Genomic DNA, 111,234 nt, shown 5'->3' with positions numbered 1-111,234 from the left:
TCCCTTCTGTCACAGCCATCAAGGTCTCCAGCGCCGGAAAAACGGCGGCTGGCTAGCATACGACGGCATCAAAAGCGGACATTTCTATGCAGCTAAAAGCGGACATTACCGTGTAGCCACTACATCGCTATTTGTTGATAATTTATCTTATGTCAAATGTCGATTGCGGAAGGCGCGATAGATTTCGCCCTCTCTCCATACGATTGGCCGGCACGCCTGACCTCATTCACGAATGACCTGGATGCGTCCCGCCTTGACTGCGGCTTTCAAAATCGTCCAGTCTGCCTCATTTTGTTCTGCGTAAGCGAGCGCGAATCGCACGATGGCTTCGTCGAATGCATCCGACTTGCCGACATATCCACTGAGCAACGCAGGATCGCTTGCTTTCGCCATCGAATGGGCCAGCGCGTGAGCGCAGGACACCGCGTATTCGCCGAGATCTTCGACGTCGAACGTGGCGAAGTCGAACGCGCCCTTCATGTCGCGCAATTGCCGCACATAGAAGTCATTGCCCGTGTGACGCATCTTCGACCAGCCGAGAAAAATGTCGCTGGCCGACTGCAGCAGACGCTGCCCGTTCACCACACGCTGGCCGTGATTTGGATAGCGGCTCGGCGGCAGGTACCCTTCCAGCACAGAAGGCCGCGCCTCCTTGAGTTGAAGGAACAGTGGGCACTCTCCGTCGGCCATGAAGAGCGCCTCGTAGCAACGCGTTCCCACCGACCCGATGCCCACGACGCGAATGGCGACATCCACCAGTTCATAGCGATCGAACAGTGCGCGCCTGTCATCGGGAAGCGTCAACCGGTAGTCGGCGAAGAAACGCCGTACCAGCGCGTGGTACTTTTTCTGGTCATGCGGACTCTCGAGCGGGATGTGGTACACGAGCGGAGGTACGTCCTTGATGCGAAGCTTGCCGTTGACAAGCTCGGTTGCGTGAGTCATCACGGAGCGCGACGACTGCTGTCTCGCCTTGTCGATGACAGCCAGTTCCTTTCTTCTTTCCTCCGTCGAATCGGCGATCGCCAGCATGTTCGCCGCCCCGAACTGGCAGTACCAGACATCGAGCGTGTCCATGCCGCTGAATTCGGCGATCCGTTGCCGGAAGGTCTGGCATAGCCGGCGCACCACGCCGCGCTGGCCACGTATCGCAAATCCGCGTTCGCGAGCGGCAATCACGAACGATGCAGCAAGCCTGCGCACATCCCAGTCAAAGGGGCCCGGCAGTGTTTCGTCGAAGTCGTTGGGTCCGAAAAGAATGCGCCGTTCCGGACTCGCGAACAGTCCGAAATTGGCCAGATGCGCGTCGCCGCCCAGTTGCACGTTCACGTTGGAATGCGGCAGTTTCGACAGGTCATAGGCCATCAGCGGCGCGGCACCCCGATAGAACGCGAACGGACTCGCGATCATCCGCCCGTAGCGGATGGGTATCAACTCCGTCACCCTGCCCGCGTTGGACGCGTCGAGCAGTTCGATGGGATCGCGATCGTCGATCTTGCAGGCCGCCAGCTCCGCGCGGGGCACCTTTTTGCGCGCCGCCTTGCCCTGCTCGATGCGCGCAGCCAACGAGCCACGCCCCGCAAACAGCGTGGACGGATCTTCTTGTGCCGCCAGTGTCTTCGGATCAGCGCGATCCGTAGCGGCTTGAGTGCGCTTTGCAGCAGTGGAATCGAGCACGTGTCACTCCTTTTCGATTCAAGGTCAAGCGGACTTGCGTCACTTCGCCTTGCTTCATTGCGATTTGGCGTCCGGCACAGATGCAGACGCGGTAGGCGAGAGATCGCCTAGCGCGTCCATCGCTGCATCGACTGTCGCAAAGATCTCGCGATGCGCGCGGATCGCCCGCAGTGCCTTATACCTGTCGAGTTCGTGCCGCACGCCCGTCGGAAGCGCGACCACGGCGATACCCAGGCCGCGCCGGTCAAGCTCCGCACCCAGCTGGATCAACGTCTTGCCCGCCGTGTAGTCGATATTGTTGATCTCGGATGCGTCGATCACGATCCAGCGCAACGGAACGCTTGCCTCGTTGGCCAGTTTCAACACTTCCTCCATGAAGCGCCCTGTGTTCGCATAGAACAGGTCCGCCTCGAACCGGTAGACGACGATGCCGGGTGCGGCGAGCAGATCCGGCTCGACGTGATGTGTGAGCCAGTGGCCGGCGGGGCTACGCGTCAACACGCGCGTGCGCAGGCGGTAGCTATGCCGCGCATGCGCGATCAGCGATAGCACGACGGCAGCAAGGATACCGTGCATCACATCGACGAACACGACCACGCACGCTGCGAGCAACGCAACGACGAATTCGTCCTTCTGCATGCGATAGAGTTCGACCATACCCTGCACGTCGATCAGCTTCACGCCGATCATGAAGACGATGGCCGAGAGCACGGCCGCAGGCATAAGGCTGAGCGGCCTCGTGAGGAATAGCAGCACCAGCAGCACAATCACGGCCGTCGTGAGATGGGCGACCTGGGTGCGGCCACCTGCATCATCGACCATCTCGGTCTTGGTCGGACTGCCGTTCACGACGAAGGTGCCCGTCAACGCCGCCGCTGCGTTCGCTGCCGCGAGCCCGATGATGTCGGCATTGTCGTCGCCCTTCTCGTTGTAGCGGTTGGCGTATGCACGCGCCGTCGCCGCGCTCTGCGCGATGATGACGATGAAGCATGAGGCCGCCGTCGCCAGCACCTGGTTGATCTCGTTCATGTGCAGCGGCGGCACGAACAGCGACGGAAGTCCGCCTGGCACTTCGCCCGTTACCGCGATGCCATGTCCGGCGAAATTGAACACTCCGCTGGCCACGATGGAGCCGATCACGGCGATCAGCGCACCCGGTGCGCGCGGCGCGAGGCGCTTGCACCCGATGATCACGGCGAGGATGGCAATCGAAAGGACCGTGGTCGGATAGTTCGCCTCGGCGACACGTTGGAGCACGGACAGCAGTTGCATGACGGGGCCGTGCCCCTGCTTCGCGAGCCCGATCAGCCCGGCGAGTTCGCCCGCCGCGACCTGCACGCCCACGCCCGTCAGGAAGCCGATCAGTGCGCTGCGGGAAAGAAAGTCGGCCAGAAAACCCAGGCGAAAGATACGCGCAATCACAAGCATCACGGCAACCGTCAGGGCCACCGTACTCGTGAGGCCGACGTATTCCTTGCTGCCCAATGCGGCTACAGTCGTCAGCGTACCAGCGAGGATGGCGGCTGTCGCGGAGTCCGCTGCGACCACCAGCTGACGCGAGGCGCCCAAAATCGCAAACGCCACAAGCGGCAACAGGATCGTATAAAGACCCGTGACGGTGGGCGTGCCGGATATCTTCGTGTATCCCATCACTTCGGGAATGCCGAGGGCCGCCAGTGTGATCCCGGCGATGATGTCGTGCGGCAGTTGAGCGGGATTGACGGGCAAAAGCCCCTGCAGGAAGGGCATGCGATGCGGATGAGACCGTGTAGAAGCCGCTGGTTTCATGTGGCCACCCCCACTTTCCATGTGGCCACCTCCACTCGGGTTGTAAGCTTGCTGACGGGCGCGTTCGCAATGATCTCGTCTGCGATCACTACGTTGGATGCCCCCACGCTCTCGAACAGCATCTTTCTCAAGGAATTTTCGCCGCGCATTGCAATCGCGAGCGACGCATTCACCGTATGTGCCACCAACGCGATCGCCAGATTGTTATTGCCAGGACGAGGCTCATCCACACGGAAGATCAACATGGTTACCTCGGATAATTGGTCTGATCGAGATAACAGCGAACCCAAGGCCAGAGAGATACGGTCCCCCTTTTTGCGCCTGTAGTCAATAGTCAGGAGACGGAAAGGATCGGTGCTTGAACACCAGCTTTTCCTTACATGAAATTCAGATTACCCCTACACGATTCACAGTGTGCGAATACGCACTTCCGGTCGATAACATGAAAGGTTTGATCGCCCTTTCGTTGTCACGACGGCCATGAGGTACTCCGGCTAGCAAACGTTTGCTGATAACAACTGTCATGGGTGCGGTCACCCGTTGCATTTCGAATTAAACCGAACGCAGTTTCATCTCGATCAGGCACAACAAGATCAACAGGAAAGCTATGAACAGCCGCAACGATCCAGGCACAAACCTCTCCCGTCGCACCTTCTTACACAGCCTTGGCGCGCTAGCGCTATCCGCCTGTGGTGGCGGCGAGTCAAGCCCCGCATCGACAGCAGTGAGCCGCGCGAGCGCCCGTGACGCGTCATCCACCATCACCCTCTCCCACGTCGCCAACGGCGCAACGGACATCTCCATCAGCGGCGCCTTCGTCCATCCCGGCCTGCTGCACACGCAAGCCGACTTCGACCGCATGGCACAAAAGGTCGCCGCTCAGGCATCGCCGTGGTACGACGGCTGGCAGGTGCTGATCGCCAACGGCTACACGAACCTGTCGCGCTCGCCGCGACCGCAGGTCGAAGTCGATCGCGGCGGCAGCGGCCCGCAAAACTATCCCTTGCTGTATGCCGACATCGCGGCCGCCTACGGATGCGCACTGCGCTGGAAAATATCGGGCGATACCGTTTATGCCGACAAGGCCGTGCAGATCATGAACGCCTGGTCCTCGACGCTGCAGCGGCTGGGCGGCGATAGCAACGTCGATCTCGCGGCAGGCATCTACGGCTATGAGTTCGCGAACGCAGGCGAGATCATGCGCAGTTATCCGGGCTGGGCAGCCGCGGATTTTGCGGCCTTCCAGTCGATGATGATCAACATCTTCTATCCGATCAACGTCGACTTCCTCAACCGCCACAACAACACGGATATCACCCATTACTGGGCCAACTGGGATCTGTGCAACATGGCATCGATCATGGCCATCGGGGTGCTGTGCGACGATCACAGGCTGTTCGATCAGGCGGCCAACTACTTCATCGACGGCGCGGGTAACGGCGCGATCGCGCAAGCGGTCTATTACCTGCACCCCGGCTATCTCGGCCAATGGCAAGAGACCGGACGCGACCAGGGGCACAACACGCTCGGCATCGCGCTCGGCGGCGCGATCTGCGAGATGGCGTGGAATCAGGGCATCGATCTGTACGGCTACGACAACAATCGCTTTCTCGCGGGCGCCGAGTATGTCGCGAAAGCGAACCTGGTGCAGCCGGACGGCACCTTCCTCACGGTGCCCTATGTCACCTATACGAATGTCGATGTCACACAGCCAGGGTTTTCGACGGCGTCTCAAGGCACGATCCGGCCATGCTGGGCGCTGGTCTACAACCACTATGTGAATCGCAAAGGTCTCGCGGCGCCGTGGTCGACGAAGTTCGCGCAAGCAATCCAGCCCGAAGGCGGCGGCGGCAACTACGGCACGGCGAGCGGCGGGTTCGATCAACTCGGCTACGGCACGTTGACGTGCACGCGCGATGCCGTCACGCCCGCCGCCGCGCCAACCGGCCTGACTGCGTACCCGAGCGCGGGGCAAGTCGTGCTGTCATGGTGGGGCGTCGCAAACAGCACGAGCTACAACGTGAAGCGCGCTGCCGCGTCGGGCGGACCGTACACGACCATCGCGAGCAGCATCACCGATCCGTTGACGTACACCGACAGCCCCTCATCAGGCACCTGGTACTACGTAGTAAGCGCGCAAACGTCGACGGGCGAAACCGCAAACTCGGCAGAAGCCGCCGCGGTAACGGCTGTGCAACTGCATACCTGTCTGACCTTCGATGAAGCGAGCGGCACGAACGCTGCCGATGCAACTGGCAACGCCCATACGGGCACGCTCGTCGGTGGCGCAAGCCGTGTGACGGGCAAAGTGGCCAACGCGGTGTCGCTCGACGGATCGACGGGCTATGTCAGCCTGGCCAACAACATCGTCGCCGATGTATCGGATTTCACGATCGCTGCGTGGGTCAACTGGAGCGGCGGCAACGCGTGGGCCCGGATCTTCGATTTCGGCGCAGGTACGGGACGTTATCTGTTTTTAACGCCGAAAAGCTCAGCGGGCATCATGTGCTTTTCGATCACGACAAACGGCGGCTACGGCTCGCGCAATGTCAATGGCAACACCGCACTGCCGACCGGGCAATGGGCGCATGTTGCCGTCACGCTTTCCGGCACCACGGCCACGTTGTATCTGAACGGCAACGCGATCGGCAGCGCGACCGACGTTATCTTCGCGCCGTGGCGCGTCGGTCCGACTGCGCAGAACTGGATCGGGCGCTCGCAGTATCCTGCCGATCCGTTTTTCAAGGGGGCGATCGACGAGTTCCGTATCTATCGAAACGCGCTGTCGGCAGATCAAATTACCGCGCTTGTTCAAGCTGCGTAGCGGATAAACGCTGACGCCGGGATGGGCTGATCCCCATGATCTATGGCGGATCAGCCCGTGACCAACTGTGAGAAAGTTATTGGCATGATCGGCATGCGGGCTGTCGACACCTTGGCTCGTCGGCCGCACCTGTGTGTCGATGCTCTGGCAATAGATGCAAGCGCGTGAGGGAGCGCCGCCGCGAGCGGACGTCGAGACGGAAAAAATGCAGTCGCGCTCAATGAAGACAAAGCGCGACTTGCACTCATGGCAAGACCGGGAGTGGTCAGATAGGCGAAGCCGGCACAACGGAATTGAGCGGAACGAACGCGCTGCTGCAATCAACAGGCGTCGCATTACCCGGCGAACCCGACACTGTCACATCGGCGCCACTGCAGCTTTTGTCACGCTGCGCGCGGCGCCGTCACCGTGGCCCATCTCTCGACAATCCTGCGATTCGCGAACCGCCACAGCACAAAGCCGTGAAACTCGATCTTCTGTCCGGACGCCGCGTCGGTCGCGCGCCAGGTGTTTCTGACCATCACCTTGTCCCGCTCGGCGAGGATGTCTTCGACGGTGACATGCAGGTCCGGCCATGTTTTATAAAGCCCCGTCATCATCTCAATGGCGGCTTCGGGGCCGACCTGGGGACCTGACGGTTCGTCATGGTCGAGGAAATCGGCGCTCAGGTTCTGCCGCGCAACTTCCGCTTTCTTCCGGTTCACGAAGTTTTCGAAATGCTCGATCACGAATTGCTTCATTTCTTCGAGCGTGAAGCCCGGATCGCCTGCCGGTGGCACGGTAAATGACTGCATGGCTCACCCCTCGTTCGTCAGTAGCTTGAACGCATGCCGCCATTCGTTGCGCAGGAACCCCGGCAGACACCACAGGATGCAGAGCGGTTCGAGCGCGCGTGCCGACACGATGCTGCCACAGTCGTAGGGCTCCCAGCCGAACTCGCGGATGATCGCGGCAACACGTTCCTTCGCCTGTTCGTCGTTGCCGCACAGGAACATGGTCGGCGTGCCTTGCGGGAACTGCGGATCCACCATCAGCGCATTGCCGACGCTGTTGAACGCCTTGACCACGTGCGTACGGGGAATCTGGGCCTGAATCTGCTCGCCCACTGATTCGTTCGCGCCCGTCGTATATCTGAGCACGCCGTTGACCGGGGGCTCATCGGCGAGCGGATTGGTGGCGTCGATCAGGGTCTTGCCGGCGAGATTGTCCACTCCCGCAAGCTCGATCACGTTTTCCGCGATGCGGCCAAGGACCGCCAGCACCACGATGTCGCCGAAGCGGGCGGCCTCGTCGAACGTACCGGTCCTTGCGCCGGCGTGATTGCGCGCCCATTCCTGCACGTCGTTCTTGCCGGGCGTGCGCGTACCCAGCATCGCTTCGTGCCCATGCTTGAGAAACCCTGCCGCCAGTGCCCGCCCGACGTCACCCGAACCCAATACACCCACTTTCATTTCACCCTCTCCTTCGCCGGCGATCGCCAGCATCACCAGCGCGATCAGGAATGCGCGCCACCAGGCACGTTTCCCGCTGTATCGCGCAATAGCGAGAAGCCGATTCTCGCGCCGAACCCGCATGTGTACGCGAGTTGTACGAGCAGCATGGCTGCAGGTTCAGTGTAGCGCGCAAGCGTGAGGGGCCCGGCGTCGATCGGCTCGGCGCCGATGTCGCCGACCAGTTGCGCGACGACCGTCCGTGCGTTTGCGTCGTCGCCGCAGACAAACACAGCTACCCGCTCGCCGCCGACCTTTACTTCCGGCGAATGCAACAACTCCGCGAAAGGCGGGATCGCCTTGACCACCGTTGCCCAAGGGGCCAGCTTCGCGATCTCTTCGGCGCCGGAAGTCGTCGTGCCGACAAGCAGACCGCTCATGTCGGGCTTAAGCGCATTGGTACAGTCCCACAAGACCTTTCGCCCGGGTGGCGTGCCGACCTGCGCGAGCGCGTCGGCCGCGGCGGTCCAGGGCGTCGCCAGCACCACGACATCGGCGAATTGCACCGCGTCGGCGACGCTGCCGACCTGCGCACCCAGCCCCGACGCCGTCGCCCGGAGCTTCTCCATGTCGAGACTGAAACTCAGCATTACTGAATGCCCTTTGCCGACCAAATGCTTTGTGAGGCCGGTTCCGACGTTTCCCGCACCGATGATGCCGATTTTCATGGTCGAGCCTCCTGCAGTATCGTCAGGCCTGCGCAATGTTTGCCCAGATGGACTTGTATTGCGTATAGCTCTCGAGCGCTTCGGCACCCTGCTCGCGTCCGTAGCCGGACATCTTGTAGCCGCCGAAGGGTCCGCCCGGATGGTACTTGTGCCAGGTGTTGATCCAGACCGTGCCGGCGTCGATGCGATCGGCGAGCCGCAACGCGCGGCCCAGATCGCGGGTCTGGATGCCCGAGGCGAGCCCATACGGCGTGTCATTCGCGATGCGCACGGCCTCCTCCTCGCCCTGGAACGCAATGACGGGCAGCACCGGTCCGAAAATCTCCTCGCGGCTGATGACCATATCGCTCGTTGCATCTGCGAACACCGTGGGCTCGATGAACAGTCCCTTGCCGTTGATCCTGCGGGTGCCGCCACCGGCTACGAGGCGGGTCTTCGATGACTTGCCGGCGTCGATGTACCGCTGCACCTTGTCGAATTCCGCCCTCGACGCAATCGGCCCGACCTGCGTGCGCGGATCGAGCGGATCACCCAGCACGGCGGCCTGCGCCATTCGCGCCAGCTTTTCGACGACCTCGTCATAGACCGGCCGCTCCACGAGCAGCCGCGAACCGGCGACGCAGACTTCCCCCTTGTTCCAGAACACACCCCAGAAGGCGGTCTGGACCGCCGCATCCACATCGGCATCCGCAAACACGATGTTCGGCGACTTGCCGCCGAGCTCCATGGTCGTGTGTTTCAGCGTGTCCGCGCCGTTGCGCATGATCGTCTGGCCGACAGCGGTGGAACCGGTAAAGGCGATCTTGTCGACGAGCGGATGCTTCACGAGCGCGTCGCCGAGCGATCCGCCGGGTCCCGTAATCAGGTTGTAGACGCCTTCCGGCACCCCGGCATCGAGCATCACCTGAGCGAGCGCGAGCGCGGTCAGTGGCGTGTCGGACGCCGGCTTGTGCACGACGGTGTTGCCGGCTGCTAGTGCCGGCGCGACTTTCGAGCAGGTGAGCGCGAGCGGAAAATTGAAGGGCGTGATCGCCGCCACCACGCCTAGCGGTTCGCGACGCGTCAGGATACGGATGTGTGGTTCGTATGACGTGCGATAGGCGCCTCCCATCGCGTGCATCGCGATCCCGCCGAAGAAGCGGAAGAGTCCCGCGCAGTGGGGCATGATGACGTCGACGAAATCGCGGTACGGCATGCCCATATCCATCGATTCACGCAACGCGAACTCTTCCACCCGCTCTTCGAGCAGGTCGGCCACGCGAAACAGGATTTTTGCCCGCGCTTCATGATGCATGCGCGGCCAGGCGCCCGTCTCGAATGCCCTGCGTGCGGCTTCGACCGCCGCGTCGGCGTCCGTCACAGTCGCTTTCGCGAACTCCGTGACGGTCTCTTCGGTGGTCGGATCAATACTTGAAAGCATCGATCCGTCGGACGCGTCGCGCCAGTTGCCGTCGATGAGAAGCTGACCGCGCGGCATGCGCTTGCGCTGCGGGAGCGCCGTCGATTGCTGGACCATGATCGACCTCCTGACTGTTGCCCAGTGGAGGCCATTGTCAGCGCCGGTGCGGTGCCCGTCTATGCTATGTAGTGGTGAAACAGTTGTGAGCGGAGGTGCAAGATGAAAGCGGACGCAGCCAGCTCGATCGACCTCTTGAGGGCATTGAAGACGTTTACCGCGACGGTGGATCTGGCGAACTTCTCGGCCGCTGGCCGCCAGCTCGGCGTCACGCCCGGCGCGGTGAGCAAACAGGTCGGCATGCTGGAGGCGCTGGTCGGCTGCCGGCTGTTCCAGCGCAGCACGCGGCAGCTGTCGGTCACCGAGCAAGGGCGGCGGCTCTACGCGCAGATACGGCAGCCTGCACAGCAAATCGAGGACGCGATCGCGACGTTGTCATCCGACGAGACGCAGCCGAGCGGACCCGTGAAAGTGTCGTTGCCGATCGCCTTCAGTCGCGTTGCGCTGCTGCCCGTGCTGGGCCGATTCAGGGAGCGCTTTCCGCAGATCGAACTCGATCTGCGTTTCGAGAATCGCCGCGTGGACCTGATTTCAGAGGGCTATGACTGCGCGATTGGTCAGCTTAAGGATACAAATTCGAGTGTGGTCGCGCGAACGCTCGCGCCGCTGACGTTGATTCTGTGCGCGGCACCGGCATACCTCGAGCGGCATGGGGAGCCCTCGTCCGTCGAAGAGCTGGAGCACCACGAGCTGATTTCATTTCGCTCACCGAATAGCGGACGAATCCAGACGTGGAAGTTTCAGGTGCGCACGAGGGAGATCGTGCTTCAGCCTCGCTCCCGGCTCGTCGTGACGGACACCGAGGCCTTGACCGAACTCGCCGTCGCGGGCTGTGGCATCGCCCTGTTGGGCGCACATCACGCGGCGCCGTTGATCGACGCCGGCAGACTGAAGCAGGTGCTGCCGGGATGCGCCGAGCGGCGCAGCGACATCTGCGTCTACTACCCCGCTCGCAGGCATCTGCCGCCACGCGTCGCGGCATTTGTTGAATTTGTCGTGGCGGAAGTGCGGGAAAGCGAAACGGTGAAACGCGCGATCGCGATCGGACGGCGACGACAGGCCACGCAGGCGCAAACGCAGGCTCCCGGGTAGGCGGCCCGCGACCGACGGACGCGGTCGTTGCCTGACGCAACCTGTCGATGTCTTCGAGGGGAATCCGCAACTTCAATTCCCGTCGCATACTGCCTCCCAGTCGAGCTCCCGACTATCAGGCGACCAAGCGCAAATCCCTGTCTAACGTATGGCACTTGACGCCATACATGGGGTATGGCATGGTACGCCATATGAAAAAGAAAGCGACCTTACTGTTTGAGGACCAGGCGACTTACCCGGACGGCGGGATTCTCGAAATGCGAATCTGGCGGTTGCCGGAGCCGGACGACGAGAGACTCCACGGCCTGAAGTACAGCCTGTTCTATGGTCGGGATGGCGAGCGAATTGTCGGTTACGACAATGAGCGGGGTAAGGGAGACCACCGTCACTATCGGGACCGCGAAGAGCCCTACACCTTCACGACTGTCGAAAAGATGGTGGCTGACTTTACTCGAAAGGAGCGGGAAATGAACAAACTGAATGTGCATGTAGGCACCGTGCGCGATATGGGCGACCGCTTCGTCAACGCCTGGAAACGCGCAGAGGCAGGCGATGAGGTCAAGGAGCGGCACGTCACATTCTTCACGTGGGAAGAACTGACGGCAGCACTCACGCCCAAGCGTTTGGAACTGCTGCGTCATCTGCATCGCGAAGGTGCGGAAAGTATTAACGCTCTCGCCAAGACACTGGACCGTGACTATAAGCGTGTCCACGAAGACGTCACGGCGCTGGAAGCGGCTGGACTGATCGTGCGGGAAGGCAACCGGCTGAGCGCCCCTTGGGATTCGCTGGCGACAGACGTAGCACTTTGACAGGTCGCGCGTCAGCGCACCCTTCCTCGATTCACTGGAACTCGCCAGGGAGAAACTTATTCATCATTGATAGCCTCGTCTTTATCCGCTCCGACGACCTGTCAGATCGAATTCCCGCTAATACATGTCACGCGGCCTGACCTCGCTTTCCCTGGTCCTTTTTCCGTCATAGCGGCTTTGGCCGCAAGCTCCCTTTCAGGTACAACGGATGCGCCGGTTGGCCGGCCCTGGTAAGCGCCAGGCAATGCAGTCCCGGCAGCAGCTCGCGCACAATCCGGTCACGTTCCCGGTGACTACCATCGTTACCCCATGCCGCAACGATCATATCCGCGCCGCCCGCGAGCTTCACCAGATGGCTGTCGTTATCCGGGCCGACAGGGTCGTCAGCATTCAGCATGACCGTCGGATCGGTTGCCCGGAACGCAAAGAGGTTAGTCACGCACAGTGCGTTATAGCCCCATGCCTTCGCATAGCCAATGCAGCGCCGGATGGTCGGGTCATCGTTCGTTTCATCCGCAGTGCTGGGGTTCAGGCCGATGAACATCACATAGCGGCTGTCGTCCAGCAGCCCGCCGAACTCGCGCCAGAGTGCATATCGGTAGGTCCGGCACGGAGAGAAGGTCGTTTCCCGGCGCATCTGTTTTCCTGGTCATGCCCATACCACGCATCGACGAGCAGCCCCACATGAACAGATGCCAGTTCCGCCCTCGCCCGAGATGAAGTTTCTTACGTTGGCGCAGATTGTGGCGTTTGCTTATCGAAGTGTCGTTCCCGTTTTCCGTTATGACTGGTCGTTGTTTTTTGTCGTCCCGGTCAAAGCGCTATTGGCGGGTCGTCAGTCATTGCCGTGTCTCGTCCGCCAGCCATTGCTTTTCCTATCGATCTGCCTTTCCTATGCCAAGATTTCCGAGCATTGGCGTGACTCCAGTACTTCCCAGTACTTCCGGTAAGTGGCCATCCCACTTGGCGACCGCTTGCTGCTGGATGATCTCAGGCGTTATCGTCTGCTGGAGCAGTTTTTGCGCTTCCGCCTGCGCGTGTGCCTCGACTATCCTCTGATCGGCAAGCACCTTGGCTTTCTGCAACTCGTATTGCGCTTGCTGTGCGCGCTGCTGGGCGACCTGCTTTTGCTCGATGGCCTGCGCGAACTGCGTGCTGAAGTGGAAGTCTGTGATGTTCACCGAATCGACGACGAGCCGGTATGGCTTGAGTTCTTCGGTGATTTGCGCCTCGATCTGCGCACGCACCTGATCGCGATGGGTAATCAGATCTTCGGCGTTGTAATGGGCAGTCACCGCTTTCACCGAGTTGCTGATTGCCGGCTTGATGATCTTGGCGACGAGAGCAGATTCGTTTCCGATGTGCTGATAGACCCACTCTGCGTCGGCCGGCAGAATGTGCCAGTTCGTCGCCACGGTGGTCGTCACATCCTGCAGATCAAGACTCGCGGCCGTTTCCGCATCCTGGGAGTTTTGGACCTGCACATCCATTTTCACGACCGACTGGGCAAACGGAATCTTCAAGTGCAAGCCAGGTTCGAGTACCCCGGCCTGAACAGCACCCCATGTCATGAGTACACCACGTTGGCCTGGCCCGACGGTCACGAAGCCGCTGGCAATGAGTGTGAAAGCAAGAAGGATAGTCGCAGCGATGCCGAGCGCAGCGCGAGGCTTTGCGGGCATGGTCGTTTGCATGCTCATTGTTTGTTCTCTCTATTTTTTGAAGTATTGGAAACGGCGTCGCGCCGGCAGGACCGGCTTTCCTGGTCAATTGAGCCACATCGTTCTGTTTTCACGGTCTAAGCTGCGGCTGCCATATAGTACCGGTTCGGCGCCGGAAAAACTCCCGTCTTCACATCGATCAGGAATGGACCGTCGTGTTGCGACGCTTCGCTCAGCACACTCTCCAGATCGTCCAGGCGCTTGACATTGCGCGCCGTCACACCGAGCGAAGATGCAAAAGCCGCCCAGTCATGACGAGGTAGCCTGGTGAACTGTTCCGAAATCGAACCGTTGCCGACCGCGTCGATATGGATTGCACCATGCGCGCTGGCAATGGACGGCAAGGGAAGCCGGCGCGACAACGAGCTGGACCGCCGCTTATCTCAGCGACCGGTCCGATTACTTGCTGCCGCCGCGACAGCTCCTTCACGAACCATCGACGCGAACTGCGGCGCCAACTCAGGCTCGGTCCACCGGAACGGCAACGCCGCCCGACTGCGCCGCACTTCGCTGACATGAAAGCGCACGAGTCGTTGCGCGCCGTCGAATGCCGCGAGTTCAGCGCCGTCCCACACGACTTCCGCCCGCACCGCGAGATACACCAGGTCACCCGTCGCGAAGTCGATGAACAACAAACCGGCACGCGGGTCATGCAGCAGATTGCCGATCGTGTTGAACAAGCGATTGCCGCTATAGTCGGGGGTCGTCAGTGTGTTCACATCATCGACGCGGACGAAGCCCGGCGCACCGCCGCGATGCGAGACGTCAACCCCACGCGCGAGCCCCGCTTCTTCTTCAAGGTTCGCGCTCGCGATAAAGAACGTGTCAGCGCGGGACAATAGCGCTATGTCCTCGTCGCTGAGCTGGGTCGCGATTTCCACTGACGTCGAAGGCAAGCTCGCGCGTTGCGCGACGAAGCTCGGCGTCCGGCTCTGGATGTACTTCGCGCAGTTGCCGAAGCTCTGCGTCACGTCGACCTCCAACGTGTTGCCCTGCACCGACTTCACCACACCGTTGACCCGGTTACGACGCCGGGTCTGCGGTTGCAGACCGAGTCCGCCGATCATCGAACCGGTTTGCCAGCCGCCCGCGAGCGGATCGCCGGGCAGCACACCGCCTTCGATGCGCAGCGTTTGCGCATCGGGCGCCGACACGAAGCCCGGCTTGCTCGCGCGCAGCGATACCCACGGCTGGCCGCTCGCATCGACGCCGCCGAACATCATGAACGGTTGCGCGGCGAAGAACTGCCGATGCTGCTCCGGCATGTAGCGGCGAATCCCGCGACGCCCCACCGACTCCGCCTGGCTGCTCACGCCGGCGCGCTGCTGGGCGGCCTGCTCGCCCGCATGAAACGGTGAAGCCTCGATACCCCAGCCATCCAGTGGAATAAAGGTAGACATGATCAGCTCCAACTCGACGCAAGCCGCTCTTCACGCGGCAACCAGGCCCGCCTTGGTCGCGGGCATCGCGATGAAACGCGGCAACGCCTCGACGCGCCGCAGCCACGCACGAATGTTCGGATACGCTTGCAGCGACACGCCCCCTTCCGGCGCATGGGCGATATACGTATGCGCGGCAATATCGGCGATCGTCACATGATCGCCGGCCGCGAACGGCTTGTGCGCCAGCTCCTGCTCGATCACGTCGAACAGTTTGACGGCGATGTTCTTCGCGCCCTGATGATCCAGCGGCGCGCCGAACACGGTCACAAGCCGCGCCGCGCACGGCCCATAAGCGATCTGACCGGCGGCGAGCGATAGCCACCGCTGCACCGCGGCCGCGCCCTGCGGGTCTTCCGGCAGCCACGATGGGTCGCCGTAACGCCTGGCCAGATAGACGAGAATCGCGTTCGAATCGAACAGCGTCACGTCCCCGTCCTGGATCGTCGGCACCTGGCCGAACGGGTTGAGCGCCAGATAGTCCGGCTTGCGGTTCTCGCCCGCTTTCATGTCCAGCTCTACGACCTCGAACGGCAGGTCGAGCAGCGTCAGAAACAGCTTGACCCGATGCCCGTGCCCGGACAGCAGGGTCGTGAACAGTCGGATGGGCTGGGCAGGTTTGGCAGCAGGCATGTCACGCTCCGGAGTTTGAACAGGCATGCGCTCAGAATAGGCGCCCGCGTGATCGCGCAGAAGCCTGATAATCCGGGAAACACATTCAATCGAAGATGGACAATCGACCATGGCCGACGTACGCGATGTCAACCTGAACCGTCTGGCGATCTTCGTCGCCGTCGTCGATGCGGGCTCGCTGACCGCCGCCGCCGCGCGGCTGGGACTCGCTAAAACCATGGTCAGCACGCACATGCAGCGGCTCGAAGCCGAGGTCGGCGCGAGCCTGCTGGTGCGCACCACGCGGCGGCTCGGTGTCACCGAAGCGGGCCGCGCGTTCTATGACGCGAGCGTGAAGATCCTGCGCGCCACCGAAGACGCGCTGAATGCGCTCAGCGGTGAAACCGCGCCGGTACGCGGCATGTTGCGCGTCAGCTCGCCGATCGATTACGGCGCGCTCGTCGTCGCGCCCGCTCTGGTCGAACTGCGCCGCACGCATCCGCAGCTCGACGTCGAGTTGCTATGCAGCGACCAATACGTGGATCTGATTGCCGAAGGCATCGATGTCGCGATCCGCCTGGGCCGGCTCGCGGATTCCAACTACCGGGCAGTGAAGCTCGGCAGTTTCGTCAAGTGGATCGTTGCGAGTCCGGCGTTCGTCGACACGTGGGGCAAGCCGAGCACGCCGGCTGACTTGCCGGCGCTGCCCTTCTGCGCATTGACGGTATTGCCGCGCCCACTGACGCTCGAGCTGCGCCGCGCCGACGGCGAAACCGCCAGCGTGCGCTGCGAAAACGCGTTGCTGGCGAACACTGCCGACGCCTGCCGCGCCGCGACGCTCGCGGCCGGCGGCTTCGGTCTGTTGACGGACTTTTCGGTTGACGGCGATGTCGCGGCCGGCAGGCTGATCCGCCTGATGCCCGAATGGGCGAGCGCAGCTGCCGGCATTCAGGCCGTGTTTCCGCCCACCAGTCATCCGCCGGCGAAAGTGCGCGCGCTGATCGACACGCTCAGGAAGCGGCTTGCCGCAAGCGACGCGACACGCTGATCAGAACGAATGCCGCATCCCGATGCGCACGTCGGCCTGAGTGGTCGAACTCGACGGCGTGAAGCTGTAGCCGATCACCGCGTTCACGCCATCGGATGCGCGCAGATAGTCGCCGGAGATATACACGTCGGTGCGTTTGGACAGCAGGTAATGCAGTCCGAGCGAGCCCTGGTTCCAATGATTGCCTTCGAAGCGCGTGTGCTGATAGCCGCCATACAGGAATAGCGCAGGTGTGAATGTGTACGACGCCCCGCCTTCATAGACCTGCATGTGCGACGTTTGCCCGAGGCCCTTGATGGTCGTGTAGGTGAAGTTGCCGCTCAGCATCACCTTGTCGATCGTATAGGCCGCGCCGATTCCGAACGCGCCTTGCCGGTCGACCGGGAACGGCGATGAGCTGTACAGACTCGTGATCGCGCCCGTCGCCGGATCGACCGAAACGGTGGGCTGGCCGAGGAACGTATGCACGCCGATCATTGCGAACGGGTCGAACGCATAGATGCCGAACGGATTGTTCAACTGCGTATAGGCCGCGCCCATGTTGAACGCGCCGTGTTCATAGTGCGCGCCCACGCTCCACGCGCTCTTCTCATGAAAATTGCCGGCGGTATTGCCGAATGAATACATGCCGCCGAACGTCACGCCCGAGAAATCGTTCGACAGAAACTTGATCGAATTGGGCAGCCGGTCGCCGTTCATCCGGTCGAAGTCGCCCTGATGGATTGCATAGCCGCTTGCCCATGCGGAGATGTTGTACAGGTAGACGAACTCTTCGGTCATGTCGAGCTGATTGCCGAGCGACAGCGTGCCCCACGCGTTCTTCAGTCCCACATAGGCCTGCCGTCCGAACAGAGCGCCACCGAAACCAAGTTGTCCGTTGCTCAAATGAAAGCCCGATTCGAGCACGAAAACTGCCTGCAGGCCGCCGCCGAGATCTTCGACACCCTTGAAGCCGATCCGGTTGCCGTACGAAATACCGTCGTCGAATTTGACCTGGTGAGAGCCGCCCGCGTTGCTGACGTACGTGATGCCGGCGTCCACGATGCCATACAGCGTAACGCTGCTTTGCGCTTGCGCGGCGGCCGGCGCGAAAACGGCACTGGCTGCTACGGCGAGTCCGGAAAGGCCGACGGCATTGTTCTTCTTCATCTGATTCTCCCCCTGCTCTTGCCTGCGTATTTCGTTAAATAAAGCGCTGCCTGCTGCGCATCGTCGAGAGACGCGCGGCATGGCTCGCATGACGGGCTGTTCGAAACGGCTAAGATGGACTGCAACGAATGAGACTCGCGTCGATGCGCTCTCACCTACAGCGTCCGCATCGACGGGTCAAGAATACGGGTCCACATTTACGACGAATCGAGCAGAAACGACATGAATTTGTCGTACAGCGACCTTGCACGTGCGTCGGCTCGATAGTGAGGAATCCAATTGTTATTTCACGCCAAGCGCGGTTTGCACCGCTAGCAAGCCGTTCGCGCCAGTCGCGGTGTTCACGCCGTCGAGCCACGTCTTCAACAAGTCGGGGTGATGCTTCAAGGCTTCGGTCGCTGCCACATCGACACTGGTCTTCTTGTCCAGCACCTGGGCAATCACGCCGTTTTCCAGATCGACATTGAACGTGAGTTGCCTGAACAGGCGGCCGACGTTCGGACACTGCGCGGCGAAGCCGCTGCGCGCGACGGTGTTGACCGTGGCACCGCCGTAGTTGGGCCCGAAGTATTTGTCGCCGCCGTCGAGATAGGTCAGCTTGAACTTCGTGTTCATCAGATGCGGCTCCCACGCGAGGAACACGATCCACTGCTTGTCGCGCACCGCGCGCTCCACTTGCGTGAGCATGCCGGTCTCGCTCGATTCGACGAGCTTCCAGTTGCCGAGTCCGAATGCCTTGTCGTCGACCATCTTCCGGATGTTCTGGTTGGCGGGTGCGCCCGGCTCGATGCCATAGATCCTGCCGTCGAACCTGTCGGCGTACTTCGCCAGATCCGCGAACGAATGGACGCCGGCGGCCGCCACGTAGTCGGGCACCGCGAGCGTAAACTTCGCATTGCTCAGATTCGGGTGCACGACTTCGATCGACTTCTCGTCCTCGAACGGTTTGACAATTGGCGCCTGAGCCGGCATCCAGTTGCCGAGAAACACGTCGACCTGCCCTTTCTTCATCCCCTGATAGGTGATCGGCACCGACAGATTCGCCACGCGCTGCTGGTAGCCGAGCGCCTTCAACAGCACGCCGGTCATTGCATTGGTGGCGTCGATGTCGGTCCAGCCCGGCCCCGCCATGTTGACTTGCAGGCACGACTGAGGCTCGGCGGGCGCTGCGAAACTCGCCGTCGCGCACAGTATCGCGGCGCCGGATAGCGCCTGTTTGAAGAGCGTGTTCATCGTCATGTCGGCTTCCTGTGGGTGGGTGGAAAGTGGGCGTGAGGGTCGGCATCGGCGTCAACGGGTGACGGCGGGAAAGCGCGCCATCGCTTCGAGCGTGTCGAGGTCGATGTGGTTGCGCATGTAGCGCTGGCTCGCGTCGACGCGCGGTTGCCAGTCCCATGACGCGACCTTGCCTTGGGTGGTCGCGTTGAAATGGAAACGCCGCCGCCGCTGGCTTTGCAGCACCTGATCGTGCAGTGCGGCAAGATTCCAGCGTTGCGCGATCTCGTCGCGCAACGCCGCGACGTCTGATGCGTATTCGCTGCGCGCGGCGAGGTTCTCGCGCTCCAGCGGGTCGGCCTGCACGTCATAGAGCTGATCCGGGTCGGCCGGCGTATGAATGAATTTGAAGCTCCCGCGCCGCAGCATCACGATCGGCGCAATCGCACCTTCCGCGAGGTACTCGCCGAGCGCTTCGTCGTGACCGCCCGGCGTGCCGAGCAGATGCGGCATGAGGCTTCGGCCGTCGGGCGTGTCTGGCCAGACGGACGGCGGTGTGCCGCGCGCCAGTTCGACGAGCGTCGGCAGCAGATCGAGATGCGACACCGACGCCTGCACGCGATGCGCGTCGAACTGCTGCGGCGCATGCACGATCAGCGGGACGCGGCAGCCGCCTTCAAAGAACGTCATCTTGTACCAGAGGCCGCGCTCGCCGAGCATCTCGCCGTGATCGGAGGTGACGACGATCACCGTTTCCTGCGCGAGCCCGGACTGTTCCAGTGCCTCGAGGATCGCGCCGAACTGGTCGTCGACGTAGGCAATCGCGCCGTAGTAAGCACGGCGCGCATTGCGGATCTGCTGGTCGGTGGGCGGCGTGCGGTCGATGTCGCAGACGTGCCGCAAACGTTGCGAGTGCGGGTCGGCGGCGTCGAGCGGATCGCGATACGCAGGCATGTCGATCTCTTCGTCGCTCACCATGTCCCAGTACTTTTGCGAGATCGCATACGGGTCGTGCGGATGCGTCAACGAGGCCACCATGCAGAACGGCCGCACATCTTTGCCCGCATGACGCTCGCGTGCGATGTCGAACAACTTCTGGCGCGTGGTGAAGGTGACTTCGTCGTCGAAGTCGAGCTGGTTGGTTCGCACGCAAGGGCCCGCGTCGATCACCGAACTCATGTTGTGATACCACGTCGGCCGCGCTTTCGCATCGTCCCAGTTGGGCGTCCAGCCGAAATCGGCGGGATAGATGTCGGTCGTGAGCCGCTCTTCGAAACCGTGCAACTGGTCCGCGCCGCAGAAGTGCATCTTGCCAGACAGCACGGTGCGATAGCCCGCGGCGCGCAGATAATGCGCGAAGGTCAGCGTTTGCGACGGAAATTCCGCTGCATTGTCGTACGCGCCGATCGCCGACGGCAGCTTGCCCGACAGCAAGGAAAAGCGCGACGGCGCACACAGCGGACTCGCGCAATACGCCGATTCGAACACCACACCCTGTTTCGCCAGACGATCGAGATGCGGCGTCTTCGTCACGGGATGTCCGTAGGCGGCGAGCGCGAATGGGGTCATCTGGTCGGCCATCAGGATCAGAATATTTTTTCCGGTTTCAAGCATGGAACGCGCCTCGAATAGAATTGCGGGTGTCGGTGCAGGTGTGATGCGGCTGTTGATGCAAGCGCGCAGCCAGGCAGGCGAGCGCGTCATGAGGATGACTATTGCCGTCCAATTTGTCGCTGTGAAGACGGCAAATCGTTATGTGCCAATAAGGGGGGCTTATGTCGAGGCAGGATCGCTTGCCGCCAATGCAGGCGCTGACGATGTTCGAATCCGCGGCGCGCCTCGCCAGCTTCACGGCGGCCGCACGCGAGCTGGGTTCGACACAACCCGCCGTCAGTCAGCGCGTCGTGCAACTCGAAGAAGCGCTCGGCGTACCCCTGTTCGAACGGGGCCATCGCGGCGTCACGCTGACCGAAGACGGCGTGCGTCTCTTCGAAGCGGTGCACAGCGCGCTCGACACGATCCGCGCGGCCACCGCCGAAATCCGTGCGCGCCGCACGCCGCAAACCCTCACGCTGTCGACCGACTTCGGCTTCGCCACCTATTGGCTGATGCCGCGCCTGTCGCAGTTCAAGGCGCTGATGCCCGATGTCGATGTGAAAATCATCACGTCGCAGAACGTGTTCGATCCTTCGCACGATCAGGCGGACGTCGCGATTGCGTTCGGCGATGAGCACGCGGACTGGACCGCACGTGGCGCGCTCAAGCTGTTTGCGGAACGCGTCACGCCAGTCTGCAGTCCGGCCTTTCTCGCGGCGCATCCGGCGTTGCACACGCCGTCCGATCTGCTCAAGCTGCCGCTGCTGCATCTCGAACCGACCCAGCCGGCGCGCTGGCTGTCATGGGCCGACTGGTTCGCCGCGCATGGCGAGCACGCACCGGCCGCGCATCGCGGCATCACGTTCAACAGCTTCGCTCTCATGACTCACGCGGCGATCATCGGCCAGGGCGTGGCGCTCGGCTGGGCTCCGCTCGTCGACGAACTGCTCGCAACCGGCCAACTGGTCGAACTGTTCGAGGACACGCCGGTCGTTACCGCACGCGGCTATCTGCTCGTCACGCAACGTGCGGCGACACCCGCAGTCGCCGCGTTTCGCCGGTGGCTGCTCGGCGAATGCGGGCTCGACGCCGACTGAGCGCCTGACGCTTCCGTTCCAGCGCGACGGCGTTTAGCTTCTATCCGCGTAGCGCGCCGATTTGCTCTACTGCGGCGATGGATGCCGCGCTCCGCGGCGCCGCCCTATCGTCTATCTGGAGAGCGCATGTCCGCCGATTCCCGTCCCGCTCAACTGGTCCTCACCGTCGCGTGTCCGAGCGCGGCCGGCCAGGTCGCCGCCGTCGTCGGCTTTCTCGATCGGCATCATTGCTATATCGACGAACTGACGGTGTTCGACGACGACCTCAGCGAGCGCTTCTTCGTGCGCTGCGTCTTTCACGGCGTCGATCAGCGCGACGCGCTGCACGTCGCCGCGCTCGAGCGCGAATTCGCGCCGATTGCCGAGCGCTTCCAGATGACATGGGCGATGCACGAAGTCGCCAAACGGCCGAAGGTTCTGATCATGGTCTCGAAGCTCGAACACTGTCTTGCGGATCTGCTGTTCCGCTGGCGCATGGGCGAACTGAAGATGGACATCGTCGGGATTGGCTCGAATCATCGCGATCTCGAACCGCTCGCGCAGCAGCACGGCCTGCCCTTCCACTATTTGCCGGTCACGGCCGATACCAAGCCGCAACAGGAAGCGCGTCTGCTCGATCTGTTCGAGACGTCGGGCGCCGAGCTGATGATTCTGGCGCGCTACATGCAGATTCTGTCCGGTGAGACGAGCCGTGCGCTAGTCGGGCGCGCGATCAACATCCATCATTCGTTCCTGCCTGGCTTCAAGGGCGCGAAGCCCTATCACCAGGCGCATGCGCGCGGTGTCAAACTGATTGGCGCAACCGCCCATTTCGTGACCGACGATCTCGACGAAGGTCCGATCATCGAGCAGGCAGTGGAGCGCGTCGATCATTCGTACAGCCCCGAGCGGCTACTCGCCACCGGACGCGACGTCGAATGCATCACGCTCGCGCGGGCGGTCAAGGCATTCGTCGAGCGGCGGGTGTTCATCAATGGGGATCGTACCGTCGTGCTGCAGTGAGCATGCTGCGATGAACGCGCCGCAATAAGCAGGACGCAACAAGCAGAAACCGCATCAAGCAAAAACGCCGCTGAAAAGCGGCGTTTCTGCTTATCGAGTGGCCGCCTCAACAGCGCGGCAATCCGTGCACCCGCGTAATCACTTCACCCAGCTATCCACGCGGTCGCTGTGCGCGCTGATCCACGCATCGGCGGCGGCGGTCGGCTTTTCGCCATTCTGGGTCGCCAGCATCACGCTATCGATCTCGCCCGGCTTCCACTGGAACTTCTTCAGGAACGCGACGACCGGCGGCGCCTTCTTCTCGAGCTCGGGGTTCACGATGCTATCCACATGCTCCGCTTCACCGAACACCTTCTTCGGATCGTCGAGGAACTTGAGCTTGTACTTCGCGAACATCCAGTGCGGCTTCCAGCCGGTCACGATGATCGGCTTGCTCGCCGCTTCCGAGCGCGCCAGCTCCGCGGTCATCGCGCTGCCCGAACTCGGCATCAGCTGATAGTCGAGCCCATATGCCTTGATCGCTTCGCTGGTTTTCTGCATCACGCCCGCGCCGGCATCGATACCGACAATGCGTGCGCCGAACTCCGCCTTCTTCGCCTGCAGATCACCGACGCTCGTCACATCCGCGTTGTCCGGCACGATCAGGCCGATCTTCGCGTCGTTGAAGTTCGGCCCGAGGTCGATGACCTTCTCCTTGAAGTTGTTCCAATACGCACCGTGCGTGACTGGCAGCCACGCGGAAAGCGTCGCGTCGAGGTCGCCGCGCGCCACGCCCTGCCACATTACGCCGGCTGCGACCGGCACCAGTTGCACCTGATAGCCGAGGCGCTTTTCGATCACGCGCGCAGCCACGTTGGAGGTCGCGACGCTATCGTCCCAGCCTTCCACGTAGCCGATCTTGATGGTCGGTTTGGAATCGGCCGCCACCCCTGCGCTGCCAGCCGCCAGTACCGTACACACCGCGCTTGCCACGAATATCTTTCTGATCAATCCCATCGCCGTTCTCCCGTTTGCCGTCAACCAACCCATTGAGTATTTAGAATCGCTAACCAGAATTGCCAGGTAGCGTTGTTTTGCGACATCCAGTTGTCTGCCTGCGACTTTGGTCGCCGCTTTCCACATGGCTTCCCGCATCACTTCATACAGCGCACTTCGTGCTACTTGTCCACCACGAGGTCGCTCAGTGGCTTACTGCAGCACAGCAGCACCATGCCCTGGTCGATCTCGCGCTGACGAATGCCGCCCGCGTGTTTCATCGCGACTTCACCGGATACCAGCTTGACCTTGCAGGTGCCGCACATGCCTTGCGTACACGACGCCGGCAGCCGCACGCCCGCTTTCTTTGCCGCATCGAGCACATGCTGGCCGCTGCCGCATTCGATCTCGCGATTGCTTTTGGTGAAGCTCACCTTGAAACGCGTTTCTATTTCGACTTCCGTCGGTGCGGGTTCGAATCCCGCGGCTTCGGCACGCTCGTCGCCGGAATCGCCGGAATCGCCGGAACCGTTCGCCGTGACAGGCGCGCTCGCATGCTGCGCCGCATCCGCGACGTGCAGCGTGGTCACTGGCGCGGCCACTTCGCTGACCGTCTCGAACGAAAAGCTTTCCTCGTGATAGTGGCGGCGATCGAACCCGCCCTCGGCCAGCAGGTTGCGCACGGCCTGCATATACGGCGCGGGCCCGCAGGTGAAAATCTCGCGCTCCAGAAAATCCGGTGCAATCAGCTTGAGCAGCGGCAAACTCAGAAAGCCGGTCACGCCCGGCCAGTTCGTACGGGCGCCGACGCGCTCGCAAACGAACGCCGCGCGAAAGCGCACCTGATTCGATGCGATCAGATCGAGCTCACGTGCGAAGATGATGTCGTCCGGAGTACGGGCGCTGTGCACGAACACGATGTCGCTGTCTTCACCGAGTTCGTGATGCGCGCGGCTCATCGACATCAGCGGCGTGATGCCCGAGCCCGCCGACAGAAACAGGAACTTGCGCGCCGGATGCCGCGCGCAGGTGAACTCGCCGGACGGTCCCAGCACGCGAACCTGCGAGCCCGCCTGCAGATTGTCGTGCAGCCAGTTCGATACCTTGCCGCCCGGCACGCGCTTCACGGTGATCGAGATCGTATGCGGCCGGGTGGGCGGCGACGAAATCGTATAGCAGCGATTGATCGACTCGCCGTCTATCTCCAGCTCCAGCGTGATGAATTGCCCCGGCTCGAACACGAACGCCCGCTCGGACGGCGCGCGGAAGAAAAAGCTCTTCACGTCGTGCGTTTCCTGACGAATGTGGCAGCACACCAGCGTGTCGTCGGCGTCGCTGTTCCAGCGCGCGGGCAACGCGTCCCAGAAGCGCGGCTGCGTGACACGACTCGCTGTGCGCTGAGGGTCGGGCTCGGTGCTGAGCTGAAACGTCGCCTGATCACGCATCATGGTTTTCTCCGCTCCTCGTTGCGGTTTCGCGCTCAACGCACGAAGGACACGACTTTTTCGCCGTGCGAATCCGGCGCGCAGGCGCCAGCGTCATTGGTGTGAGGTGCATCGCCGCAATCCGCAAGACGGCCGATGTACCACTCGCAGAATTTCTCGACGAGCCCTTCGGTGAATGGCGAATACGGTCCCGGTTCATACGCGCTGCTATTCGCGCCACGCTGCGAGTATTCGACGAGCGTGCGGTCCTGATCGTTGGTCGCGCGCCATACGGCGGTCAGATTGTCGACGTCGTAGTCGATGCCTTCGCGGGCGTCCTTATGCACGAGCCACTTGGTGCGCACCAGCGTCTTGCCCGCCGACAGCGGAATCACCGAGAAGCTGACGATGTGGTCGCTCATGAAGTGATGCCACGAATTCGGCTGGGTCCAGAACGACAGACCGCCGAGATCGGCCTGCTGGAAACCGCCGAGCAGCTTCTTCGAGGCGACCTTCGCGTCGAGCGTCTGCGATTCGCCGTCGCGATCGAGTGGCAGGCGCTGCGTGCGAAAACCGGTGACCAGGTCGGCGAGCCGCTCGATCTCCGCCGATGGAAGCTGCATCGCTTCCCACTGCGCGGCGCGGCGCGCGACGGTCGCTTCGAACGCGGCCATGCCTTCTTCGTTGGCGGGCGAGCGTTGATAGCCGAAGCCGTATTCGTACAGTGAAATCGTCAGCTCGGGATGGTTCGCGACGCAGTGATAGCACTCGCGATTATTCTCCATCGTGAGCTTCCAGTTGCCCTCTTCGACAATGTCGATCGACGCCGCGATCTTGCAGCTGGCCAGATCGTGCGGCAGCAGATACGGCTCCATCGCGGCGCGCATCACGGCGAAATCGGTTGGCGGATGCTCAGCAAGGCAAATGAAGATCAGCCCCGCGAGGTTCTCGACGTGCACGGCCTTCAGGCTATGCTTGCAGCGCTCGAACTGATCGCCCATGTGTTCGGCGAACATCAGCTCGCCGGTCAGGTTGTACGTCCAGCTGTGATACGGGCAGACGATATTGCCGAGCGAGCCTTTGTCGCCATTGCACAGGCGCGCGCCGCGATGGCGGCAGACATTGTGGAACGCCCGCACCTGCATGTCGTCGTCGCGCACGATCAGAATCGAATCGAGGCCGATCTCCACCGTGATGTAGTCGCCCGGCTCCGGCACGTCCGGCTCCACCGCGACCTGAATCCAGTGCTGACGGAAGATGGCGTCCATGTCGAGCGCGAAGATCGCCTCGCTCGTATAGAACGGCGCTTCCAGCGAGTAGTTCTTTTTGCGGCGTTCGATCATCGCCCGAACGTCTGCCGAAATTTTCATTGTGTGCTCCGTTGGATGTCACGTCTGGCGCCGCGCCAGGCCCTCCTGGACGCATGCTGGCCCGAACCGGAATTCAGTAATCCACGAGTTGATGCTCGCGCAAATACGCGAGAATCACTTGTGCTTTTTCGACGGAACTCCCTTCAATTACGACGCTGCCGCCGCGGCTCTCGGTCGTCGTCGCCGACAGCATGCGGGCATGGCCGGAGCGCTTCTCGGCGGCGGCGAGGCGCACCGGCTTCGCGGTCGCGGGGCGGCTGGTCCACGCGAGCTCGTCGGGGTTGAGCGTGCGCGAGCCGGCTCCCGCTGGCGCGGCCGCTACGCGCACCACGTGCACCACGCCTTCGCGCAGTCGTGCATACGCGTAGGTCGGCGCGGCATCGGCGAGCGGATGCACGGCGATCAGCGCCGGCAGCCGGACTTCGACCCGGCGGCGCACGCCCTTCGGCATGAATTGCCGGACTTGCGCGCAAGCATCGCGCAAGCTCAGGTCCACGGCGGCGCCGACGAGCGGCACCTCCAGCGCATGGGCGACGCGATACGGCAGCATGCCGCTGTCGAACGCGCCTTCCGCGCGTGTGCCGGTCAACACGAGGTCGTAGCCTCGCAGACGCGCGGCAAGCAGCGGCGCGGCATCGACCTGCATGTGTGGCTCGGCTGAAATCTCCAGCACTTCGACCGAGCGCGCGCCGAGCGCCAGATACTCTTTCAATGCCGGATTCGACGGATCGCCGGCGTGCAGCACGTCGAGCGTCGCGCCATGCTCTTTGGCGAGCGACAGCGCCATCGTCAACGCGGCCGCATCGTTGCGGCTGTAGCGTGCCGTGCCGCTCACAGGATGGCGGCCTACCGAAACGAGAACAGCGATCTTCATGCGAGCGCTCCATCCGCAACCGCGGTCGAGTTGAGCAATGCAGCACCGGTGCCGCGTGCCGTGCGCGCCGCGGCCGCTGCTTCGTCGAGCGCCGCGATGGTTTCCTGGGCGTCCGCGATCACGGTCAGGTTCGCGCGCTTCGCGATCGGCGCGCTGGCGTCGAGATTTACGGCGATCACGTGCCGGCAATCCTTGATGCCTTGCAAATGCTGGACCGCGCCGGAAATGCCGAACGCGATGTAGACGCTCGCTTCGACGGTCTTGCCGGTCGCGCCGATCTGCTTGTCGCGCGTGAACTTGCCGTCGTCGACGGCGACGCGGCTCGCGCCGATCGCCGCGCCCAACGTGGCCGCGAGCCGCTCGAACGCCGGCACGTCGCTCACACCGTTGCCCGCCGAGACGATGAAGTCGGCCTCTTCGAGCGCCAGTTGCGCCGCGTCGATTTCCTCGATGCCGAGATCGCGGATCACACCTGACGCCCCAGCGGCTACGCCGTCGAAACGCCACTCGACCCGCTCGCCCGCACCGACGAACGGCAACTTCGGATCGACCGCATTCGGCGCGAGCAGCACCACGTGCGGCAGTGCGCGCGACGCCAGCGCCGTATTCGCATGGATATAAGCCGCCACATGCGCCGCATCGATTTCGACCACGTGTGTCGCGACGCTGGCATCGACAGCGGCCGCGTAACGGCGGCCGAGATCGCCGTCGCCGGTGGCGTTGTCGGGCAGGAACACGTGCGCCGGCGCATAGGCCGCCGCGCACGCGGCCAGCGCGTTCAGTTCATCGAGCGGTGCGAACGTGCGGCGCTCGAACATCGGCAACACGATCAGTTTGTCGGCGCCGAGCGCGGCGCAGTCATCGTTGAATTCGCCGAACACGAGCAGCACGACTTCAGTGCTCGCGTCCGCGATCAGCGCGGCGCCGGCCAGGGTCTGACGGGCGTGATCGTCGAGCGCGCCGCGCTCAGCGTGCGCGGCCACCAGCAACGTGCGTTGCGGCGTGGCCGTGGTGCGGCGCGACTTCGGCTGTTCACGATGCGCGGCGCCGGGCACGTTGTAGGTCATCGCACCCGCGGCCGCGGTGACACCGAGTGTGATGCGCTTGAGTCCTTGCGCCGTCAGCGTGAACGGACGACGCGGATCGATTCGTTTGAGCGTGTTCATCGCGTTACTCCAGCGCCGCTGCAACCAGTTCGGCGACGTCCAGCACTTCGGGACGCGGCCCCACTACGCCTTCGAGCATCGCCGTGCAATTCGGGCAACCTACCGCGACGATCTCCGCGCCGGTTGCCCGGGCGTCGTCGATGCGGATGTCGGGAATGCGCCGCTTGCCCGGGATATCGGTCAACGGTGCGCCGCCCCCGCCGCCGCAGCAGCGCCCGCGCATGCCGTTGCGCTCCATCTCGACCACCTTGATGCCGATGCTCTTCAAGAGCCGCCGCGGCGCTTCCGTCTCGCCGTTATAGCGGCCCAGATAGCACGGGTCGTGATAGGTGATCTTGCGCTCCGTGAACGCGGCGACCGCACGTGGCGACAGCTTGCCGCTCGCGACCAGTTGCTCGATCAACGCGGTGTGATGCTGCACTTCGTAAAAGCCGCCCAGCGCGCGATACTCGTTGCGCAGGCTATGCAGCACGTGCGGATCGGCAGTGACGATCTTGCTGAACGAATACCGCGCGAGCGTGCCGATCAACTGGTGCGCGAGCTGCTGGAAGGTCGCTTCGTCGCCGAGACGCCGCGCCGTGTCGCCCGTATCGGTTTCGACACCGCCCAGCACCGCGTAATCGATGCCCGCGCGGTTCAGCACCTTCACCAGCGCGCGCAGCGTACGCTGATAGCGCATGTCGAACGCGCCTTCGCCGGCGATCAGCAGCACGTCGACGTGGCGTCCCGGTTGCGCGACCTGCACCTGCAGATCAACCGCCCAGTCATAGCGCGCGCCGATGTCGTAGCCGTTCGAGCTGCCGGTCTCGCGCAGATTCGCGAGCGTGAGCGGCCCCTTGCCCGGCACGCGGCCTTCGACCAGCGTCTGATTGCGGCGCATGTCAACGATCGCGTCGACATGCTCGATCAGCATCGGGCACTCCTGCACGCAAGCGCGGCAGGTCGTGCAGGACCACAGCGTGTCCGCTTCGATCAGGCTGGAAATCAGCGGCTTGCCGGGCGCACCGGCATGCTTGCCGATCTCGATGCCGGGCGTCGGGCTGCCCGCGTAACCGGCATCGGTGCCGCCCACCATGCCGGTGACCAGATCCTGAATCAGCTTCTTCGGATTGAGCGGCTGACCGGCGGCGAACGCGGGACAGGCCGCTTCGCACTTGCCGCACTGCACGCACGCGTCGAAACTGAGCAACTGGTTCCAGCGGAATTCGACCGGCTTGCCGACGCCGTACTCTTTCGCATCGAGCAGCGGTGCCTTCAAGGCGGTGGGCGGGACCACGTCGGCGTTGTGGTCACTGTCGTGGCCGCTGTCGTGACCGGCGTTGTGCCGTCCGGCAAAGCGCTCCTGCCGCGGATGAAACGCGAGGTGCAGCAGCCCGGCGAGCGCGTGCTTCATCGGACCGCCACGTGCCGCGCCGAACGTCATCGTGAACGCACCCGCGCCGATCAGCAGCGCGACGACGACGGCAAGCGCGCCGGACATCGCTGTGGCGGGCAGCACGACGAACAGCACGAGGCCGAGCGCGAACGATCCGAGCAGCAGCGGCAGATGATCCCACGGGCCACGCGAAAGCCGCGCCGGCACCGCCTTCGCGCCATGCCGACGACGCCAGACGAACACCGCGCCCACCAGCATCACGAGCGCGGCGAGCAGGATCAGCCTGTCGAGCCACGGCGAGTAAATCGCCAGACCGTAGTTGACGAACACCAGCGCCATCGCGAGGATCGCTCCGCCCGCGGTGGCGACGTGGGTTCTCGCGATATACGGGTCGCGCGCCACCACGTGATGCAGGTCGACGAAGTAGCGCTTCGGAATCGACAGCAGATTGGTCCAGCCATACGCGCCTGTCGCGGTGGCGCGCCCTTCGCGCCAGTAGGCGGCGCGTCTGGCGAGCGCGAACACGAGACCGGCGATCGACATCCACAGCAGGACGGTGATGACAAACACGGGGCTCATCGTCAGAAATCCTTGCAAAGACGCAGCGCGTCGTAGATCGCGCCGTGAATGTTGTGCATCGAAATGCAATCGCCGACCCGGAACAGCAGGAAGCGGCCGTTACCGAGTTCTTCGCCAAGCGACGGCTGCGGCTCGGACGCGAACAGCTTGTGCACGTCCACCTGGCCACGGTTGACCGACTCCGGCTTGAGCGTCCAGTAAAGCTGATCGTTCGGGGTACTACCGTTTTCGATCACCACCTGATCGACCGCGCGCTCTTCCTGCTCTTCGGTGTACTCGTTGCGAATCACGGCGATCTTCTTGCCGTCTTCCTCGTAGACCTTGTCGAGCCAGTAGTTTGGCGTGTGGATCACGCCCTGCGCGTACAGACGCCGGTAGAAAATCGGGAACGTGGTGCCGCCGACGTCGTCGGCGACCTTCACGTCGGGCGTCACGATTTCGACGTTCGAGCCGCGGCTCGCCATGAAATCGGCGACCCCGGCGCCGGCGTGCGTGCTGACGCCGTCGTACACGAGCACGTTCTTGCCCGGTTCCACCTTGCCGGACAGCACGTCCCACGCGCTCACCGCGAGACCGTCCGCGACGCCCCACGCGGCGACTTGCGACGTGAACGACGAGCCGCCCGTCGCGAGCACGACGATATCCGGCTTCTCGGCCATGATGGTTTGCCGGTCGGCGGCCACACCCAGACGCCGGTCGACACCGAGGCGCTTGGTCTCCATGTCGAACCAGCGCACGATGCCCGCCATCTGTTCACGCTGCGGCGCTTTCGCGGCGAGCATGATCTGGCCGCCCACGTAGTCGTTCTTCTCGAACAGCACCACGTCGTGACCGCGCGACTTCGCGACGCGGGCAGCCTCGAGTCCGGCCGGACCCGCGCCGACCACGACGACCTTGCGCCTGGGCCCACGCGTCTTCTCAATCACATGCGGCATGGTGGCTTCGCGTGAGGTCGCGGCGTTCTGCACGCATAGCACGTCGAGCCCGTTGTACTGGCGGTCGATGCAATAATTCGCGCCGACGCACTGCTTGATCTCGTCCTCGCGGCCGTCGCGGATCTTGATGACCATATGCGGATCGGCAATCTGGGCGCGCGTCATGCCGACCAGATCGACCATGCCGCTCGCCAGCAGACGTTCGGCCTGGCCCGCGTCGCGAATGCTTTGCGCGTGCATGACCGGCAGCTTCACCACCGACTTGATGCCGGCCGCGAGATGCACGAACGGCTCGGGCGGCAGCGCCATCGGCGGCATGCAGTTGGCGAGCGTGTTGTGCGTATCGGCGCCTGAGCCGATCACGCCGAGGTAATCGATCAGGCCGGTTTCGCTCATCGCCTGGGCGATCTCCTTCAACTGCTCGTGATCGAGCCCGTCTTCATGGAACTCGTCGCCGCACATGCGCAGGCCGATGCAGAAATCCGCGCCGACCGCGGCGCGCACCGCCTGCAATACTTCGGTGCCGAAGCGCAGACGGTTTTCGAGCGAGCCGCCCCATTCGTCGGTGCGGAAGTTGGTGCGCGGACTCCAGAACTGATCGATCAGATGTTGATGCGCAGCCGAAATCTCGATGCCATCCATGCCCGCATCCTTGACCCGCTTCGCGGCGGCCGCGAAGTCGTCGATGATGCGGCGGATCTCTTCGACCTCGATGATCTTCGCGTTGCCGCGATGCACCGGTTCGCGCACGCCCGACGGCGACATCAGATGCGGCCAGTGCTCGCCATGAAACGCCGAGCGGCGTCCCATGTGGGTGGCCTGAATCATGATCTTCGCGCCGTGCCTGTGCATCGCTTCGGCAAGCCGCGCGAGCGGATCGATGATGCGGTCGGTCGACAGGTTGACCGATTTCCACCAGCCTTGCGGGCTGTCGATCGACACCGGGCTCGACCCGCCGCATACGGCAAGCCCGACACCGCCCTTGGCCTTCTCTTCGTAGTAACGGATATAGCGGTCGCCGGGCAGGCCGCCCGGTTCCGCATAGACCTCCGCGTGCGCGGTGCTGACGATGCGGTTGCGCAAGGTCAGCTTGTTCAGCGTGAGAGGTTTGAAAAGGTTCGGGTAACGCATCGCGATCGACCTCGGAATGGATGGGCGGCTTGCGCCCTACCGTGCTTGCCTGGGTGCCTGCTTGTGGGCTTGCTTGCAGGCTTGCCTGTTGGCTTGCGGGTTTGGTTTGCTCGTGTATCTGCTAACGTTTCGTCGCCGCGGCCGTCATGACGCGAGCGGTGACACTTCGAACACGCAGTGCGGGTGGCCTTCGGCCGCGCAGCGCGCTTCTTTCGAATGCGACGGCGGGCCTTTGCGCGCGCCGTCCGGCGCGGTGTCGTTGACCCAGTCCATCGCGCCCGCGAACCAGCCCGCGAACATGTAGCAGAGCTTGCCGACCTTGCCCGGCTGCGCGAGCACGAACGACGAGTGATGCAGTTCGATGCGCGCGTGCGAGCTCGACGGATCGGCTTCGGTAATCGTGAAGATGCCCCAGCCGCGTTGCGACAGACGCTTCAGGTAATGCTCGAACACCGCCATGCCGGCGATGCCGTGCTGTTTGGCTTCCTTGTCGCACCAGAAGTACGCGGACTTGTAGCCGGCCTTGTAGAGAATCTGCGCATACGTATCGAGGCCGAGCGCCTCCTCGACGGCGACGTGGTTGTTCGTGAAGAAGTGGCGCGGCACGTACAGCATCGGCAGCGCGTCGGTGGTCCAGACGCCGGTGTCAGGGTCGACGTCGATAGGCAGTTGGGGTTGCATGTGCAGACTCCGTTGTTGTGAGTGCGATCGGGTGGCGCAAAACTCAGACGTTCCAGACTTCACCGAACACGCGTACCCAGTTCTCGCCCATGATCTTGCGGATGCGCGTCTCGCTCCAGCCGGCGCGCTCCATCGCGGCCGTCAGGTTCGGAAACTCGCCGATCGTGCGGATACCCTCGGGATTGACGACCTTGCCGAAGTTCGTCAGTTGGCGATAGCGGCCCTTGTCGTGCGTGATCCAGTCGAAGAACTCGGTGCTGTAGCCTTGCGTGAAGTCCGTGCCGATCCCTACCTGGTCTTCGCCGATCAGATTCACCACGTAGTCGATCGCTTCGAGATAGTCGTCGACCGTCGCGTCCGGGCCGCGCTTCAGGAACGGCGCGAACATCGTCACGCCGACGAAACCGCCCGCGTCGGCGATCTCCTTGAGTTGCTCGTCGCTCTTGTTGCGTGGATGCTCTTTCAGTCCCGACGGGCAGCAATGCGAGTAGCACACCGGCTTCTTCGATGCCGCGATCGCTTCGGAAGAAGTCTTGCCGCCCACATGCGAGAGATCGACCATGATGCCGACGCGGTTCATCTCCTGTATCACTTCGCGGCCGTAACCCGAGAGACCGCCGTCGCGCTCGTAGCAGCCGGTGCCGACGAGGTTCTGCGTGTTGTAGCAAAGCTGCACCACGTTCACGCCGAGATCCTTGAACGCCTCGATATAGCCGAGGTTGTCTTCAAACGCATGCGCGTTCTGAAAGCCGAAGATGATGCCAGTCTTGTTCTCCTTCTTTGCGCGCAAGATGTCTTCGGTGGTGCGCACGAGCGTGAGGATCTCGCCGTACTCGCGGATCTGCTGCTTCATTTCGGCGATGTTGTCGACGGTCTTCTGGAAGCTCTCCCAGACCGAGACCGTGCAGTTCACCGCGGTCACGCCGCCCTTGCGCATGTCCTCGAACACCGAACGCTCGAACTTCGAAATGTTCAGGCCATCGATGATGATGCTGTTGTCGTGCAGATTGCTCATCGTTCGCTCCAGGCGTTATCAGTAGATGGGGAAGCGCTCGCACAGCGCGAAAATCTCGCGGCGCACGTGTTGTTCGGTGGCGGCATGGCCTTCGGGTTGATCGCGCAGCGCGTCGAGCACCTCGACGATCAGCCGGCCGATCTCGCGGAACTCGTTCACGCCGAAGCCGCGCGTCGTGCCGGCCGGTGTGCCGAGGCGAATGCCGGACGTGATGGTGGGCTTTTCGGTGTCGAACGGAATGCCGTTCTTGTTGCAGGTGATGCCCGCGCGCTCCAGCGCCTGTTCGACCTGATTGCCCTTGAGCCCCTTGGGCCGCAGATCGACCAACAGCAGATGGTTGTCGGTGCCGCCCGTCACCAGATCGAGGCCGCCCGCCTTCAGCACTTCGCCGAGCGCCTGCGCATTCGCGAGCACGCCGTCGATGTAAGTCCGGAAGCCGGGTTGCAGCGCCTCGCCGAACGCGACTGCCTTGCCGGCGATCACATGCATCAACGGGCCGCCCTGCAAGCCGGGAAACACCGCCGAGTTGATCTTCTTGGCGATCTCCTCGTCATTCGTCAGGACAAAGCCGCCGCGCGGACCGCGCAAGGTCTTGTGCGTGGTCGACGTGACCACATGCGCATGCTCGACCGGATTCGCATGGCGCCCGGCCGCAATCACGCCGGCGATATGCGCCATATCGACCATCAGCTTTGCGCCGACGCCGTCGGCGATCGCGCGCAGCCGCGCGAAGTCCAGCGCACGCGGATACGCGGAGAAGCCGGCGATCAGCAACGCGGGTTTGTGCTGCTGCGCGAGTTCTTCGATCTGCTCGTAATCGATCAGCAGGGTGTCGCGGTTCACGCCGTATTGCACCGCGTTGAACCACTTGCCCGACAGCGCCGGCCGCGCGCCGTGGGTCAGGTGGCCGCCCGCGTCGAGCGACATGCCGAGCACCGTGTCGCCCGGCTTGGCCAGCGCGAGCATCACTGCGCCGTTCGCCTGCGCGCCGGAATGCGGCTGCACGTTGGCGAACTTCGCGTTGAACAACTGCTTGATGCGATCGAGCGCCAGCGCCTCGACTACGTCGACGTATTCGCAACCGCCGTAGTAACGCTTGCCCGGATACCCTTCCGCATACTTGTTGGTCAGCACTGAGCCTTGCGCTTCGAGCACCGAGCGCGACACGATGTTTTCCGACGCGATCAGTTCGACTTGCGACTGCTGACGCTCGAGCTCTTTCAAAATGGCGCCGCGCACTGCCGCATCGCGGCTGGCCAGCGAGTCTTCGAAGAAAGGATTCGGATTCGACATGGAAGGTCCGTGGGGTCGTTGACGGAAGGCCGGCAAAGGCGCTTGGACACTGCCTGCACCGGCTTGCATGGGGTCTATTCTTGACGTTCGCCCCGCATGTCGATTTATGAATTCAGACGCGTTCTTTGCCTTTTCCGCCATAACCGTCCTTTTTCGACAAGTCGGCGTAGACCTGCCGTGCGCAACAGTTACATGTCTCCGTTACAACCGGTTCACGATGACCCGTCATGTGTCACGCGCTTACTGCACTGCGCTCGATCGTGGTGCGCTGTTCGGGGGCGTCTGAGCACGTGAGCGGCGCCGTTCTGGTGCCGTTTGTCTGGCGATACCGCAATGCAGTCGCCCCGCAACCGAGGGTTTAGCCTGATGGCATGCTAGTTGCGCTAGTACTCAAAATTGCAGTGTCGCCATTCCCCACGGCGACGCGACGTCACAGATTCGAAGGAATCACTCCTCCCATGTCCACCGATCGCACGGCATCGTTGTCGCACTTCGCATTCATGCCGGTCCCCAACTTCACGATGATCGCGTTCACCAATGCGATCGAAGTGCTGCGCATGGCGAACTATCTGACGGGGCAGCCGCTTTACCGCTGGTCGATCGTGAGTCCCGACGGTGGTCCGGTCGCCGCGAGCAACGGCCTGTCGGTGGACACCGGTCCCGTCGAATGCGTCGGCCAGCCGGACATCGTGTTCGTGGTCGGCGGCATCGACGTGCAGCACGCGACCACCCCTGCCCATCTCTCCGCGTTGCGCCGTTTCGCGCGCATGGGCTGTGTGCTTGGCAGTCTGTGCACGGGCACCTATGCGCTCGCACGCGCGGGCTTGCTGGCCGGTTATGCGTGCGCGATTCACTGGGAGAACATGTCGGCGTTGAAGGAGGAGTTCCCCGACACGCGTTTTCTGAAAGAACTGTTCGTGATCGATCGCGATCGCGTGACCTGCACCGGCGGCGTCGCGCCGCTCGACATGATGCTGAACCTGATCGGGCCGCGCGTCGGCACCGCACGCGTCACGCAGATCGCCGAGCAGTTCATCGTCGAACATGTGCGCGACACCAGCGCGCAACAGAAGATGCCATTGGTCGCGCGGCTCGGTTCGGCCAACAAGTCGCTGTTCGAAGTGATCTCGCTGATGGAGAACAACATCGAAGAGCCGCTGTCACGCGAAGAACTGGCGCGCCTCGCCGGCATGTCGCAACGGCAGCTACAACGCCTGTTCCGCGAGCATCTGGGGATGACGCCGACGCATTACTACCTGACGCTGCGTCTGCGGCGCGCACGCGAACTGCTGCTGCAGACCGACATGTCGATCATGCATATCACGATGGCGTGCGGCTTCCAGTCGGCTTGCCACTTTTCGAAGAGCTATCGCGATGCGTTCGGCACCGCGCCAACGCGTGAGCGGCGCAAGCAGGCGCCATCGCTAGCTGCAGCGCCTGTGCTGGCCGCTTGAGTCGCGGCCTCTCTAGTCCCACTCAATGACTGGCACAATCCGCGCCGCGCGTCCCTGTGCGAAGACCGCGCAAAAAACAACGCGCTGAACGGAGATCCGCTCAGCGCGTATGTCGTGCGCCGCGTAGACAGCGTGGCCCATGCATGAGCCACGCGTCAGTCCACCATCAGGCCGCCTTCAGCAACCCATGCGGGTCGATCACAAATTTCCTTGGCGCGCCGCCATCGAATTGCCGATAACCTTCAGGCGCATCATCGAGCGAGACGACCGTCACGTTGACGATATCCGCAATCGGCAACCGGTCCCACAAGATCGCCTGCATCAGATTGTGGTTGTACTTCATCACCGGCGTCTGCCCGGTATGGAATGAGTGCGACTTGGCCCAGCCGAGTCCGAAGCGGATGCTCAGGCTGCCTTTGCGCGCGGCGGCATCGACCGCGCCTGGGTCGTCGGTGACATAGAGGCCCGGAATGCCGATCGCACCGACCGCACGCGTGATTTCCATCAGCGAGTTGAGGACCGTTGCCGGGGCTTCCTCATGCGAGCCGCTGCTGCCGTGACCATGCGCTTCGAAACCGACGCAGTCCACCGCGCAATCCACTTCGGGCTTGCCGAGAATCTGTTCGATCTGCTCGGCGAGCGACGCGTCCTTCGACAGGTCGACGGTCTCGAAACCCATCTTGCGCGCATGCGCGAGGCGCGCTTCGTTCATGTCGCCGACGATCGTGCAGGCCGCGCCCAGCAAACGCGCCGAAGCGGCCGCAGCCATGCCCACCGGTCCCGCGCCCGCGATATACGCGGTCGCGCCGGGCTTCACGCCTGCCATCACCGCACCGTGATAGCCGGTCGGCAGAATGTCGGACAGACACGTGAGGTCGCGGATCTTCGACATCGCCTGCGCGCGATCGGGGAATTTCAGCAGATTGAAATCCGCGTACGGCACCATCACGTACTCGGCCTGGCCGCCGATCCAGCCGCCCATGTCGACGTAGCCATACGCGCCGCCTGCACGCGACGGGTTCACGTTCAGGCACACGCCAGTATGCTGCGACTTGCAGGTCGGACAGCGCCCGCATGCGACGTTGAACGGCACCGAGACGAGGTCGCCGATCTGTAGCGTCTCGACGTCGCGGCCCACCTCGATCACTTCGCCGGTAATCTCGTGCCCCAGCACGAGGCCGACCTCGGCGGTCGTGCGGCCACGCACCATATGCTGATCGGAGCCGCAAATATTCGTGCTCACCACTTTCAGGATCACGCCGTGACCGATCGACCGGCCACGCGGATCGACCATCTTCGGATAGTCGATCGACTGCACTTCCACCTTGCCCTGCCCCAGATACACGACGCCGCGATTGCTGCTCATTGTCTGTCTCCATGTCTCGTGAGCGGCGTGACCGTCTGTGCGATTCTGCACGGCACGCCGTTCAACGAGCGTAGCGCCCCCTGAAACAAGGACATGTAGCGAACGCGACATGAGTTTGGCTGGAACCGACAGCGCCGTTTTTATTGATTGACCGTTCAATATAAAAAAACTACGATGGTCTCTCGAATTCACCTGTCCACGGCCGCCGTTCACAGCCAACGCCCGCACCATGCCCAAACTCGGAATGCGCGAAATCCGTCGCGCGCAGCTGATCGACGCCACCTTGCTCACCATCGACCAGACCGGCCTCGCCGGCGCGACGCTGGCATCGGTCGCGCAGCGCGCGAGCATTTCCACCGGCATCGTCAGCCACTATTTCGGCGACAAGGATGGCTTGCTCGAAGCCACCATGCGCCACGTGCTGCGCGATCTATGGCAAGCCACGTCGAGCCGGCGCCGCGCGGCCAAGGCGGATCCGCGCTCGAAGCTGCGCGCGGTCGTAGCCGCCAATTTCGACGCCGCGCAGACCAGCGGCCCGGTGATGAAAACGTGGCTCGCGTTCTGGTCCGAGAGCATGCACAAGCCATCGTTGCGGCGGCTGCAATACGTGAACACGCGCCGCCTGAACTCGAACCTGTGCGCGGATTTTTCGAAGGCCCTGCCGCGTGCGGCGGCGCGCCGGGCGGCGAGCGGGCTCGCGGCGCTGATCGACGGCTTGTGGCTGCGCGGCGCGCTCGCGGGCGAACCGTTCGACACCAAGGCCGCGCTGCGCATCGCGAACGACTATATCGATCTGGTGCTGACGGCGCGCAACTAGCCGGGCGGCTTTTTACTGAGGAGCAGGTCATGGCGGTATTCGCAACGCAACGTCCTTACATCGGCGGCGGCTATGTCGACGCGACCGGTGGAGAAAGCTTCGACACCTTCGACCCCGCCACCGGCGAAACGCTCGCGAGCGTTCAGCAGGCCTCGGCGGCCGACATCGAGCGCGCGGTGCAAGCAGCGCAAGCCGGGCAACGCGAGTGGGCCGCGTTGACGGCGATGCAGCGCTCGCGCGTTCTGCGCCGCGCGGTCGAGCTTCTGCGCGAGCGCAACGACGAACTCGCCGCGCTCGAAACGCGCGACACCGGCAAGCCGATTGCGGAAACCCGCGCGGTGGACATCGTCACCGGCGCGGACGTGATCGAGTACTACGCGGGGTTGGCCACCGCGATCGAAGGACAGCAGATTCCGCTGCGGCCGTCGTCGTTCGTGTATACGCGCCGCGAGCCGCTCGGCGTCTGCGCGGGCATCGGCGCATGGAACTACCCGATCCAGATCGCGTGCTGGAAGTCGGCCCCGGCGCTCGCGGCGGGCAACGCGATGATCTTCAAGCCGAGCGAAGTCACGCCGCTGTCGGCGTCGAGGCTGGCCGAGATTTATACGGAGGCCGGCGTGCCGGCGGGCGTCTTCAACGTCGTGCACGGTGATGGCCGGGTCGGCGCGCTGCTCGCCACGCATCCCGACATCGCGAAGATTTCGTTTACGGGCGGTGTCGAGACGGGCAAGAAGGTCATGTCGCTGGCCGGCGCGTCGTCGCTGAAGGAAGTGACGATGGAACTCGGCGGCAAGTCGCCGCTCATCGTATTCGACGACGCCAACCTCGAACGCGCCGCCGACATTGCGATGAGCGCCAACTTCTTCAGCGCGGGCCAGGTCTGCACCAATGGCACGCGGGTTTTCGTGCAGCGCGGCGTACTGGAGCGATTCGAAACGCTGCTGCTTGAGCGGGTCAAACGCATTCGTGTGGGCGCGCCGAGCGATCCCGATACCAACTTCGGCCCGCTCGCAAGCGCCGCTCAATTGCAAAAGGTGCTTGGCTACATCGAAAGCGGCGTGCAGGAAGGCGCGCGGCTGATCGCGGGCGGCCAGCGTCTTACCGAGGGGCATTTCAGCCGCGGCCAATATGTCGAACCGACCGTGTTCAGCGGCTGCGATGACGACATGCGCATCGTGCGTGAAGAAATCTTCGGCCCGGTGATGAGCATCCTCGTATTCGACGACGAAGACGAAGCGATCGCGCGTGCCAACCGCAGCGCTTACGGGCTCGCCGCTGGTGTCGTCACCGAGAATCTGTCTCGCGCGCATCGCGTGATTCATCGTCTGGAAGCCGGCATCTGCTGGATTAATACGTGGGGCGAATCGCCCGCCGAGATGCCGGTGGGCGGCTACAAGCAATCGGGCGTCGGCCGCGAGAATGGCATTACTACGCTCGAACACTACACGCGCATCAAGTCCGTGCAGGTCGAACTCGGCCCGTACCAACCGGTGTTCTAAGTTGCTGGGAGCAACGGCGATGGCCTCGAACGAATACGACTACATCATCGTGGGTGCGGGTTCGGCCGGCAACGTGCTCGCGTCGCGCCTGAGCGAAGACGCGGACGTGACTGTGCTGCTGCTCGAAGCGGGCGGCCCCGACTACCGCTTCGACTTCCGCACGCAGATGCCCGCGGCGCTCGCCTATCCGCTGCAAGGCCGCCGCTACAACTGGGCGTACGAGACGGACCCCGAGCCGCATATGAACCACCGCCGCATGGAATGCGGGCGTGGCAAGGGACTCGGCGGATCGTCGCTGATCAACGGCATGTGCTACATCCGCGGCAATGCGCTCGATTACGACGGCTGGGCCGCGCAGCCAGGGCTGGAAAACTGGACCTATCTGGACTGCCTGCCGTATTTCCGCAAGGCGGAGACGCGCGACATCGGTGCGAACGCGTATCACGGCGGCGACGGTCCCGTGCATGTGACGACGAGCAAGCCCGGCAACAATCCGCTTTTCGCCGCGATGGTCGAGGCCGGCGTGCAGGAAGGCTTTGCGCGCACCGACGATCTGAACGGCTATCAGCAGGAAGGCTTCGGTCCGATGGATCGCACGGTGACGGCCAACGGCCGACGCGCGAGCACGGCACGCGGCTACCTGGATCGCGCGAAGACGCGCCCGAATCTGACGATCGTCACGCATGCGGTGACCGACCGCGTGCTGTTCGCCGGCAAGCGCGCCATTGGCGTCGCGTATCTGCATGACGGTGCGCCGATGAGCGCGCACGCGCGCCGCGAGGTGCTGGTGTGCAGCGGCGCGATCGCGTCGCCGCAATTGCTGCAACGCTCCGGCGTGGGCCGCTCGACGTGGCTGCGCGAACTCGATGTGCCGCTGGTTCACGACCTGCCCGGTGTCGGCGAAAACCTTCAGGACCACCTGGAGATGTACATCCAGTACGAGTGCAAGGAACCAGTCTCGCTCTACCCTGCATTGCAATGGTGGAACCAGCCCGCGATCGGACTCGAATGGATGCTGAACGGCACGGGTATCGGCGCGAGCAACCAGTTCGAAGCGGGCGGCTTCATCCGCACGCGCGACGACGACGCGTGGCCGAATCTCCAGTATCACTTCCTGCCCGTCGCGATCAATTACAACGGCTCGAATGCGATCAGGATGCATGGCTTCCAGGCGCACGTCGGCTCGATGCGTTCGCCGAGCCGCGGCCGCGTGAAGCTCACGTCGCGCGATCCCAATGCGCACCCCAGCATCCTGTTCAACTACATGGCCGATCCGCTCGACTGGCGCGAGTTCCGCGACGGTATCCGCATCACGCGCGAGATCATGCGTCAGCCGGCGCTCGATCGCTATCGCGGCCGCGAGCTGAATCCCGGCGCCGAGCTGACCACCGACGAACAGCTCGACACGTTCGTGCGTGCGCGTGCGGAAACGGCGTTTCATCCGTCGTGCTCGTGCAAGATGGGCTACGACGACATGGCCGTGGTCGACAACGAAGGCCGCGTGCACGGCATCGAAGCGTTGCGCGTGGTCGATGCGTCGATCATGCCGCGCATCACCACCGGCAATCTGAACGCGCCGACCATCATGCTGGCCGAGAAGATCGCGGACCGGATTCGCGGACGTGAAGCGTTGGCGCGGGTTGATACGCCTTACTTTGTCGCGAACGGGGTGGCGTCGAGAAGGCGCGGGACGGTGACGGGTTAGGTTTGCTTGGCGGTCGGCTGCATCGGTACAGCGCATACGGCACCAAGGCTTGACGTCCTCACGGCCTGAGGCGTCGGCAGGCGCGTGAGTGACGTCAGGTCGGAATGCCGCCGGCTGCTACGCGTTGGAGATGTCGTGGCTCACCGAACGGTTGATAGTTCGGAGCGCCTTGGGCTGACGGCGCAGCAGCAGATAGAAGGCGGCCACATGCGTAATCATCAGCACAGGCACGTAGATGATCGGAATCGCGTACGTGGCGCCCAGTTCTCCCGCACGCGCAGGAAGATCGGCCAAGGTAGCGTGGTAGTAGTCGAGGATGAGGTCGATCACGCCCACAAGATTGAAGGCTACGACGAACAACCAGAAGAGCGGGCGCACGCGTGCTGTGAGCAGCGCCAGCATCGCCAGCACTCCTGTTGCGAAGTCGCCGTATGCGGCGAACACGGCGAAGCTGGCAGGCAGCTGGGGACTCACGACGCCCGGCAGGATGAAGACGAGACCGAAGAAACGGAAGCTGTGCAAGGTGGCAATCGCACGTTGCGCTTCGAATGGCTCCATCGACTTGAGCCTGGGCCAGATGTACACGCCGAAGCAAAGCAGCCAGGCGACATAGCCCAGAACAAGATGCAACTGGAAGAGAAGAGTCGGTGACATGTTGCCTCCTGGCAGGTGTTGTCCGGCGTATTGACGATAAGGAAGGAGATCATCCGGCGCGTCGCCGGATCAGCTGACGCAGCGACAGCGCGTGCAGCAGGATCGAGCCTGGCACCACGAAAGCAGGGGTCAGCACATACGGATAAGCGCCGGCATCAATGCTCGGCCCACCCGGAACGATCAACTGGAACCGGCCGGGCGCGGTGATCATCCCCAAGGTAATCGCGACAGCGAAATCGGCGAGGCCGAAGATGTTCCACGCGATCGCCGCCTTTCGACCTTGAGCTGTGCCGCTCGCCACGGCGATTGCCGCCGGCACGGCGAACAGGCCGGTCAGCACATCCCCCATTCCCGCCGGCAAGGAGGACACGGCGGGCACGACCCCATGCAGCCACGCAGCGATAGCCCAGCTGCCGAATACCCGGTAAAACTGAAGCGCGATGAGCCAGCTCGCGGGCATCGCATCGAGCACCTGCCCTACCCGCTTCGAGCGCAGCAACAGCGGCGCGCCGATGATCACCGGCACGAAGATCGCCAACGGCAGCCACGGCGCCGTTGGAGGCGTGCCGCCCAGGCGAAACACGCCGTTGATTGCCGCGCTCCAGACGAGCGCGAACCAAAGCGTGTGCGGGATGATGATCGCAAGCCAGGTCGCGCGGCGTTGGCCCGGCGTCAGGTTTGTGCTTTCGAGGCCGAGCCACAAACCGGCCGCGATAAACGCATGGGCCACCAGCTGGTGTGCCGTGGTTTGAAAGCCGCTCGCCGGGATAATCGGCTGCCAGTAGATCAACCCGATCCACAGGACCGTCAGCGGCGCGATCCAAAGCAGGCTGCGCCCCGCAGAGCGCGGCGGGGCGATGCCAGCGGAAACAGCGGGGGTGTTCATCAGCGGTTCTCCGGTGAATGCGGGACTTCGTGGCCGGTCAGACAGGTCGCGCGTTCGTGTTCGCGCAGGCCATCAAGTAGATCAGTCATAGCAAGGTCCCCCACTCCTGATCTGCAGGTGTTAGGTGTACCATCGTCTCGCGCGAGTGACTATTCACCACAATGTTGACGGGCTATGAAGCAGAACTTCACAGTCAGGCAGGGCGCGCTCGATGGCGTGGAGGCGTTCCTGTGCGTTGCCCGGCATCGCAGTTTTCGCAAGGCAGCCGCGGAACTCGGGGTGACGCCGTCAGCCATCAGTCAGGCGGTGCGTGTACTCGAAACGCGCCTTGGCGCAGCGCTCTTCATACGCACCACGCGTAGTGTCGGCTTGACGGAAGCTGGCGAACGGTTCCTGTCGCGTGCAAAGCCTGCCTTCGAAGAACTTGTTGCCGCCGGCGAGGTTGCGCGCGGACTCGGCCAGCGGCCCGCCGGATTGTTGCGCCTCTCGGTGCCGCGCGCTGTTGTCCCGATCCTGCTGGAACCACTGATCGCATCCTTCTGCCAGGCCTATCCCGAGATCGAAGTGGAGATCGCCACGAGCAAGGAGCTGATCGATATCGGAGCGGAAGGATTCGACGCCGGCATCCGGCTGGGTCAGTTCGTTCCCGCCGACATGGTCGCGGTGCCGTTGACGCCACCGTTTCGGTTCATCGTCGTGGGTAGCCCTGGCTACTTCGCAGAGCGCTGCCGGCCCATGCACACAGACGATCTACGCCAACACGCATGCCTGCGATGGCGGCAATCCAGCGGCGCGCTCGCGCCATGGTCATTCAACGACAACGGTCACGCGATCGAGATCGCCGTATCCGGGCCTCTCATCGCCCATGACTTTCCGACCATGCTTGGCGCGGCGATAGAAGGCGTAGGCCTTGCCCAGCTACCTGAGCCGATGGTCGCTGAAGGGGTGCGTGCGGGAAAACTGGTACACGTGCTGGAGGCATACGCGCCTGTGATACCGGGCGTGTTCCTCTACTTTCCGGGCCATCGGCAGATCATGCCGAAGCTGCGCGCGTTCATCGATCATGTGAAGAGCCGCACGGCAGGCTATGGCAAGGTCCGGGCGCAAGATGACGCGAGACGTGTCGCGGCGCGGAAAAGAGGATGATGGACTGCCGCAGCAAGCCGCGAGTACTTTGACGAGAGACATAGCCCACTCCAGGATGGTCTCTCTTCCGCCGGTTCAAAAGGCCGAACCAGCGCACGGACTGTCACGGCTTTTTCAGAAAACAGGTCGCCGTTGCAGTCGCAAGCAGCTTCCCGTCGGCCGACTTCAGCGTGCCCTCCGATGTGGCGATGTTACGGGAGACGTGGACGGTGCTGCCCTCGGCAACCAGCTCCTGGTCGCGCGGCACGGGCCGGAGCATCTTCACCTGCAGATCGATGGTGCCATAGCCGACGCCAGCCTCCAGCGTCGAATGCACTGCACAGCCCGTCACGGAATCGAGTACCGTAGCCGCGAAGCCGCCATGGACCCCGCCCATCGGATTGAGGTGTCGCTCATCGGCCCGCGCAGTTATCTTCACGCGCCCGAAATCGACGTCCACGAAGGTCATCGGCACGGTCCTCGCCATCGCCGAGGGCGACAACTGCCCCGCCACCACAGCGCGCAGTAACTCCAGTCCGGTCATCTTCTGCAAGTTCATCGGCATTTCCTTTGGTGCTCAAACGAGCAGCGAACTGAACATCACATCGACAAATTCCTTCAGCGGCGCGTCACTCCTGTCGACCCGCATACGCAGAAGCGCGCCTTCCCAGCTGTTGAGAACAAACTGGGCAAGCATCGACGCAGGTAGCCGATTGCCGATGGCTCCCGTTTTCTGCGCCTCGGCGATGCACACTTCGAACAGTCTGCTCCAGGTCCTGAAATGCGTAGCGAGGCTATCGCGGATGGGCACACTGTGATCGGCCACTTCCAGGCTCAGGTTGCCCAACAAGCAGCCGCGCGCATAGCCGGTCGCCTGATAGCCCCGGATTCTCTGGTCGAAATAGGTGCGCAACCGATCGAGCGGCGGCATGTCGTGGTTCTCGAAGAGCGCGCGAAGTTCGACAAGGCCCTGGCCGAAATAGAAGTCGACCACTTCCTTGCCAAAAGCTTCCTTGCTTTCGAAGTGGTTATAAAAGGAGCCCTTGGGAACGTCGGCCGCATCAACGATCTCCTTGATTCCCGTTGCGGCGTAGCCCGCTTCATGAAGCATCCGCAGTCCGGCTTGGATCAGGTTGCCGCGGGTGTGCGGCCTTGGCTTTGGCCCACGTCGAGCCGTTGTGGTTTGCGATTCCATTTTCTGGTGCTCATAAATGTGACCGGTCGTCTTGCATTGTGGTGTTCATGAGGGAGACTGTCAAGGCCGGCCTCCTTGGCCTGGCAAGAACCCGCGCTTCCGTGTTGGCCAACAGGGCCACCCCTCAGGGCTCGTCGAAAAAATTCTCAGCTCGCCCGCTGAGCGGCTCATGACTAGCCAGGGCCATCACTGTCCGTTCCATGCGCGTGCTCGCGAACTAACCTCTTAGCCCGACGAGGTAACCCGGCACGTTCTGCGCGACCGGCAATCACACTTGACTTATTTAAGACGACCGGTCATATTAAAAAAGACGAGGTCGGACTGACCTCGCTGAACGCTGAGCCCCTCGGCCTCACGGCCATGGGTACCTTGTCTGGTTACCAAGGATCTACCGAATGCCGTCACCATCGCTGCTTTCTCCCCTTCAGCTCGGCCGCTACAGGCTGAACCATCGCGTGGTCATGCCGCCCCTGACACGCATGCGCGCCGGCATGGGCAATGTCCCGAACGAACTCGCTCCGGGGTATTACGGCCAACGCGCTACCCGGGGCGGCTTCATCGTCACCGAGGCCACACAGGTCACCCCCTACGGTCAGGGTTATCCATCGACGCCGGGCATCCACTCGGCCGAGCAGATCGAGGGCTGGAAGAAGGTCACCGACGCGATACATGCCAAGGGCGGCGTCGTCTTCCTGCAGTTGTGGCATGTCGGGCGTTCGTCCCATTCGAGTTTCCAGCCGGGCGGTGTGCTGCCGGTCGGCCCATCGGCCATCGCGATCACGACCGAGGTCTCGCTGACGCCGGAATGGAAGCAGGTGCCCTATGAGACGCCGCGCGCTCTGGAGCTCGACGAGATTCCCGGCATCGTCGAGGCATACCGCGAAGGCGCGCGCAAAGCGATGACCGCTGGTTTCGACGGTGTCGAGGTGCACGGCGCCAACGGCTATCTGCTGGAGCAGTTCCTGCACGACCGCTCGAACAAGCGAGCCGACATCTACGGCGGATCGGTGGAGAACCGTGCTCGCCTGCTTCTGGAGGTGGTGGAGGCCGTCATCGGGATCTGGGGACCGGACCGCGTCGGTGTTCGCCTGTCGCCCTTCGCCACCTACAACGATGTCGGCGACTCCGATCCGATCGGTCTTTACGGCTACCTTCTCCCCCGTCTGGACAAGCTCGGGATCGCCTATGTGAGCCTGATCGAGGCGCGTGGTGGCGGCGGAATGCAGATCGGTTCGCCAAGCGCCGTCGATCAGCTGCGTTCCTTTTGGCCCAGAACTCTGATCCTCGCCGGCGGATTCACCCAGGACACCGCCGAGCAAGCGATCCGTTCCGGTCGCGCCGATGCCATCGCATTCGGGCGGCTGTTCATCGCCAATCCCGACCTGCCGGTGCGTCTGAAGCTCGGCGCCCAGTTGAACCCTTACGACCGTTCGACCTTCTATGGCGGCGGTGCGGCCGGATATGTCGATTATCCCGCGCTGGAGAAAGCAGACCTGGCGGAGTAGTCCCGAATTCACCGTAACGTCGGGTGACACAAGAGCCCGGCAATCCAACAGATGTCAATTAAACAGGAGTACCAACTATGAAGATCGTTGTCTTGGCCGCAGCCGGGCAAGCGGGCCGTACCATCCTCAGCGAACTCATCAGCCGCGCACACCAGGTTACGGCAGTGGCTCGCAACCCCGACAAGCTTCCGAAAAGCATCAATTGTGTTCGCGACGACCTTGCCAGCGTCGACCGGATTGCGCAGATCGTCGCCGGCGCGGATGCCGTCGTCAGCGCCTTTGGTCCACCGAAGGATGATCCCCGGTTTTTCTCCGACGTGAACTACACGGATCAGTTGGCGAGCGTTACCGAGCGAGAGATTGCAGCCGTTCGCAAGGCCGGCGTTCCCCGCCTGATCATGGTGGGCGGAGCCGGTTCGCTGTGGTTCTCGCCGGGCGTGAGAGTGCTCGAGTCCGGTCACTGGCCGAAGGAACTGGTTCCGATTGCAACATCGCATACGAAGGCTTTCGCTGCCTTGAGAGCGTCCGACATCAACTGGACGTATTTCAGCCCGCCCATGTTGATCGAGCCCGGCGTTCGCACCGGTAAGTTCCGCCTTGGCGGCGATGACCTCATCGTGGACGAACAGGGCAAGAACTGGGTCTCCTTCGAAGACTACGCCATCGCTCTGGTCGACGAACTCGAGAAGCCGGCGCATGAGCGGGCGCGCTTCACCATCGGCTACTAGAAAATGGCGGCTAGCCTTCCGCGCTTGACTACTCGGTCAGGCAGTGGCGTAGCGACGCGGGGGGCTCGAATTGAAGGGACTGGCAGTGGAGCCGTTTCGCATCAACCATCAACGGCGAAACACGGCCACAAGATTTTCTTTACCCTCGCGCAACTTATCCTCGATTGTCAGCGGTCGACAAAAGCCGGATAGTCCGACCTCGACGAACCCGTCGACCGACATTCAAGGAAACGTTGCCCATGAACTTCCGAGCGATCAGCCCCATCGTGTCCGTGATGTTCGGGTTGTGCGCGAACCCGTCGGTCGGCCATGCCGCCGGCAACGCGCAAGACCGGATCCGGCCCATCGTCGATGCGGCCATCCAACCCATGATGGAGAAATACCACATTGCCGGGATGGCGGTCGGCGTCATTGTCGGCGGCGAGTCCTACGTGTTCGACTATGGCGTGAGCTCGACGGCAACCCGCAAGCCGGTCACGCGTGACACGTTGTTCGAGCTCGGTTCCGTCAGCAAGACCTTTACCGCGACGCTGGCCGCGTATGCACAAGAGAGCGGCGCGCTGTCGTTGCCGGACCGTACGGAGAAGTACCTGCCGGCGCTGCAAGGTCGTCCGTTCGGCAACCTGAGCCTTCTGAATCTCGGCACGCACACACCTGGCGGGCTGCCGTTACAGGTACCCGAGAACATCCACGACAACGACCAGCTGATGCAATATTTCGAGGCGTGGCAGCCCGCCCACACGCCCGGCACCTACCGGACTTATAGCAATCCCGGCATTGGCACGCTCGGCTTGATCACCGCGAAGGCGATGGGCCGGGACTTCACCGCGTTGATGCAGCAGCGCGTGTTTTTCGCGCTCGGCATGACGAGCAGCTACATCGACGTGCCACCCGCGAAAATGCCCGACTATGCGCAAGGCTATACGAAAGACGGCGCGCCGATTCGCATGGCGGCAGGCGTGTTATCGTCCGAGGCATATGGCGTCAAGACCAATGCCGCCGACATGCTCCGCTTCGTCGAAGCGAACATGAACCTGCTGCCACTCGACCAGAAGCTCCAGCGCGCGATCACGGCCACGCACACCGGCTATTTCAAGGCAGGCGCGCTGACCCAGGACCTGATCTGGGAACAATATCCGTATCCGGTCGCGTTGAAGACATTGCAGGTGGGCAACGCGCCCGCGATGGCGCTCGACGCGATGCCTGCCACCGAAATCAAACCACCGCTGCCGCCAGCGCAAGACGTCTGGATCAACAAGACCGGCTCGACCAACGGCTTCAGCGCTTATGTCGCGTTCGTTCCGGCACGGCGCGTCGGGATCGTGATTCTCGGCAACCGGAACTTCCCGATCGAAGCACGGGTGAATGCCGCATATCAGATCCTGACGGCGTTCGCCGGCAGCGGAACCTGATCATGCGCGCTTTGGCGATGAACCACTCACGGCGCCTACGGCCGCAACCGCGCCCGCGCGGCGCTGGCGATGCGCGCGAGCGTCTCCGCACTCAGGCGTGCGGCGATTTTCTCGACGTAGGCGTGATGCCGCGCCTGCAGCGGCGCGCCGAGTTGTTGCGCGAGCAGATAGCGGATCAGCGCGATGCGCCGGTGCCGTAGCACGATGCTCTGATCGAGCAACGCGAGCGCGGCATCGGCGTCGCCCTCGTGGAACGCGCGCTCGGTGAGGCGCGCGGTGGCGAGACGGGTCGACGTCATGGCAGTCAGTGGGGACACGAGTCGGATGAGCGGACCGGATGAGCTGCGCGCGATGCGCGCGCAGCCATCGCTCGCCCGCGCGTTACGACATCAGTGGCTCGGCCGCGTCGAGCATGATCTTGACGAAGTAGTCCGCGAAGCTGCGGCGCACGACAATGTCGAAGCTGTCCGCACCGGTCGCCAGCAAGGTGATCGAGGCCTTGAAATAGTGGCTCTGCGCGCACTGTCCGTCGCCAAATAGTTTGGGGTGCAGATCAAGTGGACAACCACGTGCCAGCACCTCACGCGTGCGCGTGCCGCTGATTTCGAGCACCGTATAGCCGCTGCCGATATCGACCGCCGACGCGAACAGGCCGGTGAACGCCGCGCCGAGCTTCGCCTGCAGCGGCGCGGTGTGTGCGGCGTCGTGCGCGGTGGCCGAGCATACCAGCCACTCGTCCGGACCGAGCCACATCATGTCGTAGCCATTGCCGCGCGCCACCGTGTTCGCCTTCTCCGGCGGCCGGCAGCCGATCACGTCCTGCACCGCCTGCATGAACGCCGCATCGCGCGTATCGCCGCGCACGTTCACGAGTTCCAGAAAGGGGCGCTCGCTCAGCCTGAATGCGCTGGACGTCGTCGCCTGATGCTTCTTCAGCAGCGCGTTGACACCCGCGAGCGGAGATTCCTGCCACACGCCCGTTGATGCACCGGTCTTGCGATCCACGGTCGACACCGTGCCGCCTGTTTCATTCCACATGTTGACGTGCTCCTTCGCTGTCATAGAACACCGAGCTGGTGACTTTGGCTGCAATCTGCTTGCCGCTCGCAAGCGGGATCGTGACCGTCTCGCCCATCTTGTCGAGACCGCCCTTCACCACCGCCATCGCGATCGAGCGTTTCAGGATCGGGCTGTAGTAGCTCGACGTGACGTGGCCGAGCATCGGCGCGGTCTCGCCCTGGAACGGCCCGGCGACGATCTGCGAGCCTTCCGGTATCACGAACGACGGATCGTCCGCCAGCAGCCCGACCAGTTGCTTGCGGCCGGCCTTCGCGGTGTCCGAACGCGTCAGCGAGCGCTTGCCGAGAAAGTCCTTCGACTTCGCGACGAGCCCGCCCATGCCGAGGTCGTATGGCGTCATCGAGCCATCCGTATCCTGGCCGACGATGATGTAGCCCTTTTCCGCGCGCAGTACGTGCATCGTTTCGGTGCCATACGGCGTGATGTCGAATTCCGCGCCCGCGGCCATCAGCGCTTCCCAGACCGCGCGCCCAACGTTGGCCGGCACGTTCACTTCATAAGCGAGTTCGCCGGAGAAGCTGATGCGCATCACGCGTGACGCCGCGCCGGCCACCGTGCCATCGCGATAGCTCATGAACGGGAACGCCGCATTCGCGAAGTCGATGTCGTGACAGACCTTCTGCAGCACCTTGCGGCTGTTCGGGCCGACCACCGCAAACGTGGCCCAGTGATCCGTGACCGACGCGAGCCGCACGCGCATATCCGGCCACTCCGTTTGCAGCCAGCGTTCGAGCCACGTCAGCACGCGCGCCGCGCCGCCGGTGGTGGTCGTCATCATGTAGTGCTGATCGGCGAGCCGCACGGTCACGCCGTCGTCGAAGATCATGCCGTTTTCGTCGAGCATCAGACCATAGCGGCACTTGCCGACTTCCAGCTTGGTCCATGGATTCGTATAGACCCAGTTCAGCAGCTTCGCGGAGTCGGGGCCCTGGATGTCGATCTTGCCGAGCGTCGACGCGTCGAGGATGCCGACGCTCGTGCGCACCGCGAGCGATTCGCGTGCGACCGCCGCATGCATGTCCTCGCCCGCCTTCGGGTAATACCACGGGCGCTTCCAGTTGCCTACGTCCTCGAACGCCGCGCCGTTTTCGACGTGCCATTCGTGCACCGCGGTCTTGCGCACCGGGTCGAGAAACTCGCCCAGCTCGCGGCCGGCGAAGGTGCCGAACGTAACCGGCGTGTAGTTCGGCCGGAAGGTCGTGGTGCCGGTCTCCGGAATCGTCTTGCCGAGCGCCTGCGCGAGAATCGCCATGCCGTTGATGTTGCCGAGCTTGCCCTGATCGGTGCCGAAGCCCATCGCCGTGTAGCGCTTCACGTGCTCGACCGACTCGAAGCCTTCGCGTGCGGCAAGAAAGATATCCGCGGCCGACACATCATTCTGGAAGTCGACGAACTGCTTCGGCCCGCGCGTGGCCAGCTGGCGTCCGCCCACCAGCCACAGCGGCTCGATCTTCGCCTCGGTCAGCTCGGCCACCTGCACCGGATTCGGCCGCGCGACGATATGGCCCGCCGCACGCGCCGCCTCGACGCCGGCATCGACTGCGAAGCGGATGCCCCGGGCGAGCGTGAAGTCGCCCGCGCACGCGCCGACGCTCGTCTCCGCCTGCATCGCCTTGCCCGGCACGAAGCAGGCCTTGTCGTCATGCCAGTGCGCCTTGCCGCCCGATTGCGCGAACAGATGCAGCACCGGGCTCCAGCCACCGGACATCGCGAGCAGATCGCATGGCAGTTCGCCCTGCTGCGCCCCGACCTGTCCGTTCGTATACGACGCCACGTCGACCGCCGCGACGCGCAGCTTGCCGTGCGCCGCCGTGACGACCGCGCCGTTCATCACCTTGACGCCATAGCGTCGGGCGAGCGCGGGCAGCGTGCCCTTCGATTCGCCTGCGCGCGGATCGATCACCGTGACTTGTGCGCCGGCCGCCTTCAGGTCGAGCGCGCATTGATAGCCGTCGTCGTTGTTGGTGAACACCACCGCGTTGCGCCCCGGCAGCACCGCATAGCGATGCAGATAGGTCGACACCGCCGAGGCCAGCATCACACCGGGCAGATCATTGTTGCCGAACACGATCGGCCGTTCATGTGCACCGGTCGCGAGAATCACGCGTTTCGCGCGGATCTTCCACATCAGCTCGCGCGTGCCCTTGCGTTGCGAAACCGGCAGATGCTCGGTGAGCCGCTGCGTGACCGTCACGAGGTTGTGGTCCTGGTAGCCGAACGCGGTGCTGCGGCACAGGATCTTCACGTCGGGCATCTGCCGCAATTCGTCTTCGATCTTCTGCACCCATTGCAGCGCGGGCTTGCCGTCGATCTCCGCACGGCACGACAGCAACGAGCCGCCGAGTTCGGGCTGATCGTCGACCAGCGTCACACGTGCGCCGGAGAGCGCCGCCGCATGCGCGGCCGCGATTCCGGTCGGGCCGCCGCCGACCACCAGCACGTCGCAATGCGCAAAGCACTTGTCGTAGCGGTCCGCGTCGAGCTGCTCCGGCGCCTTGCCGAGACCGGCCGCGTCGCGGATCACTTCCTCGTACTTCGGCCAGAATTTGCGCGGCCACATGAAGGTCTTGTAGTAGAAGCCGGCCGGAATGAAGCGCGCGAACTTCTGGTTGATCGCCATGCGGTCTTTCTCGATGCTGGGCTTCGCGTTCACGCTGGTGGCGACGAGTCCCTGATACAGCTCTACTTCGGTCGCACGCGCGTTCGGCACGGTGTACGCGCCGGTTTCGAGTTGCACGACTGCATTCGGCTCCTCGACGCCCGCCGTCACGATACCGCGCGGCCGGTGGTACTTCCAGCTGCGCGCGACGAAGTGCACGCCATTGGCGAGCAGCGCGGAAGCCAGCGTGTCGCCCTGATAGCCCTGATATTTGACGCCGTTGAACGTGAAACTCAGCGCGATCGCGCGATTGATGCGCCCGCCGTTCGCGAGTCGGTCTTTCTGGCTCATGATGCTTTGCCCTCTTGTGCTTTACCTTGTGCCCCGGCGTCGGTGTTGTCCGTTGAGAGCAGCGGACGCTCGAACGTCTCGTAGCCCTGGATCTCGTAGCTCACCGTGTCGCGCCGCGCCTTGAACCAGCGGCGGCAGCCCTGCGTATGCAGCCACTGCTCGTGGTGCACGCCGCGCGGGTTCTTGCGCATGAACAGGTAGTCGCCCCATTCCTTGTCGGTGAGTTTGTCGCTGTCGAGCGGACGGACAATGTCCGCTTCGCCGCCGCAGGAAAATTCGGTTTCGGCGCGCGGTCCGCACCACGGGCATTCGATCAGCAGCATCTGGTTCTCCCATACAACGTGTTGGTTGGCGCCTGAGCGCCGTGGTCCGGTTCCATGCAATCCATCGCGACGCCCAGCATTAGTGGGCAACCGCGGCGGCGCCGTGCTCGTCGATCAGGTGGCCGGTGTAGAAACGATCCAGCGAGAACGGCGCGTTCAGTGGATGCGGTTCGTCCTTCGCGATGGTGTGCGCGAAGACCCAGCCCGACCCCGGCGTCGCCTTGAAGCCGCCGGTGCCCCAGCCGCAATTGAAGTACAGGCCCTTCACGTCGGTCTTGCTGATGATCGGGCACGCATCCGGCGACACATCCACGATGCCGCCCCACTGGCGGTTCATCCGCACACGCGAGAACACCGGGAACATTTCGACGATCGCCTCGAGCGTGCCTTCGATGATGTGGAAGCTGCCGCGCTGCCCGAACCCCGTGTACTGATCGACGCCCGCGCCGATCACCAGGTCGCCCTTGTCGGACTGGCTGATGTACGCGTGCACCGCATTCGACATCACGACGGTATTGACGACCGGCTTGATCGGCTCGGACACCAACGCCTGCAACGGATGGCTTTCCAGCGGCAGACGCACGCCGGCCATGTCGGCGAGCGTCGAGGTGTTGCCCGCCGTCACCACCGCGACCTTCTTCGCCTTGATGAACCCCTTCGTGGTGTCGACGCCGATCACCTGGCTGCCGTTGCGGCGAATCCCCGTGACCTGGCAGTTCTGCACGATATCGACGCCCGCCTGGTCCGCGCCGCGTGCGAAGCCCCAGGCCACCGCGTCGTGCCGGGCCACGCCGCCGCGCCGCTGGATCGATGCGCCGAGCACCGGATAGCGGCTGTTCAGATTGATAGTGGGTTCGAGCTCCTTGATCTGCGCGGGCGTGAGGAACTCGGCGTCGACGCCGTTCAGGCGGTTCGCATTCACGCGGCGCTCGGTGTCGCGCACGTCCTGCAGCGTGTGCGCGAGGTTCATTACGCCGCGCTGGCTGAACATCACGTTGTAGTTGAGATCCTGCGAGAGCCCTTCCCACAGCTTCATCGCCTTCTCGTAGAGCGCGGCCGATTCGTCCCACAGGTAGTTCGAGCGCACGATGGTCGTATTGCGCGCCGTATTGCCACCGCCGATCCAGCCCTTCTCCAGCACGGCGACATTGCGCACGCCGTGTTCTTTCGCGAGGTAATACGCGGTGGCGAGACCATGCCCGCCGCCGCCGACGATCACGACGTCGTATTCACCCTTGGGCTCGGGGCTCTTCCATTGTCGCTCCCAGTTTTCGTGATACGACATCCCGTTGCGCAACAGGCTGAATATCGAATAGCGGCTCATCGTGGGTCCTCGTTCGTGCTGTCTTTGTGGGTGCTTCGTAGCGGGTTCAACATTCGATGACGTTCACGGCCAGGCCGCCGCGCGACGTCTCCTTGTATTTCGTCTTCATGTCGGCGCCGGTCTCGCGCATCGTCTTGATCACGTTGTCGAGCGACACATAGTGCTGGCCGTCGCCCTTCATCGCCATGCGCGCCGCGTTGATCGCCTTGATCGCGCCCATCGCGTTGCGTTCGATGCAGGGAATCTGCACGAGCCCGCCGACCGGATCGCAGGTCATGCCAAGGTTGTGCTCCATGCCGATTTCAGCGGCGTTCTCGACCTGGGTCGGCGTGCCGCCCATCACAGCGGCGAGTGCTGCGGCAGCCATCGAGCAGGCCACGCCCACCTCGCCCTGGCAGCCGACCTCGGCACCGGAGATCGACGCGGTCTCCTTGTAGATGATGCCGATCGCGGCGGCGGTCAGCATGAAGTCGACGATGCCCGCGTCGCTCGATGCATGCATGAACTTCACGTAGTAATGCAGCACCGCGGGAATCACGCCGGCCGCGCCGTTGGTCGGCGCGGTGACGACCCGTCCGCCGGCCGCGTTTTCCTCGTTGACGGCCATTGCGTACAGGTTGACCCAGTCGAGCATCGACAGCGGATCGCGCAGCGACTCTTCCGAGCGCGCACGCAATTGCGTGTACAGATCGGCGGCTCGGCGCTTCACGTGCATCGGGCCGGGCAACTCGCCGTGCACCTTGCAGCCGCGTTCGACGCAGGCGGCCATCGTGCGCCAGATCGCCAGCAGCCCTTCGCGCACTTCAGATTCGCTGCGCGTCGCGCATTCGTTGCGCAGCGTCAGCTGGGCAATCGACAAGCCGGATTCGCGGCACACGCGCATCAGGTCCTCGCCGGTACGGAACGGGTACGGCACATCGGCGCTCGCGCGCACACCGTTCACGCGATCGCCTTCGCGATTGACCACGAAGCCGCCGCCGATCGAGTAATACTCTTTCTCCACCAGCAGCTGCCCGTTTTCGTCGAATGCCTGAAAACGCATGCCGTTCGGATGCACGATGCCCGAGCCCGGTGCGCCCGGCATCAGCTTGCGGAAGAAACCGAGGTGCTCACGCTCGTCGAAGCCGACTGGATGCTTGCCGAGCAGCGCCAGTTGCTTCGTCTCGCGGATCGCCCGCAAACGCGGCTCGATCAGGTCCGGGTCGATCAGCTCGGGCAGATTGCCTTCGAGCCCGAGCAGCACCGCCTTGTCGGTGCCGTGCCCTTTGCCGGTCGCGCCGAGCGAGCCGAACAGCTCGATCTTCACGCGCCGCACGAAGCCGAGCAGATTGGCGTCTTCGATATGCGACGCGAAGCGGCATGCGGCGATCATCGGGCCGACTGTGTGCGAGCTCGAAGGACCGATACCGATCTTGAAGAGATCGAAGACGCTGACGTTCATGGCTTGCCTTGTGCGTTGCGATGCCGGGTTGAATGTGATGCTATTGCACCGCACGTCGAGCGGGATCGATAGAATAAAAACGGCATGGCAATGGGATAGTGGCGTCAAGCGGCCGGCCGGCAAAGCGCTGCGGCGTATTTGCGATGACTTCCGACGCATTTGCGACAGGCGCCCAGGTTGCGGCTGGCGATGCTGGCATGGGGGCGGTGACGCAGATGAGTGACGCAGATAAGTGACGCAGATGAGTGACGCCTATGAAGTGCCGCCGAAGCGCCCTCGATCCCCGGTGTTATGCTCGATTCCACTCTTTCCCTTGTTGTCCGCCTGCATGAATTCCGCTGAACCGCTTGCCCTTCAATCGATCCACGGCACCTCGAAGCAACGCATCCGCTTCGGCATCATCCTGTTGCCGAACTTCACGCTCACGGCGTTCTCCGGTTTCGTCGATCTGCTGCGCCTGTCCGCCGATGAAGGCGACTTCAGCAAACCGGTGCGCTGCTCGTGGAGCGTCCTGGGGGAAACCCTCGCGCCGGTGCGTGCGAGTTGCGGCATCCAGATCACGCCATGGGAAACCTTCGACACCGCCGAGCCGTTCGACTACGTGGTGGTAGTCGGCGGCCTGCTGCATTCAGGGCCCGCCGCCAGCGATGCGACGCTCGCATTCATCCGCCGCGCCGCCGCCACCGACGCGACGCTGGTCGGCATGTGCACCGGCGTGTTCTCGCTGATGCGCGCAGGCGTGCTCGAAGGTCACCGCATCTGCGTGAGCTGGTTTCACTACTGGGATTTCATCGAGCGCTTTCCGTCGGTCAACGAACAAGCGCTGGTCGCCGACCGGCTGTTCGTGATCGACCGGCGGCGCATCACCTGTTCCGGTGGCCGCGCGTCGATCGACGTGGCCGCGGCGATCTTGCTGCGTCACTTCGAAACCGCCACCGTGCAGAAGGCGCTGCGCATTCTGCTGGTCGACGACATGCAGAAAGGCAACGCGCCACAGCCGCATCCGCCGGGGCTCGCGCCCGCCGCGCATCCGAAGGTCAAGCGCGCGATCCTGCTGATGGAGCAACACGTGGGGCGGTCGTTGTCGCTCGACGAACTGGCGGGCAAGCTCGACCTCTCGCCGCGTCAGCTCGAACGGCTCTTCAAGGCGCAAACCGGCAAGGCGCCGCAGGCCTACGCGAAGCAGGTGCGTTTGCGCACCGCCGCGTGGCTGCTGACGAGTTCGGACAAGACTGTCGCGGACATTGCGTCGAGTTGTGGTTTTTCCGACGCGTCGCATCTGGGCCGCGAATTCCGCAAGCAGTTTGGCCTGCCGCCAATGATGTATCGCGAACAGCGCGGCACCGCGGCAGAAGTGGAAGACGCCTGTGGCTACGACGAGACGTTTCCAGGGCGGGCGCAGGCGATCTGATCCGGCGGGTATGGAGGCGCGTGGGTGGTCTTCGCTAGACAGGTTTCGCCAAGGCGCTCTCCCCAGGGCGGCTGTCTAACCCGCCCTCGCCCTGCCCCGCTCGCGCCGCCGAAGCGGCACCGAACCGAAACGAACCGAAGCGCTGCCTGTCACTGCCCCGCGACGTAGGCCTTCACCGCCGGCAAGCCATCCTTGCCGTCGAACGTCTTCACTCCAGCCAGCCACTTGTCGAGCACGGCGGGATTTTGCTTCAGCCACTCGCGCGCAGCCTTGTTCGGATCGCTCTTGTTCATGATCGGCAGCATCACATGGTTCTCGATGTCGGTCGTGAACTGCAGGTTCGACACCAGCTTCGCGACGTTCGGACAGCGCGTCGAGTAATCGTTCGGCGTGACCGTCAGCACTTTCGCTTCGCCGTAGTTCGGGCCGAATACCGCATCGCCGCCCGCCAGATAGTCGATCTTCATCTGCACGTTCATCGGATGCGGCTCCCAGCCGAGAAACACGATCGGCTTCTTCTCGCGGATCGCGCGGTTCACCTCGACCAGCATGCCCGCCTCGCTCGACTCCACCAGCCTGAACTTGCCGAGCCCGAACTGATTGCTGTCGATCATCTTCTTGATCAGCGCATTGCCGTCGTTGCCCGGCTCGATCCCGTAGATCTTGCCGTCGAGCTTGTCGTAATTCTTCGCGATATCGGTGAAGGTTTTGATCCCCGCCTGATACGCGTAGTCGGGCACCGCCAGCGTGTATTTCGCGCCGGTCAGGTTGGGCGTGGGCAGCACGCTCAGCTGGCCGCCCTTGCGGAACGGATCGATCATCGGGTCCATGGTCGGCGACCAGTAGCCGAGGAACACGTCGATCTGCTTGCTCTTCACGCCGGCGAACGTGATCGGCACTGATGCGATCGTTTTGCTCGGCTTGTAGCCGAGTCCTTCGAGCACCGTCGATGCAAGACCGGTGGTCGCCGCGATATCGGTCCAGCCGACATCGGCGAAACGCACGTTCCGGCACGCGGCCGGTTCCGCGGCAAAGGCGGACGACACAGACAGCGCGCACAGCGACGCAGCCCACAAACGTTTCATGGCGTTTCCTCGGGGTGATGAGTCAGTTAATAGCCGCGTCACGCGGACAAAGGCGCTTTACGCGGACAAGCGCCGCTCGACACTCGGCGCATGGCCGAACTGCGCGCGATAAGCCTTGCTGAAATGGCACGGCGAATGAAATCCGCACACGGTCGTCACCCGCGCGATCGATGCATCCGTATTGCGCAACAGCTCACGTGCGCGCCGCAATCGCAGTGTCAGGTAGTAGTGCGTCGGCGATACGCTCAGGAACATCTTGAACATGCGCTGCAAATGACGTTGCGACAGATTCACGAGCCGCGCGAGTTCGTCGAGCGATAAGGGCTCCTCTATATTCGCCTCCATGAGCCGCACCACTTCGATCAGTTCGGCGCGCGAGAAGCCGACCCGCGCGTCGACCGGAATGTGCTGATAGTCGGTCGAGCCGCGAATCCGCTCGACGACGAACTGCTCGGACACCTGCGCCGCCACCGCCTGGCCCAGCCGCATGCCGACCAGGTTCAGCATCAGATCGAGCGGCGCGGTGCCGCCGGTGCAGGTCATCCGGTCGCGGTCGATCACGAATAGCTCGTCGGCGAAACGCACATGCGGATAGCTCTTGTGCAGCGGCGACATGTCTTCCCAATGCACGGTGGCGCGATAGCCGTCGAGCAGGCCCGCGGCGAGCAGCGCATACGGACCCGTGCAGATGCCGCCGAGCGGAATGCCTTGCTCGGCCACCTCGCGCAGCAACGCAACGACCCTGTCGTCCACGTAGTCGCGCACATGCCAGCCGGCGCATACGAACAGCGCATCCGGCAGGCCGGTTTCGGCGAGCGTCGCGGTCGGCTTCACCGTGATGCCGTTGCTGGCACGCGCGGGCACGCCGTCCGGCGTGATCACCGACCAGCGGTAGTGCTGCGCGCGGCCCACGTAGTTGGCCATGCGCAGCACCTCGACCGCGCTGGTGAAGGCGATCATCGAAAAGTTCGGCAGCGTCAGGAAGCCGACGTGCGCGAGCCGGGACAACGGCGAATCCGCGTGGGCATCAACCTGGACGATCGCGTCGCGCTTCATGGGCGGCTCAGCCGTGCTGCGCCGCCGGCGCGCGGCGCACCTTCAGCACGCTGCGCAAGCCTGACAGCAACGGCGCCCGCGCCATGCCCGGCGCGCGGCCGAAGCTCTCCGTGATGCGGTCGAGAATGATCGCGAGCATCACCACCGACAGGCCGCTTTCGAAGCCGAGCCCGATATCGAGCCGCTGGATGCTGGCCAGCACGTCGTTGCCCAAACCGCCCGCGCCCACCATCGACGCAATGATCACCATCGAGAGCGCCATCATGATGGTCTGGTTCACGCCGGTCATGATCGACGGCAGCGCATTCGGAAACTGCACCTTGTAGAGCAGTTGCCACGGCGTGCAGCCGAACGCCTGGCCCGCTTCGACGATCTCGCGGTTCACCTGCTTGATGCCGAGTGCCGTCAGACGTACCGCGGGCGGCATCGCGAAGATCACCGTCGAGAGGATGCCCGGCACGCGGCCAAGGCCGAACAGCATCGCGGCCGGAATCAGGTAGACGAACGCGGGCATGGTCTGCATCAGATCGAGCACCGGGCGCACGACCGTCTCGACCGTGCGGCTCTTCGCCATCCAGATGCCGAGCGGCACGCCGAGCAGCAGGCTGATCACCGTCGACGATAGCGTCAGGCCGAGCGTGATCACCATCTGATCCCAGAAACCGGTGCTGTAGATCAGCAGCATCGCCGCCAGCGTGAACAGCGCGAAGCGCCAGCCTACGCGCCACAACCCGACACCGACGAAGAGCGCCATCAGCGCCCACATCGGGATGGCCTGCAGGCCGTGCTCGACCACTGCGGCAAAACTCTCGATTACCTTGCCGATCGCGTCGAACGTGCGGGCGTCGTGATCAAGCAGATAGTGAACGCCGTGATCGACCCAGGCGCCAAGTGGAATGATTTCAGACATGGGAACCTCGATGGCGCGTGAGAACGTTCAGCACGTTCGTCTTGTTGACCGAACCGCAGTAGGAGCCGTCCGCTTCGACGACTGGCAAGGGCGCATGGCTCGCCACCACGCGTTCGACGACGTCGTCGAGCGGCGTGCTGCGGCGGATGCATTCGATCTGATTGAGCTGCGGCGATGCGCTGCCCTGCGCGTCGCGGCACACGAAGCCGCGAATCTTGCGCTCGCTGTCGAGCACGAACGCGTATTCGGCGCTGCCGTTCAGCGTGGCGGCGACGCTCGACGCATCGATCTGCGGCGAATGCTGCATCAACGGTACGGCGTCCGTCTGCATCAGATCGCCGGCGGTCAGATAGCGGCTCGTGTCGATACCTTCGAAGAATGCGCGCACGTAATCGTCGGCGGGGTTCGTGATGATTTCCTGTGGCGTGCCGATCTGCACCACCCGGCCGCCTTCCATGATCGCGATGCGCGTGCCGATGCGCATCGCCTCTTCCAGATCGTGCGACACGAACAGGATGGTGCGCTGCTGTTCGCGTTGCAGCTCCAGCAGCACGTTCTGCATTTCCTTGCGCTTGAGCGGGTCGAGCGCGGAGAACGCCTCGTCCATGATCATCAGCGATGGATTGACCGCCAGCGCGCGAGCGAGCCCGACGCGCTGCTGCATGCCACCGGAGAGCTGGGCGGGCAGCTTTTCGGCGAATGGCGCGAGGCCGACCTGCTCGAGCACCGTCATCGCGCGCTTCTCGCGCTCCTTGCGGCCGACGCCCGCCACTTCGAGACCGAAGGCCGCGTTGGACAGCACCGTGCGCTGCGGCATCAGCGCGAACGACTGGAACACCATGCTCATGTCCTTGCGGCGCAGCGCGGTCAGTTCCGAGCGCGGCACGCTGGCCACGTCGCGGCCGTCGATCAGCACCTTGCCGGCCGTCGGTTCGACGAGCCGATTGATCAGGCGTATCAGCGTCGACTTGCCGGAGCCCGACAGGCCCATCAGCACGAAGATTTCGCCTTCCCTGACTTCGAACGATACGTCGTGCACGCCGACAATCTGGCCGGTGCGCGCAAACACGTCCTCTTTGGTTGCACCGCTGGCCAGCATGGCGATCGCCTGTTGCGGGTTGGTGCCGAACACCTTGCACAGCCCTTCGACCACGACTTTCGGGGAATTCATTGAATACTCTCCTGACGTGGCGGACGTCCGTCCGCGCTGTGCATACATAGTTGCCAGAAAAAAGTGCGGGTTGCCGACTATTTGCGACAACCACATGAGGAAATGCGACACCTGGGCTGTCAACGGGCCGGTCGCGGGCGGCAGAAGCCCGGTGGGGTAAGGGTTTGGCGGCAGGCGGGCGAGTTGGGCTGGATGTCGCGTCAGAGCAAGTGGCGCTCGCGCGGCGAAAAAACCCGGGTCGGTGAGACGGGACGGCTCAGGATGCGGCCGCGCGCCGGCGCAAACTCATGCTGGGCGGGAGCGTGCGACGCGGGGGCGGCGGCGGTCTTGCGCGTTGGCGTGAAAGTCGTCGATCACAGGTGGCGGCCGCGTACCGCATCGACCAAACGGTCGGCGCGCGACAGATACCAGAGCGCCATTGCGCCCAGTATCGGCGACATGCACCATAGACGGGCAAGCGCCCAGATCTCGGTTGAAAAAGTCATTACTCCCGCTCCATTGCGGCTGCCTGTCGAGTCATTGGGCAGATGGGCAGATGGGCCGATGGGCCCATGGACCCAGGGGCCTATCAGGCCTCTCGGCAAAAAACGACGCGGCGCAGCCGCTTCCCGCTTCCGGCCGACAGCAGCGCCGCACTATACGCGCATGGGCGCAACCGTCCGTGCGAAACCGCCCATGGTGCACAGTAATCGTTATGGCAACCTTAAGGCCGTGCACCGTTACTCGGTGTTACCGAAATCGCATCCTTCTTGCACCTGCACGCCGCCGCGCTGCCTACACTACGCGGCATCTTCACTGCGATCGCCTCTTACACCGGGCGACAGAAAAATCATGCATAAGACCGTATTGGCGGTGGTAGTCGGCGGCGCGATGCTGGCGGCGTCCTCGATGGCGTCCGCCCACGTGGATGTGGGTATCGGCATCGGCATTCCGGGGCCGGTGTTCGTACCGGCGCAACCGGTCTACGAGGCGCCGCCGCCAGTCGTTTATGCGCCCGAGCCGGTCGTTACCTATGGCTACGCCGCAGACCCGCGCGAGCGCGACTGGTACGAACGGCGCGAGTGGCGCGAGCGAAAGTGGCGTCATCACGAGCATGAACGCGAATGGCGCGAGCGCCATGGGTGGGACGAGGATTGATAGGCACGATCGCCTTTGCGATCACCTCGTAAGCCGGATCACGTCGGCGCGTGAATCGCCCGGCTACGACACATCGGCCGCGGATATCGATCCGCTATATCCGCGGCCGTGACGCATCGGCGGCGGATATCGACCCGCCATATCCGCGGCAGTGACAGATGCCGACACGCACCAGTGCGTTCATCGGCATGTTTGTCGAGATGCTGGCGAGGACGTCCGGCGTCCGTTGAACCAGGCTGCAGTGCACCGGACGTCCGCCTCACCGCTTACCACCCACTTACTGGCCGCTTACTGGCTCGCGGGTGCACCGATCCCAGCCTTCTTCTGCGCGTTCTGTATATCGGTCGGATAGTTCGGATCGTTGCGGGACGGCTGATAGCCCGCCTCTTCGAGCTTCTTCAGCTCAGCATTCTTCTTCGCGCGGGCCTCCTTGCGTGCCGCCTTGCGCTCGGCCTTGGTCGGCTTCGCAGCGCTCGTGCCGGACGGGGCGGCTGTGGTCTCGTTTGCATCTTGCGCGATGGCTAGTGGAATGCTGCCAGCGACCATCGCGACGACCGAAACCCCCAGCATGATTCGTTTAATGGCGAAGCTCTTCATAACTGATATTCCTCCAGAAAGTTGGCAATGGGCGTGCAAGCCTGTCTGCGAATCTTCTTTCAGCATAACGAGTCGCGCGCCCTGTTCCGCACGGCTCGCCTGAAAGAGCTTACAGGCAAATTGCGCAGACTGGTGTCACGTTACAGTCGCGCCATCGGACACGGATCGGCCGTGAGCTTCAGTGAACGTGTCGAATGATCGAGCCATCTGTCGCCAGCCTGTTCGTTCACTGCGTATTCTGCAATGCAGAACAAAAAACCGGCACCGAGTTTTTTCATTCAACCCCATCAAGCAAATTATTTCTCGCAATTACAAGCACTTATCTCAAAAATGACGCGCCGGATTAGCGCCAGGTATTTTCCCTATTTGCGCCTGCATTGCAGTCCTAAAGGTGACTTTTCCCGTTGACACGGAGCGAACGGTCGTGCCAAATTGCGCGTGCATCCTATGCGCAATAAGTATTCGATGAGCGCTTTCTAGAGTCGACCCGCCCCACGCTCACGAGGCTACGGATCCGGGCGCAATCAACCGCAGCGCGCACCAGCAGACCAGATGCCTGGCATTCCTTAACAAATAACGAGGGCTCGCGGTCGCCCATTGAAATCGCACCGCCGCGCCACAGATCGCCAGAACCGCGCAGCACCAGCCTTACTTCGCCAGTTCACTCGATTCAAAAAAAAGGAGACACACAGCATGCCGGCAAGTTATCGCAATCGGGTCGCAGCCATACTCGGACTCATGGGCGCGTGTGCACTGGGTACGACCCAGAACGCCAACGCGCAAAGCAGCGTCACGCTGTACGGGATCGTCGACGGGTCGCTGCTCTACACCAGCAAGGCGCTTGACCCGACGACCGGCCAGAACGCCGGCCATCGCTACGCGTTCACCGACGGCGGCCTGTCCGGTTCATTCTTCGGCATGCGTGGCGCCGAAGACCTCGGCGGCGGCATGCGGGCGATCTTCGGGCTCGAGAGCGGCGTCAGCATCGCCAACGGTGCGTTCGGCAATTCGAACGGCAACCTGTTCGGCCGCGAGGCCTGGGTCGGCGTGGCCAGCCGCTTCGGCACGCTCAAGGCCGGCTTGCAGCACTCGCCGTTCTTCCTTGCGGTGTACGACGTCGACCCGCGCGATATGTCGTACTTCGGCAGCGGTCTCGTCACCTATCTGAACAACGTCTTCGTGACGGGCCTGTTCAATCCCAACGCTATTTCGTACACGTCGCCTGAAATCGCCGGGCTGCAGGCCAGCGCGCTGCTGGCGCTCGGCGGTGCCGCCGGCAATTTCCAGGCGGGCCGCCAGTACTCGGCGAGCCTGCGCTACCACCTCGGCTCCTTGACGATGGATGCCGCGCTATATAGCGGCAACGCCGGTGGCAGCGCCGCGTCGATCCCGGTGCCAAGCGTGGTCGAATTCAACGGCCGCGCGCTCGGCGCGAGCTACGTGTTCAACGACCTGACCGTGAAAGCCTCGTACGTGCAGTACAAGGTCGCGGGCTCGTTCAACAATCGCGTGTATTCGGGTGGCGCCAGCTATCGCATCACACCGGCATTGAACGTCGACGCGGGCGTGTGGGTCACGCGCGACGCGAACGACTCGTCGAACAATTCGGTGCTGGCATCGACGGGGTTCGCGTATTCGCTGTCGAAGGCCACCGTCACGTATGGGCAGGTCGGCTTCGTGACGAATCACGGCGGCATGCGCACCGGCCTCTCGGTCAACAACGCACTGAACCTGCCGGTGGGCACCACGGCTGGCGTGAATGTCGGCATCCGCCATACGTTCTAGCCGTGGCCGCGCGCAACAGCGCTGGCGCGCCGCGCAAGCGGCGTGCGGCAAGCGGCGTCATACGGAAAACCCGGAGAACCCGGAGAACGCCCCAGAACGCACGCGCCGTGGCCGGCTTCTACTGGTCAAAGCCGGGATTGTGCCGCGTCAGCCGACGCAGCAAGCCCGGCCACACCAGCGCGGCGCCCTTGCCCCTGGTCACTTCGCGCGCCTGCTCGTCCATCGTCGCGAGGATGGATTGCGACACCTCGATCAGCTTGCCGCCCGCCTGCGCGAGAATCTGGATCCGGCATGAGGTTTCGAACAGATACATCGCCTCGAATGCCTGGGCTACCGAACGACCGCAGGTCAGCAGACCATGATTGCGCAGCATCATGAAATTGGCGCTGCCGAGATCGGTGACGAGCGTGGCCTTCTCGGCATCACGCAACGCGACGCCCTCATAGTCGTGATACGCGAGGCTGGTGAGCACGAAGCCCGCTTGCTGCGACAGCGGCAGCAAGCCGTCCTGTTGCGCGGCGACGGCGACGCCATAGGCCGTATGCGTGTGCAGCACGCAATTGACGTCGGGCCGCGCGGCGTGCACGGCGCTATGAATCACGAAGCCGGCGGGATTCACATCGAACTGCGTCGGCATGACCGGGTGCCCCTGGTGGTCCACCTTGACGAGACTCGATGCGGTGATTTCCTCGAAGAACAGCCCGTACGGATTGATCAGAAACTCATGCTCGCGGCCCGGCACGCGCGCCGAAATATGCGTGAACACCAGGTCGTCCCAACCGAACAACGCGACCAACCGATACGCGGCGGCGAGGTCGACGCGGACCTGCCATTCTTCGGGCGACACCGTCTGACGAACGCTGGGAATGTCGAGTGCGGAGTTCATGAGGGACCTCGATGAGAGCGCGGACACGGCGGGAAGCCGCCACCTTGCGATGTCTTTACGCGGACCTGTGGAACGTCGTCCGGTGGCGGGCGGTGATTTCTGCATTGCAGGTTACTGGTGCGTGCAAAGCGATGTCAAGCCGACTTGCCAGTCATTGCAAACGATCCATCGGCGCGCCTCTGGCCACGCTCTTGCAACGCGCATCGCGGGCCATGGCCGGTTCTTCGAGCCGCCTCAGTGACTTCCCTAATAATCTGCAATGCAGAACGATCGAATGCAAAAACCTATTGACGCAAAGCGAACGCCCGTGCCAAATTTGTCCCGCACCATCCCACCTCGCGTTTAGCAGTCTGCGCCCGATGGCGTGTTTTCAACCGTCGGCAGCCGTCGTGTGGTTTGAAGCTTGAAGAGCGGCTGTTGTTCCGTCCACAAATCAGGCGCCTGGCGCTGCATCCCTGGATGCCAGGGCCGCGCTCACGCCGTGTGTCCAGTTGGAGGGTGTCAAAGCGTGGATATGTTCTTGCAGCAGGTCCTCAACGGGCTGACGCTGGGCGGCATTTACAGCCTCGTCGCGCTCGGTCTCACGCTGGTGTACGGCATTCTCGCGGTGCCGAATTTTGCGCACGGCGCGTTCTACATGGTCGGCGCGTTCGTGTCGTTCTACCTGATGAGCCGGCTCGGCCTGAACTACTGGCTCGCGATGGTCGGCTCCGGCCTCGCGGTCGCGCTGCTCGCGATCCTCGCCGAGCGGCTGGTGTTTCATCCGCTGCGCAAGTCGTCCGAGCTGCATCCGATGATCGCCGCGATCGGCCTTCTGCTCTTTCTCGAAGCCGGCGCGCAAGCGATCTGGGGCGCCGACTTTCATCGCATGCCCACGCCTTATGCGGGCATCGTCGAGCTGGGCGGCGTGAGCGCGCCGTTGCAACGCCTGCTGATCATCGGTGCCGCGTTTGCGCTGGTGGTGCTGCTGCAACTGTTCCTCAAATTCACGGTGATCGGCTCGAGCATCATCGCGATGGCGCAGGACCGCGAAGGCGCGTCGCTGATGGGCATCGACGCGAACCGGGTGACCATGCTCACCTTCGGCATCTCGGGGCTGCTCGCCGCGGTGGCCGCCACGCTCTACGCGCCGATCAACCTCGTCTATCCGGCGATGGGCCAGCTGGTGATCCTGAAGGCCTTCGTGATCATCATTCTCGGCGGCATGGGCAGCGTGCCGGGTGCGATCGCCGGCGGGCTGATCATCGGCATGGCGGAGAGCTTCGGCGCGTTCTACATCTCGACCGACTACAAGGACATCATCGCGTTCGTGCTGCTGGTGGTGATCCTGTCGGTTCGTCCTCAGGGGCTCTTCACCAGGGAACTGCGCGCATCATGAAACTACTCGAGGGCAAGCCGGGCTGGACGTTGCTGTTCGTGCTCGGGCTGGGGTTTCCTTTCGTCGCCACCAACGACTACATGCTGACCGTGATGTCCACCGCGTACATCTTCGCGCTGGCCACCGTCGGGCTGAACCTGATCACCGGCTACACGGGCCAGTTCAATCTCGCGCACGGCGGTTTCATGGCGGTCGGCGCGTACACGGTCGGCATTCTGACGGTCGATCATCAGGTGCCGTTCTGGCTCGCGTTCATCGCATCGGGCCTCGTCGTCGCGGTGCTTGGCGCGCTGGTGGGCCTCGTGTCGCTGCGTCTGCGCGGCCATTACTTTTCGATCTTCACGCTGTGCGTGGGCTACATCATGTTCCTCGTGATCGAGAAATGGGAGGGTCTCACGCATGGCGTGGCGGACATCATCGGCATTCCGGCGCCGGCGGGTTTCGGCTTCGTTTCGTTCGAGAATCCCCGCGCGCTCTATTACCTCGTGTTCGCGTTCCTCGTGCTCGGCGTATGGCTGATGCAGCGTATCGTCGATTCGCTGCTCGGCCGAACCTTCATGGCGATCCGCAACAGCGACGGACTCGCGCAATCGCTCGGCATCAACCTGATGCGCAACAAGGTGCTGGCCTTCGTGCTGTCGGTCGTGTATGCGGGGCTTGCGGGCGGACTGTATGCGGGCGCCGTGCGCTTTCTCGGCCCCGACCTCGCGGGCGTCGAACACACGTTCGACATGACCATGTACATGCTGGTCGGCGGCCTCGGCACGCTCGCCGGTCCGCTGCTCGGCGCACTGATCGTGCCGTGGCTCACGCAGTATCTGCAGTTTCTGCAGGCGTACCGCTTCGTCGTGTTCGGGCCGATCCTGATCCTGCTGGTGATCTTCCTGCCCAACGGGATCGTCGGCCTGTATCAGGCGCTCAAGGTGCGGCGCGCGCACAGGCCGGCGTCGACCGGCGGCGTCGGCGCGCGCCAGTCGCAACCCGCGCATGGAGACCGTCATGCTTGAAATCGACTCGCTCAGCAAACGCTTCGGCGGCCTCGTCGCGGTCGACGACGTCAGCACGCGCATCGAAGCCGGCAAGATCAATGCGATCATCGGACCGAACGGCGCGGGCAAGACCACCTTCTTCAATCTGATCAGCGGCACTCATCTGCCGAGCTCGGGACGCATCTGTTTCAAAGGCCGCGACGTGACGAAGCTGGGCGCCGATCAGATGGCGCGCCTCGGCGTCGCGCGCACGTTTCAGTCCACCGCACTGTTCGATCGGGCCAGCGTGCTGGACAACCTGATCGTCGGCCACCGCCTGCGCACGCACTCAGGATTGTGGGACGTGCTCCTGCATTCGTCGCGTCTGCAGCGCGAGGAACGCATCTGCCGCGACAAGGCGCGCGAGGCGCTCGACTTCGTCGGCCTGTCGGCGATCGCCGCACGGATGGCCGGCGACATCTCGCAGGAGGAGCGCAAGCGGGCGGCCGTCGCCCTCGCGCTCGCCACCGAACCGAGCCTGATGCTGCTCGACGAACCGGCGGGCGGCGTGAATCCGGAGGAGACCGAAGGCCTTGCCGAACTGATCCGCAAGCTGGTGAAACACGGCGTCACGGTGTGCCTCGTCGAACACAAGATGAACATGATCATGAAGCTGGCGGATCGCATCATGGTGCTGAACTACGGCCGGAAAATCGCCAAGGGCACGCCTGCCGAAATTCGTGCGAATCCGGCTGTGATCGACGCATATCTCGGGAGCGAGCATGCTGAAGTTTGATAACCTCGCGCTCGATTACGGCAGCTTCCGCGCGCTGGACGGCATCAACCTGCACGCCGACGACGGCGAACTGGTCGTGCTGCTCGGCGCCAATGGCGCGGGCAAGAGCTCGATCTTTCTGGCGACGAGCGGCTTGCGCCGCACGGCGAGCGGCAGCCTGCGCTTCGGCACTCGTGAGCTGCTCGGCATGACGCCCGCGCAGATCGTGCGCAGCGGCGTGATCCAATGTCCCGAGGGGCGCAAGCTGTTTCCCGGCATGTCGGTACTGAAGAATCTCACGCTCGGCGCTTATGTGCATCGCGGCGACAAGGCCGGCAACCAGCGCAACCTCGAGCAGGTGTTCGCCCTCTTTCCGCTGCTGGCCGAACGCAAGGATCACGCGGCCGGCGCGCTGTCCGGCGGCCAGCAGCAGATGGTCGCGATCGGCCGCGCGATGATGGCCCGCCCCAAGGTGCTGCTGCTCGACGAGCCGTCGCTCGGTCTCGCGCCGCTGGTGGTCAAGCAGGTGTTCGAGGTGATCCAGCAGATCAATCGGGCCGGGACGACTGTGCTGCTCGCGGAGCAGAACGCGTTCGCGGCGTTGAAGATCGCGCACCGCGCGTACGTGATCGAGAACGGCCGCATCGTGCTCGAAGGCGATCACGCGAGCCTGATGAATAACGAAGCGATCCGCCGCGCGTATGTCGGCGGCTGACGCGTTCCATACAGTGCCGCGTGGCGAGCGCCGGCACATCGCAATTTTTCCAGGGAGAACTATATGACGATCAAACGCTTGCGCGGCCGCGCCGCGCTGATTGCGGCAGTCGCCACGACCACGCTGATGAGCGCCGGCACCGCGATGGCGCAGCAGGTAGTGCACATCGGCTTTTCCGGGCCCCTGAGCGGCGGCGCGGCGAAGTACGGTCAGGAAGTGCTCGACGGCATGCAGATGGCGGCCGCCGACGTCAATCAGGCAGGCATCGAGGTCGCTGGCAAGAAGATCAGGTTCGAAATCGTCCCGCTCGACGACAAGTACAACCCCAGCGAAACGGCGATCAACGCACGGCGTCTTGCGCAAGAGCAGCAGGCCACCGTGGTGCTCGTGCCGCACTCGGGCGGCGGCTTCGCGGTGCAGACCAGCAACGAACAGCAGAAGCTCCTGTTGCTGTCCTACACCAGCGTCCCGCAGATCAGCGAGCGTGGTAACAAATTGACCGTGCGAATTCCGCCCGCGTTCACATCGTATCTGAGCGCGTTCATCAAGTATGAAATGGCGACCTACGGCAAGAAGGTCGCGCTGGCCGCCACCGATACCGACTACGGCAAGGTCTGGGTCGCCGCGTTCAAGCCTGCATGGGAAGCGGCCGGCGGCATGATCGTCGCCGACAACGCGATGTCGTATAACCGCGCCACCGATTTCTACAGCGGCGTGAGCCGCGTGCTCGCGGCCAAGCCTGATGTGATGTTCATTGGCGGACCGTCCGAGCCGACCGGCCTCGTCGCGCAGCAGGCGCGCGAGTTGGGCTTCAAGGGCGGCTTCATCGTGATGGATCAGGCCAAGCTCGACGAAGTGGCCAAGGTCACCAGCGGCTACGCGCCGCTGAACGGCGCGGTCGGTGTGCTGCCGCTCGCCAACGATGACACGCCGAATGCGAAGGCCTTCGTCGAACGGTTCCGCAAGAGTCATGGCGGGCGTGATCCAAGCCAGGAAGTGTCGCTGAACTACACGGCGGTCTATGCGACGGCGCTTGCGATGAAACTGGCCGGCAGCACCAGCGACGCGACCGCGATCCGCAATCAGTTCGATAAGGCCGTGAAGGCGTTGCCGCCGCAGAACAATCCGCAAAGCGTGACGGGCGTCGATGAGCGCGGCGGCTTCGTGATCGGCAATCCGCTGGCGGCGGTCGTTCAGGGTGGACAGTTGAAGGCCGCGACGTTGAATACGCTTACCGCGGCGAAGTGATGGTTTTTTGAGTGGATACGGAAAGGCGCGGTTCGGCTATGAACCGCGCCTTTTCGTTTTGAAGGTTGAAGTTTGGCGCCTGAAGCGAAGCCGGCCTGCTCCTCGCCCTGCTCTTCACCGCTTCATTTACCCCTTCAACGCATCGACGATCTGCTCGCGCACGTGCGGCCGTTCAGCGAACGGATCGGTGGGATTGCGCGGCGTCACGATATCTTCCGCCCGCGTTTTGACCGCGCCGAGCGCGTGCGGATGCGAGAAGACATAGAACCGCTCTTCACGGATCGCATCGAACACCATCGCCGCGACTTGTTGCGCGCTGACTTTCCCCGAATTCACCGCCTTCTCGCTCAGAGCGCGCGACACGCGTTGCGACAACGTTGGCGGCGTTTCGTTGGCGAGTTCGGACGGCCTGTTGCGATGCGCGTTGGCAATGCCAGTCGGCACGAAGTACGGACAGAGCACCGAGCACGCCACCTGCCGCGTGACCAGCGAGAGATCCTGGTACAACGATTCCGTCAGCGATACCACCGCGTGCTTGGACACGTTATAAGGGCCCATCATCGGTGGATTGAGCAGGCCCGCCATCGACGCCGTATTGACGATGTGCGCCCGATAGCCGGCATCGCGGCGCGCCGCCTCCAGCATCAGCGGCGTGAACGCGCGCACGCCGTGGATCACACCCCACAGATTGACGCCGAGCAGCCATTGCCAGTCGCGCTCCGTGTTCTCCCACACGAGCCCGCCGGCGCCGCCCACCCCCGCATTGTTGAACACGAGATGCACGCTGCCGAACGCATCGAGCGTAGCCCGCGCGAGCGCGTCGACCTCGTCGCCGTTCGCCACGTCCACGCGGCGCGTGATTGCCTGCGCGCCGCCCGCGCTCACTTCGGCGAAGGTCGCGTCGAGCGCGTCCTGTTGCACGTCGGCCAGCACGAGCCGCATGCCAAGCTGTGCGCCGAGCCTCGCGAACTCCCGGCCGAAGCCGGAGCCCGCACCAGTGATCACCGCGACCTTACCTGCGAAATTGTCCATGCGTTGTCCTCTTGCGCGTTCGTTTCGTTGCGGACAGTCGATATCAGCCGATGCTGATTGTGATGCGCGACGCACGATGCGCGACGCACGATGCGCGACGCACGATGCAGATGCACGCATGCACGCATGCACGCATGCACGATGCGACTGCGCGCCGATGGCCCGCGCTAGCGCGCCGCCGGATAAAACCGCTCGCGCAATTCGCGTTTCAATACCTTGCCGATCGCACTGCGCGGCAGGCTGTCGACCAAGCTCAGCGCCGAGAGCCGCTGCATCTTGCCGAGCCGCGCGTTGACCCATTCGAGCAAGCTGATGGCGTCGATCCGCGCATGCGCACGACACACCACGAATGCAACGGGCGTCTCGCCCCATTGCTCCAACGGCACGCCGACCACGGCTACCTCCGCGACGTCCGGATGCTGACTCACTTCGGCCTCGAGATCGCTCGGATACACGTTGAAGCCGCCTGAAATGATCATGTCTTTCTTGCGATCGAGCAGCGTCAGAAAGCCGTCGTCGTCGAAGCGGCCCATGTCGCCTGTGCGAATGAAGCGCTTGCCGCTCGGGTCGTACCACTGCGCCTCCGCAGTCTTGTCGGGCTGACGGTAGTAGCCGGTCATCATCGCGGGTGAATGGCCGACTACTTCGCCGACCTCGCCCGCCGCCACCTCGTTGCCGTGTTCGTCGATCAGACGGATGTCGTGCCCTTCCATCGGCCGGCCGACCGAATGCAGCTTGGTCGGCCATGCGTCGGCCTCCAGCTGGCACGAGCCGCCGCCTTCGGTCATGCCGTAGTATTCGGTCAGCTTGCCGGGCCAGCGGCGCACCACGTCGGCCTTGAGGCTCGCCGCGAACGGCGCGCTGGTGCAGAACTTGGCCTGGAAGCTGGACAGGTCGTAGCGGTCGAACTCAGGATGCGCCATCAGCCGCTGATACTGGACCGGTACGAGCATCGTGTGCGTGACGCGATACCGCTGCGCCAGTTGCAGATAACGCGTGGTGTCGAACTTCGCCATCAGTACGACCGTGCCGCCGAACGTCAGGGTCGGCATGAAGCTCACGAGCGTCGTGTTCGAATACAGCGGCGTGGCAATCAGCGTCGTCGCGTCGGGTCCATAGCCGCGCTGCATGCTGCGTACCGCGTAGGCCCAGCGCATACCGTGCGACTGCACGATGCCTTTCGGCGTGCCGGTGGTGCCGGATGAATAGATGATGTTGAACGGCCACGCCGGCTCGATCGTCACCGGCTCGGGCGTCGTGCCGTGCGGCCCGAGCCACGTGTCGAGCGCGGTGCTGCCCGCGTGCGCGTCGAGCGCGATCGGCACCGCGCCGATGTCCACGGCGACCGGTTCGAGCAAACGCTGGACCTCGGCATCGATGAACAACAGCCGCGCCCCCGAGTTGCCGATCATGCCGACGAGGCTCGGCGCGCTCGACGACGGCGCGACCGCCGCCCCCGCGCGCAAGCCGCCGAGAAACGCGACCGCATAGTCCACCGACGCGCTCGCGCACAACGCAATCGCCTCGCGCGGCTGAATGCCGTCGCGTTGCAACGCCGCGGCAAAACGATCGACGCGCGCATCGAGCGCCGCGTAAGTCACGACCTCATCGTCACAGATCAGTGCCGGATGCTCGCCGCGCTCTTTCGCAAAGCGGCGCAGCGCGTCGGTGATGCAGACGAACGGTTCGTCCAGCAACGCTTCAAACCCTGTCATTGCGCCGCGCCTCCATTGCTGCCGTTGCCGGTGTTGCCGGTGTTGCCGGTGTTGCCGGTGTTGCCGGTGTTGCCGGTGTTGCCGGTGTTGCCGGGATTGCCGGGCTTGCCGCCAGCGGCCGCTGCCGTGCGCGCTGCGTCCTCTTCCTGCAACTTGCGCCACAGGATCTTGCCGCTGCCGGACTTCGGCAGCGACGCGACGAACTCGACGATGCGCGGCGCCTTGTACGACGCCATCTGCTCATGCGCCCAGTCGATGATCTCCTGCGCGCTGGTCGTGCCCGCATGCGCCGCGCTCAGCACCACCAGCGCCTTCACGGTCTCGCCGCGCTTCTCGTCCTTCACGCCGATCACGCACACTTCGTGAATCGCCGGATGGCGGTACATCAGCGCCTCGACCTCGGCCGGCCAGACCTTGTAGCCCGACGCATTGATCATGCGCTTGAGGCGATCGGTCATGAAGAAATAACCGTCTTCGTCGACATGACCGAGGTCGCCGGTGCGCAGAAAACGCTTGCCGTCCAGTTCGATGAACGCCTCTTCGGTCGCCTGCGGATTGCGCCAGTATCCCTGCATCACCTGCGGCGCGTTGACGACGATTTCGCCGGTTTCGCCTTGCGCCACTTCCTGCAGCGTGACCGGGTCGATCACCCGCGAATCGACATCGAACACGGGGATTCCCAGGCACTGCGGTTTCGGCCGATGTGGTGGGTTGATATGCGTGCCGGCGATCGTCTCCGACATCCCGTAGCCTTCGACATAATCGAGCCCGGTCAACGCCTTGAGCTTGCGCGCGATCGCGTCCGGCATCGCCGCGCCACCGCCGCGTGCACCAATCAGACTGGACAGGTCGTAGTCGCCGAGCTTCGGGTTCGACAGAAAGTCGACCATCATCGTCGAGATCGATTGCCATGCGGTGACGCGATATTTCTGCATGCATAGCGCAGCCGCGTCGCGATCCCAGCGCGGCAGCACGACGATCGTCGCGCCGGTGTAGACCGCGCTGTTCATGCCGCCCTGCATGCCGGTCACGTGAAAAAACGGCAACACCGACAGATGGACGCCGTCCGCTGGCGCCACGAACCACACGCAACCGCCGAGCAGCGTGCTCATCACGCTGCGATGGGTGTGCATGCAGCCCTTCGGTCTGCCGGTGGTGCCGGACGTGTAGGGCATCACGCACAGATCGTCGGCACCCGCGGTGAGCGGGCCGGGTTGGAGATGCCGGTCGAGCACCGCTTGCCACGACGTGACACCGTCGAGGTCGAACGTCTTGCGCGGCGCCGCGATGAATTCGGGCACGGCGATCGGCGACGGCCGCTTCAGATAATCGCTATACGTCGCGACGATCGCGTGCTCGAGACCCTGGCCCGGCCCGCTGCCGATCAGCGGCTCGACATTCGCGAACAGGCATTGCGGCGCGATGATCGTGGTCGCGCCGCTATCCTCGACATAGTGCGCGAGTTCGGCGCTCATGTTCATCGGATTGACCGGCACCACGACCGCGTTGGCTCGCAGAATGCCGTAGTACGCGATGATCCATTGCGGACTGTTCTGCATGTAGAGCAGCACGCGGTCGCCCGCCTTGACGCGGCACTCCTGCTGCAGAAAGCCCGCGATCCGCTCGGCCTCGTTTTTGAATTCGGCGAACGACACCGGCGTGTCGTAGAAGACGATAAATGGCTTGTCAGGAAAGCGCGCCGCCGAGACTTCGGCGTTATAGAAAATGTTGGTCTGCGGCAGCGTCAGATGCAACGGTACTTGCGGCGGCCAATGCGGATGATGGCGTTCGTTCATAGGCGTCTCCTGCTTGTCTGTGCGCGTTTCACTGCCGCCGCGCTTCAATTTACGTGCGCCGCGTGGCGAACGCGCGTGGCTTGCGGCGTAGCGCGACGCTGATGGACCTGATCGGCCCGACGGATCCGATGGACGTGTTCAGCGCCCGAGATGTCGTCCAAGTTCCATGCTGGCGATCGCGTTGCGATGCACCTCGTCGGGGCCGTCGGCGAAACGCAGCGTGCGCGAGCTCGCATAGGCACGCGCGAGGCCGAAGTCGTCGCTGACCGCGCCGCCGCCGTGCACCTGCATCGCCCAATCGATCACCTGGCACGCCATGGCTGGCGCGGCGACCTTGATCATCGCGATTTCCTGGCGCGCGTCCTTGTTGCCGACCGTATCCATCTTGTACGCGGCGTTGAGCACCAGAAAGCGCGTCTGGTCGATCATGATGCGCGCGTTGGCGATCCGCTCGCGCGTCACGCCCTGCTCCGCGAGCGGCTTGCCGAACGCGACGCGGTCGAGCGAGCGGCGGCACATCGCCTCGAGTGCCCGCTCGGCGCGGCCGATCAGGCGCATGCAGTGATGGATACGCCCCGGTCCGAGCCGGCCCTGCGCGATCTCGAAGCCACGTCCTTCGCCGAGCAGCATGTTGCTCGCCGGCACGCGCACGTTCTCGAAAGCGATTTCGGCGTGGCCGTGCGGAGCGTCGTCGTAGCCGAATACCGGCAGATGGCGCAGCACCTTGACGCCGGGCGTGTCCATCGGCACCAGAATCATCGACTGCTGCTGATGCCGGTTTGGATGATCCAGGTCGGACTTGCCCATGAAGATCAGGATTTTGCAGCGCGGATCGTTCGCGCCCGAGGTCCACCATTTGCGGCCGTTCAGCACGTAATGATCGCCGTCGCGCACGATGCGCGCCTCGATGTTGGTCGCATCGGACGATGCCACCGCCGGCTCCGTCATTGCGAACGCCGAGCGGATCGTGCCGTCGAGCAGCGGCAGCAGCCATTGCTGTTGCTGCTCGGGCGTCGCATAACGCACCAGCGTTTCCATGTTGCCGGTATCCGGCGCCGAGCAGTTGAACGGTTCCGCGCCGATATGCGAGCGCCCCATGATTTCGCAGAGCGGCGCGTATTCGAGGTTAGTGAGGCCCGCTCCGTATTTCGACTCGGGCAGAAACAGGTTCCACAGACCAGCGGCCTTCGCCTGCTCTTTCAGTTGCTCGATCACCGGCGCCGGTTGCCAGCGATTGCCGGACTCACGCGCGGCGTCCATCTGCGCGTCGAAAACCGCCTCGGCCGGATAGACGTGCTCGTTCATGAAAGCGTTCAGGCGCTGCTGCAAACTCTTGACCTTGTCCGAGTGCTGGAAATCCATACGGCGTCTCCCATGCAAGATGGTTGCTGCTTTTCTATGTAAGCGCGGCGCTCGCGCACGGTGCCGATCGCGCCGCGCTTCGCAACGGCATGCGTCGAATCAGACGATGATCGACCCGCCATCCACCGCGAAATACTGGCCGGTGATGTGGCGCGACGCTTCGCTTGCGAGAAACACCACCGGACCCTTGAGATCTTCGTCGCCGCCCAGACGCTGCAACGGCGTGCGCGAGATGATCGCGCCTTCGAGTTTGTCGAGGAGTCCTGCCGACATCTTCGACGGGAAAAAGCCCGGACAGATCGCGTTGACGTTGATGTTGTACTTGCCCCACTCCGCCGCCAGCGCCCGCGTGAAGTTGATCGCTGCGGCCTTCGACGTGTTGTACGCAATCGTGTTCATGCCGGGTGGTGAGCCCTTCAGTCCGGCCACCGACGCGATATTGACGATCTTGCCCGCGCGTCGCGGAATCATGCTGCGCTTGCCGACTTCGCGTGCGAGGAAAAACGGCGCATTGACGTTCAGATTCATCACCTTGTGCCAGGCGTCGTCCGGATAGTCTTCGGCCGGCGCGCCCCACGTTGCGCCCGCATTGTTCACGAGGATGTCGATGCGGCCGTCCAGACCCAGCACTTCGTCGACCAGACCGGGGATGCCCTCGAAGCGCTGCAAGTCGTTCACGATCGTCAGCACCTCGATGCCGCGACTTTGCAGATGCGTTTTCGCTTCGGCGAGTTCGTCGGCCTTGCGCGCGGTGATCGCGACACGACAGCCCATCTCGCCGAGCGCTTCGGCCATTTGCAGGCCGAGGCCGCGCGAGCCGCCGGTGATCAATGCAATCTTGCCGTCCAGTTGAAACAGGTCTTTCACAGACATGCGCGCTCCTCCAGAGTGTTCTGCTATGCAGCTTCGTATTCCATATTGTTCGACCATCATACGTGCCGAACTTGAGCGTGTAAATAAAAGCACGCTCATTCACTTTCGTTATAAACTGACACGCATCGGCGCCGTGTGGTTCATTGGGGCTAACCCGCATGGCGCAATTTCAATCGGGCTGCGCCGATTCGCGCGAGCGTGGTTCCGCTGCGCGTCGCGTGGTCGGCTTCCTGGTCGTTCTGCATAGCGGCTTAACTCTGGATGGGTCTTCTTTCATGCAAGATGCGCTGATCATCAACCCACGTGACCTGGAATTTCAGCTCTTCGAAGTGCTCGAGGCCGAGATGCTCACGCGGCGCACGCGCCATGCCGATCACAGCCGCGAGACCTTCACCGCCGCGCTCGATACCGCGCATGCGGTGGCGGTCGACAGGTTCGCGCCGCATAACCGTCTGTCCGACGAGCACGAACCGCAATTCGATGGTCAACGGGTCACGCTGCCGGCCGAAGTGAAAGACGCGCTCGATGCGTTGCGTGCCACCGGCTTCCTCGCGGCGGGCAAAGACTATGCGTGGGGCGGCATGCAGCTGCCGTCGGTGATTTCGTTTGCGTGCCTGTCGCTGTTCAAGAGCGCCAATATCGCGACCTCGTCCTACGCGATGCTGACCACCGCGAATGCAAACGTTATCGAACGTTTCGGCAGCGCGGCGCAAAAGCGCAAGTACCTGCAGGCGCTGTTCGACGGCCGCGCCTTCGGCACCATGGCGCTCACCGAACCGCAAGCGGGCTCCAGCCTGTCCGATCTCGTCACCAGCGCCACGCCGAACGAAGACGGCACCTATTCGATTCGCGGCAACAAGATTTTCATTTCAGCCGGCGATCACGAGCTGAGCGAGAACATCGTGCATCTCGTGCTCGCGCGCATTCCCGGCGGGCCGCCGGGCGTCAAAGGCATCTCGCTGTTCACGGTGCCGAAATTCCATGTCAACGACGACGGCAGTCTCGGCGCGCGCAACGATGTCGCGCTCACGGGGCTGATTCACAAGATGGGGTGGCGCGGCACCACGTCGACGATGCTGTCGTTCGGCGAGCATGGCGAGTGCATCGGCGAGCTGGTCGGCGAACCGCACCACGGTCTCGCCTCCATGTTCCACATGATGAACGAGGCGCGCATCGGCGTGGGCCTTGGCGCCGTCATGCTCGGCTATCGCGGCTATCTGGCATCGCTCGAATACGCACGCGTGCGGCCGCAAGGACGCAAGCCCGACAACAAGAATCCGCTCGATCCGCAAGTGCCGCTGATCGAACACGCCGACGTGCGTCGCATGCTGCTTGCGCAGAAGGCTTATGTAGAAGGCGCTTACGCACTATGCCTGTATGCGGCGCGCCTCGTCGACGAACAGAACACCGGCGAGAGCGACGCGGCGCGCGCCGAGGCGGGTCTGCTGCTCGATCTGCTCACGCCGGTGGTGAAGTCGTGGCCGTCGCAGTGGTGTCTCGAAGCGAATAGCCTCGCGATCCAGATTCACGGCGGCTACGGCTACACGCGCGAGTATCCGGTCGAACAGTTCTATCGCGACAACCGGCTGAACATGATCCACGAAGGCACGCACGGCATTCAGGCGATCGATCTGCTGGGCCGCAAGGTCGTGATGAAACAGGGCGCCGCGCTCGGGCTGCTGGCGCGCGAAGTGCAGCGCACGATCGAAGCGGCGCGCAGCCACGCGCCGCTGCACGCGCATGCGGATGCGCTCGGCCATGCATGGCGCGATCTGGCCGCCACGGTCGACGCACTGCTGCCCGCGTTGGCGCACGATAGCGAACGCGCGCTCGCCAACGCGAATGCGTTTCTCGAAGCATTCGGTCATGTCGTGATTGCGTGGACGTGGCTAAGGCAGGCGATCGTTGCGAACGCCGCGCTAGCCGAGTCGCGCAGCGAAACAGATACGGACACGGACTTCTATCGCGGCAAGCTACACGCGTGCCAGTGGTTCTTCCGCTGGGAATTGCCGCGCGTCGCATTGATGCTCACCACGCTGCGCACTCTCGACGACACCACGCTCAGCATGGCGCCGCAATGGTTCTGAGCGCCGCCGCTCAATGCGATAGCGCAACTTCGAGTTGCGTCACCACGTCGATCAGGCGTGGCCGCACTTCTTCCAGCAGAAACTCTTTCGAGAGTTTGAACGACGGTCCGCCCACGTTGATCGCCATGATCGGCAGTTCGCCGCCCGGCTGAAACGCACGCGCAATGCCGTTCACGTCTTTCTGCCAGTCGCCGAATGACGTCGTCACACCGAGCGTGCGGTAATCGTCGAGCGCCTTCTCAATGCCGCGACGCGTTTTCGGCCATGCCACGTGATCGAGTTCGCGCACCTGCTCCATGAAGCTCAGACGATCGTGTTCGGGAATCGCCGCGAGCCATGCGCGGCCAATCGCGGACGTTGCCACCGGAATACGCGAGCCGACTTCCAGCGTCAGCGTGAGCGCCACCGAGCCCCGGCAGTTTTCCACGTAGATCATCGAGAGCCGGTCGCGCGTGCCCAGTGAAACCGTGGCGCGGCAGATGTCGGCGAGTTCCTGCATCACGGGCCGCGCGATCTTGCGAACGTCGAGGCGCGCGAGCATCGCGCTGCCCAGTGCGAGCGAGGCCGTGCCGAGCCGGTACTTGCCGCTCTCTTTCAGATGGATCAGATAGCCGAGCAGCGTCAGCGTATGAGTGAGGCGCGATACCGTCGATTTGGGCAGCCGGCACCGCAAGGCCAATTCCTGATTGCTCAGCGATTTGTCGCCGGAGCGAAAACAGGCCAGCACTTCGAGCCCACGCGCCAGCGACGTGACGAAGTGCCGGTCATCCTTATGTGCTTCGTGCGCGGTTCGGGTTGCGACGACGGGCGCTCGCGCGGATGAAGCCGTGCTCCGCGCCGCCTCGTCGACGCTCGGGCCGTCGATCGGATGATCGGTCGGGCTGTGATGGGTTTTGCTCAAAACGGAACGCGCTCCCGCGAAACGGTTGCATCTGAAAGGACAAACCGCGACCTCGGATCGAGGGTGATCCGGGCTGCAAAATTATAGTCTGAAACGTGTAATGCCTTTAATGCGGACTGTTGACGAGTGGTTGCGACGATCATCCGCGAGCCGCGCACCACGAATCTTCGCAGCAGTTTTTCCAGCATGAGCGCGTTGGCTGGAGTATTGTTTAAACGCGCCGGGAGCGCGGTAGCGGCACTCTTCTACAGGGACAGGCGTTCCTCGTGAGAGGACCCAGGCTCGCAAGCGCGCGGTTTTTGACATGTAACGATGCGACATCATCAACTTATCGAGGATGGAGAAAACGTGAAAACAGTCAATCTTGTGAAGGCGCTTGGTATTGCATTGTGTCTGGCAACCGCATCCAGCGCCTATGCCCAGGCAACTGAAGCGGCGTCGCCGGCCGAAGCGGCGTCACCGGCCGCCGCCGCCAAATCGACGCGTCAGGCAGACCGCAAGCTCGGTCGCGACGTACGGCGCGCGCTGGCCAGGGCGCCGGGCTTCAATGTGTCGAACGTGTTCGTGCGGGCACGCAGTGGCGCGGTGACTTTGACCGGATCGGTGCCCGAGGGCGGCCAGATCCAGCAGGCCGCGGAGGTTGCCAAAGGAGTCGCTGGCGTGAAGACGGTAACCAACAGGATCACGCTTGGCGTGCAAGGCGGAGGCGGTGGAGGTTGAGCGGCCGACGGTCCTGCGAAGGTCCTGCGAAGGTCGTGTTTAATGACGACGGGCGGCGCCACCAATCGTGAACTGTCAGCGTGAGGTGTCGCCTGCTCTACTGCTTTTTTGCTTTTCCCTGCTTTTTTCCGGCATATTCCTGGTATCTGGAATCCTCAGCGTCGCACGAGGCCGACGACATAGCGGCAAACCTCGTCGCCCGCATTGAAGAACTCGCACTCGACCGGCGCGCCGAGCTGCAGACAATCCCCCGCTTCAAGCCGGTAGGTCTGGCTGCCCTCACGAAACGTCAACACCCCTTGCGTTACCCAGATCTGCTGATGCTGAAACACGAATGCATCCGGCGGATAAGGCACCTTCACGCCCGCCGGCAACTCGATCTCGAGCAACTCCAGCACGCCGCCCGTCGGTGGTGAAATCCGCCGCCGCGTATAACCCGTTTCGGGGTCCTGCCAGACTGCCTGGTCCGCCTGACGCACGAGCCGCTCGCCGGTCTGCTCGGCGAGCGCCAGCAGCGTCGACAAGGTCAGCCCGAACGCGCCCGACAGGCGACCGAGCACCGTCGCGGTGGGACTCGCCTCGCCGCGCTCGATCTTGCTGATCATCGCCTTCGAGACGCCCGAGCGCTCCGCCAGCTCGCTCAGCGACCAGTTGCGCGCTTCGCGCTCGGTCTTCACACGCGCGGAAATCGCCTGGGTCAGATCGATAGCAGCGGAATCGGACATGGCTGGATCATCATGGATAAAGTGAGCACCGCGAAATTATATCGACGCAATCCCGCGATCGGCGCGCGCCGCGCAGGCCGCTATGCTCGTCAAGCCCGTTAGAAGAGAACCAGAGCGCGCACGACAATGGGCAACAACGTCTTGCATAGTGATTTTTTGTCCACTATATTAAACGGACAGCTTCAGGCCTACAGCTGCTGTCCGACCATGCGGGCAGACTGCAGCTAGACGTCAGCCGCCAGCATTCGTTCATTTCAGCCGGAACACACCATGCCGAAGGAAATCGTTCTCAACGCATTTGACATGAACTGCGTCGGTCACATCCAGCAAGGCATGTGGACTCATCCGCGCGACCAGTCCACGCGTTACACGGACCTGCAGTACTGGACCGACTACGCGCGCACGCTGGAAGCGGGTCTGTTCGACGGCATCTTTTTCGCCGACGTGGTGGGTGTCTACGACGTCTACGGTGGCAATCCCGACGCGGCGATTCGCGGCGCCGTGCAGGTGCCGGTCAACGACCCGACGCTGCTGATTCCGGCAATGGCCGCGGTAACGCGTCATCTGTCGTTCGGCGTCACGTCCAATCTCTCGGTCGAGCAACCCTATCTGTTCGCACGGCGCATGTCGACGCTCGATCATCTGACGCGCGGGCGGGTCGGCTGGAACATCGTCACCGGCTACCTGGACAGCGCATCGCGTGCGATCGGTCTGACCGGCCAGATGGCACACGACGATCGCTACGACCTCGCCGACGAATATATGGAACTGGTCTACAAACTGTGGGAGTGCAGCTGGCAAGACGACGCGGTGCTGCGTGACAAGGCGCAGCGCATCTACGCGGACGCGGCGAAGGTTCATGTCATCCATCATCGCGGCAAGCAGTATCGGGTGGACGCGATGCATCTGAGCGAGCCGTCGCCGCAACGCACGCCGGTGCTCTATCAGGCCGGCTCGTCCACGCGCGGCAAGCAGTTCGCCGCCGCGCACGCCGAGTGCGTGTTCGTCAACGGCCAGGCGAAGCCAGCGGTCAAAGCAATCGTCGACGATATTCGCGCGCACGCCGTCGCGGGCGGTCGCCGCGCGGACGATATCAAGGTGCTGCTCGGCCAGACAGTCATCACTGGCCGCACGGATCGCGAGGCGCAAGACAAGTACGAGGACTACCGGCGTTACGTCAGTTCCGAGGCGGCGCTCGTGCATGCGGCGGCGTCGCTCGGCATCGACTTCGCTCGCTACGATCTCGACGAACCGATCGAAACCGGCAAGAGCCAGGCGATCGTATCGAACGTCGAAGCGATGACGCGCGCCGCGGGTCCGCAGTGGACCAAACGCAAATTGCTCGAACAGATGCAACTGGGCAGCCGGCAGACGCCGCTGGTTGGTTCGGCCGAACGGATCGCGGACGAACTGATTGCATGGACCGAGGCAACCGGCGTGGACGGTTTCAATCTGTCGCGCACCGTCGCGCCGGAGTGCTTTGAGGATTTCATCGAGCTGGTGGTACCGATCCTGCAGGAACGCGGCGCGTACAAGCGCGCGTATCGCGACGGCACGCTGCGCGAAAAGCTGTTCGGTCATGCGCGTCTGCCGGTGACACACACTGCGGCACGCTTTCGTGCGCCGGCTTGCGCCACGGCTGTAACGGACGATGGGCGTGGTTGAGGTCACATGCGCGCGGTCGATTCTCGCGCAGCATGCCATGCCTGCCGCGCGGGCTGCACGTTTCGCACGTACCCTGCGTACCGTCCAGCGCGCAACATTTTCAACAGAGGCTCACATGCTTGACAAGCGCAGCTTCCGCGATGCCATGGCCGGACTCGGTGCGGCCGTCAACATCATCACGAGCGACGGCGTCGCGGGTCGCGCCGGCTGCACCGCATCGGCGGTCTGCGGCGTGACGGACGAGCCGCCTACGCTGCTCGTCTGCATCAATCGCAGCAGCCGCAACAACGCGGCCTTTCGCGCCAACGGCAAGCTTTGCGTCAACGTGCTGAGCGCGGAGCAGCAGGCGCTCGCGGCGCACTTCGCAACCAACGCGCTACCGCTCGACGAGCGCTTCGCCGCCGCGCAATGGACCAGCCTCGTGACCGGCGCACCGGTGCTGGATGGCGCGCTGGCGTCGCTGGACTGCGAGATCGAATCGGTCACCGAAGTCGGCACGCACACGGTGTTTTTCTGCGCGGTGAAGGCCGCGCATACTCAAGGCGCCGGTGACGCACTGATTTACTACGGCCGTCGGTATCATCGCGTCGGTGAGTTGTCCGTGCACGCGATGCATGCGCCTCAAAGCGGTGCGCCTGCAGATTGCCCGGCTGGATAAGCGAACGTCGCATCGGTGACACGGCGGCGAGTTCAGATCGGGTAACCATACGGTCGCGCCGATTCTCATCGGCCACTCATCGGCCACTCATCGGCCACTCATCGGCCACTCATCGGCCATCTCATCAGCCACTCATCGGCCATCTCATCAGCCACTCATCAGCCACTCATCAGCCACTCATCAGCCACTCATCAGCCACTCATCAGCCACTCATCAGCCACTCATCGACCACAATCAGCCACGCACGATACCCGTCAACGGCCGCGCCGCCCTCGCCTGTCCAAACAGCGCCGCCGCCGTGCGCTGAGGATCGAGTCCGAGACTTTCACTCGCCGCACCCGCGATCAACGCATCGAGCGACGTAGTCGGTTTCAGATCACGCGCTTCATACAAGTCGTGCGGCGCAAGACCAGGCCAATCGGCGATCACCCGTCCACCTTGCACCGAACCGCCCAGCACCATCGCCACCGAGCCGGTGCCGTGATCGGTGCCGCCCGTGCCGTTGGCGGCCGCGGTTCTGCCGAACTCCGTCGCGACCAGCACGGTGGTCTTGCTCCATGCTGGACCCATGCCGTCGCGCAACGCCGCGAGCATCGTGTCGAGCGCCTTCAACTGGTTGGCGAGGCGCGCGTTCTGCGCACTGTGCGTGTCCCAGCCGCCGGTTTCGATCATCGCGATCCGTGGACCGTCTTCGCGCGACAGAAAACCAGCGGCGAGCTTGCCGAGGCTGGCCGGATCCTGGCGCGCGCCGGCAGCGCCCGCGAGGCCACGCGTGGTCATCGCCGACTCCCATAGCGGCCGCAATTGCGCATCCTGCTCGTAGAGCTGCGAGACCCGCGCGAGCAGATCGTCGGGCGCCTGCGGGAGTGCCGAGGGTGCATACGAGCTCACCGCCGCCGTGCCGCGCAACGCCATCGGCACGGTCGGCGCGAAGGCGATCGCGTTTTCTCGCGTGGCGGGCAACTGCGCGACGAGCCGGTTGAGCCAGCCGTCCCTGATCTGATACGGCGATGCGCCGCCGGTCTCGAGCACGTTCTGCCCATCGAAGTGCGAGCGGTCGCGATACGGCGACGCTACCGCGTGCACGAATACCACCTCGTGGTTCGCATACATCGCGGCGGTCTGCGCGAGCGCCGGATGCAGCGCGAAGCTGCCGTCGAGACGCGGCGCGTTCGACGTGTCGATTGCGAGCGCGCCACGCAATGTCGCGTAGGCGGGTTCGGCATACGGCACGACGATGTTCAGACCGTCGGCGGCGCCGCGCTGGATCACGAACACGAAGCGGCGATCGGTGGCGACGCTGGCGAACGCGATGCGCGGCGACACGAGCAGCGCGCCAGCGCCGGCAGCGGCAGCGGCGACGCTCAGAAACTGGCGGCGTGACAGCATGGCATTCATCTCCGTTGAAAGTCCGGCGAGACCAGCAACAGCGCGATCGCGGTGGATACACTCTCCGCTCGCGACACGGCGGCGGCCGTCGGCGCACTGAGCGATCCGGCCAGCAGAGTCTCGCCGAGCGAGCGTGCATCGAGCCGGTCACCCACCCGCGCGGCGAAGCGCTGCGCCATTTCGACCCGACGCACCAGCGCATCGGGCGCGGCCCAACTCGCGGCGATGTCGTCGTAGCCGGCGGGCGAGCCCGGCCGCCACACCGGCTGACCGAGTTGCGTGAGGATGGGCGCGCTCTGCAGCGTGCCGGGATCGCGCCAGCCGAGTCCGCGCATCGACGAAATGGCCCACTCCCATGGCGTCTTGAACTTCACTGCCGTGGCCGACCACGCTTGCGGCGTGTCGAGCAACGCGCGGTACACGGTGGGCAAATCGCCGCCGCTGTGCTCGAACGCGCTCGCGAGCCGCGCGCTCACGTCAGGCGGTGGATTGTCGCCGACGAAGTGCCGGGCCAGCTTGACGCCGATATGCTGCGCCGTCGCCGGCGCGTGGGCGAGGTCATGCAAGATCGCGAGCGCCTGCTGTTCACCTGCCTGGTCGTAGCTGCGTCCCATGATGGTGCGCGAACCTGGCTCGTGCAGGGCCGCGCGAAACACGAAGGTGCCGGGCGCGGCGTTCGGTTGCATCGCGTGCGCGTTCGCGTTGCCTATGTTGCCCATGTTGCCGAGGCTGGCCGCCTTAGCCGGATTGGCCGCGTTCGTTGAATTGCCGGCGAGACTCCAGCCGGTCAGCGCACGGGCGAATTCGGTGACGTCTTCCTGGCTATAGCCGCTGCGCACGCCGAGTGTGTGCAGCTCCATGATCTCGCGCGCCAGATTCTCGTTCAGCCCGCGTTTGCGCTCCGGATTGCGCTGCGCCGCGCGTATCGCCGCCACGCTGTCCGGTCCGACCGAGCGGGGCTGATCGAGAAACAGCTGCATGGCCGGATGACGTTCGACGGCCACCAGCATGTCCTCGAAACGGCCGAGCACGTGTGGGCGGATCGCCTCCGCTTCGAATGAGCCAGCCAGCGCGGCGACGCCCGGCTTCTCGGTGGAAACCGCGAAGTGGTTGGCCCAGAAATGCACCAGCCGTTCGACGAACGGCGTCGGCGTGCTCAAGGCGCTCGTCACGCGCGCATTGACCGATGCACGGTACATGTCGAGTATTTCGACGCGGATGGTTTTTCGTTCGTTATGCCTGGCAATTTGCTTTTCGGATTGAGTTGCAGACTGAGCAGCGGATTGTGTCGCGGATTGCGGGCTGGTTTGAGGATTGTCTTGCGAGATGGATTGAGCATTGGCTCGAGCAAGGGTTCGTGCACCCGCCAGCGCCATGCTCCGCGCATCCGCCAGATCGCCGCTCACGCCACTGCTCGCACCACCAGCCGCGCCCTCTTCCGGCTTTTGCCGCGCCTGCTGCTCGAATTGCATGCGCTGCTGCGCCAGCTCGGTCGACAGCGCCACCGAGCCCGGTTGGCTCGCCCAAGCGGTGGGTAGCGGTTCATACTGCTCGAACTGCGCGAGCAGCCAGCCTTGCGGATCGGTGGGCGGTGTGTCGTCGGGACGCGCGCCGAGGCCGAAGCGGTTTAGCGCAATCGCCGCGGCAGTCAGATTCGGTGAGTGAGTCATACCATCCTCTGCGGCAGTGGATAGCCTTTAAACGGCCGCCGCGCCGCAATCCGTCGCGGCCGGCTGCATCTTTTCGCGTCTTTTCGCATTTCTTCGCGTTGTCTTACTCGTCCGCCGATGCGCCCAACCCCGGTATTGCCGGCTTCCGTGGATTGGCGGCCGGCTGCGGTTCGCGCCACTGTCCGTGCGACTTCAGGCTATCGGCGAACCGGACTCGCTCGTCGGCCGACAATGTCGCAGCGAAATCCGCCACGCTGCCCTCCACTTGCGCGCGCAGGTTACTGTCGGCCCCGCGCGTGCTTGCGAGCGCGGCGTCCAGTGCCGCGCGATCGAACTGCGGCGCCGCCAGCAGACGCAACACTTCCCGACGCCCTTCGCGGCCCTCGCGGGCAAACTGCCGGCCATCGCGGCGCGCATTCTTCAGGCCGTCGATAAAGGCCTGCTGCCGCTCGGCGGGCAACGTCTGTGCCGCGAAACGCAGCGCCCGTTGTTGCGCCAGCACCGGCGCGTTCGCGCCATGCGCCGCGAACCATTGATAAGCACCCCCGACGATCGCGCCCAGCAAAAACACATTGAGCACCAGGGACGCCGCCAGCAAGACTCTCCATGACCGGCCATTCATTCACCGCTCCAATCGGCGGAGGTTCCGCCAAAACTCGAAGTCAGATAAGAGGACTCGTGCGCAACCGGCCCGCTCTCCGTCAGCACGAAGAACGACACGGCGAGCGCGCCCGCCACCCCGCCCAGCAGCCCGACCCCGGCGACCGCCGCGCCGGACCACCACAGCCGCCAGCGCGCCGTCGGTCGCTGCACCGGCGCGCGCTCGACGATGCGCTGCTGCAACGCGGCGCCGGGCGGTTCGAGCTGGTCGGCGGCGAGCCATGCATCGAGGTCGGCCGCGGCGCTCAGCACGGCGTCGGCCGCGGCGCGATGCGACTGCGCCCACGCCTCGGCCGCGGCACGCTCCTCGCGCGGCCAGCGATGCGGATCGGCGCCGTACGCTTGAATGATCTGTTGGAATCTTTCGGGCGTCATGACTTGTCCCTGGTGAGGCCGCTGCCGGCCAGTTGGGCGCGCAGCGTGCGGCGCGCGCGGGCCAGCAGACTTTCCAACGCATCGACGGTGATGCCCATCAAGGCGGCAGCGTCGAGGTTCGACATCTCCTGGTAGTAGGTGAGCACCAGCGCCTCGCGTTGCCGTGCCGGCAATCCGGCGAGCGCCGCGCGGACCTGTTCGTGCCGGGCGCGCGCTTCGAACTGGGCATCGGGCTGAGCGGCCGGATCGACCGCTTCGGGCATCTCGTCGCGCGGCTCCTCGCGCCGGCCGCGCAGCCGGTCGTAGCAGAGATTGAGCGCGACGCGATGCATCCACGTGTCGAATCTGGCGTCGCCTTCGCGCCAGCGCGACGCCTGCTTCCAGATCCGCACGAACACTTCCTGCGCCACGTCCTCCGCCTCCATGCGATCGCCGAGCATGCGCATCGCCAAGGCAAGCAGACGCGGCAGCTTGCGCGCGACGAGCGAGCGCACGGCGGCCGGATCCTGCCGGCCGACCTGTTCGAGCAACTCGGCGTCGGGATCGCGTTCGCTCAAGGCGTGACGCTCCGCAGCGCAGCTTCGAGCGTTCTGATGCAACTCACGTTGACCTCACCTCACACGGATCGTCGCACGCGCACCAGGTCGAACGGTGCGCGCCAACGATGAATCGCAGCGCACGATGCGCCGTTGCGGCCGCAATCAATATACGACGAACGCCGGCCGGTAGTAGACCGGCCGCGCCGGGTAGACCACACAGCCGGCGAGCGAGACCGCCAGCAGAATCATCACGAGCGTCTTCATGGCAACGTGCCTGGTTGGGTGAGCGGCTCCCGCAGTCGCTCCCGCAGTGACTCCGTCTCTTCTTGAACGCAGCAGCGCGAAAAATCCGTCGCTGTGATTTGCTCCTGAAGAAAACCATCCAACGGTATGGGTCAAACGCGCCGCAACGCACGCTGCACAGTTGCGCAAAAGCGCTTCACACGCGCCGCGATGTCAGCGCAACGACAGCAACCGTTATGCAAATGAATGGCAGCCGAGAGCCAACGTAATGTTTGCGCCCCGAAACGTTAATCAACGAATGGTCCAATGCGCGCAGCTTTATTGCGGTAAGACCACGAGCTGTATTTCTAACAACAACCCCCAGCGAACATCCACACGCATGTCGATGGAAACGCTGAACGGCGAGTCGAACCAGGAGCCAGTCTGATGTTCCGTAGAACCCTCTTACCCATCCCGTTTGCCGCGCTATTGACGCTTGCGGCGTGCGGCAACAATAGCGTGAACGCGCCGGCATCCACGGCGACGGCTGCGGTGTCCGCCCAGGACGCCGTCGCGACCGCCACGCCGATCAAGCACGTGGTGGTGATCTTCGGCGAGAACGTCTCGTTCGACCACTACTTCGCGACCTACCCGCAAGCGTCCAATCCGGTCGGCGAACCGCAATTCACCGCCGCAGCCGGCACCCCGACGGTCAACAACCTGAGCAGCAACAACCTGATCGCGGCGAACCCGAACGCGCTGGCCACCTCGCCGAACACGGCGGGCCGCACGGTCGGCAGCGTGACGATCGCGGGTCTCGGCCTGCCGGCCGCCGACCTGCTGCCGTTCCGCCTCGACCGCTCGCAAGCCAACACGGCGAGCCAGAATCACGCGTACGCCGCCGAACAGCTTGCATACAACAACGGCGCGATGGACTCGTTCCCGTTGTTCACGGCGTCGAACTCGACCATTGCCGGCAGCACCGGCGCATTCGCGACGAAGGGCCAGGTGCTCGGCTATTTCGACGGCAATACGGTCACGGCAATGTGGAACTACGCGCAGAACTTCGCGATGAACCAGAACGCGTACACGGACACGTATGGTCCGTCGACGCCGGGCGCGCTCGCCGTGGTATCCGGCCAGAACAACGGCGTGATCGTGACGGGCGGCACATCGGCCAACGCGATCCCCGACTCCGCTGGCGGCTTCACGATGATCGGCGACCTCGACCCGACGGGCGACGTCTGCACGACCGCGGCAGGCAGCACAGTGACAGGCACGATGTCGTCGAACAACAAGAACATCGGCGACCTGCTCAACGCGAAGGGCCTCACGTGGGGCGGCTTCATGGGCGGCTTCAACCTGCAGACCGTCAACGCAAACGGCACGACCGGTTGCGCGCGCTCGACCTTCTCACAGGTGCTGAACGCGACCAAGACCGACTACATACAGCACCACGCATGGTTCCAGTACTACGCGAGCACGGCGAACCTCACGCATACGCGTCCGTCGTCGACGGCGGTGATCGGCACGACCGATCCGCTCGACAATACCGCCACGCCGGTTCACCACCAGTACGACACCGACGACTTCTTCGCCGCGGTGAAAGCGGGCAACTTCCCGTCGGTCAACTTCCTGAAGGCGCCGGCAGTCGAAGACGGCCACCCGGGCAACTCGGACCCGATCGACGAACAGGCGTTCGTGACGAACGTGATCAACTTCCTGCAGCAACAGCCTGACTGGAAGAACACCGCCGTGATCATCGCGTACGACGATTCGGATGGCTGGTACGACCATCGTTACAAGGCGCCGACCAGCTCGTCGTTCGACTCCACCACGGAGCAATCGGCCGGCGGCAAGACGGTGGCGGGCAGCGACAACCTCAGCGCGGCCGGTCAGTGCACGGCAACCGGCGCAGTGCAGCCGCAAGGCGTGAACGGCGGCGCGGTGAACGGCCGTTGCGGCCCGGGTACGCGCACGCCGTTTATCCTGGTGTCGCCGTGGGCGAAGGTCAACTTCGTCGACGACACGCCGATCACCCAGGCGTCCGTCGTGAAGTTCATCGAGGACAACTGGCTCGGCGGTCAACGCCTGGGCGGCGGTTCATTCGACGCAAGCGCGGGCAGCATCATGAACATGTTCGACTTCACGGGCTCGGGCAATGCGCCGACGGTGTACCTGGATCAGAACCTCGGTATCAAGCTGTCGACAGCTCCGGCCATCTGAGCGGCAGCGGTGAGAAGCGCGGCGCTTGCGCATGCCGTTGCGTGACGCAACGCGCCAGACTCGGCGTGCAATGCACCGTGCAATGTGACGCGCAATGCGGCGCGCAACGCAGCGCAAACCGTAGTTGGGATCGAGCCAGTGCAAACGCGCGCTGGCTCGATTTTCCTGTTTACCGCATTCGATCGAATTACCTGAGAACGCCATGAATCATCCCTCAGATGCCGTCATGCGGCCGTCTCCGCCCACCGGCGACGAGCCGGGTCCCGTCATCATCCGCCGCGCGTGGCTGCGGCTGCTCGCGTGGTGCGCGGGCGGCCTCGTGCTCGCACTCGTCGTGCTGGGCGCGTACGCGCTGGTGTACCCGGAGCGGATGCCGCCCGCGGTCGGCGCGATCGTCGAAGACATCACCGGCGCGAATCCCCATCCTGCCCAATTGATGCGGCCGCCAGCAGCGCCACTGAGCGCCGTGGCGCTGCTCGGCAAACAGATCTTCTTCGACCGCACGCTATCGGCTTCCGGCGTGCAGTCGTGCGCGACATGCCACTCGCCGCAACATTCGTACGCGCCGGACAACGCGTTCCCGGTTCAACTGGGCGGCGCCCGTATGTCCGAGGCGGGCTATCGTCCGCCGCCTTCGCTCGCCTACCTGTATCGCCAGGCGCCGTTCAGCATCGGTCCCGATCAGGGCGACACCGACGCTCCAGTCGACATGGCGCAACTCGCGACGCAAGCCGCCGGCACGCAGCGCGCGCAAAAGACCGCGCTCGCCGCGCCTGCCGCGCCTGCCGCGCCTGCCGCGCCTGCCGCTCCCGCGATGGTGCCGCAAGGCGGACTGTTCTGGGACGGCCGCGCCGATACGCTGCAGATCCAGGCGCTGGGTCCGTTGACGAATCCGGTGGAGATGGCCAACGCGACCGAAGCGGACGTCGCGCGCAAGCTGCTACACACGCAGTACCTGGACCAGTTCAAAAAAATCTTCGGACCGTCGGTCGTCAATAATCCGAGCCTGCTGATTTCGGAAGCGTTGTTCGCGGTCGGCCGCTATCAGATCGAGGATCAATCGTTCCATGCGTTCACCAGCAAGTACGACTACTGGCTCGAAGGCAAGGCGCGACTGACGCACGCCGAGCTGCGCGGCCTGCGGCTTTTCAACGACAAGGACAAGGCGAATTGCGCGGGCTGCCATTTGAGCCAGCCGAGCCGCGACGGTCTGCCGCCGCTCTTTACCGATACGCAGTACGAAGCACTCGGTGTGCCGCGCAATCCAGCCATCCCGGCCAACAAGGACCCGAAGTTCTTCGACATGGGCGTGTGCGGACCGTTTCGCGACGATCTCGCGCAGCAGACGCAGTACTGCGGCATGTTCCTGACGCCGACGTTGCGCAATGTCGCCGAGCGCAAGGTGTTCTTCCATAACGGTGTCTATCATGAACTCAGGCAGGTGATGGACTTCTATAATCTGCGCAATACGTCGCCCGAAAAGATCTATCCGCGCGACGCGTCGGGCAAGGTGCAGAAGTACAACGATCTGCCGGTTCAGTACCATGCGAACATCGATTCCGCCGATGCGCCGTTCGACCGCAAGCCCGGGGATCGACCCGCGATGACCGATCAGGATATTCAGGACATCATCGCATTCATGAAGACACTCAGCGACGGGTATAAGGACTGAGGTCGACGCGATTGCCAGGCTAACCGCGAAGGCCGTTCGCATAGCCTTCGCGGCGCGGCGCGCGAGCTGCGTGGCGGGTCGGTAACGTGTCGATGAGCGGGTCGACGAGCGTGCCAATGAGCGAAGGTACGGTATCCTTGGCGGTTTCGCGAACTTGATCCCTACCCTGCCCGATGGCCGATTTTCCCTTCGACGCCGTACTCTTTGACTGCGACGGCGTGCTCGTCGACTCCGAACCCATCACCAACCGCGTGCTGACCGAGATGCTCGGTGAGCTAGGCTGGCATTTGACCGTCGAAGAGACGATGCGCATTTTCGTCGGCAAGGCCGTCAAGGACGAAGCCGCGCTGATCGAGGCACAAACCGGTTTCGCGATCACCAGCGACTGGCTGATGCAGTTTCGCGAGCGTCGCAATACGGCGCTCGATAGCGAGCTGCGGGCGATTGCCGGCGCGGCCTGCGCGGTGCGCGCGCTGCACCGGACGTTGAACGGACGCATCGCGGTCGCATCGGGCGCCGACCGGATCAAGGTCGAATTGCAATTGAGCAAGGCCGGCATGCTCGACTGCTTCGCAGGACGCATCTTCAGCGGTCATGAAACGCCACGCAGCAAGCCGTTCCCCGACGTGTACCTGGCCGCGGCAGCCGCGTTGGGCGTGGACCCGGGACGTTGCGCGGTGGTCGAGGATACGGTGACGGGCACGACCGCGGGCGTCGCGGCTGGCGCCACCGTGTTCGGCTATTGCCCGGTGGAACTCGGCCACAGCAGCGCGACTGCATTGCATGGCGCGGGCGCGGTGCATGTCTTTCAAGACATGGCCGAGCTGGCCGGGTTGCTCGGCGGATGGCGCGGCGTCACGCGCTGATGGGCAACACCCGATGCCCGCGTTCGATGCCGAGGTTCGATCGCGTGGCTCAGCGGGCAAAAAAGATGTCGGCGACGCAACGACACCGGCGCGTCGCGAGTTGGTCCACGGCGGTCACTTTTCGCGCGTAAGTGTGCGGTGAATGTGCATTGAGCGACCCACGCGCCGCTTTGCGACGCGTGGCATGGTGTGTGCAACTGGAACGCATGGGCGCGCCCATTGCCCATTGCCCATTGCCCATTGCCCATTGCCCATTGCCGATTGAACCTTGCCGGAGATCCACCATGACTACCCTGATCCTGAAAGACCTGTCCCGCTTCGACGAACTCGACCACGCGGCATCACAGTCCGTGCGCGGCGGCATTGCGTGGCTGACGCGCGAAAGCCCCGTGGCATGCCCCGGCGGGATGATGCCGCCGGTTTACATCCGGCGCGGCTGGAGCGAATATCCACCCGTTCACGCCGGTTGCGGACCGACGATAGTGCCGCTCGGCAACTCGCCTTCGCAACCGCTGCACGTGGTGCCGTTGTAGGCGCAGCGCGCCGTTTGTCGAAAAAACGAAAGCCCCGCAAGATTTCCATCTTGCGGGGCTTTGTTTCGAGCTGGCTAGAACGTCTCGCGCCTAGCGCGACATCATATTCATGCTGACGTTATGCATCACCCACAACGTGCCGCCGATCACGATCACAGCGGTCAGCGCCGTGAATGCGAACGCCGTCACATTCCAGCGTTGCGCCGACGACGAGTTCATGTGCAGGAAGAACACCAGGTGCACGAGGATCTGCACGAACGCGAGGCCCGCGATCGCGAGCAATGCGCTTTGCCCCGTCAACGTCCCCGTCATCACGAGGCCGAATGCCGCGACAGTCAGAATGACCGACAGCACGAACCCCGCCGTATAGCTGCCGATGCTGCCGTGACTTTCACCCGAGTGTGCGTTATGGCTATGGTCCATTTAGATCACGCTCGCAAGATAGACAAAGGTGAAGACGCCGATCCACACGACGTCCAGAAAGTGCCAGAAAAGGCTCAGGCACGTCAGGCGAATCATGTCGCGTTCGGTCAGGTCACGATGACGCAGCACCTGAATGGCGAGCACCACCATCCAGATCAGCCCGAACGTCACGTGCAGACCGTGCGTGCCGACCAGCGTGAAGAACGACGACAGGAACGCGCTGCGCCCCGGACCCGCGCCTTCGGCGATCAGGTTCGAGAACTCGCGCATTTCCAGCACCAGGAACGCGAGGCCGAGCACGAACGTCACGGCGAGCCACGACAGCAACACGCCCTTGCGATTCTTGTGCGCGCCCAGCATCGCGAAGCCGTACGTGATACTGGAGAGCAGCAGCATCGTCGTTTCGAGCGCGACGCCCGGAATCTCGAAGAGATCCTTACCGCTCGGACCGCCGGCGAACTGATGACCCATCACCGCAAACACGGCGAACAGCGCCGCGAACACGATGCAGTCGGTCATCAGATACAGCCAGAAGCCGAATACCGAGTGCGACGGCACATGGTCCGGCGCGAGATGCGGTTGGACCGCAATAGTCTTCTGTAACATCAGTCCACCTCCAGCGCGACCTGCGCACCGGCGCCCGCGCCGACACCGGCCACGGCACCAGCACCGCCGCTGCGTTTCTCTTCAGTCAGCGCGACAGTGTCGGCCGGAATGTAATAGCCGTCGTTGTCCATGAAGCTGTAGACGATCACGGTGCCGATCGCACCAACCAGGCCGACGATCGCCAGCCACCAGATGTGCCACACGCCTGCAAAGCCGAGCACCAGCGAGAACAGACCCACCAGCAGACCCGCGGACGTATTCGACGGCATGTGAATGTCGCGATACACCGGTTGCGTTTGCGGGCCCTTGCGCGACTTCATGTCGGTGAACGCATCGAGCTTGCGCACCGTCGGGATGATCGCGAAGTTGTACGCCGGCGGCGGCGAGGTCGTCGCCCATTCCAGCGTATGACCGTCCCACGGATCGCCCGTGAGGTCGAGGTTTTCCTTGCGATCGCGGATGCTGACATACAGCTGTAGCAACTGGCAGCCGATACCGATCGCGATCAGCACGGCGCCGAACGCGGCGGCGATCAGCCACGGATGCCATGCCGGGTTGTCGTAGTGGTTCAGACGGCGCGTCATGCCCATGAAGCCCAGCACGTACAGCGGCGTGAACGCGAGCCAGAAGCCGGTCTGCCAGAACCAGAACGCGGCCTTGCCGAGCTTTTCGTTCAGCTTGAAACCGAACGCCTTCGGGAACCAGTAGTTGAAACCGGCCAGATAGCCGAACAGCACGCCACCGATGATCACGTTGTGGAAGTGAGCGATCAGGAACAGGCTGTTGTGCAGCATGAAGTCCGCGCCCGGAATCGCCAGCATCACGCCGGTCATACCGCCGATCGTGAAGGTGATCATGAAGCCGATGGTCCACAGAACCGGCGTGGTGAATTGCAGACGGCCCTTGTAGATCGTAAACAGCCAGTTGAAGACTTTGACGCCGGTCGGAATCGCAATCACCATCGTCGCGATACCGAAGAACGCGTTCACGTCCGCGCCCGAACCCATCGTGAAGAAATGGTGCAGCCACACGAGGAACGACAGCACCATGATCGCGCAGCTCGCCCACACCATCGTCTTGTAGCCGAACAGCGGCTTCTTCGCGAAGGTCGCGACGACTTCCGAGAAGATACCGAACGCCGGCAGGACCAGGATGTACACCTCAGGGTGACCCCATGCCCAGATCAGGTTCAGATACAACATGGCGTTGCCGCCGGCTTCGTTGGTGAAGAAGTGCATGCCGAGGTAACGGTCCAGACCGAGCAGCGCGAGCGTGACGGTCAGGATCGGGAACGACGCCATGATCAGCACGTTCGCGCACAGCGAGGTCCACGTAAACACCGGCATCTTCATGAACGACATGCCCGGGGCGCGCATCTTCACGATGGTCACGAAGAAGTTCACGCCGGTCAGCAAGGTCCCGATACCGGAGATCTGCAGACTCCACAGGTAATAGTCGACCCCGACACCCGGACTGAACTGCAATTCGGACAGCGGCGGATAAGCCAGCCAGCCGGTCTGCGCAAACTCACCGATCACCAGCGAGATGTTGATCAGGATCGCGCTGACCGCGGTCATCCAGAAGCTCAGCGAGTTGATGAACGGGAACGCGACGTCGCGTGCGCCGATCTGCAGCGGCACGATGATGTTCATCAGGCCGATCATGAACGTCATCGCCATGAAGAAGATCATGATGACGCCGTGCGCCGTGAAGACCTGATCGTAGTGATGCGGCGGCAGATAGCCGGGGCTCAGGTAGGACAGCGCCAGTTGCATACGCATCATGATCGCGTCGGCGAAGCCGCGCAGCAGCATGATGAATGCAACGATGATGTACATGACGCCGATTTTCTTGTGGTCGACCGAGGTCAGCCACTCGGTCCACAGATAGCGCCACTTGCCGAAATACGTGACTGCGCCGAGCACGCCCAGCGCGCCGAGCACCATGAAGATGCCCGCCGTAACGATGATTGGCTCGTGATACGGAATCGCATCGAGCGTAAGTTTTCCGAACATGCGTTACCCCTTGGGCTTACAGTTAGCGTCCGTGATGTTGTCCAGGACGTTCCCGTTGTTGTATCGGGCAATGATGTTGTGAAAGAGCTTCGGATCGACCGACGAGAAGTACCGCACCGGATCTTTCTCGCTCGGCGCCGACACCGCGTGATAGCGGTCCATGTCCAGACGGTCCGACGACGCGCGTACTTTCGCGACCCATGCATTGAACTCGTTGGGCGACGTGGCGAGCGTGCGGAACTTCATGTCCGAGAAGCCCTTGCCGCTGAAGTTCGCCGTCATGCCCGCGTAGTCACCGGCTTCATCCGCGATCAGATGCAGACGCGTTTGCATGCCTGCCATCGCGTAGATCTGGCCGCCGAGTTGCGGAATGAAGAACGAGTTCATCACCGTGTCCGAGGTGACCACGAAGTTCACCGGCGTGCCGACCGGGATCGCCAGCTGGTTCACCGATGCAATGCCAAGGTCGGGATAGATGAACAGCCACTTCCAGTCGAGCGCGACGACTTCGACGTTGATCGGCTTGACCTGCGACTCGAGCGGACGATACGGATCGAGCTCATGCGTGCTCTTCCACGTCAACACGGCGAGGAACAGAATGATCAGCGTCGGAATCGTCCAGACGGCGATTTCGATACCGGTGGAATGCACCCATCCCGGACGATATTCCGCATTGCGATTCGACGCGCGATAACGCCATGCGAACAGCAGCGTCAGCGCGATGACCGGCACGACCACGATCAGCATGGCCCAGGTGGACGTGGCAATCAGCTCACGTTCGGCCAGACCCACACTCCCCTTCGGATTCAAGATATCTAAATTGCTGCAACCCGAAAGCAGCAACGCGAGGCTGGCGGAAACGAAACTCATCGACCCTCGCAGAGTCTTTCCTTTCATATCCATTGCCTCTTTTTTTGGACTTCAACGAACGTCATTCGGCCGCTCTCCATTAATAAGCGCTCGCATGTTAGGGGCGCGACGATCCGCGATAAACCCTCGATTTCGCAACGATCTATTGCGTCGCAACATGTGCGACACGTTGCCGCACACCTGCGCGCAAGCTGAGGTTTGCAATGCTCTATTACAGAGCACTGAAAAGTTGACGCATCACAAAAATCCCCTGAAAAAAGCACTGAAACGCAGCGCAACCGGACTGGCTGTGCCGCGCAAGATGTGCTCAGGGATTCAAGTCGACGCCGCAAACACGCGTGAGCGAAGCAGCATCCGCGAGCGCAAATGCTGCATCCGCACCACACATCGTTTTATCAGCCCGGCGTGCGGGTTGCGGTGACGGCCGCTGCGGGCGCCGCTGCCTGCAGATGCGCGCCGCCGTCATCCGGTGCGGAGTCCGCAGGTTGGGCCGAGCGTTCCGATTGCGCGAGCAGCGTGCCGACCGACGGATCGATCGCATCGGTGAACGGCTTCGGATCGAGACCGATCGCCAGCACCAGCAACGCCATCGCGCCAAGCAGCACGAACTCGCGTTTGCCGAGGTCCTTCAGTTTCGCGACGCGCACATTGGCGATGGCACCGAAGACCACGCGCTTGTACATCCACAGCGTGTAGGCTGCGCTCAGGATCAGCGTGGAAGCGGCGATCGCGCCGATCCAGAAGTTGAAGCGGATCGCGCCCATCAGCACCATGAACTCGCCGACGAAACCCGACGTGCCCGGCAAACCGATATTGGCCATCGAGAACAGCATCACGAACGCCGCGAAGCGCGGCATGGTGTTCGCCACGCCACCGTATTCGGCGATCGACGCGGTCCTGGTGCGATCGTAGAGCATGCCCGTGCATAGCAGCATCGCGCCGGACACCACGCCGTACGACAGCATTTGCACGATCGCGCCAGCCTGGCCGATGCGGTTGAACACGAACAGCCCGAGCGTGACGAGACCCATGTGCGCCACCGTCGAATACGCGAGCAGACGGCGCATGTCGGTTTGCACGAGGGCGAGCAGGCTCGCATAGATCACGGCGATCAGCGACAGCGTGATCATCATCGGCGCGAAGAAATGGCTGGCCTGCGGTGCGATCGGCAACGCGAAACGCAGCAGACCGTAGCCGCCCAGCTTCAGCATGCCGATCATCACCGCGGCGCCGGTCGGGCCGTCGAGGTGAACATCGGGCAGCCACGTATGCACCGGCCACATCGGCACCTTCACGCCGAACGCGGCGAGGAAACCCAGGAAGATCAGGATCTGCGGCAGCGTGCCGAGGCGCGTTTCACGCCACAACGCGAGGTCGAAGCTGTGCGTCTGGCTGTATAGATAGAGCATCGACATCAGCATCATCAGCGAGCCGAGGAACGACACGAAGAAGAACTTGACGGCCGCGTACGAGCGGTTCGAATGACCCCACGTGCCGATCAGCAGATACAGCGGAATCAGCGTCGCTTCGAACGAGATGAAGAACAGCATGCCGTCGAGCGACGTGAACACGCCCTGCATGAAACCCGACAACATCAGGAACGCGCCGAAGTACTGCGCGGTGCGCTCGGTGATCGACTCCCACGAGGCGATCACGATGATGATCGTGGTGAGCGCAGTCAGCGCGGCGAGCCACAGCGAAATCCCGTCCACTCCCACGTGCCATGCGATATCGAACGTGGGCGACCAGCGCACGTTTTCGACGAACTGCATCGACGCGACGTCGTTGCGGAAATTCGCAACGAGCGGAATCACCGGCAGGAAACCCGCCACCGCGCCGCCTAGCGCGAGCCAACGGGTGCGACCACGTGCCGTGTCAGACCCGGCGCGCAAAACCACGAGCCCGGCGACAATAGGGATCCAGATGAGAAGACTAAGAAGAGGCAATGGCATGTGCTCTGTCAAAAACTTGAATACAAAAACGCCGCATCAACGCCTTCGAAATCGAAAGCATTGAAATGGCTATGTAGGCTGGATTTCGCTGAAATTGCCGTGTAAGCGGTCGCGTCCCTTACCCGCTCCCTTACACGTTTACCCGCAGTCGAACGACCGAGGGTGGGAGATTACCAAGATAAGAATACTTTTGCATCGCAACAACGCTCCGATGGCGTCGGCAATGCATTGTTGTCGCGCGCACGCTTGCAGAACGCATAAAAATGTGCGTTTGCACAAAGCGTTCCGCACCCAATATGGGCTGCGAATTTTGCAAACAGAAGCTAACAATTGAGGGGAAATTAGTTGCCGTTGCCGCGCAACGCCCGGTCGATGCGCGATGCTGGAACGAATGATGCTGGGCAGGAAGCCGCGCGAAGGCCGATTTTGCTCTTTCAGCAAAAATTTTTCCGGCTGCCCGGCAAAATAAATTTTTGGTCCGGCACTCCAGATTAACGGGCACATCGAAAAATGCCACGTTGATCCGCTGTGCAACCACCGTAGCCGATGGTCAGGCGAGTTGCCCTGGTTTCCAGGTTGCCCCGGCGGAAGCCGAATATACTTCGGCGGTTTGCAGACGGACGCGGACGCGGTGAAGCACACTATCTTCATCTGCCGCGCGTCGCTGCTAGCCGGCCATACTTTTCGGATACCGCATGGCGCTTCGTAACGAAGTTGTCGGTCCCGCACTCGAATGCCGCGGGCTGAGCAAACACTACGGCGCGGGCCGCATCGTGCTCGCGCACCTCGATTTCACGCTCGCGCAGGGTGAATTCGTCGCGATCATGGGTGACTCCGGCGTCGGCAAATCGACGCTGCTCAATCTGATCGCCGGACTCGACAGCGCGGATAGCGGAGACGTGATCATCGACGGCAGTCCGGTTGCGCAACTGGACGACAACGCCGCGACACAGCTGCGCCGGCGCAAGCTCGGCTTCGTGTTTCAGGCCTTCCATGTGCTGCCTCATCTGACGCTCGCGCAGAATGTGGCGCTGCCACTGCTGCTCAACGGGTTGCCTGTTGCCGGTGCGCTCGAGATGCTCGCGGCGGTCGGCCTGGGTGGCCGCGGCGATGACTTTCCGCGGCAACTCTCCGGCGGTGAGCTACAACGCGTGGCGATTGCGCGGGCACTCGTGCACCGCCCCAAACTCATCCTCGCCGACGAACCCACGGGCAACCTCGATCCTCATACCGCGCACGATGTGCTCGGTCTATTCCGCGCACAAAGCAAGGCGACCGGCGCGGCCACGATCATGGTGACGCACTCGGAAGCGGCGGCAGCCATCGCCGATCGCATCCTGATTCTGAGCGACGGCGGCTTGCACGCGTGCGCCACCGAGGCCGCGCTGGCCGGCCAGCCTCTCACGCGCGGCTCCCCTGCTGGCCCAGCCGACAATGCGCGCTGATTTCCACTCACTGCGACGCATGCAGGGACATCGCGTTCTTGCACGCTGGCTAGTGGGCGCCGAATGGCGCAGCCATCGCACACGCGCGCTGGTCGCGATCGCGACGATCGCGCTCGGTGTCGCGCTCGGTTACGCGGTGCAACTGATCAACAGCGCGGCCTTCAACGAATTCTCGGCGGCGGCCCGCAGCCTCTCGGGCGAAGCCGATCTGCAAGTGCGCGGCGCACAGCCTGCTTTCGACGAGTCGATCTATCCGCGTCTGTCGAGCGAGCCCGGCGTGGCGCTGGCGAGCCCCGTGCTTGCGCTCGATGCGACCGTGCCGGGCCAGAGCGCCGCGCTGCCGGTCCTCGGCATCGATGTGTTCAAGGCAAGCCGGATTGCGCCCGATCTGATCGGCGTGGCGTCGCCGGAACGACCTTTCGATACGCTCGCCTCCGATGCGGTGTTTCTGTCGACAGCCGCGCAACAATGGCTCAACGTCAAAACCGGCGATGACGTGGCGCTGCAAAGCGGTACGTCGATCGTGCGTTTGCGCGTCGCGGGCGGCCTCGTGAGAACGCGACCGGGACAGAGGCTCGCGGTGATGGACATCGCCGCCGCGCAGTGGCGGTTCGGCAAGGTGGGCAAGCTGTCGCGCATCGACGTGCAGCTCGAGCGCGGCGTCGACCGCGAACGCTTCAAACGTGATCTGCAAGCGCGGCTCGGCAGTCAGTGGATCGTCTCGGCAACGCGCGACGCCGAGAGCCGCACCGATCGTCTGTCGCGCGCCTATCGGATCAACATGAATGTGCTCGCGCTGGTGGCGCTCTTCACCGGCGCGTTCCTGGTGTTTTCGACGCAGGCGCTGGGTGTCGTGAGACGTCGCGCGCAGTTTGCGATGCTGCGCGTGCTCGGACTGACGCGCGGCCAGCTGTTACGCCAGATCCTGCTGGAAGGCGCGTTGCTGGGGCTGCTCGGTTCGTTGTGCGGGCTCGCGCTGGGCTACGCGATGGCGAGCGGCGCGCTGCACTTTTTCGGCAGCGACCTGGGTGGCGGCTACTTTCCCGGCGTACAGCCGCGGGTCGGTTTCGAGCCGTTGGCAAGCGCATTGTTTCTGGCGCTCGGGGTCGCTGTGTCGGTCGTGGGAAGTTTGGCGCCGGCGCTCGAGGCGGCTCGCGCGAGGCCCGCGGCGGCGCTCAAGGCGGGCGCGGAAGAAAGCGCGCTGGCTCGGCTCGCCACACCGTGGCCCGCGTTGATATGTCTGCTGGCGGCCGCCGCTCTCACGCAGCTTCCGCCCTGGTTCGATGCGCCGATCGGCGGCTATGTCGCCGTCGCGCTACTGCTGGTCGGCGGGATCGCGTTGATGCCACGCGTCACCGCGCTGATATTCGGCGCGGCGAGCCGTGCGTACGCGGCGCGACGCCACGCGGGCGCGGCCAGTACGCTCGCGCTCGCGCGCCTTGCGAATGCGCCGGGCCACGCGTCGATCGCAATGGGCGGCGTGCTGTCGAGCTTCGCGCTGATCGTCGCGATGGCGATCATGGTGGCCAGCTTTCGCGTGTCCGTCGAAGACTGGCTGGTTCATCTGCTTTCCGCCGATCTGTACGTACGTGTCGCGCCCAACGGCGAGACCGGTGGCTTGCGCCCCGACGAACAGGCCCGGCTGGCGGCCGTGCCGGGCATCAGAACCGCTGCGTTTGCGCGCACCTCACACCTCACGCTCGACCCGGCGCGCCCGGACGTAGCCGTGCTCGCCCGCGAAATCGATGCCGCCGATCCAGGGGCGCATCTGCAGATGACCGGCGCGGTACTGCCGCCATCCGGGCTTCATCGCGACGAGACACCTGTTTGGGTGTCCGAAGCAATGGTCGATCTGTATGGATACCGAACGGGTCAGCGCAAGCATTTGTCGCTTGGCGGGGGCGGCCATGTGTTCGTTGTGGCCGGCGTATGGCGCGATTACGCGCGACAGAGCGGCGCGATCCAGATACGGCTCGCCGATTATCGGCGCCTGACCGGCGACACCAGCGCAACCGATGTGGCCATTACCGTTCAACCGGGGACGCACATCGACAGTGTGATTGCCGGGCTGCGTGCATTGCCGTTCGGCGCGTCGCTGAATCTGTCGCAACCGGGCGAGATTCGTGCGCGCACGCTGGTGATTTTCGATCGAAGCTTTGCGGTCACGTATCTGCTCGAGGCGGTGGCCATTGTGATCGGATTGTTTGGCGTCGCGGCGACATTTTCCGCGCAGACGCTCGCACGAGCCCGCGAGTTCGGCATGCTACGACACGTCGGCGTGACCCGCGCACAGATTCTCGCGATTCTCGCGCTCGAAGGTGGCATGCTTACCGCGTGTGGCATCGCGGTGGGCTTCGTGCTTGGATTTGCGATCAGCCTGATTCTCGTATTTGTCGTCAATCCGCAGTCGTTTCACTGGAGCATGTCGCTGCACGTGCCCTGGACTGTGTTGGGCGCCGTCGCGCTGGTGATGCTGGCTTCGTCTTGCTCGACGGCGGTGATCGCCGGACGCGGCGCGGTGTCGGTGGATGCGGTGCGCGCGGTGAAGGAGGATTGGTGATGCGAGCGTTGTCGCGAGCGTTGACGCGCGAGTTGGCGGGCGTGTCGATGCGGGAGGCGGCTGCGCGCCTTGACGTGGCGGGTCGATCGGGTGGCTTCGTGCAGGGACGCGCAACGCAGGTCTGGTTCGCTGCGTCGGAGAGGATCGCGTCTTGCTTCGGGGCTATGTCGCGTGAGATGTCATGCGAGGTGCCGGGTGTGTCGAGTCAGGTAGCACGTTCGCTAGAACTACGGTTACGGTCACGGTTATGCCCTCGCCTTCGCGGGTTGCTTTGCACCGGTTTGCTTTACGTCGGCTTGCTCGCCGCGTCGTCTGCTTTCGCCACGCCTGGCGCTACACCGGCCGATTTCGCAGCGGTCACCCCTGAGCGCCCGATCACCTTGCCGCAGGATAGTGGCGTGCATGCGGGCTTTCGTACCGAGTGGTGGTACGCGACGGGTTGGCTCGCCACGCCGGACAATCAACCGCTCGGTTTTCAGATCACTTTTTTCCGCTCGGCAACGGGTCACGACACCGCCGATCCGAGTGCTTTTGCGCCCTCGCAACTGATCATCGCGCACGCCGCGTTGAGCGATCCTGCTATCGGACACCTTGCGCACGACCAGCGCATCGCCCGGCAAGGCTTCGGGCTCGCGTATGCGAAGCCGGTCAATACCGACGTCAAACTCGACACATGGAAAATCATCCGTGCCGCGGACGGCCATTACGACGTCAGCGTCGATGCGAACGGATTCGCTTTGCATCTCGCGCTGACGCCAACGCAAGCGCCGTTCATCCAGGGCGAGCACGGCTATTCACGCAAGGGACCGCGGCCGGAACAGGCGAGCTATTACTACAGCGAGCCGCAATTGCGCGTGACCGGCAGCGTGGTGCGTCCGAACCTGGCGGGGAGTTCATCGCATGGCGATACGGTGGTAACCGGTGTGGCCTGGCTGGATCACGAATGGTCAAGCACGTTGCTCGACGCCAACGCGGTCGGCTGGGACTGGCTGGGCGCCAACCTCGCGGACGGCTCGGCCCTGATGGCGTTCAAGATACGCCGTCGTGACGGACACGCCATCTGGGCACATGCTGCGCTTCGTCACGCCGATGGTCTGGTGACGGCGTTCGGCGCTGATCAGGTCGATTTCACGCCGGTTCGTACGTGGCGCTCGCCGCGCACGAACACGTCGTACCCGGTCTCGATGACAGTCAGGACGGGCGCGCAGACATGGCAACTCGTTCCGCTGATGGATGATCAGGAGCTCGATTCGCGGCAGTCGACCGGTGCGGTGTATTGGGAAGGTGCGGTGCGAGTGAATCGCAACGGTGAGGACGCGGGTCGGGGCTATCTGGAGTTGACCGGCTATGCGAACGCGCTGCGGATCGGGAAGGAGTGAGGCGGGGACGGGGGTCTGGGGGGAATCCGGAGCCATCGGAAGATGGCTGGCAGGAAGACGAACATGAGAAGCGATGCACGGACGAACAGATCGTTGGGTTACTGAAGGGAGCCGAGGCCGGCGTGCCAGTTCAGGAGCTGTGCAGGATGCATGGGTTCAGTGACGCGTCGTTCTACATCTGGCGCGCGAAGTTCGGCGGCATGGAAGTGTCGGAGGCCCGTTGGCTAGAAAACCCGGAAGCCGGGAACGCACGGCTGAAGAAGCTGCTGGTCGAAGCAATGCTCGACATGGAAGCGTTGAAGGTTGTTGTGAAGGGAAAGCACTGAGCCCGCCAGCCGAACGTGAAGCAGTGGCGGCGATTCGGCAGAAGGTCAACATCTCCGAGCGCCGCGCCTGCTGGCTTGTCGGGCTGTCCCGTAACGTGCTGCAGTACGAAGCGAAGCCAGCCTGAGGATGAAGCACTGAGGGCGCGTCTGGCGAAACTGGCGCGTAAGCGTCGGCGCTTTTACTATCGGCGATTGCACGTGCTGACGGAGCGCGAGGGTGTTCACGCAAATCGCAAGCGCGTGCACCGACTATACTTGGAGGTCGGACTGGCCGTGCGGCGCTGTCGTCGGCGCCACGGCGTTACGACTGAGCGAGAGCAACTGGCCTTGCCGCGCGCAGTGCCTGACAATCGTCGGGGTGTATGCAAACGGGGTGACCCTGAAGTTGATTCGGGCCGGCAAGCCCACGCAGAATGCGGACATCGAGTCGTTCAACAACGAGTTGCGCGATGACGATGAATGCCTCAACGAGCACTGGTTCACGATGCTTGCACACGCCCCGGCGGTTATCACGGCGTGACGTCGGGGCTACAACAAGGAACGGCCGCACAGCGCACTGAATTACGTTTCGCCGGCAGAGTTTGCGGCGAAATCTCGAAGTCGTGAATAACGGTCAAAAATGCAAAACCGCCCGAAGGCGGTTTTGTGTTGGTCGGGAATTTACTGCGGGAATGATTAAATTCCCTTCCTGTGAGAACCCCACAGCCGAGGCGCTCTCATTGCCCCACTCTCGGAATCATCATGACAGTAGGGGCGGAGCTATATGTGACAGTCATTGCGTCACCCACTTTAAGATCGATCAATCCCGCTGTCAATCCGGCGGCGTAGGCAGGCTGTCCGTTTCTGGAGACACTGATCGCAGATACAACACCTCCAGTGACCGACATGCTGACGGCACTCAAGTTATTGTTCGTGAAAGTCCAGGGTGATGATCCAACAGTCTGGGCAATGGGAGCCAACCCCAAATTAAGACCTACAAACCCGTTTTGAGCGATGTTGTCCTCGCCCCATGATGTGTAGTTCCAGTTACTTGCTTGCGAGGCAATGAGGCTATCAATTGCGCGGGGGTAATTTATTGGTTGGCCCATGTAATTTCCACGCAGTTTAAGAGAAACCCCTGACGTGAGTGTTCCTACTGTAATCAAGCGGGCAAATGCGTTGCAGCAGCCAATATTCTCTCCAATATTGCCACTGATTTCAGTAAAACCCGTGCAGGAGCCGTCCATGTAAAAACCATTCCCGGCGATGCCAGATAGCTGATTATTCGAAACCATGCAATTCTTGGTATTGTACAGAGTGATTCCCGGCGCGCTAGTCAAACCTCCTGTGCCCGTGAATACAATTGACGCACCACTCCCAATGCCACTGCCAGTAAAATTGTTAGACAAGGTTACAGTGGGGCCGTTTCCATTACCAGAAACAGCGGCCACATAAGTGCCGACCGGGATATTTGTTCCGGATACGCCCTGCCCAACCGCACAACCGCGCGCTGACGGGTAAGGCGTGAACGTCAGTATGTTGGTTCCAGCTGGTGACGCTGCAGAGGTTGTAATCGTTTGTGTCGTCATGCATGTCATCGGGGTGAATGTAATGGCGGCGGCACTGGCTATGGCCCCTGTCGTACCTCGGCTGAGGGTCACGATGGTAGCCGTCACACCGATCACAAACGTTCCGGCGGCAATGTTGGTGCCGCTGACAGTCTGTCCAATTGAGACGCCTGTTGTATCGTTTCCTGGAGACCCGAAGCCATAGTTGTCGTTGTATGTGACTCCGGTAGTAGTCGCGAATGTTAGCGACGTAGCGCCACTGGCGGCACTGGCTGTCGTCGCGATAGTCGATCCAAACAGACCAACGCCGGAAAATACAACTGTCGCGCCGCTTGGAACCGTGGCATTCTGATTCAGCGTAACTGTCGACGCGGCGCCGGATACAACTGTCCCGATTTGAACACTCGTCGTCCCGTTGAAATACCAGGCAGTCATGCCAGCAGCGACCCCCGGGTTATTGTTAAAGTTGAGTGTCGGGGATGCCGTAGTCGCGCTGATCGTCGTCAGTGAAAAGCCATTTTTATTATTTGGATCCCAAACGTTTTCCATCCTGTTTTGAGAGATATTGATCTGGGCGTGAACTCCGCTTTGCTGCGTATATATTGCGGCCGCTGCAGGGTTCCTGATTGTGTTATTAACGACATCTATGTTGGAATTGTTGAATCCGCTTATTGCGGCCAGGTAGAGCGCGGGAGCGCCAGCTGGGCCGTTCGGCCGATTGGGAAATGCACCAATATTGGAAGATATGCCACACGTATCCAGAATATTATCTGCTATTTTTATATTATTATTGCCAAATGTTGAATAACTGGCTTCTGCGGCAACGTAAATACCAGCCGCCATAGAATTGTAAATCTGGTTGCCGATAACTACGATTTCCTGGGCACCTACAATGGCGATACCGCGAGCGTACTTGGTGCCGGTAACTCTGTTGTGCGAAATTGTAATGCGACGAGGACGAACGCCATTACCTTGATATCCGACCACGGAAAAGGCGTCATCTCCACCGTTGATTACCTCATTATTTGTGATTGTAATATCCGCGCTTGCTCCAGTAGCATGGATGCCATCGTGCCAGATATTGAGCAGCGTATTTCCGAAAACCTTCCCATTGGTACATCCGCGCATCATTACAGCTTGACCAGCGCAATTATTCATCTTGCACCCCGAAACCTCGAACTCGCTACACCCCTCGAGATTTACCGGGCCGGCGTTTTCATTGTTGTAATATCCAGTTGCGTTTTGGGAAAAAAACTGAAGATTTTGAACTTTAAAATTACTGGCATTATTCCAGTAAATCGACGCATTTTGACCTTGTGAGGTCGTGCACTGGAGAATCGAGGTCCAGCCCGCCCCCGCAATCGAACCGGTTGCGGTAAGCGTATTGCTGTACAAATAAATGCCGGGTGGAAAATACAGGGGAAGTCCGGAATTGAGCGCCACTTGAATCGCTGCCGTGTCGTCCGTCATGCCATCCCCTTGAACACCAAAACGCTTCACGCTCACTGGCAGATCGAGCAATTCTTGCACAAGCGGCCGTGCGATCAGGCCTGTTGCCGTACCAATCAAAAATGTAGCCGGGTTTACCGTAGTCATTTAATCACCCTATTTTGTCGAATTTAAATTGCGACCTGGAGATTTAAAAACCGCACATCCGGTTGTTACACTTCACGTCATTGGGCGCACAAGAACGATTGGTCACTAGCCGTCGATAAAAGTCGCAGACATTCTCGCGCCTAAATATTTTTAGCAGAAATGCGTGGCAACAATAGTTAATAATGGTTAATTGATATTATTTATCCATAATGCAATCGCATGAAGGCCCTACCAGCCAAGGAGTTCAGCGCAGTAGCTGTCACTGGTAATGATGCCAGCCGTGGTTTGTATATTTTTGCGCAAGAGATTCGTGACAATTCATCACAGTGTCACAAAGTTTTTCGCGGTATCAACTGCGGAGGCATTGTCGTGTTGGCGAAGCAATAACTTTTAAACTGACCTACAAAAATCAAGACGGTAAGATACCGAACAGACGGGCGCATATTCTTGTTGCATGCCTTACATGGCATGTAATTCAATATTGAGCGATGCAATCTCGATCAGTATGCGGGGCCAAATAAACCAAGTCGCGTGGTTTAATCGGAGCGGTCAGAATGTATATGCTGTCGCTAGTAGCTGGATAGACCTTGGCGATTGCTGCCGGGCAATTCGATTCACATGCTGCATAAGTTGGCCGTCTGCGCGCCCCACCAATTCGACTGAACCGCCCCGGATTTGG

At 63.1% G+C, this 111,234-nt stretch carries 97 protein-coding genes and 1 pseudogene; 35 read left to right on the top strand and 63 right to left on the bottom strand.

From position 1 onward, the window contains the following. On the top strand, positions 1 to 181 hold a 181-nt coding region (locus BN2475_RS35090; RefSeq protein ID WP_218023725.1), incomplete at its 5' end, for a hypothetical protein. A 41-nt stretch (positions 182 to 222) separates the two neighbouring features. Here the strand turns inward: BN2475_RS35090 and BN2475_RS26145 are convergent. From BN2475_RS26145 to BN2475_RS26135, 3 genes are read right to left on the bottom strand one after another with little or no spacing between them, the layout of a single operon-like run. Beyond that, positions 223 to 1,677, bottom strand: coding sequence for a DUF2252 domain-containing protein (locus tag BN2475_RS26145; protein WP_094782355.1), 1,455 nt, complete (start codon positions 1,675 to 1,677; stop codon positions 223 to 225). 54 nt (positions 1,678 to 1,731) lie between these two features. Next, complete coding sequence (locus BN2475_RS26140) at positions 1,732 to 3,426, bottom strand: SulP family inorganic anion transporter (RefSeq protein ID WP_245841590.1); 1,695 nt, start codon at positions 3,424 to 3,426, stop codon at positions 1,732 to 1,734. 35 nt (positions 3,427 to 3,461) lie between these two features. Next, positions 3,462 to 3,710, bottom strand: a complete 249-nt coding sequence (locus BN2475_RS26135) for a hypothetical protein (RefSeq protein ID WP_245841588.1) — start codon at positions 3,708 to 3,710, stop codon at positions 3,462 to 3,464. 362 nt (positions 3,711 to 4,072) lie between these two features. Between BN2475_RS26135 and BN2475_RS26130 the strand changes: the two genes are divergently transcribed. Next, a complete protein-coding gene (locus BN2475_RS26130) occupies positions 4,073 to 6,289 on the top strand; it encodes a LamG-like jellyroll fold domain-containing protein (protein ID WP_094782353.1) in 2,217 nt (738 codons plus the stop codon). A gap of 383 nt (positions 6,290 to 6,672) precedes the next feature. Here the strand turns inward: BN2475_RS26130 and BN2475_RS26125 are convergent, their stop codons facing one another. The 4 genes from BN2475_RS26125 to BN2475_RS26110 all read right to left on the bottom strand — a co-directional run bounded on the left by BN2475_RS26125 (position 6,673) and on the right by BN2475_RS26110 (position 9,963). After that, positions 6,673 to 7,017 carry an ester cyclase gene (locus BN2475_RS26125; RefSeq protein WP_245841586.1) on the bottom strand — a complete coding sequence of 115 codons (345 nt, stop codon included), beginning with the start codon at positions 7,015 to 7,017 and terminating at the stop codon, positions 6,673 to 6,675. Between the two features lie 69 nt (positions 7,018 to 7,086). Further along, on the bottom strand, positions 7,087 to 7,740 hold the full coding sequence (locus BN2475_RS26120) for an NADPH-dependent F420 reductase (RefSeq protein ID WP_094782372.1): 654 nt from the start codon (positions 7,738 to 7,740) through the stop codon (positions 7,087 to 7,089). A gap of 44 nt (positions 7,741 to 7,784) precedes the next feature. After that, positions 7,785 to 8,447 carry an NADPH-dependent F420 reductase gene (locus BN2475_RS26115; RefSeq protein ID WP_094782351.1) on the bottom strand — a complete coding sequence of 221 codons (663 nt, stop codon included), beginning with the start codon at positions 8,445 to 8,447 and terminating at the stop codon, positions 7,785 to 7,787. 22 nt (positions 8,448 to 8,469) lie between these two features. Beyond that, positions 8,470 to 9,963 carry an aldehyde dehydrogenase family protein gene (locus BN2475_RS26110; protein ID WP_094782350.1) on the bottom strand — a complete coding sequence of 498 codons (1,494 nt, stop codon included), beginning with the start codon at positions 9,961 to 9,963 and terminating at the stop codon, positions 8,470 to 8,472. A 102-nt stretch (positions 9,964 to 10,065) separates the two neighbouring features. Here BN2475_RS26110 and BN2475_RS26105 point away from each other — a divergent pair, with 102 nt between their 5' ends. Together BN2475_RS26105 and BN2475_RS36385 are read left to right on the top strand one after the other, a co-directional pair. Then, entirely contained in the window at positions 10,066 to 11,055 is a 990-nt protein-coding gene (locus BN2475_RS26105; protein WP_094782349.1) for a LysR family transcriptional regulator, read from the top strand. A 191-nt stretch (positions 11,056 to 11,246) separates the two neighbouring features. Next, positions 11,247 to 11,867 (top strand): toxin-antitoxin system TumE family protein, encoded by a 621-nt coding sequence (locus BN2475_RS36385; RefSeq protein WP_342744652.1) that lies wholly within the window; start codon positions 11,247 to 11,249, stop codon positions 11,865 to 11,867. 166 nt (positions 11,868 to 12,033) lie between these two features. Here the strand turns inward: BN2475_RS36385 and BN2475_RS26090 are convergent, their stop codons facing one another. The 5 genes from BN2475_RS26090 to BN2475_RS26070 all read right to left on the bottom strand — a co-directional run bounded on the left by BN2475_RS26090 (position 12,034) and on the right by BN2475_RS26070 (position 15,660). After that, positions 12,034 to 12,504 carry a DUF1643 domain-containing protein gene (locus tag BN2475_RS26090; protein ID WP_094782348.1) on the bottom strand — a complete coding sequence of 157 codons (471 nt, stop codon included), beginning with the start codon at positions 12,502 to 12,504 and terminating at the stop codon, positions 12,034 to 12,036. 238 nt (positions 12,505 to 12,742) lie between these two features. Beyond that, positions 12,743 to 13,561, bottom strand: coding sequence for a prohibitin family protein (locus BN2475_RS26085; protein ID WP_159444611.1), 819 nt, complete (start codon positions 13,559 to 13,561; stop codon positions 12,743 to 12,745). 104 nt (positions 13,562 to 13,665) lie between these two features. Next, positions 13,666 to 13,932, bottom strand: a complete 267-nt coding sequence (locus BN2475_RS26080; protein ID WP_245841584.1) for a thiamine pyrophosphate-dependent enzyme — start codon at positions 13,930 to 13,932, stop codon at positions 13,666 to 13,668. A 39-nt stretch (positions 13,933 to 13,971) separates the two neighbouring features. Then, complete coding sequence (locus BN2475_RS26075; protein WP_094782370.1) at positions 13,972 to 14,988, bottom strand: pyridoxamine 5'-phosphate oxidase family protein; 1,017 nt, start codon at positions 14,986 to 14,988, stop codon at positions 13,972 to 13,974. Between the two features lie 30 nt (positions 14,989 to 15,018). Then, positions 15,019 to 15,660: a glutathione S-transferase family protein gene (locus tag BN2475_RS26070; protein WP_094782346.1), complete on the bottom strand. Its 642-nt coding sequence runs from the start codon at positions 15,658 to 15,660 to the stop codon at positions 15,019 to 15,021. Positions 15,661 to 15,769: 109 nt separating this feature from the next. Between BN2475_RS26070 and BN2475_RS26065 the strand changes: the two genes are divergently transcribed. Next, positions 15,770 to 16,687 carry a LysR family transcriptional regulator gene (locus BN2475_RS26065; protein ID WP_094782345.1) on the top strand — a complete coding sequence of 306 codons (918 nt, stop codon included), beginning with the start codon at positions 15,770 to 15,772 and terminating at the stop codon, positions 16,685 to 16,687. Here the strand turns inward: BN2475_RS26065 and BN2475_RS26060 are convergent, their stop codons facing one another. From BN2475_RS26060 to betC, 3 genes are all read right to left on the bottom strand, one after another. Continuing rightward, a complete protein-coding gene (locus BN2475_RS26060; RefSeq protein WP_094782344.1) occupies positions 16,688 to 17,836 on the bottom strand; it encodes a porin in 1,149 nt (382 codons plus the stop codon). It lies immediately after the preceding gene. Between the two features lie 282 nt (positions 17,837 to 18,118). Beyond that, positions 18,119 to 19,069, bottom strand: coding sequence for a choline ABC transporter substrate-binding protein (locus BN2475_RS26055; RefSeq protein ID WP_094782369.1), 951 nt, complete (start codon positions 19,067 to 19,069; stop codon positions 18,119 to 18,121). Positions 19,070 to 19,126: 57 nt separating this feature from the next. Next, a complete protein-coding gene (betC, locus tag BN2475_RS26050; protein WP_094782368.1) occupies positions 19,127 to 20,665 on the bottom strand; it encodes a choline-sulfatase in 1,539 nt (512 codons plus the stop codon). A 161-nt stretch (positions 20,666 to 20,826) separates the two neighbouring features. Here betC and BN2475_RS26045 point away from each other — a divergent pair, with 161 nt between their 5' ends. Continuing rightward, positions 20,827 to 21,744, top strand: a complete 918-nt coding sequence (locus BN2475_RS26045; protein ID WP_094782343.1) for a choline sulfate utilization transcriptional regulator — start codon at positions 20,827 to 20,829, stop codon at positions 21,742 to 21,744. A 126-nt stretch (positions 21,745 to 21,870) separates the two neighbouring features. Further along, positions 21,871 to 22,746 (top strand): formyltetrahydrofolate deformylase, encoded by an 876-nt coding sequence (gene purU / locus BN2475_RS26040; RefSeq protein WP_094782342.1) that lies wholly within the window; start codon positions 21,871 to 21,873, stop codon positions 22,744 to 22,746. A gap of 138 nt (positions 22,747 to 22,884) precedes the next feature. Here the strand turns inward: purU and BN2475_RS26035 are convergent, their stop codons facing one another. From BN2475_RS26035 to BN2475_RS25990, 10 genes are all read right to left on the bottom strand, one after another. Beyond that, positions 22,885 to 23,742 carry a glycine betaine ABC transporter substrate-binding protein gene (locus BN2475_RS26035; protein WP_094782341.1) on the bottom strand — a complete coding sequence of 286 codons (858 nt, stop codon included), beginning with the start codon at positions 23,740 to 23,742 and terminating at the stop codon, positions 22,885 to 22,887. A 161-nt stretch (positions 23,743 to 23,903) separates the two neighbouring features. After that, a complete protein-coding gene (locus BN2475_RS26030; RefSeq protein WP_094782367.1) occupies positions 23,904 to 25,169 on the bottom strand; it encodes an FAD-binding oxidoreductase in 1,266 nt (421 codons plus the stop codon). A 32-nt stretch (positions 25,170 to 25,201) separates the two neighbouring features. After that, positions 25,202 to 26,515, bottom strand: coding sequence for an aromatic ring-hydroxylating oxygenase subunit alpha (locus BN2475_RS26025; RefSeq protein ID WP_094782340.1), 1,314 nt, complete (start codon positions 26,513 to 26,515; stop codon positions 25,202 to 25,204). Between the two features lie 73 nt (positions 26,516 to 26,588). Then, positions 26,589 to 27,389: a drug:proton antiporter gene (locus tag BN2475_RS26020; RefSeq protein WP_094782339.1), complete on the bottom strand. Its 801-nt coding sequence runs from the start codon at positions 27,387 to 27,389 to the stop codon at positions 26,589 to 26,591. Further along, positions 27,386 to 28,555, bottom strand: a complete 1,170-nt coding sequence (locus tag BN2475_RS26015) for an electron transfer flavoprotein subunit alpha/FixB family protein (RefSeq protein ID WP_094782338.1) — start codon at positions 28,553 to 28,555, stop codon at positions 27,386 to 27,388. Before BN2475_RS26015 ends, BN2475_RS26020 begins: the two co-directional genes overlap by 4 nt. 4 nt (positions 28,556 to 28,559) lie before the next feature. After that, positions 28,560 to 30,509: a (Fe-S)-binding protein gene (locus tag BN2475_RS26010; protein WP_094782337.1), complete on the bottom strand. Its 1,950-nt coding sequence runs from the start codon at positions 30,507 to 30,509 to the stop codon at positions 28,560 to 28,562. 2 nt (positions 30,510 to 30,511) lie between these two features. Continuing rightward, positions 30,512 to 32,575 (bottom strand): NADH:flavin oxidoreductase, encoded by a 2,064-nt coding sequence (locus tag BN2475_RS26005; protein WP_094782336.1) that lies wholly within the window; start codon positions 32,573 to 32,575, stop codon positions 30,512 to 30,514. Between the two features lie 144 nt (positions 32,576 to 32,719). Then, the gene (locus BN2475_RS26000) at positions 32,720 to 33,256 is read right to left on the bottom strand and encodes a DUF5943 domain-containing protein (protein ID WP_094782335.1); all 537 of its coding nucleotides are present in this window, start codon (positions 33,254 to 33,256) and stop codon (positions 32,720 to 32,722) included. 43 nt (positions 33,257 to 33,299) lie between these two features. Further along, positions 33,300 to 34,271 carry a dipeptidase gene (locus tag BN2475_RS25995; RefSeq protein ID WP_094782334.1) on the bottom strand — a complete coding sequence of 324 codons (972 nt, stop codon included), beginning with the start codon at positions 34,269 to 34,271 and terminating at the stop codon, positions 33,300 to 33,302. A gap of 18 nt (positions 34,272 to 34,289) precedes the next feature. Next, positions 34,290 to 35,564 (bottom strand): serine hydroxymethyltransferase, encoded by a 1,275-nt coding sequence (locus tag BN2475_RS25990; protein ID WP_094782333.1) that lies wholly within the window; start codon positions 35,562 to 35,564, stop codon positions 34,290 to 34,292. Between the two features lie 458 nt (positions 35,565 to 36,022). Here BN2475_RS25990 and BN2475_RS25985 point away from each other — a divergent pair, with 458 nt between their 5' ends. After that, complete coding sequence (locus BN2475_RS25985; RefSeq protein WP_094782332.1) at positions 36,023 to 37,018, top strand: GlxA family transcriptional regulator; 996 nt, start codon at positions 36,023 to 36,025, stop codon at positions 37,016 to 37,018. A gap of 166 nt (positions 37,019 to 37,184) precedes the next feature. Here BN2475_RS25985 and fdhA read toward each other — a convergent pair whose 3' ends face one another. Next, the gene (gene fdhA, locus BN2475_RS25980; protein WP_094782331.1) at positions 37,185 to 38,384 is read right to left on the bottom strand and encodes a formaldehyde dehydrogenase, glutathione-independent; all 1,200 of its coding nucleotides are present in this window, start codon (positions 38,382 to 38,384) and stop codon (positions 37,185 to 37,187) included. 229 nt (positions 38,385 to 38,613) lie between these two features. Here fdhA and betI point away from each other — a divergent pair, with 229 nt between their 5' ends. From betI to betA, 3 genes are read left to right on the top strand one after another with little or no spacing between them, the layout of a single operon-like run. After that, a complete protein-coding gene (gene betI / locus BN2475_RS25975; protein ID WP_094782330.1) occupies positions 38,614 to 39,201 on the top strand; it encodes a transcriptional regulator BetI in 588 nt (195 codons plus the stop codon). A gap of 29 nt (positions 39,202 to 39,230) precedes the next feature. Next, a complete protein-coding gene (gene betB, locus BN2475_RS25970; RefSeq protein ID WP_094782329.1) occupies positions 39,231 to 40,700 on the top strand; it encodes a betaine-aldehyde dehydrogenase in 1,470 nt (489 codons plus the stop codon). 19 nt (positions 40,701 to 40,719) lie between these two features. Continuing rightward, on the top strand, positions 40,720 to 42,405 hold the full coding sequence (gene betA / locus BN2475_RS25965) for a choline dehydrogenase (protein ID WP_094782328.1): 1,686 nt from the start codon (positions 40,720 to 40,722) through the stop codon (positions 42,403 to 42,405). 117 nt (positions 42,406 to 42,522) lie between these two features. On the opposite strand, the gene BN2475_RS25960 is transcribed toward betA, so the two are convergent. Next, complete coding sequence (locus tag BN2475_RS25960; RefSeq protein WP_094782327.1) at positions 42,523 to 43,059, bottom strand: hypothetical protein; 537 nt, start codon at positions 43,057 to 43,059, stop codon at positions 42,523 to 42,525. 49 nt (positions 43,060 to 43,108) lie between these two features. Continuing rightward, positions 43,109 to 43,945, bottom strand: coding sequence for an MFS transporter (locus tag BN2475_RS25955; RefSeq protein ID WP_094782326.1), 837 nt, complete (start codon positions 43,943 to 43,945; stop codon positions 43,109 to 43,111). A 174-nt stretch (positions 43,946 to 44,119) separates the two neighbouring features. Between BN2475_RS25955 and BN2475_RS25950 the strand changes: the two genes are divergently transcribed. Continuing rightward, on the top strand, positions 44,120 to 45,091 hold the full coding sequence (locus BN2475_RS25950) for a LysR family transcriptional regulator (protein ID WP_094782325.1): 972 nt from the start codon (positions 44,120 to 44,122) through the stop codon (positions 45,089 to 45,091). A gap of 103 nt (positions 45,092 to 45,194) precedes the next feature. Here BN2475_RS25950 and BN2475_RS25945 read toward each other — a convergent pair whose 3' ends face one another. Together BN2475_RS25945 and BN2475_RS25940 are read right to left on the bottom strand one after the other, a co-directional pair. Continuing rightward, a complete protein-coding gene (locus tag BN2475_RS25945; protein ID WP_094782366.1) occupies positions 45,195 to 45,629 on the bottom strand; it encodes a PaaI family thioesterase in 435 nt (144 codons plus the stop codon). An 18-nt stretch (positions 45,630 to 45,647) separates the two neighbouring features. Continuing rightward, positions 45,648 to 46,265: a TetR/AcrR family transcriptional regulator gene (locus BN2475_RS25940; protein ID WP_094782324.1), complete on the bottom strand. Its 618-nt coding sequence runs from the start codon at positions 46,263 to 46,265 to the stop codon at positions 45,648 to 45,650. Positions 46,266 to 46,660: 395 nt separating this feature from the next. Here BN2475_RS25940 and BN2475_RS25935 point away from each other — a divergent pair, with 395 nt between their 5' ends. The 3 genes from BN2475_RS25935 (at position 46,661) to ampC (ending at position 49,910) form a co-directional block, all read left to right on the top strand. Further along, complete coding sequence (locus BN2475_RS25935) at positions 46,661 to 47,770, top strand: alkene reductase (RefSeq protein WP_094782323.1); 1,110 nt, start codon at positions 46,661 to 46,663, stop codon at positions 47,768 to 47,770. 77 nt (positions 47,771 to 47,847) lie between these two features. Continuing rightward, positions 47,848 to 48,498: an NAD(P)-dependent oxidoreductase gene (locus tag BN2475_RS25930; RefSeq protein ID WP_094782322.1), complete on the top strand. Its 651-nt coding sequence runs from the start codon at positions 47,848 to 47,850 to the stop codon at positions 48,496 to 48,498. Between the two features lie 239 nt (positions 48,499 to 48,737). Further along, entirely contained in the window at positions 48,738 to 49,910 is a 1,173-nt protein-coding gene (gene ampC, locus BN2475_RS25925; protein WP_094782321.1) for a class C beta-lactamase, read from the top strand. 35 nt (positions 49,911 to 49,945) lie between these two features. Here ampC and BN2475_RS25920 read toward each other — a convergent pair whose 3' ends face one another. The 6 genes from BN2475_RS25920 to BN2475_RS25895 all read right to left on the bottom strand — a co-directional run bounded on the left by BN2475_RS25920 (position 49,946) and on the right by BN2475_RS25895 (position 57,028). Further along, positions 49,946 to 50,209: a hypothetical protein gene (locus tag BN2475_RS25920; protein ID WP_094782320.1), complete on the bottom strand. Its 264-nt coding sequence runs from the start codon at positions 50,207 to 50,209 to the stop codon at positions 49,946 to 49,948. Positions 50,210 to 50,291: 82 nt separating this feature from the next. Then, a complete protein-coding gene (locus tag BN2475_RS25915) occupies positions 50,292 to 50,948 on the bottom strand; it encodes a sarcosine oxidase subunit gamma (protein WP_094782365.1) in 657 nt (218 codons plus the stop codon). Continuing rightward, positions 50,938 to 53,940: a sarcosine oxidase subunit alpha family protein gene (locus tag BN2475_RS25910; RefSeq protein WP_094782319.1), complete on the bottom strand. Its 3,003-nt coding sequence runs from the start codon at positions 53,938 to 53,940 to the stop codon at positions 50,938 to 50,940. The genes BN2475_RS25915 and BN2475_RS25910 overlap by 11 nt, the downstream gene beginning before the upstream one ends. Then, entirely contained in the window at positions 53,937 to 54,263 is a 327-nt protein-coding gene (locus BN2475_RS25905; RefSeq protein WP_094782318.1) for a sarcosine oxidase subunit delta, read from the bottom strand. The genes BN2475_RS25910 and BN2475_RS25905 overlap by 4 nt, the downstream gene beginning before the upstream one ends. A 79-nt stretch (positions 54,264 to 54,342) precedes the next feature. Then, complete coding sequence (locus BN2475_RS25900; RefSeq protein ID WP_094782317.1) at positions 54,343 to 55,587, bottom strand: sarcosine oxidase subunit beta family protein; 1,245 nt, start codon at positions 55,585 to 55,587, stop codon at positions 54,343 to 54,345. A gap of 46 nt (positions 55,588 to 55,633) precedes the next feature. Beyond that, positions 55,634 to 57,028 carry an L-serine ammonia-lyase gene (locus BN2475_RS25895; RefSeq protein WP_094782316.1) on the bottom strand — a complete coding sequence of 465 codons (1,395 nt, stop codon included), beginning with the start codon at positions 57,026 to 57,028 and terminating at the stop codon, positions 55,634 to 55,636. A 328-nt stretch (positions 57,029 to 57,356) separates the two neighbouring features. Between BN2475_RS25895 and BN2475_RS25890 the strand changes: the two genes are divergently transcribed. Continuing rightward, positions 57,357 to 58,439, top strand: coding sequence for a GlxA family transcriptional regulator (locus BN2475_RS25890; protein ID WP_094782315.1), 1,083 nt, complete (start codon positions 57,357 to 57,359; stop codon positions 58,437 to 58,439). Between the two features lie 149 nt (positions 58,440 to 58,588). Here BN2475_RS25890 and BN2475_RS25885 read toward each other — a convergent pair whose 3' ends face one another. The 5 genes from BN2475_RS25885 to BN2475_RS36265 form a co-directional block, all read right to left on the bottom strand. Beyond that, positions 58,589 to 59,524 (bottom strand): choline ABC transporter substrate-binding protein, encoded by a 936-nt coding sequence (locus tag BN2475_RS25885; RefSeq protein ID WP_094782314.1) that lies wholly within the window; start codon positions 59,522 to 59,524, stop codon positions 58,589 to 58,591. Between the two features lie 57 nt (positions 59,525 to 59,581). Then, positions 59,582 to 60,580 carry a GlxA family transcriptional regulator gene (locus tag BN2475_RS25880; protein WP_094782313.1) on the bottom strand — a complete coding sequence of 333 codons (999 nt, stop codon included), beginning with the start codon at positions 60,578 to 60,580 and terminating at the stop codon, positions 59,582 to 59,584. A gap of 7 nt (positions 60,581 to 60,587) precedes the next feature. Continuing rightward, entirely contained in the window at positions 60,588 to 61,490 is a 903-nt protein-coding gene (choW, locus tag BN2475_RS25875) for a choline ABC transporter permease subunit (RefSeq protein ID WP_094782312.1), read from the bottom strand. After that, on the bottom strand, positions 61,483 to 62,661 hold the full coding sequence (locus BN2475_RS25870; RefSeq protein ID WP_094782311.1) for a quaternary amine ABC transporter ATP-binding protein: 1,179 nt from the start codon (positions 62,659 to 62,661) through the stop codon (positions 61,483 to 61,485). Before BN2475_RS25870 ends, choW begins: the two co-directional genes overlap by 8 nt. Positions 62,662 to 63,014: 353 nt before the next feature. Next, positions 63,015 to 63,146 carry a hypothetical protein gene (locus tag BN2475_RS36265; protein ID WP_281254271.1) on the bottom strand — a complete coding sequence of 44 codons (132 nt, stop codon included), beginning with the start codon at positions 63,144 to 63,146 and terminating at the stop codon, positions 63,015 to 63,017. A gap of 346 nt (positions 63,147 to 63,492) precedes the next feature. Between BN2475_RS36265 and BN2475_RS25865 the strand changes: the two genes are divergently transcribed. After that, positions 63,493 to 63,798 carry a hypothetical protein gene (locus tag BN2475_RS25865; protein ID WP_094782310.1) on the top strand — a complete coding sequence of 102 codons (306 nt, stop codon included), beginning with the start codon at positions 63,493 to 63,495 and terminating at the stop codon, positions 63,796 to 63,798. 288 nt (positions 63,799 to 64,086) lie between these two features. Here the strand turns inward: BN2475_RS25865 and BN2475_RS25860 are convergent, their stop codons facing one another. Further along, positions 64,087 to 64,395 carry a DUF4148 domain-containing protein gene (locus BN2475_RS25860; RefSeq protein ID WP_094782309.1) on the bottom strand — a complete coding sequence of 103 codons (309 nt, stop codon included), beginning with the start codon at positions 64,393 to 64,395 and terminating at the stop codon, positions 64,087 to 64,089. A gap of 738 nt (positions 64,396 to 65,133) precedes the next feature. Between BN2475_RS25860 and BN2475_RS25855 the strand changes: the two genes are divergently transcribed. Then, positions 65,134 to 66,180, top strand: coding sequence for a porin (locus BN2475_RS25855; RefSeq protein ID WP_094782308.1), 1,047 nt, complete (start codon positions 65,134 to 65,136; stop codon positions 66,178 to 66,180). A 118-nt stretch (positions 66,181 to 66,298) separates the two neighbouring features. Here BN2475_RS25855 and BN2475_RS25850 read toward each other — a convergent pair whose 3' ends face one another. Continuing rightward, entirely contained in the window at positions 66,299 to 67,066 is a 768-nt protein-coding gene (locus BN2475_RS25850) for a class II aldolase/adducin family protein (RefSeq protein ID WP_094782307.1), read from the bottom strand. A 514-nt stretch (positions 67,067 to 67,580) separates the two neighbouring features. On the opposite strand from BN2475_RS25850, the gene BN2475_RS25845 reads away from it, so the two are divergent. From BN2475_RS25845 to BN2475_RS25825, 5 genes are all read left to right on the top strand, one after another. Beyond that, positions 67,581 to 68,444, top strand: coding sequence for a branched-chain amino acid ABC transporter permease (locus BN2475_RS25845; RefSeq protein ID WP_425435568.1), 864 nt, complete (start codon positions 67,581 to 67,583; stop codon positions 68,442 to 68,444). Next, positions 68,441 to 69,451 carry a branched-chain amino acid ABC transporter permease gene (locus BN2475_RS25840; protein ID WP_094782305.1) on the top strand — a complete coding sequence of 337 codons (1,011 nt, stop codon included), beginning with the start codon at positions 68,441 to 68,443 and terminating at the stop codon, positions 69,449 to 69,451. Before BN2475_RS25845 ends, BN2475_RS25840 begins: the two co-directional genes overlap by 4 nt. Continuing rightward, positions 69,444 to 70,208: an ABC transporter ATP-binding protein gene (locus tag BN2475_RS25835; protein WP_094782364.1), complete on the top strand. Its 765-nt coding sequence runs from the start codon at positions 69,444 to 69,446 to the stop codon at positions 70,206 to 70,208. Before BN2475_RS25840 ends, BN2475_RS25835 begins: the two co-directional genes overlap by 8 nt. Then, on the top strand, positions 70,195 to 70,902 hold the full coding sequence (locus BN2475_RS25830; RefSeq protein WP_094782304.1) for an ABC transporter ATP-binding protein: 708 nt from the start codon (positions 70,195 to 70,197) through the stop codon (positions 70,900 to 70,902). Before BN2475_RS25835 ends, BN2475_RS25830 begins: the two co-directional genes overlap by 14 nt. 63 nt (positions 70,903 to 70,965) lie before the next feature. After that, the gene (locus BN2475_RS25825; protein WP_094782303.1) at positions 70,966 to 72,150 is read left to right on the top strand and encodes an ABC transporter substrate-binding protein; all 1,185 of its coding nucleotides are present in this window, start codon (positions 70,966 to 70,968) and stop codon (positions 72,148 to 72,150) included. 126 nt (positions 72,151 to 72,276) lie between these two features. On the opposite strand, the gene BN2475_RS25820 is transcribed toward BN2475_RS25825, so the two are convergent. The 5 genes from BN2475_RS25820 to BN2475_RS25800 form a co-directional block, all read right to left on the bottom strand. Then, the gene (locus tag BN2475_RS25820) at positions 72,277 to 73,182 is read right to left on the bottom strand and encodes an SDR family oxidoreductase (protein ID WP_094782302.1); all 906 of its coding nucleotides are present in this window, start codon (positions 73,180 to 73,182) and stop codon (positions 72,277 to 72,279) included. A 167-nt stretch (positions 73,183 to 73,349) separates the two neighbouring features. Beyond that, a complete protein-coding gene (locus BN2475_RS25815; protein WP_094782301.1) occupies positions 73,350 to 74,897 on the bottom strand; it encodes a class I adenylate-forming enzyme family protein in 1,548 nt (515 codons plus the stop codon). Then, positions 74,894 to 76,693 (bottom strand): long-chain fatty acid--CoA ligase, encoded by a 1,800-nt coding sequence (locus tag BN2475_RS25810; RefSeq protein WP_094782363.1) that lies wholly within the window; start codon positions 76,691 to 76,693, stop codon positions 74,894 to 74,896. The genes BN2475_RS25815 and BN2475_RS25810 overlap by 4 nt, the downstream gene beginning before the upstream one ends. A gap of 138 nt (positions 76,694 to 76,831) precedes the next feature. After that, on the bottom strand, positions 76,832 to 78,055 hold the full coding sequence (locus tag BN2475_RS25805) for an acyl-CoA dehydrogenase family protein (protein WP_094782300.1): 1,224 nt from the start codon (positions 78,053 to 78,055) through the stop codon (positions 76,832 to 76,834). Positions 78,056 to 78,154: 99 nt separating this feature from the next. Next, on the bottom strand, positions 78,155 to 78,928 hold the full coding sequence (locus tag BN2475_RS25800) for an SDR family oxidoreductase (protein ID WP_094782299.1): 774 nt from the start codon (positions 78,926 to 78,928) through the stop codon (positions 78,155 to 78,157). Between the two features lie 275 nt (positions 78,929 to 79,203). Between BN2475_RS25800 and BN2475_RS25795 the strand changes: the two genes are divergently transcribed. Continuing rightward, positions 79,204 to 81,015 (top strand): acyl-CoA dehydrogenase, encoded by a 1,812-nt coding sequence (locus BN2475_RS25795; RefSeq protein ID WP_094782362.1) that lies wholly within the window; start codon positions 79,204 to 79,206, stop codon positions 81,013 to 81,015. 10 nt (positions 81,016 to 81,025) lie between these two features. Here the strand turns inward: BN2475_RS25795 and BN2475_RS25790 are convergent, their stop codons facing one another. Further along, positions 81,026 to 81,760 carry an IclR family transcriptional regulator gene (locus tag BN2475_RS25790; RefSeq protein ID WP_245841594.1) on the bottom strand — a complete coding sequence of 245 codons (735 nt, stop codon included), beginning with the start codon at positions 81,758 to 81,760 and terminating at the stop codon, positions 81,026 to 81,028. A 152-nt stretch (positions 81,761 to 81,912) separates the two neighbouring features. Further along, complete coding sequence (locus BN2475_RS33860) at positions 81,913 to 82,104, bottom strand: hypothetical protein (RefSeq protein ID WP_143325902.1); 192 nt, start codon at positions 82,102 to 82,104, stop codon at positions 81,913 to 81,915. A 160-nt stretch (positions 82,105 to 82,264) separates the two neighbouring features. Here BN2475_RS33860 and BN2475_RS25785 point away from each other — a divergent pair, with 160 nt between their 5' ends. Further along, positions 82,265 to 82,636, top strand: a complete 372-nt coding sequence (locus tag BN2475_RS25785) for a BON domain-containing protein (protein WP_094782360.1) — start codon at positions 82,265 to 82,267, stop codon at positions 82,634 to 82,636. A 155-nt stretch (positions 82,637 to 82,791) separates the two neighbouring features. Here BN2475_RS25785 and BN2475_RS25780 read toward each other — a convergent pair whose 3' ends face one another. Continuing rightward, on the bottom strand, positions 82,792 to 83,361 hold the full coding sequence (locus BN2475_RS25780) for a helix-turn-helix domain-containing protein (RefSeq protein ID WP_094782298.1): 570 nt from the start codon (positions 83,359 to 83,361) through the stop codon (positions 82,792 to 82,794). A gap of 270 nt (positions 83,362 to 83,631) precedes the next feature. Between BN2475_RS25780 and BN2475_RS25775 the strand changes: the two genes are divergently transcribed. Together BN2475_RS25775 and BN2475_RS25770 are read left to right on the top strand one after the other, a co-directional pair. Next, a complete protein-coding gene (locus BN2475_RS25775) occupies positions 83,632 to 85,026 on the top strand; it encodes an LLM class flavin-dependent oxidoreductase (protein WP_094782297.1) in 1,395 nt (464 codons plus the stop codon). A gap of 115 nt (positions 85,027 to 85,141) precedes the next feature. Beyond that, positions 85,142 to 85,684: a flavin reductase gene (locus tag BN2475_RS25770; RefSeq protein WP_094782359.1), complete on the top strand. Its 543-nt coding sequence runs from the start codon at positions 85,142 to 85,144 to the stop codon at positions 85,682 to 85,684. A gap of 234 nt (positions 85,685 to 85,918) precedes the next feature. Here BN2475_RS25770 and BN2475_RS25765 read toward each other — a convergent pair whose 3' ends face one another. The 5 genes from BN2475_RS25765 to BN2475_RS25745 form a co-directional block, all read right to left on the bottom strand. Then, entirely contained in the window at positions 85,919 to 87,073 is a 1,155-nt protein-coding gene (locus BN2475_RS25765) for a DUF1501 domain-containing protein (RefSeq protein ID WP_094782358.1), read from the bottom strand. A gap of 5 nt (positions 87,074 to 87,078) precedes the next feature. Then, a complete protein-coding gene (locus BN2475_RS25760) occupies positions 87,079 to 88,743 on the bottom strand; it encodes a DUF1800 domain-containing protein (protein WP_094782296.1) in 1,665 nt (554 codons plus the stop codon). 103 nt (positions 88,744 to 88,846) lie between these two features. Next, positions 88,847 to 89,365 (bottom strand): periplasmic heavy metal sensor, encoded by a 519-nt coding sequence (locus BN2475_RS25755; protein WP_094782295.1) that lies wholly within the window; start codon positions 89,363 to 89,365, stop codon positions 88,847 to 88,849. Then, entirely contained in the window at positions 89,362 to 89,778 is a 417-nt protein-coding gene (locus tag BN2475_RS25750) for a hypothetical protein (protein WP_094782294.1), read from the bottom strand. Before BN2475_RS25750 ends, BN2475_RS25755 begins: the two co-directional genes overlap by 4 nt. After that, positions 89,775 to 90,377 (bottom strand): RNA polymerase sigma factor, encoded by a 603-nt coding sequence (locus BN2475_RS25745; protein WP_094782293.1) that lies wholly within the window; start codon positions 90,375 to 90,377, stop codon positions 89,775 to 89,777. The genes BN2475_RS25750 and BN2475_RS25745 overlap by 4 nt, the downstream gene beginning before the upstream one ends. Before the next feature lie 609 nt (positions 90,378 to 90,986). On the opposite strand from BN2475_RS25745, the gene BN2475_RS25740 reads away from it, so the two are divergent. From BN2475_RS25740 to BN2475_RS25725, 4 genes are all read left to right on the top strand, one after another. Beyond that, on the top strand, positions 90,987 to 92,765 hold the full coding sequence (locus BN2475_RS25740) for a phospholipase C (RefSeq protein WP_094782292.1): 1,779 nt from the start codon (positions 90,987 to 90,989) through the stop codon (positions 92,763 to 92,765). Between the two features lie 202 nt (positions 92,766 to 92,967). Then, entirely contained in the window at positions 92,968 to 94,437 is a 1,470-nt protein-coding gene (locus tag BN2475_RS25735) for a cytochrome-c peroxidase (protein ID WP_094782291.1), read from the top strand. A gap of 173 nt (positions 94,438 to 94,610) precedes the next feature. Further along, a complete protein-coding gene (locus BN2475_RS25730) occupies positions 94,611 to 95,303 on the top strand; it encodes an HAD family hydrolase (protein ID WP_094782290.1) in 693 nt (230 codons plus the stop codon). 284 nt (positions 95,304 to 95,587) lie between these two features. Further along, positions 95,588 to 95,836, top strand: coding sequence for a hypothetical protein (locus tag BN2475_RS25725; protein WP_094782289.1), 249 nt, complete (start codon positions 95,588 to 95,590; stop codon positions 95,834 to 95,836). A 90-nt stretch (positions 95,837 to 95,926) separates the two neighbouring features. Here the strand turns inward: BN2475_RS25725 and cyoD are convergent, their stop codons facing one another. From cyoD to BN2475_RS33855, 6 genes are all read right to left on the bottom strand, one after another. After that, entirely contained in the window at positions 95,927 to 96,259 is a 333-nt protein-coding gene (cyoD, locus tag BN2475_RS25720) for a cytochrome o ubiquinol oxidase subunit IV (RefSeq protein ID WP_094782288.1), read from the bottom strand. Beyond that, positions 96,260 to 96,865, bottom strand: coding sequence for a cytochrome o ubiquinol oxidase subunit III (cyoC, locus tag BN2475_RS25715; protein ID WP_094782287.1), 606 nt, complete (start codon positions 96,863 to 96,865; stop codon positions 96,260 to 96,262). It lies immediately after the preceding gene. Then, the gene (gene cyoB / locus BN2475_RS25710) at positions 96,865 to 98,880 is read right to left on the bottom strand and encodes a cytochrome o ubiquinol oxidase subunit I (RefSeq protein WP_094782286.1); all 2,016 of its coding nucleotides are present in this window, start codon (positions 98,878 to 98,880) and stop codon (positions 96,865 to 96,867) included. Before cyoB ends, cyoC begins: the two co-directional genes overlap by 1 nt. Before the next feature lie 3 nt (positions 98,881 to 98,883). Beyond that, the gene (cyoA, locus tag BN2475_RS25705) at positions 98,884 to 99,777 is read right to left on the bottom strand and encodes a ubiquinol oxidase subunit II (RefSeq protein WP_094782357.1); all 894 of its coding nucleotides are present in this window, start codon (positions 99,775 to 99,777) and stop codon (positions 98,884 to 98,886) included. Between the two features lie 368 nt (positions 99,778 to 100,145). After that, complete coding sequence (locus tag BN2475_RS25700) at positions 100,146 to 101,702, bottom strand: NADH-quinone oxidoreductase subunit M (RefSeq protein ID WP_094782285.1); 1,557 nt, start codon at positions 101,700 to 101,702, stop codon at positions 100,146 to 100,148. A gap of 130 nt (positions 101,703 to 101,832) precedes the next feature. After that, on the bottom strand, positions 101,833 to 102,219 hold the full coding sequence (locus BN2475_RS33855; protein ID WP_143325901.1) for a hypothetical protein: 387 nt from the start codon (positions 102,217 to 102,219) through the stop codon (positions 101,833 to 101,835). Positions 102,220 to 102,397: 178 nt separating this feature from the next. Here BN2475_RS33855 and BN2475_RS25695 point away from each other — a divergent pair, with 178 nt between their 5' ends. From BN2475_RS25695 to BN2475_RS25680, 4 genes and pseudogenes are all read left to right on the top strand, one after another. Further along, positions 102,398 to 103,147, top strand: coding sequence for an ABC transporter ATP-binding protein (locus BN2475_RS25695; protein WP_245841580.1), 750 nt, complete (start codon positions 102,398 to 102,400; stop codon positions 103,145 to 103,147). After that, positions 103,137 to 105,707, top strand: a complete 2,571-nt coding sequence (locus tag BN2475_RS25690) for an ABC transporter permease (RefSeq protein ID WP_094782284.1) — start codon at positions 103,137 to 103,139, stop codon at positions 105,705 to 105,707. Before BN2475_RS25695 ends, BN2475_RS25690 begins: the two co-directional genes overlap by 11 nt. A 176-nt stretch (positions 105,708 to 105,883) precedes the next feature. Beyond that, positions 105,884 to 107,086 (top strand): lipocalin-like domain-containing protein, encoded by a 1,203-nt coding sequence (locus BN2475_RS25685; RefSeq protein ID WP_094782356.1) that lies wholly within the window; start codon positions 105,884 to 105,886, stop codon positions 107,084 to 107,086. Positions 107,087 to 107,175: 89 nt separating this feature from the next. Continuing rightward, positions 107,176 to 108,022 (top strand): annotated as a pseudogene (locus BN2475_RS25680) (integrase core domain-containing protein). A 106-nt stretch (positions 108,023 to 108,128) separates the two neighbouring features. On the opposite strand, the gene BN2475_RS25675 reads toward BN2475_RS25680, so the two are convergent. Beyond that, positions 108,129 to 110,555 (bottom strand): right-handed parallel beta-helix repeat-containing protein, encoded by a 2,427-nt coding sequence (locus tag BN2475_RS25675; RefSeq protein ID WP_094782283.1) that lies wholly within the window; start codon positions 110,553 to 110,555, stop codon positions 108,129 to 108,131. Between the last annotated feature and the right edge of the window lie 679 nt (positions 110,556 to 111,234).

It is taken from the genome of Paraburkholderia ribeironis (genome assembly GCF_900019265.1).
Lineage (GTDB): Bacteria > Pseudomonadota > Gammaproteobacteria > Burkholderiales > Burkholderiaceae > Paraburkholderia > Paraburkholderia ribeironis.
Note: the sequence above shows the minus strand (reverse complement) of the source record. Positions and strands in the feature narration are given on the sequence as shown.

What these genes read in the sequence shown, in the direction of transcription:
- BN2475_RS26140 (WP_245841590.1), bottom strand. Translation starts at nt 3,426, where the DNA reads ATGCCCTTCCTGCAGGGGCTTTTGCCCGTCAATCCCGCTCAACTGCCG.
- BN2475_RS26135 (WP_245841588.1), bottom strand. Translation starts at nt 3,710, where the DNA reads ATGTTGATCTTCCGTGTGGATGAGCCTCGTCCTGGCAATAACAATCTG.
- BN2475_RS26130 (WP_094782353.1), top strand. Translation starts at nt 4,073, where the DNA reads ATGAACAGCCGCAACGATCCAGGCACAAACCTCTCCCGTCGCACCTTC.
- BN2475_RS26120 (WP_094782372.1), bottom strand. Translation starts at nt 7,740, where the DNA reads ATGAAAGTGGGTGTATTGGGTTCGGGTGACGTCGGGCGGGCACTGGCG.
- BN2475_RS26115 (WP_094782351.1), bottom strand. Translation starts at nt 8,447, where the DNA reads ATGAAAATCGGCATCATCGGTGCGGGAAACGTCGGAACCGGCCTCACA.
- BN2475_RS26110 (WP_094782350.1), bottom strand. Translation starts at nt 9,963, where the DNA reads ATGGTCCAGCAATCGACGGCGCTCCCGCAGCGCAAGCGCATGCCGCGC.
- BN2475_RS26105 (WP_094782349.1), top strand. Translation starts at nt 10,066, where the DNA reads ATGAAAGCGGACGCAGCCAGCTCGATCGACCTCTTGAGGGCATTGAAG.
- BN2475_RS36385 (WP_342744652.1), top strand. Translation starts at nt 11,247, where the DNA reads ATGAAAAAGAAAGCGACCTTACTGTTTGAGGACCAGGCGACTTACCCG.
- BN2475_RS26090 (WP_094782348.1), bottom strand. Translation starts at nt 12,504, where the DNA reads ATGCGCCGGGAAACGACCTTCTCTCCGTGCCGGACCTACCGATATGCA.
- BN2475_RS26085 (WP_159444611.1), bottom strand. Translation starts at nt 13,561, where the DNA reads ATGCAAACGACCATGCCCGCAAAGCCTCGCGCTGCGCTCGGCATCGCT.
- BN2475_RS26075 (WP_094782370.1), bottom strand. Translation starts at nt 14,988, where the DNA reads ATGTCTACCTTTATTCCACTGGATGGCTGGGGTATCGAGGCTTCACCG.
- BN2475_RS26070 (WP_094782346.1), bottom strand. Translation starts at nt 15,660, where the DNA reads ATGCCTGCTGCCAAACCTGCCCAGCCCATCCGACTGTTCACGACCCTG.
- BN2475_RS26065 (WP_094782345.1), top strand. Translation starts at nt 15,770, where the DNA reads ATGGCCGACGTACGCGATGTCAACCTGAACCGTCTGGCGATCTTCGTC.
- BN2475_RS26060 (WP_094782344.1), bottom strand. Translation starts at nt 17,836, where the DNA reads ATGAAGAAGAACAATGCCGTCGGCCTTTCCGGACTCGCCGTAGCAGCC.
- BN2475_RS26055 (WP_094782369.1), bottom strand. Translation starts at nt 19,069, where the DNA reads ATGAACACGCTCTTCAAACAGGCGCTATCCGGCGCCGCGATACTGTGC.
- betC (WP_094782368.1), bottom strand. Translation starts at nt 20,665, where the DNA reads ATGCTTGAAACCGGAAAAAATATTCTGATCCTGATGGCCGACCAGATG.
- BN2475_RS26045 (WP_094782343.1), top strand. Translation starts at nt 20,827, where the DNA reads ATGTCGAGGCAGGATCGCTTGCCGCCAATGCAGGCGCTGACGATGTTC.
- purU (WP_094782342.1), top strand. Translation starts at nt 21,871, where the DNA reads ATGTCCGCCGATTCCCGTCCCGCTCAACTGGTCCTCACCGTCGCGTGT.
- BN2475_RS26035 (WP_094782341.1), bottom strand. Translation starts at nt 23,742, where the DNA reads ATGGGATTGATCAGAAAGATATTCGTGGCAAGCGCGGTGTGTACGGTA.
- BN2475_RS26030 (WP_094782367.1), bottom strand. Translation starts at nt 25,169, where the DNA reads ATGATGCGTGATCAGGCGACGTTTCAGCTCAGCACCGAGCCCGACCCT.
- BN2475_RS26025 (WP_094782340.1), bottom strand. Translation starts at nt 26,515, where the DNA reads ATGAAAATTTCGGCAGACGTTCGGGCGATGATCGAACGCCGCAAAAAG.
- BN2475_RS26020 (WP_094782339.1), bottom strand. Translation starts at nt 27,389, where the DNA reads ATGAAGATCGCTGTTCTCGTTTCGGTAGGCCGCCATCCTGTGAGCGGC.
- BN2475_RS26015 (WP_094782338.1), bottom strand. Translation starts at nt 28,555, where the DNA reads ATGAACACGCTCAAACGAATCGATCCGCGTCGTCCGTTCACGCTGACG.
- BN2475_RS26010 (WP_094782337.1), bottom strand. Translation starts at nt 30,509, where the DNA reads ATGAGCCCCGTGTTTGTCATCACCGTCCTGCTGTGGATGTCGATCGCC.
- BN2475_RS26005 (WP_094782336.1), bottom strand. Translation starts at nt 32,575, where the DNA reads ATGCGTTACCCGAACCTTTTCAAACCTCTCACGCTGAACAAGCTGACC.
- BN2475_RS26000 (WP_094782335.1), bottom strand. Translation starts at nt 33,256, where the DNA reads ATGCAACCCCAACTGCCTATCGACGTCGACCCTGACACCGGCGTCTGG.
- BN2475_RS25995 (WP_094782334.1), bottom strand. Translation starts at nt 34,271, where the DNA reads ATGAGCAATCTGCACGACAACAGCATCATCATCGATGGCCTGAACATT.
- BN2475_RS25990 (WP_094782333.1), bottom strand. Translation starts at nt 35,564, where the DNA reads ATGTCGAATCCGAATCCTTTCTTCGAAGACTCGCTGGCCAGCCGCGAT.
- BN2475_RS25985 (WP_094782332.1), top strand. Translation starts at nt 36,023, where the DNA reads ATGTCCACCGATCGCACGGCATCGTTGTCGCACTTCGCATTCATGCCG.
- fdhA (WP_094782331.1), bottom strand. Translation starts at nt 38,384, where the DNA reads ATGAGCAGCAATCGCGGCGTCGTGTATCTGGGGCAGGGCAAGGTGGAA.
- betI (WP_094782330.1), top strand. Translation starts at nt 38,614, where the DNA reads ATGCCCAAACTCGGAATGCGCGAAATCCGTCGCGCGCAGCTGATCGAC.
- betB (WP_094782329.1), top strand. Translation starts at nt 39,231, where the DNA reads ATGGCGGTATTCGCAACGCAACGTCCTTACATCGGCGGCGGCTATGTC.
- betA (WP_094782328.1), top strand. Translation starts at nt 40,720, where the DNA reads ATGGCCTCGAACGAATACGACTACATCATCGTGGGTGCGGGTTCGGCC.
- BN2475_RS25960 (WP_094782327.1), bottom strand. Translation starts at nt 43,059, where the DNA reads ATGTCACCGACTCTTCTCTTCCAGTTGCATCTTGTTCTGGGCTATGTC.
- BN2475_RS25955 (WP_094782326.1), bottom strand. Translation starts at nt 43,945, where the DNA reads ATGAACACCCCCGCTGTTTCCGCTGGCATCGCCCCGCCGCGCTCTGCG.
- BN2475_RS25950 (WP_094782325.1), top strand. Translation starts at nt 44,120, where the DNA reads ATGAAGCAGAACTTCACAGTCAGGCAGGGCGCGCTCGATGGCGTGGAG.
- BN2475_RS25945 (WP_094782366.1), bottom strand. Translation starts at nt 45,629, where the DNA reads ATGAACTTGCAGAAGATGACCGGACTGGAGTTACTGCGCGCTGTGGTG.
- BN2475_RS25940 (WP_094782324.1), bottom strand. Translation starts at nt 46,265, where the DNA reads ATGGAATCGCAAACCACAACGGCTCGACGTGGGCCAAAGCCAAGGCCG.
- BN2475_RS25935 (WP_094782323.1), top strand. Translation starts at nt 46,661, where the DNA reads ATGCCGTCACCATCGCTGCTTTCTCCCCTTCAGCTCGGCCGCTACAGG.
- BN2475_RS25930 (WP_094782322.1), top strand. Translation starts at nt 47,848, where the DNA reads ATGAAGATCGTTGTCTTGGCCGCAGCCGGGCAAGCGGGCCGTACCATC.
- ampC (WP_094782321.1), top strand. Translation starts at nt 48,738, where the DNA reads ATGAACTTCCGAGCGATCAGCCCCATCGTGTCCGTGATGTTCGGGTTG.
- BN2475_RS25920 (WP_094782320.1), bottom strand. Translation starts at nt 50,209, where the DNA reads ATGACGTCGACCCGTCTCGCCACCGCGCGCCTCACCGAGCGCGCGTTC.
- BN2475_RS25915 (WP_094782365.1), bottom strand. Translation starts at nt 50,948, where the DNA reads ATGTGGAATGAAACAGGCGGCACGGTGTCGACCGTGGATCGCAAGACC.
- BN2475_RS25910 (WP_094782319.1), bottom strand. Translation starts at nt 53,940, where the DNA reads ATGAGCCAGAAAGACCGACTCGCGAACGGCGGGCGCATCAATCGCGCG.
- BN2475_RS25905 (WP_094782318.1), bottom strand. Translation starts at nt 54,263, where the DNA reads ATGCTGCTGATCGAATGCCCGTGGTGCGGACCGCGCGCCGAAACCGAA.
- BN2475_RS25900 (WP_094782317.1), bottom strand. Translation starts at nt 55,587, where the DNA reads ATGAGCCGCTATTCGATATTCAGCCTGTTGCGCAACGGGATGTCGTAT.
- BN2475_RS25895 (WP_094782316.1), bottom strand. Translation starts at nt 57,028, where the DNA reads ATGAACGTCAGCGTCTTCGATCTCTTCAAGATCGGTATCGGTCCTTCG.
- BN2475_RS25890 (WP_094782315.1), top strand. Translation starts at nt 57,357, where the DNA reads ATGAATTCCGCTGAACCGCTTGCCCTTCAATCGATCCACGGCACCTCG.
- BN2475_RS25885 (WP_094782314.1), bottom strand. Translation starts at nt 59,524, where the DNA reads ATGAAACGTTTGTGGGCTGCGTCGCTGTGCGCGCTGTCTGTGTCGTCC.
- BN2475_RS25880 (WP_094782313.1), bottom strand. Translation starts at nt 60,580, where the DNA reads ATGAAGCGCGACGCGATCGTCCAGGTTGATGCCCACGCGGATTCGCCG.
- choW (WP_094782312.1), bottom strand. Translation starts at nt 61,490, where the DNA reads ATGTCTGAAATCATTCCACTTGGCGCCTGGGTCGATCACGGCGTTCAC.
- BN2475_RS25870 (WP_094782311.1), bottom strand. Translation starts at nt 62,661, where the DNA reads ATGAATTCCCCGAAAGTCGTGGTCGAAGGGCTGTGCAAGGTGTTCGGC.
- BN2475_RS36265 (WP_281254271.1), bottom strand. Translation starts at nt 63,146, where the DNA reads ATGACTTTTTCAACCGAGATCTGGGCGCTTGCCCGTCTATGGTGCATG.
- BN2475_RS25865 (WP_094782310.1), top strand. Translation starts at nt 63,493, where the DNA reads ATGCATAAGACCGTATTGGCGGTGGTAGTCGGCGGCGCGATGCTGGCG.
- BN2475_RS25860 (WP_094782309.1), bottom strand. Translation starts at nt 64,395, where the DNA reads ATGAAGAGCTTCGCCATTAAACGAATCATGCTGGGGGTTTCGGTCGTC.
- BN2475_RS25855 (WP_094782308.1), top strand. Translation starts at nt 65,134, where the DNA reads ATGGGCGCGTGTGCACTGGGTACGACCCAGAACGCCAACGCGCAAAGC.
- BN2475_RS25850 (WP_094782307.1), bottom strand. Translation starts at nt 67,066, where the DNA reads ATGAACTCCGCACTCGACATTCCCAGCGTTCGTCAGACGGTGTCGCCC.
- BN2475_RS25845 (WP_425435568.1), top strand. Translation starts at nt 67,581, where the DNA reads ATGTTCTTGCAGCAGGTCCTCAACGGGCTGACGCTGGGCGGCATTTAC.
- BN2475_RS25840 (WP_094782305.1), top strand. Translation starts at nt 68,441, where the DNA reads ATGAAACTACTCGAGGGCAAGCCGGGCTGGACGTTGCTGTTCGTGCTC.
- BN2475_RS25835 (WP_094782364.1), top strand. Translation starts at nt 69,444, where the DNA reads ATGCTTGAAATCGACTCGCTCAGCAAACGCTTCGGCGGCCTCGTCGCG.
- BN2475_RS25830 (WP_094782304.1), top strand. Translation starts at nt 70,195, where the DNA reads ATGCTGAAGTTTGATAACCTCGCGCTCGATTACGGCAGCTTCCGCGCG.
- BN2475_RS25825 (WP_094782303.1), top strand. Translation starts at nt 70,966, where the DNA reads ATGACGATCAAACGCTTGCGCGGCCGCGCCGCGCTGATTGCGGCAGTC.
- BN2475_RS25820 (WP_094782302.1), bottom strand. Translation starts at nt 73,182, where the DNA reads ATGGACAATTTCGCAGGTAAGGTCGCGGTGATCACTGGTGCGGGCTCC.
- BN2475_RS25815 (WP_094782301.1), bottom strand. Translation starts at nt 74,897, where the DNA reads ATGACAGGGTTTGAAGCGTTGCTGGACGAACCGTTCGTCTGCATCACC.
- BN2475_RS25810 (WP_094782363.1), bottom strand. Translation starts at nt 76,693, where the DNA reads ATGAACGAACGCCATCATCCGCATTGGCCGCCGCAAGTACCGTTGCAT.
- BN2475_RS25805 (WP_094782300.1), bottom strand. Translation starts at nt 78,055, where the DNA reads ATGGATTTCCAGCACTCGGACAAGGTCAAGAGTTTGCAGCAGCGCCTG.
- BN2475_RS25800 (WP_094782299.1), bottom strand. Translation starts at nt 78,928, where the DNA reads ATGTCTGTGAAAGACCTGTTTCAACTGGACGGCAAGATTGCATTGATC.
- BN2475_RS25795 (WP_094782362.1), top strand. Translation starts at nt 79,204, where the DNA reads ATGCAAGATGCGCTGATCATCAACCCACGTGACCTGGAATTTCAGCTC.
- BN2475_RS33860 (WP_143325902.1), bottom strand. Translation starts at nt 82,104, where the DNA reads ATGCTGGAAAAACTGCTGCGAAGATTCGTGGTGCGCGGCTCGCGGATG.
- BN2475_RS25780 (WP_094782298.1), bottom strand. Translation starts at nt 83,361, where the DNA reads ATGTCCGATTCCGCTGCTATCGATCTGACCCAGGCGATTTCCGCGCGT.
- BN2475_RS25775 (WP_094782297.1), top strand. Translation starts at nt 83,632, where the DNA reads ATGCCGAAGGAAATCGTTCTCAACGCATTTGACATGAACTGCGTCGGT.
- BN2475_RS25770 (WP_094782359.1), top strand. Translation starts at nt 85,142, where the DNA reads ATGCTTGACAAGCGCAGCTTCCGCGATGCCATGGCCGGACTCGGTGCG.
- BN2475_RS25765 (WP_094782358.1), bottom strand. Translation starts at nt 87,073, where the DNA reads ATGCTGTCACGCCGCCAGTTTCTGAGCGTCGCCGCTGCCGCTGCCGGC.
- BN2475_RS25760 (WP_094782296.1), bottom strand. Translation starts at nt 88,743, where the DNA reads ATGACTCACTCACCGAATCTGACTGCCGCGGCGATTGCGCTAAACCGC.
- BN2475_RS25755 (WP_094782295.1), bottom strand. Translation starts at nt 89,365, where the DNA reads ATGAATGGCCGGTCATGGAGAGTCTTGCTGGCGGCGTCCCTGGTGCTC.
- BN2475_RS25750 (WP_094782294.1), bottom strand. Translation starts at nt 89,778, where the DNA reads ATGACGCCCGAAAGATTCCAACAGATCATTCAAGCGTACGGCGCCGAT.
- BN2475_RS25740 (WP_094782292.1), top strand. Translation starts at nt 90,987, where the DNA reads ATGTTCCGTAGAACCCTCTTACCCATCCCGTTTGCCGCGCTATTGACG.
- BN2475_RS25735 (WP_094782291.1), top strand. Translation starts at nt 92,968, where the DNA reads ATGAATCATCCCTCAGATGCCGTCATGCGGCCGTCTCCGCCCACCGGC.
- BN2475_RS25730 (WP_094782290.1), top strand. Translation starts at nt 94,611, where the DNA reads ATGGCCGATTTTCCCTTCGACGCCGTACTCTTTGACTGCGACGGCGTG.
- BN2475_RS25725 (WP_094782289.1), top strand. Translation starts at nt 95,588, where the DNA reads ATGACTACCCTGATCCTGAAAGACCTGTCCCGCTTCGACGAACTCGAC.
- cyoD (WP_094782288.1), bottom strand. Translation starts at nt 96,259, where the DNA reads ATGGACCATAGCCATAACGCACACTCGGGTGAAAGTCACGGCAGCATC.
- cyoC (WP_094782287.1), bottom strand. Translation starts at nt 96,865, where the DNA reads ATGTTACAGAAGACTATTGCGGTCCAACCGCATCTCGCGCCGGACCAT.
- cyoB (WP_094782286.1), bottom strand. Translation starts at nt 98,880, where the DNA reads ATGTTCGGAAAACTTACGCTCGATGCGATTCCGTATCACGAGCCAATC.
- cyoA (WP_094782357.1), bottom strand. Translation starts at nt 99,777, where the DNA reads ATGAAAGGAAAGACTCTGCGAGGGTCGATGAGTTTCGTTTCCGCCAGC.
- BN2475_RS25700 (WP_094782285.1), bottom strand. Translation starts at nt 101,702, where the DNA reads ATGCCATTGCCTCTTCTTAGTCTTCTCATCTGGATCCCTATTGTCGCC.
- BN2475_RS25695 (WP_245841580.1), top strand. Translation starts at nt 102,398, where the DNA reads ATGGCGCTTCGTAACGAAGTTGTCGGTCCCGCACTCGAATGCCGCGGG.
- BN2475_RS25690 (WP_094782284.1), top strand. Translation starts at nt 103,137, where the DNA reads ATGCGCGCTGATTTCCACTCACTGCGACGCATGCAGGGACATCGCGTT.
- BN2475_RS25685 (WP_094782356.1), top strand. Translation starts at nt 105,884, where the DNA reads ATGTCATGCGAGGTGCCGGGTGTGTCGAGTCAGGTAGCACGTTCGCTA.
- BN2475_RS25675 (WP_094782283.1), bottom strand. Translation starts at nt 110,555, where the DNA reads ATGACTACGGTAAACCCGGCTACATTTTTGATTGGTACGGCAACAGGC.